This window comes from Thalassotalea litorea, from assembly GCF_005843925.1.
GTDB classification, from domain to species: domain Bacteria; phylum Pseudomonadota; class Gammaproteobacteria; order Enterobacterales; family Alteromonadaceae; genus Thalassotalea_A; species Thalassotalea_A litorea_A.
In genome coordinates, this window is the sequence record NZ_VCBC01000007.1 from 57,672 (window position 1) to 173,014 (window position 115,343).

At 44.4% G+C, this 115,343-nt stretch carries 86 protein-coding genes, 3 tRNA genes, 1 pseudogene and 1 riboswitch (2 of these 91 cut by a window edge); of the genes and pseudogenes, 37 read left to right on the forward strand and 53 right to left on the reverse strand.

Annotated features, from left to right (window positions below; genetic code table 11):
• The 5 genes from bfr (FE810_RS08230) to FE810_RS08250 all read right to left on the reverse strand — a co-directional run.
• On the reverse strand, positions 1-162 hold the start of the coding sequence (gene bfr, locus FE810_RS08230; protein WP_138319575.1) for a bacterioferritin. It extends 312 nt beyond the left edge of the window; the window shows 162 of its 474 coding nt (coding positions 1-162); the start codon lies at positions 160-162; its stop codon lies off the left edge, out of view.
• A 9-nt stretch (positions 163-171) separates the two neighbouring features.
• Positions 172-651, reverse strand: coding sequence for a bacterioferritin (bfr, locus tag FE810_RS08235; RefSeq protein WP_138319576.1), 480 nt, complete (start codon positions 649-651; stop codon positions 172-174).
• 226 nt (positions 652-877) lie between these two features.
• Positions 878-1,360 (reverse strand): hypothetical protein, encoded by a 483-nt coding sequence (locus tag FE810_RS08240; RefSeq protein WP_138319577.1) that lies wholly within the window; start codon positions 1,358-1,360, stop codon positions 878-880.
• A 49-nt stretch (positions 1,361-1,409) separates the two neighbouring features.
• On the reverse strand, positions 1,410-2,003 hold the full coding sequence (locus FE810_RS08245) for a DUF938 domain-containing protein (protein WP_138319578.1): 594 nt from the start codon (positions 2,001-2,003) through the stop codon (positions 1,410-1,412).
• 58 nt (positions 2,004-2,061) lie between these two features.
• Positions 2,062-2,934 (reverse strand): mechanosensitive ion channel family protein, encoded by an 873-nt coding sequence (locus FE810_RS08250; protein WP_138319579.1) that lies wholly within the window; start codon positions 2,932-2,934, stop codon positions 2,062-2,064.
• A 327-nt stretch (positions 2,935-3,261) separates the two neighbouring features.
• On the opposite strand from FE810_RS08250, the gene FE810_RS08255 reads away from it, so the two are divergent.
• Positions 3,262-3,531, forward strand: a complete 270-nt coding sequence (locus FE810_RS08255; protein ID WP_138319580.1) for an autorepressor SdpR family transcription factor — start codon at positions 3,262-3,264, stop codon at positions 3,529-3,531.
• 2 nt (positions 3,532-3,533) lie between these two features.
• Positions 3,534-4,208 carry an SdpI family protein gene (locus FE810_RS08260; RefSeq protein ID WP_138319581.1) on the forward strand — a complete coding sequence of 225 codons (675 nt, stop codon included), beginning with the start codon at positions 3,534-3,536 and terminating at the stop codon, positions 4,206-4,208.
• A gap of 166 nt (positions 4,209-4,374) precedes the next feature.
• Here FE810_RS08260 and FE810_RS08265 read toward each other — a convergent pair whose 3' ends face one another.
• The 5 genes from FE810_RS08265 to FE810_RS08285 all read right to left on the reverse strand — a co-directional run bounded on the left by FE810_RS08265 (position 4,375) and on the right by FE810_RS08285 (position 9,035).
• The gene (locus FE810_RS08265; RefSeq protein WP_138319582.1) at positions 4,375-4,620 is read right to left on the reverse strand and encodes a DUF6482 family protein; all 246 of its coding nucleotides are present in this window, start codon (positions 4,618-4,620) and stop codon (positions 4,375-4,377) included.
• A 182-nt stretch (positions 4,621-4,802) separates the two neighbouring features.
• Positions 4,803-5,864, reverse strand: coding sequence for a phosphotransferase family protein (locus FE810_RS08270; RefSeq protein ID WP_138319583.1), 1,062 nt, complete (start codon positions 5,862-5,864; stop codon positions 4,803-4,805).
• Between the two features lie 92 nt (positions 5,865-5,956).
• Positions 5,957-6,583: a nicotinamide riboside transporter PnuC gene (gene pnuC, locus FE810_RS08275; protein ID WP_138319584.1), complete on the reverse strand. Its 627-nt coding sequence runs from the start codon at positions 6,581-6,583 to the stop codon at positions 5,957-5,959.
• The gene (locus FE810_RS08280; protein ID WP_138319585.1) at positions 6,583-6,849 is read right to left on the reverse strand and encodes a YkoF family thiamine/hydroxymethylpyrimidine-binding protein; all 267 of its coding nucleotides are present in this window, start codon (positions 6,847-6,849) and stop codon (positions 6,583-6,585) included. The genes pnuC and FE810_RS08280 overlap by 1 nt, the downstream gene beginning before the upstream one ends.
• Before the next feature lie 68 nt (positions 6,850-6,917).
• Entirely contained in the window at positions 6,918-9,035 is a 2,118-nt protein-coding gene (locus tag FE810_RS08285) for a TonB-dependent receptor (RefSeq protein WP_138319586.1), read from the reverse strand.
• 94 nt (positions 9,036-9,129) lie between these two features.
• Positions 9,130-9,235: riboswitch (TPP riboswitch) on the reverse strand.
• A gap of 581 nt (positions 9,236-9,816) precedes the next feature.
• On the opposite strand from FE810_RS08285, the gene FE810_RS08290 reads away from it, so the two are divergent.
• Entirely contained in the window at positions 9,817-10,611 is a 795-nt protein-coding gene (locus FE810_RS08290) for an SDR family NAD(P)-dependent oxidoreductase (RefSeq protein WP_138319587.1), read from the forward strand.
• Here FE810_RS08290 and FE810_RS08295 read toward each other — a convergent pair.
• The 3 genes from FE810_RS08295 to FE810_RS08305 all read right to left on the reverse strand — a co-directional run bounded on the left by FE810_RS08295 (position 10,608) and on the right by FE810_RS08305 (position 15,110).
• Positions 10,608-11,432, reverse strand: a complete 825-nt coding sequence (locus FE810_RS08295) for a hypothetical protein (RefSeq protein ID WP_138319588.1) — start codon at positions 11,430-11,432, stop codon at positions 10,608-10,610. The two genes, FE810_RS08290 and FE810_RS08295, sit on opposite strands and share 4 nt — an antisense overlap.
• A 169-nt stretch (positions 11,433-11,601) precedes the next feature.
• A complete protein-coding gene (locus FE810_RS08300) occupies positions 11,602-12,558 on the reverse strand; it encodes a DM13 domain-containing protein (protein ID WP_138319589.1) in 957 nt (318 codons plus the stop codon).
• Between the two features lie 260 nt (positions 12,559-12,818).
• The gene (locus FE810_RS08305) at positions 12,819-15,110 is read right to left on the reverse strand and encodes an extracellular catalytic domain type 1 short-chain-length polyhydroxyalkanoate depolymerase (protein WP_138319590.1); all 2,292 of its coding nucleotides are present in this window, start codon (positions 15,108-15,110) and stop codon (positions 12,819-12,821) included.
• A 548-nt stretch (positions 15,111-15,658) separates the two neighbouring features.
• Here FE810_RS08305 and FE810_RS08310 point away from each other — a divergent pair.
• The 5 genes from FE810_RS08310 to FE810_RS08330 all read left to right on the forward strand — a co-directional run bounded on the left by FE810_RS08310 (position 15,659) and on the right by FE810_RS08330 (position 21,683).
• On the forward strand, positions 15,659-16,750 hold the full coding sequence (locus FE810_RS08310) for an extracellular catalytic domain type 2 short-chain-length polyhydroxyalkanoate depolymerase (RefSeq protein WP_171022310.1): 1,092 nt from the start codon (positions 15,659-15,661) through the stop codon (positions 16,748-16,750).
• Positions 16,751-17,023: 273 nt separating this feature from the next.
• A complete protein-coding gene (locus FE810_RS08315; RefSeq protein ID WP_246036991.1) occupies positions 17,024-18,082 on the forward strand; it encodes a sialic acid TRAP transporter substrate-binding protein SiaP in 1,059 nt (352 codons plus the stop codon).
• Entirely contained in the window at positions 18,057-18,641 is a 585-nt protein-coding gene (locus tag FE810_RS08320) for a TRAP transporter small permease (protein WP_138319592.1), read from the forward strand. The genes FE810_RS08315 and FE810_RS08320 overlap by 26 nt, the downstream gene beginning before the upstream one ends.
• A gap of 41 nt (positions 18,642-18,682) precedes the next feature.
• Positions 18,683-19,963 (forward strand): TRAP transporter large permease, encoded by a 1,281-nt coding sequence (locus FE810_RS08325; RefSeq protein ID WP_138319593.1) that lies wholly within the window; start codon positions 18,683-18,685, stop codon positions 19,961-19,963.
• Positions 19,964-20,153: 190 nt separating this feature from the next.
• Positions 20,154-21,683: a tryptophan halogenase family protein gene (locus tag FE810_RS08330; RefSeq protein ID WP_138319594.1), complete on the forward strand. Its 1,530-nt coding sequence runs from the start codon at positions 20,154-20,156 to the stop codon at positions 21,681-21,683.
• Positions 21,684-21,903: 220 nt separating this feature from the next.
• Here the strand turns inward: FE810_RS08330 and FE810_RS08335 are convergent, their stop codons facing one another.
• Both FE810_RS08335 and FE810_RS08340 read right to left on the reverse strand, forming a co-directional pair.
• Complete coding sequence (locus FE810_RS08335; RefSeq protein ID WP_138319595.1) at positions 21,904-22,611, reverse strand: hypothetical protein; 708 nt, start codon at positions 22,609-22,611, stop codon at positions 21,904-21,906.
• A gap of 200 nt (positions 22,612-22,811) precedes the next feature.
• Positions 22,812-25,355, reverse strand: a complete 2,544-nt coding sequence (locus FE810_RS08340; RefSeq protein ID WP_138319596.1) for a choice-of-anchor D domain-containing protein — start codon at positions 25,353-25,355, stop codon at positions 22,812-22,814.
• Positions 25,356-25,879: 524 nt separating this feature from the next.
• Between FE810_RS08340 and FE810_RS08345 the strand changes: the two genes are divergently transcribed.
• The 3 genes from FE810_RS08345 (at position 25,880) to FE810_RS08355 (ending at position 29,368) form a co-directional block, all read left to right on the forward strand.
• A complete protein-coding gene (locus FE810_RS08345) occupies positions 25,880-26,473 on the forward strand; it encodes a class I SAM-dependent methyltransferase (protein ID WP_138319597.1) in 594 nt (197 codons plus the stop codon).
• A gap of 53 nt (positions 26,474-26,526) precedes the next feature.
• On the forward strand, positions 26,527-27,681 hold the full coding sequence (locus FE810_RS08350) for an HNH endonuclease (RefSeq protein WP_138319598.1): 1,155 nt from the start codon (positions 26,527-26,529) through the stop codon (positions 27,679-27,681).
• A gap of 373 nt (positions 27,682-28,054) precedes the next feature.
• On the forward strand, positions 28,055-29,368 hold the full coding sequence (locus tag FE810_RS08355; RefSeq protein WP_138319599.1) for a DNA cytosine methyltransferase: 1,314 nt from the start codon (positions 28,055-28,057) through the stop codon (positions 29,366-29,368).
• On the opposite strand, the gene FE810_RS08360 is transcribed toward FE810_RS08355, so the two are convergent.
• The 10 genes and pseudogenes from FE810_RS08360 to FE810_RS08405 form a co-directional block, all read right to left on the reverse strand.
• Positions 29,365-30,657 (reverse strand): LlaJI family restriction endonuclease, encoded by a 1,293-nt coding sequence (locus tag FE810_RS08360; protein WP_138319600.1) that lies wholly within the window; start codon positions 30,655-30,657, stop codon positions 29,365-29,367. The two genes, FE810_RS08355 and FE810_RS08360, sit on opposite strands and share 4 nt — an antisense overlap.
• Before the next feature lie 13 nt (positions 30,658-30,670).
• Positions 30,671-32,380: an AAA family ATPase gene (locus tag FE810_RS08365; RefSeq protein ID WP_138319601.1), complete on the reverse strand. Its 1,710-nt coding sequence runs from the start codon at positions 32,378-32,380 to the stop codon at positions 30,671-30,673.
• 109 nt (positions 32,381-32,489) lie between these two features.
• Positions 32,490-32,564 (reverse strand) — tRNA-Gln (locus FE810_RS08370).
• 12 nt (positions 32,565-32,576) lie between these two features.
• Positions 32,577-32,661, reverse strand: a tRNA-Leu gene (locus FE810_RS08375).
• Position 32,662: 1 nt separating this feature from the next.
• Positions 32,663-32,739 (reverse strand) — tRNA-Met (locus FE810_RS08380).
• A gap of 221 nt (positions 32,740-32,960) precedes the next feature.
• The gene (locus FE810_RS08385; protein ID WP_138319602.1) at positions 32,961-33,215 is read right to left on the reverse strand and encodes a hypothetical protein; all 255 of its coding nucleotides are present in this window, start codon (positions 33,213-33,215) and stop codon (positions 32,961-32,963) included.
• A gap of 283 nt (positions 33,216-33,498) precedes the next feature.
• Positions 33,499-33,579, reverse strand: a pseudogene (locus tag FE810_RS17315) (ATP-binding protein); the annotation flags it as partial.
• A gap of 103 nt (positions 33,580-33,682) precedes the next feature.
• A complete protein-coding gene (locus FE810_RS08395; protein ID WP_138319603.1) occupies positions 33,683-34,294 on the reverse strand; it encodes a DUF1294 domain-containing protein in 612 nt (203 codons plus the stop codon).
• A 237-nt stretch (positions 34,295-34,531) separates the two neighbouring features.
• Positions 34,532-35,842 (reverse strand): hypothetical protein, encoded by a 1,311-nt coding sequence (locus FE810_RS08400; RefSeq protein ID WP_138319604.1) that lies wholly within the window; start codon positions 35,840-35,842, stop codon positions 34,532-34,534.
• A 135-nt stretch (positions 35,843-35,977) separates the two neighbouring features.
• Positions 35,978-36,841, reverse strand: coding sequence for a YicC/YloC family endoribonuclease (locus FE810_RS08405; RefSeq protein WP_138319605.1), 864 nt, complete (start codon positions 36,839-36,841; stop codon positions 35,978-35,980).
• Positions 36,842-37,149: 308 nt separating this feature from the next.
• On the opposite strand from FE810_RS08405, the gene FE810_RS08410 reads away from it, so the two are divergent.
• On the forward strand, positions 37,150-37,374 hold the full coding sequence (locus tag FE810_RS08410; protein ID WP_138319606.1) for an amphi-Trp domain-containing protein: 225 nt from the start codon (positions 37,150-37,152) through the stop codon (positions 37,372-37,374).
• Positions 37,375-37,460: 86 nt separating this feature from the next.
• On the opposite strand, the gene FE810_RS08415 is transcribed toward FE810_RS08410, so the two are convergent.
• From FE810_RS08415 to FE810_RS08425, 3 genes are read right to left on the reverse strand one after another with little or no spacing between them, the layout of a single operon-like run.
• Complete coding sequence (locus FE810_RS08415; protein ID WP_138319607.1) at positions 37,461-39,176, reverse strand: GMC family oxidoreductase; 1,716 nt, start codon at positions 39,174-39,176, stop codon at positions 37,461-37,463.
• On the reverse strand, positions 39,176-39,958 hold the full coding sequence (locus tag FE810_RS08420; RefSeq protein WP_138319608.1) for a gluconate 2-dehydrogenase subunit 3 family protein: 783 nt from the start codon (positions 39,956-39,958) through the stop codon (positions 39,176-39,178). Before FE810_RS08420 ends, FE810_RS08415 begins: the two co-directional genes overlap by 1 nt.
• Complete coding sequence (locus FE810_RS08425) at positions 39,958-40,665, reverse strand: thioredoxin family protein (protein WP_246036993.1); 708 nt, start codon at positions 40,663-40,665, stop codon at positions 39,958-39,960. The genes FE810_RS08420 and FE810_RS08425 overlap by 1 nt, the downstream gene beginning before the upstream one ends.
• Before the next feature lie 334 nt (positions 40,666-40,999).
• Here FE810_RS08425 and rph point away from each other — a divergent pair, with 334 nt between their 5' ends.
• On the forward strand, positions 41,000-41,713 hold the full coding sequence (gene rph / locus FE810_RS08430) for a ribonuclease PH (RefSeq protein ID WP_138319609.1): 714 nt from the start codon (positions 41,000-41,002) through the stop codon (positions 41,711-41,713).
• A gap of 108 nt (positions 41,714-41,821) precedes the next feature.
• Complete coding sequence (gene pyrE / locus FE810_RS08435; protein WP_138319610.1) at positions 41,822-42,463, forward strand: orotate phosphoribosyltransferase; 642 nt, start codon at positions 41,822-41,824, stop codon at positions 42,461-42,463.
• 784 nt (positions 42,464-43,247) lie between these two features.
• Here the strand turns inward: pyrE and FE810_RS08440 are convergent.
• The 3 genes from FE810_RS08440 to bioH all read right to left on the reverse strand — a co-directional run bounded on the left by FE810_RS08440 (position 43,248) and on the right by bioH (position 46,705).
• Complete coding sequence (locus FE810_RS08440) at positions 43,248-44,378, reverse strand: mechanosensitive ion channel family protein (RefSeq protein ID WP_138319611.1); 1,131 nt, start codon at positions 44,376-44,378, stop codon at positions 43,248-43,250.
• Between the two features lie 144 nt (positions 44,379-44,522).
• Complete coding sequence (locus FE810_RS08445) at positions 44,523-45,815, reverse strand: NADH:flavin oxidoreductase/NADH oxidase family protein (protein ID WP_138319612.1); 1,293 nt, start codon at positions 45,813-45,815, stop codon at positions 44,523-44,525.
• 53 nt (positions 45,816-45,868) lie between these two features.
• The gene (bioH, locus tag FE810_RS08450; protein WP_138319613.1) at positions 45,869-46,705 is read right to left on the reverse strand and encodes a pimeloyl-ACP methyl ester esterase BioH; all 837 of its coding nucleotides are present in this window, start codon (positions 46,703-46,705) and stop codon (positions 45,869-45,871) included.
• Between the two features lie 89 nt (positions 46,706-46,794).
• Between bioH and FE810_RS08455 the strand changes: the two genes are divergently transcribed.
• Entirely contained in the window at positions 46,795-47,532 is a 738-nt protein-coding gene (locus FE810_RS08455) for a ComF family protein (RefSeq protein WP_138319614.1), read from the forward strand.
• A 21-nt stretch (positions 47,533-47,553) separates the two neighbouring features.
• On the opposite strand, the gene FE810_RS08460 is transcribed toward FE810_RS08455, so the two are convergent.
• Positions 47,554-50,124, reverse strand: a complete 2,571-nt coding sequence (locus tag FE810_RS08460; RefSeq protein WP_246036994.1) for a M14 metallopeptidase family protein — start codon at positions 50,122-50,124, stop codon at positions 47,554-47,556.
• 429 nt (positions 50,125-50,553) lie between these two features.
• Here FE810_RS08460 and nfuA point away from each other — a divergent pair, with 429 nt between their 5' ends.
• Positions 50,554-51,132: a Fe-S biogenesis protein NfuA gene (gene nfuA, locus FE810_RS08465; protein WP_138319615.1), complete on the forward strand. Its 579-nt coding sequence runs from the start codon at positions 50,554-50,556 to the stop codon at positions 51,130-51,132.
• A gap of 178 nt (positions 51,133-51,310) precedes the next feature.
• Here nfuA and FE810_RS08470 read toward each other — a convergent pair whose 3' ends face one another.
• On the reverse strand, positions 51,311-52,942 hold the full coding sequence (locus tag FE810_RS08470) for a serine hydrolase (RefSeq protein WP_138319616.1): 1,632 nt from the start codon (positions 52,940-52,942) through the stop codon (positions 51,311-51,313).
• Positions 52,943-53,460: 518 nt separating this feature from the next.
• On the opposite strand from FE810_RS08470, the gene FE810_RS08475 reads away from it, so the two are divergent.
• The 4 genes from FE810_RS08475 (at position 53,461) to FE810_RS08490 (ending at position 55,047) form a co-directional block, all read left to right on the forward strand.
• Positions 53,461-53,883, forward strand: coding sequence for a PH domain-containing protein (locus FE810_RS08475; RefSeq protein WP_138319617.1), 423 nt, complete (start codon positions 53,461-53,463; stop codon positions 53,881-53,883).
• Between the two features lie 8 nt (positions 53,884-53,891).
• Positions 53,892-54,104, forward strand: coding sequence for a hypothetical protein (locus tag FE810_RS08480; RefSeq protein WP_138319618.1), 213 nt, complete (start codon positions 53,892-53,894; stop codon positions 54,102-54,104).
• Positions 54,105-54,208: 104 nt separating this feature from the next.
• Complete coding sequence (locus FE810_RS08485) at positions 54,209-54,634, forward strand: GFA family protein (protein ID WP_138319619.1); 426 nt, start codon at positions 54,209-54,211, stop codon at positions 54,632-54,634.
• Between the two features lie 47 nt (positions 54,635-54,681).
• Complete coding sequence (locus FE810_RS08490; protein WP_138319620.1) at positions 54,682-55,047, forward strand: SpoIIAA family protein; 366 nt, start codon at positions 54,682-54,684, stop codon at positions 55,045-55,047.
• 222 nt (positions 55,048-55,269) lie between these two features.
• On the opposite strand, the gene FE810_RS08495 is transcribed toward FE810_RS08490, so the two are convergent.
• A complete protein-coding gene (locus tag FE810_RS08495; protein ID WP_138319621.1) occupies positions 55,270-56,847 on the reverse strand; it encodes a di-heme oxidoredictase family protein in 1,578 nt (525 codons plus the stop codon).
• 256 nt (positions 56,848-57,103) lie between these two features.
• Here FE810_RS08495 and ypfJ point away from each other — a divergent pair, with 256 nt between their 5' ends.
• From ypfJ to FE810_RS08525, 6 genes are all read left to right on the forward strand, one after another.
• Complete coding sequence (ypfJ, locus tag FE810_RS08500) at positions 57,104-57,991, forward strand: KPN_02809 family neutral zinc metallopeptidase (protein ID WP_138319622.1); 888 nt, start codon at positions 57,104-57,106, stop codon at positions 57,989-57,991.
• Between the two features lie 256 nt (positions 57,992-58,247).
• A complete protein-coding gene (locus FE810_RS08505; RefSeq protein ID WP_138319623.1) occupies positions 58,248-59,681 on the forward strand; it encodes an MFS transporter in 1,434 nt (477 codons plus the stop codon).
• Positions 59,682-59,838: 157 nt separating this feature from the next.
• Entirely contained in the window at positions 59,839-60,174 is a 336-nt protein-coding gene (locus tag FE810_RS08510) for a hypothetical protein (RefSeq protein WP_246036996.1), read from the forward strand.
• Between the two features lie 141 nt (positions 60,175-60,315).
• A complete protein-coding gene (locus FE810_RS08515) occupies positions 60,316-61,185 on the forward strand; it encodes an alpha/beta fold hydrolase (RefSeq protein ID WP_171022311.1) in 870 nt (289 codons plus the stop codon).
• Positions 61,186-61,434: 249 nt separating this feature from the next.
• A complete protein-coding gene (locus FE810_RS08520) occupies positions 61,435-61,869 on the forward strand; it encodes a cupin domain-containing protein (protein ID WP_138319625.1) in 435 nt (144 codons plus the stop codon).
• Positions 61,870-61,970: 101 nt separating this feature from the next.
• Positions 61,971-62,549 (forward strand): ester cyclase, encoded by a 579-nt coding sequence (locus FE810_RS08525; RefSeq protein ID WP_138319626.1) that lies wholly within the window; start codon positions 61,971-61,973, stop codon positions 62,547-62,549.
• 63 nt (positions 62,550-62,612) lie between these two features.
• On the opposite strand, the gene FE810_RS08530 is transcribed toward FE810_RS08525, so the two are convergent.
• From FE810_RS08530 to FE810_RS08580, 11 genes are all read right to left on the reverse strand, one after another.
• On the reverse strand, positions 62,613-64,445 hold the full coding sequence (locus FE810_RS08530; RefSeq protein ID WP_246036998.1) for an alpha-amylase family glycosyl hydrolase: 1,833 nt from the start codon (positions 64,443-64,445) through the stop codon (positions 62,613-62,615).
• 74 nt (positions 64,446-64,519) lie between these two features.
• A complete protein-coding gene (gene malQ, locus FE810_RS08535) occupies positions 64,520-66,700 on the reverse strand; it encodes a 4-alpha-glucanotransferase (protein ID WP_138319627.1) in 2,181 nt (726 codons plus the stop codon).
• Positions 66,697-68,880: a glycogen debranching protein GlgX gene (gene glgX, locus FE810_RS08540; RefSeq protein ID WP_138319628.1), complete on the reverse strand. Its 2,184-nt coding sequence runs from the start codon at positions 68,878-68,880 to the stop codon at positions 66,697-66,699. Before glgX ends, malQ begins: the two co-directional genes overlap by 4 nt.
• Complete coding sequence (gene glgB, locus FE810_RS08545; RefSeq protein WP_138319629.1) at positions 68,880-71,075, reverse strand: 1,4-alpha-glucan branching protein GlgB; 2,196 nt, start codon at positions 71,073-71,075, stop codon at positions 68,880-68,882. The genes glgX and glgB overlap by 1 nt, the downstream gene beginning before the upstream one ends.
• A gap of 217 nt (positions 71,076-71,292) precedes the next feature.
• On the reverse strand, positions 71,293-73,749 hold the full coding sequence (locus tag FE810_RS08550) for a glycogen/starch/alpha-glucan phosphorylase (protein WP_138319630.1): 2,457 nt from the start codon (positions 73,747-73,749) through the stop codon (positions 71,293-71,295).
• Between the two features lie 809 nt (positions 73,750-74,558).
• Positions 74,559-74,993 carry a hypothetical protein gene (locus tag FE810_RS08555; RefSeq protein ID WP_138319631.1) on the reverse strand — a complete coding sequence of 145 codons (435 nt, stop codon included), beginning with the start codon at positions 74,991-74,993 and terminating at the stop codon, positions 74,559-74,561.
• A 308-nt stretch (positions 74,994-75,301) separates the two neighbouring features.
• Positions 75,302-76,303 (reverse strand): N-acetylmuramoyl-L-alanine amidase, encoded by a 1,002-nt coding sequence (locus tag FE810_RS08560; protein ID WP_138319632.1) that lies wholly within the window; start codon positions 76,301-76,303, stop codon positions 75,302-75,304.
• A gap of 26 nt (positions 76,304-76,329) precedes the next feature.
• Positions 76,330-79,428 (reverse strand): FAD-binding and (Fe-S)-binding domain-containing protein, encoded by a 3,099-nt coding sequence (locus FE810_RS08565; protein ID WP_138319633.1) that lies wholly within the window; start codon positions 79,426-79,428, stop codon positions 76,330-76,332.
• 184 nt (positions 79,429-79,612) lie between these two features.
• On the reverse strand, positions 79,613-82,777 hold the full coding sequence (locus FE810_RS08570; RefSeq protein ID WP_138319634.1) for an efflux RND transporter permease subunit: 3,165 nt from the start codon (positions 82,775-82,777) through the stop codon (positions 79,613-79,615).
• A 10-nt stretch (positions 82,778-82,787) separates the two neighbouring features.
• The gene (locus FE810_RS08575) at positions 82,788-84,206 is read right to left on the reverse strand and encodes an efflux RND transporter periplasmic adaptor subunit (RefSeq protein ID WP_246036999.1); all 1,419 of its coding nucleotides are present in this window, start codon (positions 84,204-84,206) and stop codon (positions 82,788-82,790) included.
• Positions 84,207-84,246: 40 nt separating this feature from the next.
• On the reverse strand, positions 84,247-84,693 hold the full coding sequence (locus FE810_RS08580; protein WP_138319635.1) for a hypothetical protein: 447 nt from the start codon (positions 84,691-84,693) through the stop codon (positions 84,247-84,249).
• A 233-nt stretch (positions 84,694-84,926) separates the two neighbouring features.
• Here FE810_RS08580 and FE810_RS08585 point away from each other — a divergent pair, with 233 nt between their 5' ends.
• The 6 genes from FE810_RS08585 to FE810_RS08610 all read left to right on the forward strand — a co-directional run bounded on the left by FE810_RS08585 (position 84,927) and on the right by FE810_RS08610 (position 91,802).
• The gene (locus FE810_RS08585) at positions 84,927-85,466 is read left to right on the forward strand and encodes a PH domain-containing protein (protein ID WP_246037001.1); all 540 of its coding nucleotides are present in this window, start codon (positions 84,927-84,929) and stop codon (positions 85,464-85,466) included.
• Positions 85,456-87,057 (forward strand): PH domain-containing protein, encoded by a 1,602-nt coding sequence (locus FE810_RS08590; RefSeq protein WP_138319636.1) that lies wholly within the window; start codon positions 85,456-85,458, stop codon positions 87,055-87,057. The genes FE810_RS08585 and FE810_RS08590 overlap by 11 nt, the downstream gene beginning before the upstream one ends.
• Before the next feature lie 112 nt (positions 87,058-87,169).
• Positions 87,170-87,811: an OB-fold-containig protein gene (locus tag FE810_RS08595; RefSeq protein ID WP_171022312.1), complete on the forward strand. Its 642-nt coding sequence runs from the start codon at positions 87,170-87,172 to the stop codon at positions 87,809-87,811.
• Between the two features lie 22 nt (positions 87,812-87,833).
• Positions 87,834-89,621 carry a flotillin family protein gene (locus FE810_RS08600; protein ID WP_138319638.1) on the forward strand — a complete coding sequence of 596 codons (1,788 nt, stop codon included), beginning with the start codon at positions 87,834-87,836 and terminating at the stop codon, positions 89,619-89,621.
• Positions 89,622-89,761: 140 nt separating this feature from the next.
• Positions 89,762-90,058: a DUF4212 domain-containing protein gene (locus FE810_RS08605; RefSeq protein ID WP_138319639.1), complete on the forward strand. Its 297-nt coding sequence runs from the start codon at positions 89,762-89,764 to the stop codon at positions 90,056-90,058.
• 4 nt (positions 90,059-90,062) lie between these two features.
• On the forward strand, positions 90,063-91,802 hold the full coding sequence (locus tag FE810_RS08610; protein ID WP_138319640.1) for a sodium:solute symporter family protein: 1,740 nt from the start codon (positions 90,063-90,065) through the stop codon (positions 91,800-91,802).
• Between the two features lie 22 nt (positions 91,803-91,824).
• Here the strand turns inward: FE810_RS08610 and FE810_RS08615 are convergent, their stop codons facing one another.
• The 5 genes from FE810_RS08615 to FE810_RS08635 all read right to left on the reverse strand — a co-directional run bounded on the left by FE810_RS08615 (position 91,825) and on the right by FE810_RS08635 (position 98,145).
• Complete coding sequence (locus tag FE810_RS08615) at positions 91,825-92,466, reverse strand: hypothetical protein (protein WP_138319641.1); 642 nt, start codon at positions 92,464-92,466, stop codon at positions 91,825-91,827.
• A 240-nt stretch (positions 92,467-92,706) separates the two neighbouring features.
• On the reverse strand, positions 92,707-93,243 hold the full coding sequence (locus tag FE810_RS08620; protein ID WP_138319642.1) for a hypothetical protein: 537 nt from the start codon (positions 93,241-93,243) through the stop codon (positions 92,707-92,709).
• A 571-nt stretch (positions 93,244-93,814) separates the two neighbouring features.
• The gene (locus tag FE810_RS08625) at positions 93,815-95,959 is read right to left on the reverse strand and encodes a prolyl oligopeptidase family serine peptidase (protein WP_138319643.1); all 2,145 of its coding nucleotides are present in this window, start codon (positions 95,957-95,959) and stop codon (positions 93,815-93,817) included.
• Positions 95,960-96,030: 71 nt separating this feature from the next.
• Complete coding sequence (gene chrA / locus FE810_RS08630; protein ID WP_138319644.1) at positions 96,031-97,221, reverse strand: chromate efflux transporter; 1,191 nt, start codon at positions 97,219-97,221, stop codon at positions 96,031-96,033.
• A gap of 111 nt (positions 97,222-97,332) precedes the next feature.
• On the reverse strand, positions 97,333-98,145 hold the full coding sequence (locus FE810_RS08635) for a transporter (protein ID WP_138319645.1): 813 nt from the start codon (positions 98,143-98,145) through the stop codon (positions 97,333-97,335).
• A 487-nt stretch (positions 98,146-98,632) separates the two neighbouring features.
• Here FE810_RS08635 and FE810_RS08640 point away from each other — a divergent pair, with 487 nt between their 5' ends.
• The 3 genes from FE810_RS08640 to FE810_RS08650 all read left to right on the forward strand — a co-directional run bounded on the left by FE810_RS08640 (position 98,633) and on the right by FE810_RS08650 (position 110,301).
• The gene (locus FE810_RS08640) at positions 98,633-101,506 is read left to right on the forward strand and encodes a TonB-dependent receptor (protein WP_138319646.1); all 2,874 of its coding nucleotides are present in this window, start codon (positions 98,633-98,635) and stop codon (positions 101,504-101,506) included.
• A 52-nt stretch (positions 101,507-101,558) separates the two neighbouring features.
• Positions 101,559-105,866: an alpha-1,6-glucosidase domain-containing protein gene (locus FE810_RS08645; RefSeq protein WP_171022315.1), complete on the forward strand. Its 4,308-nt coding sequence runs from the start codon at positions 101,559-101,561 to the stop codon at positions 105,864-105,866.
• 667 nt (positions 105,867-106,533) lie between these two features.
• Positions 106,534-110,301 (forward strand): S8 family serine peptidase, encoded by a 3,768-nt coding sequence (locus FE810_RS08650; protein ID WP_138319648.1) that lies wholly within the window; start codon positions 106,534-106,536, stop codon positions 110,299-110,301.
• Between the two features lie 644 nt (positions 110,302-110,945).
• Here the strand turns inward: FE810_RS08650 and FE810_RS08655 are convergent.
• On the reverse strand, positions 110,946-111,200 hold the full coding sequence (locus FE810_RS08655; protein ID WP_138319649.1) for a hypothetical protein: 255 nt from the start codon (positions 111,198-111,200) through the stop codon (positions 110,946-110,948).
• Positions 111,201-111,225: 25 nt separating this feature from the next.
• Positions 111,226-112,584 carry a bifunctional UDP-N-acetylglucosamine diphosphorylase/glucosamine-1-phosphate N-acetyltransferase GlmU gene (gene glmU, locus FE810_RS08660; protein WP_138319650.1) on the reverse strand — a complete coding sequence of 453 codons (1,359 nt, stop codon included), beginning with the start codon at positions 112,582-112,584 and terminating at the stop codon, positions 111,226-111,228.
• Between the two features lie 152 nt (positions 112,585-112,736).
• Here glmU and FE810_RS08665 point away from each other — a divergent pair, with 152 nt between their 5' ends.
• Together FE810_RS08665 and FE810_RS08670 are read left to right on the forward strand one after the other, a co-directional pair.
• The gene (locus FE810_RS08665) at positions 112,737-113,615 is read left to right on the forward strand and encodes a pepsin/retropepsin-like aspartic protease family protein (RefSeq protein ID WP_138319651.1); all 879 of its coding nucleotides are present in this window, start codon (positions 112,737-112,739) and stop codon (positions 113,613-113,615) included.
• Between the two features lie 304 nt (positions 113,616-113,919).
• Positions 113,920-114,714, forward strand: a complete 795-nt coding sequence (locus FE810_RS08670) for an aspartyl protease family protein (RefSeq protein ID WP_171022313.1) — start codon at positions 113,920-113,922, stop codon at positions 114,712-114,714.
• A 215-nt stretch (positions 114,715-114,929) separates the two neighbouring features.
• On the opposite strand, the gene FE810_RS08675 is transcribed toward FE810_RS08670, so the two are convergent.
• Positions 114,930-115,343 carry the 3' portion of a F0F1 ATP synthase subunit epsilon gene (locus tag FE810_RS08675; RefSeq protein WP_138319653.1) on the reverse strand. The gene runs 12 nt beyond the window's last position, so 414 of the gene's 426 nt are visible here — the last part of the coding sequence; its start codon lies off the right edge, out of view; it ends in the stop codon at positions 114,930-114,932.

Below are 115,343 nucleotides of genomic sequence, written 5' to 3' on the forward strand. Positions count from 1 at the left end.
ATTTTTCATTACTTTAATCGAGCGCTTGTAATCCGCCTTATTTAACCGTTTGAATCCCCAGTTTTTGTGCATACGGGCATGCAGGAAATACTGATTAATGGCAATCAGCTCATTGGCAAGCACATTGTTGAGTTGCTGAATTAACTCTTTCGTTGTTTTCATGGCAGGCTCCTATTCACTGTCACCCATTTGCGACTGAATGTAGTTTTTCATGCCAATTTTATCGATTAGCCCGAGTTGCTTCTCCAACCAATAAACGTGATCTTCCTCGGTATCATATAAGAGCTTTTCGAGTATTTCGCGGGTTTGATAATCCTGCTCCTTTTCACACAATCCAATCACATCCTTTAATGCCTGAACAACTTCTATTTCCAGGACCAGGTCATTTTCCATCATCTCTTTAACATCACTGCCAATCAGCAAATCCCGGCGCTTGACCATATTAGGTTTGCCTTCGAGAAATAACATGCGTTTGATCAGAAAATCCGCATGCTCTGTTTCTTCTTCGCGCTCATGTTCGAGGCGTACAAACAAACGATCTAAACCCCAGTCGTCATACATTCTGGAATGAATAAAATATTGATCGATTGCCGCAAGCTCATTGGCAAGAAGGGCATTCAAGCCGTCCAATACCTTTTTGTTACCTTTCATCACATCCCTCTTTTGGTTTGACATACCTTATCTAAGGATAGATTAATCGCCGCCAAAATCAGGTTTTTTCACAAAAATATCAATTAGATATAAATGATAACAATTAACATTCACGTTACTAATGGAAGGGTGTAGGCGGTAAGCGAGCGCACACCAACTGGCATAATAAAGCCCGGTTCAAAAACCAGGCTTTATTGTTACTCTCTAACCAGCTGATAAGCCGCTATTATTTTTCAATTTGCAGATACTGGAGTGCTTGATTGTTAACACATTGCGTAAAACTTTTTTGTCGCTCTGTCTTATCCAAAGATTCAATGGCCTGAGCGACTTGAGTCATTTTTTGTTGTTGCTCCTGTTTAGCCAAATGCTTGGTTTGATCACTGAAGCAGCCGGTAATACCATAATTAAGCGCTTTATCTGAGCCAATGCTATCTTCACCCAAACAATCTATCAATTGCTGGCCTAACGTGTCTTTGTCGGTTCTTAAAATTAACGTTTCGATACTATCACTTGTTTGCGGTGTGTCTTGGTTGGCCAATTGACAGCCAAAGTACATATCCGCTACCGCAACCTTTGCCATCAGATTTTGATGAATTTCCGCAAAATTATTCACGAGATCTTGCTCGTTGGTAGAAGTGTTTTCTGCGGCAAATGCCGAGAATGTAAAAGCAGAGCTAATAAAAAGACTCGCTAGGCGACGTAAAGTCATAAGGTTAAAACCTCAAAAATATCAGTAATAGGTCAATCATACCTGAAGGTTATTGACGATAAAATATCAGCAATTGATTGTTTGCTGGCATAGCAATGTCTTCATGCAATGAAAAATTAGAGTTTGCCGCCAACGATTCAATCCATTCAATATCACGTATGCCACTTTGCGGATCTCGGTCTAACAACCATTGCTGAAACTCAGCATTGCTCGAACTGGTGTATTGTCCCTGGTATTTAAACGGACCATAAATCATCAGAGTCCCCCCAGATTTCACGATAGACTGAGCAAGGGTAAAGAAGCGCTCAACTAATGCAGGGGCGACAATATGCAAGGTATTCGCCGTATACAAACAATCCATTTGCGTTTGCTGCCAGGTTTTGGCATCGATTAAATCCAAATGCACAGGCGCCAGCAGATTGTCACCGCCAAAGTCACGAATGTTATTCGCCAGAGGTGCCAGGTGCGGTTTGATATCACTGCATTGCCAGCGAATGTCTGGACGGTGCTGGGTAAAGTGCAATGCGTGTTGACCCGACAGGCTGCCAACCTCAAATACTGTCGAGTGTTGTTTCAATCGTGCTGCGATTTGCTCTAAAATAACCTGTTTGTTGCGCTCACAGGAGGGCGAAAAGTTTTCCATATCTAAGCACTAGCTAAGCATTAGTTAAAAATTTCGCCCAGTCTATCCTAAATGAATCCTACTTTGCTACCTGATGAATATGCACATCTTGTTGTGGGTACGGGATTGATAAACCATTGTCATCAAACGCCTGTTTAATGTTTTCCATAAACTCAAAGTAAACATCCCAATAGTCACCACTGTTTACCCAGACTCGCACAAATAGGTCGACACTGCTGGCTCCATGGGCACCAACCACCACCATACGATCAGGCTCAGCCAATAAGCGATCATCTTTATCCAATAAATCATTGATGACTTTTTTCGCCTCACTGATCGAATCGTCGTAACTGATGCTCACTACGAAATCGACCCGGCGGGTATCCTCAGAGGAGTAATTCACTAAACTACCATTAGATAACAAACCGTTGGGTATAAACACCCGCTTATTATCCGGTGTTTTTAATACCGTATTGAAAATCTGAATTTCTTCTACTGTGCCACTTTGTCCCTGAGCATCAATGAAATCACCGGCTCGGAACGGTCGATACATTAAGATTAAAATACCGCCGGCGAAGTTTGCAAGGCTGCCTTGCAACGCCAGACCAACGGCTAAACCAGCCGCACCTAGCAACGCTATTAGCGAGGTAGTTTCAATACCAACCATCGAGGCAAAAATGATGATACATATGACCTTGAGAACCGCTGAGATAATATCTAAGAGGAATTTTTTTAAGGTCACTTCCACTTCGCGCCGTTCCATTGCCCTATCAAGAAAACGGACGATGGCATTGGCAACCCAAAGGGTTATGCGCAAGACAATTAGCGCGATGACAAAACTGATCGCAAAATCGATCAGCATCTCAGAATATTTATCGATATATTGCGCTAAGGTTGAAACATCAATTTTGTCTGCCTTTTCGGCGACGTTTCCTTCTTCCTGTTTTTGCATTACTTGCTCCTGAATTCCACTTACTTAAATAAAGAGTAGCTCAATATGGGTCATGGATTGAGTGTAGCCTGTTGCCCAGCGCAAACTCAAATATTTAGGCTAATAAACGCACAAAAAACTTTGCATTTACTATTTGAATCATCGCCTTAGGGGAAGAGTAGCAACATATTGAAGCGTAATTATTCCGTAGCTAGCGCGAACATAACAACGCATATATTGGTATCAGGTTCGATGATTAACATTGTTTATTAAAGCAGCAAACTTGCTTTTATTTCGTTATTTCGCTAAATTACGAAATAAGCTTTCAAACATGGTTAAGGGGTCAATGTGGCTGACGTGTATCAGGCATTATCCAGTTCTGTCCGACGGGACATCCTGGCGTTATTAAAAAAGCAGGATTTGAGTGCGGGCGATATCGCCGAACAACTCGATGTCGGACGTTCCACCTTATCTGGGCATTTAAACGTACTGAAATCTGCGGATTTGGTTGCAACCCAACGTCAGGGGACAACCATAATGTACAGTTTAAAGACCAGTGTTGTCGAAGATGTCCTTAACCAACTTTACAGTCTTTTTTCTAAAGATAACAAGGAGTAGATATGTCTGCGATGCGTTGTGCCTGGGGAGTGTTTTTACTCACCTTAATCGCCTGCCTTGCCGGGCTTTGGCTATTACCACTAGAGATACAAATTCCTCACCATTGGAATATCCATGGTGAGCCTGACCGCTATGGCTCCCTAATGTCGGCATTAATTTACCCGCCATTGGTGATATTGGGGATCTTGCTGCTGCTTTCTTTATTGAAACATTTCGAACCACGCCGCGAAAACCTGCAGGAATCAGAGAAAGCCAAAGGCTGGATTGGATTGGCTGTGAGTTTAATGTTAGCCCTGATTGCCGGAGCGAATCTGGCCATGGGCATGGGTTATGAAGTGCCTATGTTGCGCCTAATCATGGTGGCTATCTTTGTACTGTTTATCGTTGTAGGTAATTTCTTATCGAAAACGCGCAGTAACTTTTTTATCGGTATTCGCACCCCATGGACATTATCGAGCGATGAAAACTGGCGCAAAACGCACCATTTGGGTGGACGACTCTTTATGCTGGCAGGCGTGCTTGGATTGTTTATTTCCTTCGCGTTACCGCATCAACTATTAACCTGGTTGATGTTGGGTTTAATCTTGCCAGCATCGTTCATTCCCATAATTTATAGTTGGTATTTGTGGCATAAAGATGGCGGTTCAACGACTAATACTAGCTCGAACTCAAAATAGGCGAGCTTACGAACAATCCAAGACCTATGAAGATATTGAAACAAAGACAGGAGATTCAGTAACAAGCCCAGATTTTAAAAATGTCGGTTAGAGCGATATTAATCGTGTCATAAAAAAGCCTGAACAATTCAGGCTTTTTCTAATAAATAGAGATGGATATAGTGAATTACCAATTCAATTTGATGCGTAGTTTATCGTTCGAGGATGGCAGGCCGCACATCTCCTCATAAGGGGTTGCCTGTTCGAGCCAGACTTCGTTTAAGAAGTGCTCATTGAAGTGCTCTTTAACATCGGCCAGACAATTAAATTTTAATGGTTGTTGATTGTCATCGGTCACGACGGTGTGTTCACCACCATCACCAACTTTGACTAAATACGAGTTTCCTTCCAACGATTCAATAAACAAGTCCATAAACTACCTCACTCTGGATCCGTAACACCCACTAAGATGCTGTGTACCTTGTGGGAACCTTTAAAATAAACGGATGGGAAAATGGAAAGGATCAATCAACTTCAGTTGACATCACACAGCCTAAATTTAACTGTAGCGCAATTTTGGCCTGGTTCTAGTGACTTTTCAGGAGAATGGGCAGTTTAATTTGTAAACAAATAAGACAGCGTGGACGATTGGGTCAGTGATTCGAAGGCGTTTATCTGCCAATGGGCAGAGGCAATAAACTTTTCATTTTCCCGGCCTTTCAGGATAAACCACAGGCTATTTAATAATAAACATACGGGAAGATAAGCCCGAAGCAAATCGACATTAACATTTGCTCCTGAAGATGCTTGATAACCTTGTACCGCAAGCCCTGGAAACGGTTGAACATGGCCGTTTTGGTGGTTACTAGATTTGTCGTCAGAGTCTTTGTATTTGTATTTGCGACAATCCTGACTAATAAATTGCTCAAGCGTTAACGGATTAATCGCAATAAACATCGCCAGATCATATTCTCTGGGCGCAAGACACAGATATTCTAAATCAACAAGCCAGGGGCGCTCGTCGGCTTCCACCATGATATTGCCAAAATGTATATCGCCATGAGTCACTACGTTGTTTGCGGCATAAGCAGCAATACCTTGTTCCGTAGGGCATACCGTATTGATTAATGACATTAACCGTTGTTCTGAGTCTTCATTCAATGCAAGCAAGCCAACCTGAGATCGCAGAGCAGAACCCAAATCTAAAGGTGCAAGCGAACCTGCTTCTAATTTTGTCGCGTGCAATGCTGCCATCACATCCATAGCAATGGCGGTTTTCTCATCATGCGATAACGCGCAATCCTGCAGGCTTGTACCATTGATAAAGCGCTGCACTTGCCATTGACTGTCCTGATAGACAATGGCTGGGCTAATGTCTGCCAAAGCGTTATTCATTGCCAAAACATTTGTCTCTGAATGCATCGCTGGCTTTATCGCAGAGTGGTTCACCAAATTGGCATTTGCGTATAATTTGATATCCGCATTTTTATTTGTACTAGGCATTGCCGCATCGATATTTTGCAAGCCTAGATGTTTGACAAAAAAAGCATCGGAATTTTGATGACCGATGACTTTGCAACAAGGATTGTTACCACTGCCCACAAGTGGGATCACCGAGACATCCAGCCCCTTAAAACAAGGCAGACGAGCCAGCTGATTAAATATCTCGGCATTCATTTACTTAATGTTCCACTAAAATTGGTTAATTTCGTTTTTATCGACGCCAAAATACGGGCTAAATAGAGTGTAAACCACAAATTTAACAGCAACTACTCAGTCGTGAGTGAAGCACTTGCGGGCAATTGCGCCTGGAGGTACTTGGCTCGCCAATGAAAATAACCATAAACCGCAATCACCACATAAACGGCGAACAAAAATGCTGTGGGTTGTAGAGATTTTTCGATATAGATGTATATTGATACCAGATCAATCACCACCCAATATAACCAGTTTTCCAGCACTTTTTGGGCAACCAGATAGGTGGCAAATACGGCAAATACCGTTGTCGCAGAATCGATGTAGGGAAAGTCTGTTGGCGTATAGGTATCCATCAACCAGCCAAGGGCCAAAGACAATACCGATAGAGCCGCAATCGCAATCATATGGGTAGATAGGCGCCAGCGAATAATGGTGAGTCCAAGCGCATTTCCAGGCGGATGCTTTTGCCAGATATACCAACCATAGATGGCCATGACAAAATAATACACCTGCAGTAAGCCATCCATCCACAGGTACACGTCATAGAAAATTGCCGTATATATCAGGGTACTGATCATCGCTGCCGGCCAGCACCAGATATTCAACTGCGCCGCCAATATCACATAGAGCAAGGCCGTTAATACTGCCGTTAATTCCCACAAAGGTAACGTGGAGAAATACTCAATAATCCCAGACATTAGACTCTGTCTTCCGCAAACTGGCGATCACCACCGATAAACTTGCAGACAAACACGGCTGCGCCCAAGGTTTCATGAACTTTTTTGATTTCGGCCATCACCGTCGACGTTGCCAAATCATATTCACCGAATACCTGAGTACTCATACCATTGGTGACAACCCGTAAACCTTCTGTCGCATTGAGGTGGTCAATAAAGCCCCAAATCTGGTCTTTGTAGGTTTCTTCCGCCAGCGGATACAGGCTGATTTCGATAGAGACTTGCATGATCACTCCTGAAAAGAATTTTAAAACTCAGAGCCCCGATATCAGGGCTCTAATGTTATCTCAACAACTTAAAAGTTGTAGTCGAAAGTTACACCGACCCGTGCAGGTTCGCCATATTGATAATATGGCTTGGCGGTATAGCCGTCACGAGGGTCATTACCAAAATAAAAACCTCGGGTAGCGTATTGCTCGTCAAAGACATTACGTCCCCATAGCTTAACGCTCCACGCATCCGCCTGATAGCTTAGCGATGCCGCCCATAACGTAACACTGTCGGATTTTTGCTCATGGCTATCGGAGAAGTAAAATTCGTCCTTACCTTCGACATTAACGTTTAATAATAACCGATCAGTGAAATAGTAATTGGCGCCAGCATTAAACTGATAGTTTGGTGCATGCGCCTGATCGCGACCGGTTTCTAGCGTACCATCGCCATAAGTAAAGCCTTCAAACTCGGTATCCAGCAAACCAAGGCTCGTGTAGACGTTTAAGGAATCGTTGATGTCCCACAACAATTCCACTTCAACGCCAGTATTGCTACCCTTGGCGGCGTTATCCCAGTAGCTGATAAATTCACTACTGCCGTCTTCGCGCTCATCTAAATGATAACTGCTGATTTGAATATCATCACGACTCATATAAAACGCTGCAATTCGAAACAACGCGCTGTTGTCCAAAAACGCCGTTTTAAAACCAATTTCATAGTTCCATAGATATTCCGGGTCAAATGCTCGAAGCTCGTCAGGCAAGCTACCATTGCTGTTAACACTACCGGCTTTATAACCGCGATTGATCGAGGCATAGGTCATTGCCGCGTCCGTTAACTGATAAGAAAGCACCAGCTTTCCGCCAATCATTGCATCATCCGGTTGAAAATCCAGACCATCAGAATTCACATAATCGGTATCGCGCTGTTCAAAACGTAACCCCGAAGTCAGCGTTAATTGCTCAGATAAATGGGTTTGTAACTCAGCAAATATTGCCAGGTTTTGCGCATCGAACGAGGAAGAATAGTCACTATCGAGGTAGGTATACTGACGGATTAAATCTTCCGACTCATTTTTCCCGTAAACCCCTACGACCCAATCGCTACTGTCAGCAAAAATACGGTGTTCAGGGTTTGACACCAAACGAAACTCTAACGTGGAGTTTTTGCGATCTCGAAGATAATGATCCGTTGATGAATATTCCCAAGGATGTAAACCAACATGACTCCAATCTTCGTCATAACCATAGGCTAAATCCGAATCGGCGTGGGTCACAATCGAAATCACATCAAATGTTTCCAGACCTGTGTAGGTAAACTTGACGCTGCCAGCCGTGGTATTTTGCTGATCGACACCAGGTTGATCCGATAGCGTCTCGCGCGTGTTATCCAAAGAGAACGCGTCATAGCCATTGTCAAAATCCGCATGAATTAAGGTAATGTCGACATCTAAATCTTCACTGGCTTCAATCGCAAGCTTTCCGCGAAGCGTTAACTCATCACGGTTATTGGTATCTTGGCGATCTAAAAACGTATTATCGATAAAACCATCGCTGACATTTTTTTCCGCGACAAAACGATAATTGATGCCATCTGTTGCCGGGCCCGATAGCACTAGGCCTGAGCTTAAGCTGTCGTAATTGGCCGCTGATAAACGCACTCGACCTTCAAATTCATCGGTTGGCGCATTGGATTGCAACGACACAACACCAGCAAGAGCATTGGCGCCAAATCGTGTCCCTTGCGGGCCTTTAAAAAACTCGACTTGTGCCATATCAAAGGTTGAAGCAATGCCGCCGATCCCCGCTAAATCGATATCATCCATCAACACCCCAACCGAGGGGTTAATTGCTTCTTGAAATTGACTGCGCTCGCCGATACCACGCACCTGGTAATATCGGGCACGTTGGGAGCCACTGGAGAAATTTACATTGGCAACCGCACCAAGAATATCTTCAAGATTTTCGGCATTGCGAGTTTCCATGTCTGCAGAAGACATGATCGTCAATGACGAGGGAATAGCTTGTAATGATTGTTCACGAAAATCCGATTGTACGGTTATCACTTCGATGCTTTGTTCGTCGGCATTCGCAGCATTATCGGATTTATTTTGGGTTTGATTTTGGGTTTGGGCAAAAGCAGAAAATGAGATTGCGCTCGTTAAGATCGCAAGAGTAATAGGTGATTGAGTAAAATTCATGTTTTTCTCTACATCATCACCGGAGTATGAAAGCGGCAGACAAATCACTCCAAACGGTTCGTTCAGGCACCTAAGATGCGAGAATCGACAGGAGAATTTAGTCTTTAACCATCCCTACGCCGGTATTATCCGTTTCAGGTAATAAGGGTTTATATTCTCAGCTCCGCATAAATTTATGCAGTGCACCCCTTGGTTCGGCAAGGATATTAACAACATTGAAATAAAAGTACAGGAAAATATAGGGTTACGGATAAAAAGGTGGGTGGATAAATAAAAAGCACGGTGGATAAATACTACTTTGGGCGTATTTTAGACGACAGACTAACGTCGGTGGATAAATGCTCCCTGCGTCGCATTTTAGACGACAGGCTAACAGCCGGTTAAGAGCAACCTATGCTGCGCTGTTTGCAGCATTGTCAGCAGCGAGAAATCTTAATTTCTTGCTGTCAGTGAGTCGAATTTTGCTGTTAATAAATTCGGCTCTGTCACCCTAGGAGTGCTTTAGCTCAACTTGTCACCCGTTTCGACTCCGGCTTGTCACCTTTTGCTCTAACCTATGCTGTGCTTTGTGCAGCATTGTCACCAGCATGAAATCCTAATTTCATGCTGTCAGTGAGTCGAATTTTGCCTTTTCAAACTCGGCTCTGTCACCCTAGGAGTGCTTTAGCTCGACTTGTCACCCTTCGCGATGTCGACTTGTCACCTTGCAAAATCGACCTCCCTTGATTTTGCTTTCGTCTATACTTTTGACTTCTATAGTCGCGAACCCCAGGCCTTTCTTATGGATCTCCAATTAACCAACAAACTCGTTTTTATTAGTGGCTCAAGTCAGGGCATCGGTCGGGCGATTGCCGAAACCATGCTCAATGAAGGTGCCCGGGTTATTGTCAATGGTCGCAGCGACCTCTCCGCGTTAATCTCTGATCTTTCGAAAAAAGGTGACGTGTATGGCGTAACCGGTGATTTATCAAAAGTCGAAGACAGTGAGCGGATATGTCAGGAAATAGATAACATTGGCGAGTTGGATGTGTTGGTCAATAATATGGGGATTTTCAGTCCTAAACCTTTTGCAGATATTGATGATAACGACTGGCAGCAGTTTTTTGATTGCAACATCATGAGCACAGTGCGCCTGTGTCGGCATTTTTTTCCGAAAATGCAACAACGTAACTTTGGCCGCATTATCAATATTGCCAGTGAAGCCGGAGCAAGGGGATTGGAAAGCATGATCCATTATTCGGTAACCAAGGGGGCGCAGATGGTGATAGGGCGAGGTCTTGCCAATCTGACTAAAGGCAGCGGGAAAAACCTGACCATTAATACGGTATTGCCGGGGCCGACATTAACCGAAGGCGTGCAAGCCTGGTTAAAAGAAAGTGCTGATGTGCAAAACAAAAGTGAAGCGGAGTTTGTGGCTGAATTTTTCAAAGAAACCGAGCCGGATTCCTTACTACAACGCTTTATCAAACCTCAGGAAATTGCCGACGTGGTAACCTTTATCGCCTCGCCGGTAAGCGGTGCCGTTAACGGTTCCAGCATTCGCGCCGAAGGTGGTTTAATTAAAACCATCCTTTAAGGTTGCGATGGGCTATCGGCTTTGCCGCCTTGCCCAAACTGAAACGTATAAGATAAGACAAAGCGCTTGTCCGCTTCATCGAGATAGGTGTTGTTATCCATTAAGAAGGTAAATGCACTGAACGAGTGAGTTTTATTCGGAGCAAAGCTTACTCCCGCGCCACCAAACCAACCTTTATAGTTTTCACCTCCGGCATTTTTAGAACCATAGCTGAAATTAACCACGGTCATTAACGTCCATGTCGGCGTTAAAGGTTTAAGGGCAAATGCGCCTAAATAGCCACTTCCCCCTTCAGATTGCACCATTTTAAAGCCGTTTTCCGGCGTTGCTTCAATCGTTATGTCATCACTATTACATTGGCTTTCTACACAAACTGGTGCCTCACCATCATTGTAGGTGTATCCGGCCATTGGGAATATCTGAAAACCCGCAGGGGCAATATCAAAATGACTCAATGGTACAAAGGTGCCGATGCTGTAATTGGTTTGATTCGCACCATTGGAGTATTCATTTTTGCCAAAGTTAAAATTGATAATGCTAAACGGGAATAACCAGGAGCCGCCGATGCGCCACTCGCTGGCATCACTATTAACCCGGGCATTTATTTTACGCACCGGATCAAAGGCAAACGAACCAGAGAAGGATACATTATTATCGTTAAAGTCGTAATTATCGGCATAGGAAATGCCAAACTTGGTGATAACTTTGGTGGGATCATCGGCTAACTTGTCGTCATTGTCATTTTTTTCGCCTTCCTGAGCAAGTGTAAATGCGGACAAAAACAGGCTCGCTAACATTAGAACAAAGCAGGTTGGTTTCATGTTCGGGCCCTTAACGGCACCTAATTAAAGGCGTTAGTTACTGAGAATAATCAATAAACTATAGCACCTTAATGTATTCCAGCTACTCGCATTGCCTGGAAAGTATTGCCTGAGAGCGCAATGCCTTATAAAGCATCAAACCTGCTTTTAATCTCGCGATGAGGTTGGGTTACTCGGTAAAGACAAGATGGCCAAAATCGGCAGCAAAATCCACACACCAGACACTCAACGTATTGAAGTCATCGAGGGTGCGATTGCGAGGTAATTTCAAGGTTATGCTGGCATTGTTATAAACCTTGCCATTAAGCTGTTCTCCAATGGCAAAAGCGTCTACAGACGTGTAATCATGATCTGTACCGGCATAGAAAAACACATCGGGGCCTTCACCATCATAATTAAAGAACTCTACTTGAATCGTGCAATTATCAACAATAGTTGCCCTTCCGGAAACATCATGGAAGAAGGTTTCAAAGTCGCCGCTGTATCCAACTTTAGGGTGATCATCACCACAATTGCTCATCGCGGTTAAATCCAGTTCATCGAGGGTCGTCTGAAAATGCAACAATGCCTGCTCCGCGGAAATTAAATCCAGATAAACCCCCTGATTAGCCATCAACAGATCCGCCACCTGACTATCAAAATCCGCTTCATCAAAGGTTAAATTCAGGGTGTTCGCATAATTGATCGCACCATCGCCGAACTTAATACCATTTTGCGGGTCACCATCAACATCCAAAGACTGTAATAACCTCAACATATTCACCACTCGAACATCTTCCATGTCGGTTGTGGCAAATAATTCCATCGGGGTAACGATATCCCGGCCGGCGACACTCCCTAATTCAAGACTACCCACGTTAAAAGTCACCGACTCTGAGGCTTGATACATAAATTCGCCGTCCGCATCCGTAACGCCGGTGCTTGAATCGGTACGATAAGTTAAGCCTTCCACTGCCGCATCAATAAATTGCCCGGCATAGACAACCGGATCTGGCGTAGATGTCGTTGGAGGGGTTGGTGTAGCAGGTTCGTTGGTAGCATTATCATTAGAACCACCGGAGCCGCCGCAACCCGTAAGTATGGTTAATGGCAAGGCGAGTACAAAAACAAAAATGGCTTTATTCATGGTTATTATTCCGGGCTTTTGTGCTGGTTTAAGTGCCTGTTTAACTACTTGCTTAACTAGTTGTTAAATAGGTATTTGTTTTCCAATATCTATTAAACCCGAAAACTCTCCATTTTATTTCATCAAATGCAATTTAAATGTCCTAAAAGGCAAATTTAGGTGTGAATAATATAAAAAGCCCAATACCATTTCTGGTACCGGGCTTAGGTCAAACAGATAAAACTTAAAGTACGTAAAAATTAAAACGAATGACTATTGCATTAGTTTGCCGGGCAGCTGCCTAGCTCATAATAGCCATCGCTCGTTTGCGCCAATGTCGTGGTAATAAAGATATTCCACAAACCAAGGTTGTCATTGGAACCCACCGCATACGCGATACCTAAGTTATTGGTGGCTCGACCCGCCGACACATGACTGTAATTGCTCGCCGTATATTCAACACAAGCAAAATCACCATTGGGCGTTGCATCACAAACATCACCGGTGCCATCGGCATCAGCATCTGCCTGATCCGCATTCGCAATTAACGGGCAATTATCCAAAGCATCTTCAATACCATCGGAATCCGCATCTGCAATAGTGCCATCTGGTGTTGCATCGCATACATTGCCAATGCCGTCATTATCGTTATCCGCCTGATCCGCATTGGCGGTGTTCGGACAGTTGTCAATTGAGTCATTGACACCATCGTTATCGGCATCCAGGATATTGCCATCCGGTGTAGAGTCACAGACATTACCGATACCATCATTGTCATTATCCGCTTGATTGGCATTTGCCGCGTTTGGACAATTATCTAAACTGTCAGCGACACCATCGCCATCACTATCTAACGGCGTCGTGGGCACAGAGCAAGCCTGATTCGGGCCTTTACAGCTTGGCTCGCCATCTGCAACCCAGTTACATTGGCTGGTACCTGCCGGATATTCACGCATAGTAAAGTCACTGGTGCCGAACGCTAAATAACATGCTGAATAACCAGAGCCCCAGGTAATATGACCTTCGTTAATGTGATAATTGTAATCACCCGTTTGCCCGGCATCGATGGTAAAACTTGCGCTCTCGGATGATGACATTGCGGTAGTATCGGTTGCCGTCACGGTAACCGAATTATTGCCCCCTGGAAGATTACACTGTTCGACCGTAAAGGCGTTATTGCTCACTGTTGCCGAATTTGAGCCATTAGCAAAAGCCGCAGTTACCGATTGCAGGTTCTGATTGGCATCCACCACGGTACCAGTAACCGTCGCACACTGACCAACAACCGCAACGCTAATACCGCTTATGACCGGTGCTTCTGCCGCAGGCTCTGGCCCGACACGAACCGTAAACGAGGCAATATCACCCATTTTACTTTCGTTATCCGTTGCCTGAGCTTCCACTAAGTACAGGCCATCATTTAACGTCGCTGAGCTCGCCGAATAATAACCATCGGATGGTGCCGCGCTGGTATTGATGGTTTCCATTAACACCGGAGCCCCGGAATCCAGGGCATAAACGCGAATCGCCACATTGCCGACACTTCCCTCGGCATCCACGGCATAACCGGATACCAGCAAGCTGCCCGTATTATCTATCGCGGCGTGATTGGAAATCACTGGGCCGGCGTTACGATCAACCCTGAGGTTGTTATCTGCGAAAAACTGCCCCAGATAGGTGGCAAAGTTAATGCTGTTGCCCGCCACATACTGCCCGGAAGCGCCAGCACCGCCCGACCAGGAGTGATCCAAACCATCAAACCAAATCATCGCCACACGATTATTGCTCCAAAGGGTTTCGGATGCAGTACGCGTTGCATCATCGGCAAGGGTATTGGTGCCCGATAATTGCGTCACTCCATAAACGGCCGCATATCCATTGGCGTTTTGTTGGTTGTAACAGGTATCTACGGTGGTATCTGCGGTACCATGACCAACCACGGCAATTTGATCGTCCAGGTGGTTTGAATAAGAACCCGCGTAAGATTCACAACGAGACTTAAAGGTTGAGCTGGTCACCACTTCACAGGTATTTAATGCACCATTTGAGCTGGTTCCCAACGTAGGTCCAGCACTGGGTGCAACGCCGGCAAAAATATCCGGGGCGACGCAAGCGGCTTGTTGTGCAAAAGCACCGCCTGAAGAAAGACCGGTTAGATAAACCTGATCCGGGTCGATATCGCGAGTAACATCGCCACTCATGGCATTCGCCAGGTTAATCAGATTTTTATAATCACCGGAGGTACGATTAATCGCACCTTGCCAATAAGACCAGCAGCTGTAGCCGGCTTTATTCATTGCATCCGGTACGGCGATAACCATACCATGCTGCTCTGCGGCATCTTCCAGATTTGCCGTCAAATAGTTGCTAATCGGTTGTACACATCCATGTAGAACAATCATTAAGGACTTTCCGTCGCCAATCGCAGATGTCGAATCCGGGGTGTAAATATTGACGCTGCTAAAACCGCCAATATTGACGTTTTGCTGCCAGCTCCCCGCTATCGATTTCGCTGCGAACAACAGGCTGGTGCTTGCCATGAGCAAGGCACCTAACGTTATTGTTTTTTTCATTGTGTTTACCTTGTTGTCGTTCTAAGTGTTTGAATCATTTAGTTTCATGACTTAACAGGGCACAGGGTTTATCGTCATCGGTTGCACCCTTTAAGTGCATTCATTATGAGCACTAAGGTTGACTATTATCCAGCCAGTGATATTTGAGTTTTTATTCTACGAAGGGTAGGGATACAAAAACATAACGCATTGTTTATAAAGGGATGTAATAAAATTTCCCGATAAAAAAGGTTCACTCGTATGAACTCAATACAGTACTAAAGTACTAGGCAAACACCATTTAAATTGCACACATTGCCAGTAAACTCAAAACCATAAACCTGCTTTTTAATGACCCAGATTTAATGATATTGATTTAATGATATTGAATTAATGATATTGATTTGATGAAGCAGGATTTAAAGAAGCCGGTTGGACGGTGCTCATTGGATGTCGATACTTTTTTCAGTAGGTTAGTGTTAGCGTGGTTAAATGCATCACAAAGCACGAAATATTGAAACAATTCAAACAACAACTATAAAACCAGGACGAAAGCTAGGATGAAAGCCATGAACAGAACGATGAAAATTAAATTAATGGCGATTGCCGTTGCCCTGACCACGGCAGCATGCACAGAAAGTGAAAAACCTTTAAAGGACAACCCAACCGAATCATCACCAGCTGCAAACCTGAATGATAATGTGGATGGGAAGAACATGCCGAGCCGGAATTTGAATCTGAATTTGCAGCAAACCACAGTTTCCGGGTTATCTTCCGGCGCCTATATGGCGCATCAATTACACATCGCCTACTCCGATAAAATTAAGGGTGCAGCATTACTTGCCGGTGGCCCATATGGTTGTGCTAAAGGCGACCTCAATACCGCGTTAAGTGCTTGTATGACCGTTAAAAAACCCATGGATGTTGCGCCGTTAATCGAACTTGCGAAACAGGCGGAGGAGCAGGGCAGTATTGCATCGCTTAACAATATCAAAAATCACCCCGTCTGGATTTTCCATGGCAGCGCCGACAACCGTGTTAACGACAACGTGACACAGGCCAGTGTTGATTTCTATACTCAGCTCGGAGCCGCGCCAGCCGCTGAATTTAATATCAAGGTTGGTCATGGCTTCCCAACTGAAAATAGTGGCGTACAATGCGACACCACCGCCGAGCCTTTTATCAATCAATGTGACTACGATGCAGCCGGCAAACTATTAACGCATTTATATGGCAAGCTTAATAACAAAGTTCAGACGATGTCTGAGACCGAATCGAACAGCGGAAAAGTGATTGAAATTCACCAGGCAGATTTCGTCAGTGAAGGTCAGGACAATACGCTTGCCGACACTGGTTATGCTTTCGTTCCTGACAGCTGTGCGAGCGGTAAAGAATGCCGAGTACACATTGCATTACATGGCTGTAAACAAAATGCCGAAGCAATCGATCAGGCCTATATCACCGATAGTGGGCTAAACCCTTGGGCCGCCACCAACAATATCGTCGTTTTGTATCCACAAACTAAATCCAGCTATGCGCCATTAAACCCTAATGCTTGTTGGGATTGGTGGGGTTATACGGGACCGGAATATCAATCCCGTGATGGTGCGCAGATGCAACAAGTGATCAATATGGTTGAAGGGCTTACTGAGGCGCTGTAAACACCTGAGATAAGAGGGGCTGCTCGAATTCATGCAAAGCTACTTGCCTAGTATTTAACACCGCCTCTTGTATAGTATCTAACACAGCCTCTCGCACAGGTACTTACACAGGTACTTGCACAGGTACTTGCACAGGTATCTGCACAGCCGCCTGCACGGCTAGGCCTGCGCTATCGCGTCTGTTTTTTGTTCCTTTTTTCGGCCTTAGCGTTGCTTTTTCAAGCAACTAATGTTTAATTGTTAACATTAAACAACAATAACAACGTTCTATTCATGTCTTTTGTTTCGTACTTTTTTGTTAATAAGTCACGCCCTGTAGTAACAGAAAACAAGGTTAACACGAGCCGAGCGCTGTGGGCATTGTCTGTACTGCTGATTAGCGCCTATGCAATGGTTTCTGGCAATGCCAGTGCCGAACACCCAGAGGTGAAAAGATTAACCTGGGGCCATGTATACGAAACATCCGAACCCCTGCACAAGTGGGCGCTCTGGGCAGCTGACCAAATTCATAAGCAAACAGACGGTCGTTATAACATTGATGTTTTCCCAACCTCAATCATGGGCAAAGAAGCCGAGCTCAACCAAAGTTTAACCTTAGGTACTTTGGATATTATCTATACGGGCACCAGCTTTGCCGGGCAAACGTATCCGCCAATGTCACTCTCAGAACTGCCCTATATATTCCGTGATTATCAGCACTGGCAACGCTTTACCGAAAGCCCGTTGTTTAATGAAATGATTGCAGGCTATAAACAGGCCACCCATGGCAATCAGGTTATTGGTAATAATTATTATGGGCAGCGCCACTTAACCTCCAATAAACCGATAACCACGCCAGCACAAATGCAAAACCTTAAATTGCGTGTGCCTAATGCCAGCATCTACAAAATGTTTCCGTTGGCCGTCGGTGCAAACCCTAGCCCGATCGCCTTTTCCGAAGTTTATTTAGCGTTACAGCAAGGTGTGGTAGATGCGCAGGAAAATCCGCTACCGACCATTAAAGCGAAAAAATTCTATGAGGTTCAAGCATATATTAGTCTTACGGGGCATTTGCAAGGTTCCATCCTCACGGTCTTGAGCCACAGATTGTGGTCATCTCTGAGCGAACAGGACAAGCAGATTTTTGCCTCGGTATTGAAACAGGCTGCACAGGGCGTATCTGCAGACACGCGTCATGCGGAACTGGCGTTAATCGATTGGTTTGAAAAGCAGGGAACCAAGGTGTTAACGGTAGACAGGGCATTGTTTCGCGAGAAAACGCTTCCTCAACATGCAACGATTAAACATCAATTAGGTGCTGAATTTTATGACCGATTACAAAAAATCCAATAATTCAGCCGCAGAAAATGCGGATAGCTCGACCACGTTAAGCTTCCATCAAGACGATGAGCCTGTATTTGACTATGCCAACTATCGCTTTGAAGACTGGATTGCATTTGCCCTGTTTTGGCTATTAGCGATCACCGTATTTTCCCAGTTTATCAGTCGTTTTATTTTTGCCGCGCCTCTGGGTTGGACCGAAGAAGTGGCGCGTTATCAACTCATTTGTCTGGGTTTTATGGGGGCCTGTATCGGCATTCGCAAGAATAGCCATATTTTTGTTGCCCTGTTTCATCGATGGTTACCGACCAAAGTCTCCTTTCGCCTCTATCAGCTTATTGCAACCCTTAACGTTTTATTGATTGCTACGCTCGCCTACTTTGCTGCGCAAATCATACCGCAATTACACATTCACAAAATGGCGTCACTCGATGTACCTATCAGTGTGCTTTATGGGATTGTATTGGCAAGCCTGCTCATTATGTTAGGCAGAAGCATACAGCTTCTCCTGAATCTATTGAAACAGCCAAACCAACTCTTAGAGCAATCACCCTCATGCAACCAGGACTAACGTTCATTACAACCAATATCCGAAAATAGATAGGAAAACCTATGGTTATCGCAACGCTTTTTATCTCTCTTTTTGTCATGATCGTTCTCGGTTTTCCCGTTGCATTTGCATTAGCCGGTTCCGCCTTACTGGCCATCATTGTCTACGGGCAAGTACCAGAGCTAGTGGTACTGCATCGTATGGTTGGCGGCATCGATAGCTTTCCACTGCTTGCCATTCCGTTTTTTGTTCTGGCCGGCGCATTAATGAATTCCGCTGGCATAACCAGCCGCATTTTCGATTTTGCGAATGCCATGGTCGGTTGGTTGCGCGGTGGTTTAGGGCATGTCAACGTAAGTGCTTCGATCATGTTTGCCGGAATGTCCGGCGCTGCCGTTGCTGACGCCGGTGGTTTAGGTGCGATCGAAGTCAAAGCCATGCGCGAAAAAGGCTACGATGCGGGTTTTTCTGTGGGTGTCACTGCCGCATCTTCCACCATAGGGCCGATTATCCCTCCGAGTCTACCGATGATTATTTATGGGGTAATGGCCGGTGCATCCATCGGTCAGCTATTTGCTGCAGGCTTTATCCCGGGTTTATTAATGGCCATCGCACTGATGGCGATGGTGTGGTACTACGCTAAAAAGCGCAACTACCCCAAAGATGCCGGTTTTAGTATGACTCGCTTAACGACCACATTTCAGGCCGCGTTTTTATCACTAATGACACCGGTCATCATCATAATCGGCATCCTGTTCGGCATTTTCACCGCAACCGAGGCGGCTATTGCTGCCACTGCCTATGCGTTATTTTTAGGTACGGTTGTTTATCGTACCCTAACCTGGAAAAAGCTGGTTCAAGTCAGCATGGAAACCATAGAGACCACCAGCATTATTTTGATGATCATTGCCGGTGCCGCAATATTTTCCTGGGTATTGACCAGCCAACACGTAACCGCAGACTTCACCGCCTGGATGCTAACCGTCACTGATAGTAAAGTTGCCATCTTGTTGTTGATGACGCTCATTCTGTTTGTGGTCGGTTGCTTTATGGAAACCATCGCCGCCATCACCATATTAACGCCAGTGTTATTGCCGATCGCCATTAGCTTAGGCATAGATCCCGTGCACTTTGGCGTGATGATGGTATTGAACCTGATGATTGGCCTGTTAACGCCGCCCGTTGGTATGGTGCTCTATGTGCTCTCGCGCGTTTCTAATGTGCCTTTTGAAGACTGCGCCAGAGCCACCATTCCATTTTTAATACCATTAGTTATCGTATTGTTGTTGGTCACCTTTATCCCTGAATTATCCATGTGGCTGCCAACCTTGCTGTATCGCTAATCGCGTGCCAATGTTTAGGGTTCCCCAAAAAACTGCATATTATGAATATGGTGGGTGGGCTTTCTGAAGCGCTTTAATCTGGGTATAGTGTATTTGGGGTCAGATCTTGAATCTTGCCATTCCAATATTGCGATTCACGCTCTAACCCCATGCCATTTTTCATCGCCACAGACTAAAAACAAGAACAACAATGCAGACAAATTCCACAGCACAGAAAGAAAACGAACCATCAGCCTCACCCTTTAATGTCGTTATTTTAGGTGGGGGCTCCGCCGGTTGGATGACCGCAGCCGCACTTGCGAATACCCTGCCGAGCAATCATTTCAACATCTGTTTGGTGGAATCTGAGCAAATCGGTACTGTGTCTGTAGGCGAGGCAACCATACCCGGCATTCACGACTTCAATCGCTTTTTAGAGATTAATGAGCAGGAATTGATTAAGGCCACCAATGCCACATTCAAGTTAGGTATCGAGTTTGAAGGCTGGACTAAAGGTGGCAAGTACCTGCATCCATTTGGCCCATATGGCCTGAATAAAAATGGTGTTCCGTTTCATCAAATGTGGTTAAAAGCCAAACTCGCCGGTGAAGATGTCGCCGAGTTAGTGAAATACAATATGGAAGGGATGGCGGCGCAGCAGAACAAATTTAGCCCTAAGCTCAATATCCCTAACTTTCCCATCGATCACTTAAACTACGCGTTTCATCTCGACGCAGTTGCCTATGCCAAATATCTACGCCAATACGCCGAACAGCGTGGTGTTGAGCGCATTGAAGGAAAATTTGAGCAGGCGCGGTTAAACAGCGATGGCTTTATCCAGTCCTTAGTCCTTGATGATGGCCGGGAAATTTCCGGTGACTTTTTTATCGATTGTTCGGGTTTTAAAGCGCTGCTTATCGAGAAAACCTTACATGCCCGTTATGAAGACTGGCGACACTGGCTGCCTTGCGATAGCGCCGTTGCTATCCAGTCGAAAAGTCAGCGACAAATAAATTCTTATACCAAAGCCATCACCCATGAACATGGCTGGCGCTGGCAAATCCCACTGCAAAATAGAATGGGCAATGGCCTGGTTTATTCCAGCCGCTTTATGTCCAAGGAGCAGGCGGTTGAAAAACTGCAGTCATTGGTCAATGAAGAGCTTATTACCGAGCCAAATCACTTGCACTGGGTAAACGGCTGTCGTCCTGAGCCGTGGAGAAAGAACTGTCTGGCCATTGGCCTTTCGGCGGGCTTTATCGAACCACTGGAATCTACCGGCCTGCAATTGATTCAGTCGGCAATATTCCGTTTACTAAGCTTGTTCCCGGATAAAAACTTTAATCAATCGAACATTGATGCCTACAATCGCTTCGCTAATGACGAAATCAAATCAATCCGCGATTTCGTTATCCTGCATTACAAGCTTACCGATAACGATCAGAGCCCGTTCTGGGACTATTGCAGAAACATGGACGTGCCGGATTCATTGCAAAATAAAATGGCAATGTATCAGCAAAACGGCAACCTGTTCCGGGAGAACAATGAGCTGTTCAGTGAGTTAAACTGGTTATCGGTGTTAAATGGTCAGGGCATGTTGCCAAAAACCACACACCCGCTCACCACGCAATTTTCCACCAGGGAAATCATCTCTGAGTTACAGCAAATCGAAAATGCCTATTCCCGCATTGTCGACAGCTTGCCAAGCCATGATGAGTTTTTGGCGATGCTAGCGCAGTAACAGCAGTGGCCAGAATAACCGGGGTCAGATCTTGAATCGACACTGTCAATTTATCCGATTCATGCGCTGACCCCATCTTCCAAAGCAGCACATTGCATTCCTAGCACGCCTACGCTCCTAGTACTCGCATTCTCCTAAACGCCAGACTCTCAACCGTCATTTCCAGCCACGACTGGAAATCAAAGCCGAGCCCACAGCATGAGGCCTTCAATGTATTCGGTTAACTCTTCGCATCAATCTCATTGCTAATGACAACAAGAGAGTTGTTTATAGTCTCATGCAGCTCTTTCGAATCTTCTAAATCGTATTTTAAATTTGAAAGAATAATACTCATAGCAACATACAACTCTCTGGGATCTTGCTCTACTAACTCTGAATCAAATGTGATTCGGTTGCCTTCAAGGGGTTTAATGTATTTGGCCATCACTGGGAATGCATCACTGCGCAGCAAATTCCGGATGTTGGTAATTTGAGAAATTGAAACTTTCTTTTGCCAGACGTTACCTAAATTCTCCCGCAATTCTCGCGATTCGATCAGACGCATATAACCGGTATCTTTTAATTCTTCAAAGGTACCTAAATAAACCGAAAAGCTGCCTGTAATCGATGAGCTTTGCAGCGCTTCAAAAACCTTGTGATAATCTTCTTCGTTGCGAGTCTCTTTGGTTAAAATGCTTAGCCCGAAGGATATTTTTTCAAGCGACAATTCGATTCGTTGAATGCTTTCTTCCAGTCCCTCGCTACTTTTTCGAAAATCATTCTGCAGGCGATCAAGGTACTGTACTTCTAACGCTCGGTTTGCTCGATTGTTCTGCCATTCGTTAGCCTGCAAACTCAAATACACCCCCAGTATCAAGATACAAAACTCGATTAAAAACGAACCGAAATTTTTATTCAGCAAATAGTTTTTCAACCTGGTTAAAAACATTTCAAACTCTCCATGTAAAAGGTTTGCAGTAAAAATTGTGCAAAAGATAATCTAACCATATAGGTAAAATGACTTGAGAACCACCTTGGTATTCCTGCCCGGCTCCAAGCAAACGTCATTGCGATGGAGCTTAAGATAACAAGCAAAAAAGCCCCGCGGACTGAATGCCAACGGGGCTCTGCATTAGAAAGTTTTAGGTATTAATTACCGCAGATATTGCTAATTTTATGCAGCTCCGCTTCCGCACCACCAAACGCGTAGGCGTCACTATCACTCACATAATAATAAACTGCGCCATTCGGAAACATAACCACACCGATACCGCCGTAACCTGACATGTAGCTCACCCAGGAACCTACCGGACACAGCGGAGAAGAGCGTTGCCCCATATCATATGTCCAAACCCCATTCAGGTAATTAGATTCAGAACCATAGGTTTCTAAACCAAGATCGCCGCCTTTGACAAGCATGTCATCCATAATGCTCGGATCTAACACTTGCTGACCATTAATCACGCCGCGGTCATTAATAAACTGACCAAGCTTAATCATGTCATCCGCGTGCCAGGTTAAACCATGGCTCCAATACGGGTCGGCTACTGAGCCTTCCGTTCGCACTGTGGTGTATGTTACCGGACTAAGGTTTAATGGCTTGTACACTTCATCAACCAGCTTGTCGAACAAATCGCCGCTGCTGTAGTTATCCATGGCCACACCCGCTATGTAAGTGTCTGATGAATGATACGAGAAGTGGGTGTTTGGTAAGGATTTGCGAATATAACGTTCACAGGAATGGGCGATTTTTTCATCATGAGTAAAGGTTAAGAAAAACTCGTTAACCACGGCAGTACTGCCTTCATCTCCTTGATAAGACGCTAAGCGATAGTTACCCGTCGCCATATCCAGAGCATTTTCTACGGAAACATCGCTCCAGATAGAACTGGTACCATTAATGCCATCCTGACACTCGCTTACATTTGGCGAAACCATGATATTGCGGGCAGCGCTATTTTGCTCAACGAGTAACGCGAAAGCAAAGTTAGCGGTCGCCGTTTTCGCAGTAGAATACGAAGGCAAACTCATGACTTCACAGAATGGGTAGTCGCCATGGCGAGTGCTACAGGCGCCGGCATAATGCACACCGTTGTACAACACCCCATGGGTGGTAGGTGCAGACGATTGCTCGGAACCAATATTTGCCACGTTTACGTTACTCGCAGGGTAATCCGTTGCTAATTCCGCAATCGGTTTTACCGGTATACGATTGGCCACTTCCGCCTCATAATCCGTGATGATGGTCGCCGCACCGGAGACAGTTCCTTGTACATAATTGGCAGACACTAAACCGGTTAAGTCATATTGAAAATATAAGCAGGTCTCACCACCAATTTGCACGGCAGCATTGGTAATTGAACCGTCATCTTTAAAGGCGAAGGTGATCACCCCGTTGTGAGTACAGTTGGCCTGATTTTCCTGCAAGGCAAACGGGATAGCTACCCGGCTATAACCGGCGTCATTGGTTTCATTCCATACTCGGCCAGGTTCGAGAATATAGTTCCAGTCCTGAAAATCGGGCGAGCCAATATTACCACTGACAATTAAACCACGAGTTTTCGGAATAATATGCGAGCCAATTTGCACAAACTCAAAATCAAAAGCAGGTAGTGTTCCTGGGCTATTATAATTGCCCGCTTGCCCTCTTCCTGAGGTTTGTTCGTTAAAGTTTAATGCTGTGGCATTGCCACCATTAAGTACCAGACGGCCTTCAAAGGTATTGGTGGGTTCCTGGGCATTAGAATTATCCGCATCAATTTCCGCAACACCATGGCTGTAATGAGAAAAGTCCATCACACTTAAACTAGATCCGTTTAAGTCATTTATCGTCAAGGCAGTACGTGCGACGTTACCGCTGCCGGTGAACACATGCAAATCCCCTGTCGGCTCTGGTGGTTCCGGTGGCGTGCCTGTCCCGGTGCCGCTCAATGCAACCGTTTGGTTGCTGTCGTTATTGGCTATCGTCAACGTTGCAGAAGATGCTGTTTCCGCTGTTGGCGCAAATACCACATCAAATGAACAACTGCTGTCAGGTGCAACAGCACTGTTGCTGCAGTTATCGTTGGCCAGGCTAAATGGTGCGCTTGCACCGCTGATGCCACTAATAGCAGAGACATCTAAATTGGCATTACCGGTATTGCTAACGGTAATGGTATTCGTGGCACTATCGCCAACTAACACATCGCCAAAACTACCGCTTCCAGAAACACCCACACTTGGTGTTGGTACACCGGCGCCAACAATACTAATGCCATCGGCATAGCAATAATCGGCGGCAGAGCCGGTTTGCACGTAACGAATATAGGTGGTGCCACCATTGGTTGTCGTGGTTGCGGTAGTGAACGTACCATTATCCTGAACTTTATTTAAGGTAATTAACGAGCTACCCCAGTTAACCCCGTCTTCTGATACATACACATCACAAAAGTTGTTGGTTTCTAAACTGGTTGCCGCGAGTGCCACGGTAACATCGCCATCGGCGGCAAAACTGCGCTCGGCAGTGGCTCCACCTCTAAGGCGCATTGAGTAATTGCCTATGGTTTTCTGGGTATTAATGGCAACCGTGCCGGAGGTAGTCCACCCGGCAAAATCTCCATCTTCAAAGTCTTCAATAACATCTGCGACTGCACCTATCGAAACTGTTGATAATGCCATCGCCAAGGCGAGTGACCGTATGTTGAAACAATTCATTTTTGATCCTTATTTAGTATTTTAACTATGAAATCAATAACTATATGCATTACAACTTGATAGTTATGCTCGCCAATATGTGTAGAGTTCGTCCAGAAACATACCGCGTTACGGCATGCCCAACTTGTCCTTATTGGGGCAATAAATAAAGGCTTACTCTGATACTAAACTGTTCATTTTTTATACATAGTGCCAGTTTGCAGATCTTGATGGCACCAGTGGCTATGCCAATTATGAACGAGGTAATGATAGTGATGGGATAGAGGCATCGCGGGGGGCAATATTTGCTATCCCATTGAAAGAACAATGAAAAGTGATCGCCAGTGGCTACCTTTCTGGTTATCTTCCTATTTATTTTTCTAATTATTTTTCTATTTATCTTCCTGGTGATTGTCTTAGTTGTGCCCAGGGTGTAATCGATCGCGCCTGGAAACCCCAATGGTATTAACTAAGTTATTTTCTAGTGAAATTCAGATAAGATAGATTCTGGTCAATGGAATTGGACAGAAGGACGTTAAACGTTCATGGAAAAGAACATCTTATATTATTCAAACAATGCCGAAGCGCTCGCTGAGCAATACGATAATGTTCCTTTTGAGTCGGTGCACAAAGACTGGCTCGAAGAAATTCCAGAGCAGGGGATGGTGTTGGATGTCGGTGCTGGTTCAGGCCGTGATGCGCGTTATCTTTCCGAGCAAGGATTGCAAGTATATGCAGTTGAACCTGCTAAAGCTTTAATTGCGCTAGCTAAAGAAAAGTCGTTGAAATGTAACATAACATGGTATCAAGATAGATTACCCGACTTAGAGAAAATCAAAAAGCTAGATATTAAGTTTGATCTGATCTTACTAAGCGCAGTTTGGATGCACTTATCATCAGATGAACGTGCTATATCGCTGCAGAATATGGCATCACTATTAAGCCCTGGAGGTAAACTAGTGATTACCTTACGGCATGGTGAGTTCAGTGATGGGAGAACTGCATTTCAGTTAAGTACTGAAGAGGTGTGCCATTTAGCTGCGGACAATGGTCTATCGGTTTTATTAACAACTGACTTAATAAGAGATCAATTAGGCCGTGGTAATGTGGTTTGGCAGACAGTTGTTTTAGGGAAATAAGCGGATGGTAATATCGACAATATCCCTTGTAACGAACACGAGGTTTTAACTCAATGACATTAGCATTTTATAACGATAAACTTCAAAGCCTAAGACCTAATAAATCCTCAGGAAGAGCTAGCCCACACAAAATTTGTATGATGTTTGCTGTCATGGATTTAATTGAGCAAGGGTATATATGTGATAATCGAATTCACTATGATGAAACATTAAAAAGGCGTTTTAGTTGGCATTTTGTAAGGTTAAAGCAGGGCAATGATACAGACAGTCCATTTTTACCATTTTACCATTTGAAGACGTCAGGATTTTGGCATTTAAATGTTTCACCTGATAATCGAGCTTCTTTTGATGCACTTAAGTCACCGTCTAAATCACCTTCAGATGCTAACATGCGTAAGCTTGTAAACTTTGCGTACCTTGATGACGCTCTATTCGAATATCTTAAAAGTCCCAATACCGCCCCCATTTTGCGAAATGCTTTAACAGCCAACCTTGACACTCTAGAAGTACAATATGGTCGCTGGGCTAAATCTATTGGTAAATCAGAGAAAACGATCAATAACTATGTTGGCGCCCTTAAAAACTCTATTCCTAATTGGTTAAATGAAGCCGGCTTAACAAAACAGAGTTTATTGAGTATTGGTTCATATGTTGAATATGAGAATGTCGTTAGTAAAACATATGAAGTAAGAGAGTTCGTTGAAAAAGACAAGCGTGGCAAAGGAATGTATAGCGCCGCCATCAGAAGCTATAGAGACTTTTTATCCGATATTACACAAGCTGATGTACAACATGATATTGATGAAATTATTCTAGATAAAAACATTCCTGACACTCAAAAAACAGTCATGGTTAATACGCGAATAGGACAAGGCCGTTATAGAGAGGAATTAATTAGTCATTGGCAAGGTTGTGCTGTAACCAAATTTCAAAACTACTCATTTCTAATAGCCTCACACATAAAACCTTGGGCTAACTCAGACAATCAAGAACGTCTAGATCCATTCAATGGGCTGCTGTTACTCGCAAACATCGACAAAGCTTTTGATTTAGGTTACATCAGCTTTAATGAAAGAGGACATATACTGATTTCCGAATACCTCGAGGAATGTCAGACATTAGGAATACATAAAGATATGAATATTTTATTAGTTAAACAGCACCAAGACTATTTAGCTTATCACCGAGAAAATAAGTTTAGGCGTTAGCCTGAATAAGTGTGATGACATGAGGAATCCACCCTTGAACAGATTTTGGGTAACTGTCAGATCTAGTCGAAACTAATTCACCTTAAACGCTCTTCAGATAAAGACACCCTACAATATCCATTATAATCAATGCGTTACAACCTTCACCCTGACCTTAAAATCAAGTTTTGGGCTTTTCATATTGCCTCGGATGACAAGGGTTGAGCTCTCTACGTAGCCATTGAATCGACGATCAACAAAAATTTATATATTCTCACTTTCAGTATCGGTATTCTTGCCCCCTCTGGTTCAAACAGTATCAAAATAACAATTGTATGAATATACAGTACATGATAAAGTTGACCAAAAACGAGCATCAAAAAAGCCACGCAGCATGAAAATTTTTAATATTAAAGAAGCGTCTGATTTCTTGAACATTTCTGAATCAACTCTTTACCGTTCAATCAAACAAAACCAAATTCCCGCTCGAAAAGTTGGTAAACAATGGCGTTTAAGTGAGGAAGCTTTGTCAAAATGGCTAATGGGTGATAATAATATGAAAGATGTAATAGTTCCATTAACAGCAAAGAAAACAGAAAAAAATGAACCTAACTCTCTGAGATTTATAGATCTCTTTTGCGGAATCGGAGGGTTCAGACAAGCCGCTGAAAAACAGGGTTTAAAGTGTGTTTATTCTTCGGACAGTGATAAATTTGTTCAGGAAACATACTCTCATTGGTATGGTGAAAAGCCTTTTGGAGATATTACTGAATTTACAGCCTCTGAAGAAAAATTAAATACAATTCCCGATTTTGATATTTTGTTTGCAGGTTTTCCTTGCCAACCTTTCAGTTATGCCGGAAGAAATGAAGGGTTTGAAGATAAAACCCGTGGCACTTTATTTTTTCATGTCGCCAAAATTCTTTCTCACCACAAGCCTCAAGCTTTAGTTTTAGAAAATGTGAAAGGACTAAAGTCCCACAATAAAGGTGCTACTATTCAAGTTATTCGCGATACTCTTTCCGAATTAGGGTATACACTATTCGATGATATTATAAACAGTTATCATTTTGGTGTTCCCCAATACAGAGAAAGATGGTTTTGCGTTGGAATAAGAAATGATTTAATCAAAACTGATATTTCAGAGTTTTCTCTTAATAAGGGTAATTTAAATTTACAACCAAAACTTCTAGATATTATAGATGACAGTGTTGAAATAAATAAATCAAATAAAATTGCAGACTTTGAGCTTGAACGCATTGATTTTCATTTTAAGAATATGAATTTCTTTGAAGACAAAAGAGTTCAACATGATAATTCAAAATATGCTCCTGACACCAAGAAAGGTAGGTTTGGCGTCTACTCATATTTAAAACCTGATAAAACTTTAAGGTTTCATATAGGTGATCGCGCTAAAACACAGATTCAAGAGGCATATTATGTGCACTCGAATACTTATGCTCCCGCTATAATTGCAAATAGAAGACCGAAATTATGGGATCTAAAAAGATATTTAACAGTAAAAGAATGTTTGAAATTACAAGCTTTCCCGTCCGATTTGGAGTTTCCCGTTTCAGATGCTCAAGCGTTTAAGCAACTAGGAAACTCTGTCTGCGTGAAGGTTGTCGAGTCTGTTGTATCTGATATGTTACAATTTCTAAGGATTGCACAAAGCACAGAGTCTTCTTTATTGAAGAAGACTGGTTAACTCTGTATTGAGGCATTTAAATAATCATCGATTAAATTTTTATCAGATAAGTAAGCCTCTAGGACATCTGAAATTGACGCTACGAATGCAGGGATTTTGGTTAATTCTTTTGAGGCTCCGCTTTCCTTTTCAACTGAATATAAAACCTCAGAGAAAATTCTAAATGAGTTTTCATTTAGCAGCGTGAAATATGGAAATATAAAACCATTTTTGGGTAGCATATCTAGATTATATATAGCCTGGTATGCTTGCCCATAATAAAACTGTTTCCACAAATCTGTAAGCCCTGGTCGTGTACCTGCATTAAATAAATCATAATATTTAGCATCTAAAACATGGAGCTGATCATTATTTTTGAAAATAATATCTACTTCAGGGGCTCCACCTTCGTTTTTAGGTTTTATTTCAAGTTTTTCAGTAATTTTCTTACAATCATTCCAATTAACTTTAGGTATGTCTTCCCTTAAAGTTGAATCATGCCCCAAGGTGAACTGTAGTGCTTTTTCCCAAATTAAGTTAAAGTTTTTTGTATAAATTGCACTAATGCTATATTGCTCTTTTTCGTTAGATAGTTGCGATATTAAATCTAATACATATAACTCTCTATCCTTTGTTGTTTTAGGGTATAGCTTGAAAACTATTTCGTTTACTTCACTTTTTGTTAGGTGAGATTCGAAGTCATCCTTATCATAATTGAACTCATCTGAAATAAACTCAACTAGATTTAAAGATTCATGAATAGCCCAATTATGAATTAAAGTTAATTCATGATTATCATGTTTCATACTAGTTTTTCTATAATAGTCTTTATATATCCAAGAATTTGAAAGTTTATATGGCTGACTTTTCTTGAGTGTATTATTCCAGTTAATTTTACCTTTATCCCTAACAAAGTTTTGCTTGTTATACTTGGTTAAAATGCCATTTAATTCATAATCTTCCAGTATAAGCAACGCTGCAGAAAGCTTACCTGATTGAACAATTTCGTTTTTCCCTAAATAGTGATGAGAGAAGTGTTTAATTGATTTTATTACTTTTACAACCAGTGATTTAAATTGATGTGGATAATTTGTATTCAATTGTTTTGATGTTATGCCATAAGGTAATGATATTAACAAAGTATCGCCTACCTCTATACAGCCTACGAATGTTGTTTTAACCTTATATTTATTATCTGAACAAGCTGATTTCAAGAGGTTATTCGAAGTCAAATTCGCTATTTGCTCTTCAGCAAATAAGTCCTCGCATCGAAACACACAACCATCAACTTGAATATTTACTAAACTCATTTTACCTACCACGCTATTTATTATCTGTATCAGTGGAAGTCTTGGGGGTAATGAGTTTGCTTAAGTTGCTAGCTAATTCTTGATGAAATAAAACTGAAAAGGGTTCATTTGCATTTATTTGTTTATATATATCGCTAAAAGTATGGATGTTTTCTGAAAAAATTAACCCTCTCTTACTTTTTGGAATTTCCTCCCATAAGTAACCAATTACCTTTAAGGTCTCTTCATCAATTTCTTGCTTATTCTTCTCGGAAGAGAGCTTAATAAAAAATTGCCCCAATTGCTTATCTTCTGATAAATGTAATTTCGTCGTAAGATACGAATTTATATAGGAAATAAACCTGAGCCACTGTATATCTTTGTTGCAAATCGAAAGTCGCCAATCATTACAGTATTCTTGAGTATAATTGATATCCCAAAACCTACGTTTCCATCGTCTTTTAAAAGCAGTATCTAGAGGATACACATTTTGATCTGCGGGATTAATCGTCGCATAAATATATAGATTATTTGGGATTACAAGGCCATTAATAAAAACATTATTCTTATCGTGCTCTTTTAGATATTTTAAAAGCTCACTATTTGAGTTTGAATAATTGGTCAAGTCCCTATCAAGCAACTGGAAAATATCTCCCATAATTTCAGGTACATTGCCGCGATTTATTTCATCAATTATCAGGGCGTGCGGTGTTAATGGATCGTCGTTAGCCGCTTTTATACAAGCACTTAGGAATGGGCCGGGTTCATATTTAAACTCAACAACCGGCTCTTTATCTTTATAAATAGGTTTACTATCAGAAAGTGAGCTAAAGTATGAAGAGCCGATATTATTCTTATATAAAGTATTTGGCTTTAAACTTCCTACAAAATCTGAATAGCTATATTCAGGATGAAATGTAATTTGTGTAATATTTCGGCTTACAACCCCTTTATCTTGCGATAATTCTCTTCTTGCCTCTGTTGACTTGCCAGTTCCTGATGGACCAAAAAAAAGAACATTTAATTCATTTGTTCTAATTACTGAAGTGGCCTTTGGCTCTGTGAAACTTAGTGATTCTTGCAACTCTCCTTTGGGCACAAAGATAAAGTCTTTAAGATTACTTGTTGTCGTTAGCTTCTGAGCATAAGCCCCCTGTCCAAAGGAACCTGCAGCTACTTTGAGCCAACCACCTTTCAAGTCTAAAGTAAGTTTATTCTTGGTGTAAGGAATGATTTCCGTGATAAGCTTTCGTCTTGCTTTTAGATCGGTTGGCTTGTCGGTGTAAGCAAGTTGAATTGAGTCATTAGTTGATTCAAAACAAGTTTCAATTAACTCCTTAGGTAAATTAAACTTTTCAATAAAATATGATATTAAATCACTACCAAACAATTCTTGTTCGAATGCTTCTGATTGCAATAAAATAACGGCTAAAGATAATGCATCGATCTTTTCACCTTTTAAGTGCTGTAATATAGAAGAGTCAAAATCTTTAGAAAGGATGAAAAATGACTTTGGATCAAAATCCTCTTCAATAATTTCATAGAATGAAAATATATGATTTAGATCAATTGTCACCCTGTTCGGGTCAAATGGGATTCGCTTTTCTGTAATTTTATCGGAAGGCTGAGAAGAGTGTTTAAAGCAATATAATGTACCAATTATTCCATTATCTATCTTGCTTTTTCTTTCAATTATTACTTTATCAAGTGCTTTTACAACCACCGAATAATCTAGATAGTACATTTAACTTCCTGTTATTTTTTGACTTAATTAAATATCGCATTTAATACTACCATAGTTTTTCAGAAAGAAATGACACGTTTAGGATTTGCAATTTCAAAGATAATGAAATTGGCAGGGGTAAGAGGATTCGAACCTCTGAATGACGGGATCAAAACCCGCTGCCTTACCGCTTGGCTATACCCCTGTATAGTAAAAATGGTGCGGACGGAGAGACTTGAACTCTCACATCGTAAGATACTGGAACCTAAATCCAGCGCGTCTACCAATTCCGCCACGTCCGCATGGTGGCTACACCGGGATTCGAACCTGGGACCCCATCATTATGAGTGATGTGCTCTAACCAACTGAGCTATGTAGCCTGTAAGGAGGACGCATTATGCGTTTTATGATTCTCAACGTCAATTGATTTACTATGAATTGGCTACTTGTAACTAACAATGCAGCTGTAAAAGGTCAGGATAGGCCGTTGTACATAAAGTTACACTACATGTAATGAATTATGTGTACTATTGAAAATCGGGAAAGTCAACAAACGCAACGGTGAGTATGAGTTACGACGTATATACTGAATTTACTCCATTCAATGTATATGAATCCGAGCGAAAGAGTGCTCATTAACAGTGTCCAATATTTCGCTGTTTTGAATTCCTTTACATACTCTTATTATTTCTGCGCATTCTGAGCAAGTAATTGCACCTGTTGCTAGATATACAAACTCATCGTCTAAGTGGATATTTTCAGAACAAATTGCATAACCGTCTTTATCGGCAGCGTGATTTGTTTGGTGTGATTCATCAGCAGTATACAAGAATAATTCTTTCAGTATTCTAGCCATATTCATTCCTTGATTTCAGCTTAAAATTGTTTGTGTACTTAATCAGTTTAGTTAATAAGAAAGCTGATACAGTTGAATTAAACTTAAGCATTGAATAGAGCAGAGTTTAATCGGCTTCAGCTTGCGGTATAAGAACTTTTATTACCGTTGATAACACTCTGTTTTGTTAATTTGCACTTAAAACTGATCCACGATTTGCATTGAAAACTGATCCGCCTAGGTTGGTCTTATTATGACCAATATCTTGAAAATATCTCAAGTTATTTTTTCTTATTTTTGCAGCCGATGATTCTTTGAATCGAGAACTGTCGTTGCCAGTTTCGATGATATGGCAATGATGAGTTAGTAAGAATGCTGGGGTCAAGTCTTGAATGGTGCAACCAATATTGCATCACTGGAAATCAAAGAATGTGCGCGATACTTACAATTTGTCAAAATCTTTACTCTGGGAATTCCCACAATTCGAGTTAAGCAAACATTTTTAAAATTACAATACCATCCGGCCCTAACAACCAGCACACAGCAACGATATTCAAAATCACTGTAACCCAGAAAAATAACCTGAACTCCTTCTTTTTTGATTTGTGCCTGATGAGTTGTTGCGCGATTGTAGCGCCGGGCCACCCGCCAAATAATGCAAATAAGTGCAAGGTGCTCTCTGATGTGCGCCAGCCACCATGTTGAGCTTTGTGCTTATCCCAGCCGTACATTAAATAGGTAAATACGCTTAGCCCAAGGTAGATAAAAACTAGCGTTAGAGATATTCCTGCATAGATGGAATAAAAGGTCAAACTCACTAGGAAAAAGAAGGCTAGGTAGATACTAAATTTGCTCGTTTGTTGTGGCTGTTTTTTGATGAGCTTTTCACCGGAAAACGTAGCATCGATAGCACAGGCTCTGCCTTTGTTATCACTGGAAAGTGTATAGGTGATGACATCGTTAATTTGCGGTGTGCGTTTGCAGTTTGAAAAATCTGATTTGTGGATAAATACATTTTTGCCGCTCACATTAGTCGTAGGCGCAATAAAGCCAAATCCCTTGTTAGCATCCCAGCTAATTAATTTCCCTTTAGATCTCACGTTTACTTCCTTACTGCTTTCGTGGTTATTTAATCCGTTAATCCTTAATGTTAATGAACCCGCCATGGAAAAAGCGGGCATCAATCAAAACTTAATTGTGAGCAGCATCATTCAATATTCTGGATCTGAACACCTACAAAAATAACTCGCAAAAACATAATGCTAGTAGAATATTAATGATTAATTTAATTTCATAGTAACCATTTTTGTTACCACTCGACATATTAAAGCTGTGTATTATGTCATTATAGAAAATTGTCTATCACTATAATCGGTAGGGGTGGCGCTGGCCGATATTTCGTAGTCCGATAAACCATAACAACCGACAATTGCACCACATCTCGCTTCAATTGATAGGTCTACGCTCTGCCCAGGAATGTCAGACTCTTTTCTGTGGCTTCCGCTTGCAGTTCCAGATAATGAAACGACAAACACATGACTCTTCATGTCGTATTCAAAATTATCTTTAACGATTTCATCCACTTCATCAAAAATAGTATCTGTTTCCGCCATTCCACCAATCACACCATCATGGTCTAGCAATTCAAAACGGTTTTCGTCAATTTCGTCTCGTACTCTTTCAGCCAATGTCTCAGGGTAAACTAACGCATAAGGCAAGTGTTCAAAGACCATCTCTAAATGACTAATAAGCCACTCACTGTCAAATTCTTCAATATTTTCATCTTCCAATATCTCGTAGAAATCTGGTGCTAAACGATCAGTATCAAGCAAGATATACTTCATGAGATCCAAGTTTTCATTATTAAATTGCTTATCGTTCAATAAAGCATTGAAATCGTCATAACCAAAAATTGTTGCAACACACCTAGTCAACCCATGAAGTGACATAACAACATCATCATCTTTTAAACTATTGGAAAGTAGATGAATAAACAAATACGCAGAAGGAAATCTATGTGAGGCTAATTGTGCTTTTTGTTTTGCTGTACTAATTGCTAGAGTTCTTGCATCCCTTTCAGCTTTTAATTCGACTTTTTCTAATTCAATCTCAGCCGCTGTTGCTTTAGCCTTCGATTCAATTTGCATATTTTTTGCGGCCTCTGCCTTAGCCCTAGTTAATTCAAGCTCCTCTCTTTCACGCTCTATATCAATTTTTACTTCCTGAGCTAAAAATTCGTTATAAGGGTTGGCCCTTAAGTGCGCTTTGTTCAGTTTTTTTTGTTTGATAGCTTTATCGATATCCAAATCAACTGTATGGTCATGTCTTCTTATTTGCGTAGGTTTGACAACCTTCTCTATCTTATGAGCTAACATTGGCAAAAAGAAAATGTAAACAATGGTCAGTACAGCTGGCAATATTAATAGATCATAATTATTCCAAATAAGTGAAGGTTCATTTATAAAAGCCATTTCCTTTGACATTTTATTTATTCTAGCTTCGAGTTTACCCGCTCCCCAAATTAGCAAAGCCAATCGATCCCAATTACATAAAACCCATGAAACTACAAATGTTCCTATAATAGGGTCGCTAATACGAGATTTCGCATTTCCTTTTATTGAAGCCCAAATATCATCTAGTACTTGCATTTTTTGCTCACTGATTTTTTAATATTCTTTTATATAGGCAAATGCCCGGTCGAACAGCACCTGATCTTTATGCAGTTTATACTTTGATAAAGCCTTGCAAAGTGATTTTTATAATCTTACGACACCTTGAGAAGGCTATTCGATATTCTGAATCTGCTCTCTCATCTGTTCAATTAACACCTTAAGCTCAACCGCAGAAGCGGTGATATCGGTATTGATGGATTTAGAGCCCAGGGTGTTCGCTTCGCGGTTAAATTCCTGCATCATGAAATCCAGGCGTCGGCCTTGTGGGCCACCTTTTTTGAGGATTTTGGTGGTTTCTTTAACGTGAGAGAACAGGCGGTCGATTTCTTCGTCGACATCCATTTTCTGAGCTAGCAATACCAGTTCTTGTTCTACGCGGCCGGAATCGGGTTCGATATTGGCGTCGTTAAACTTTTCAATAATGCGATCGCGCTGCCATTGGATCACGTCTGGCATTTGCTTTTTCACCGCTTCGGCCTGGGCAGTAATGCCTTCTAAGCGTTCGACAATAAGCGCGGCCATGTTCGTACCTTCGCTGGCGCGAGCGGCTTTAAAATCTTCCAGAGCTTTATCAAAACCGGCTAAAAGCTCAGACGAGATGGTATCCATATCGGTTTCTTCGGCTTCCATCACCCCAGGCCATTTCATAATATCGACAGGATTTAACTGTTTTACATCGGCCATATCCATTAGGGCTTTGGCGTGCGCCACGAGCTGCCCGGCCATTTTGGTGTTCAGGGTAAGATTGCTTTTGGCTGCCGGGTTGGCGGTGAATCGCAGGCTACATTCTACTTTGCCGCGGTTTAACTGCTTGCGAAAGCGCTCACGCAAAATAGGCTCTAATGAGCGGAACTGCTCAGGCATGCGGAAAAAGGTTTCGAGAAAACGCTGGTTTACCGAGCGGATTTCCCAAACGGCATTGCCCCAATCGCCCTTAATTTCATTACGGGCAAAGGCGGTCATACTATGGATCATAAGTTGTCCTTAAAAATTTGTGAATTTAATAATAAAAGGACAATCAGCACTGTTATCTATTGTGGTGCCAATTGCTGAGCAAAGTATGCAACAGGAAGTGAAAAGATGAAAGGAGAAAGGAGAAAGGAGAAAGGGGAAGGTTATGGATGACCGGTATGCCGAAAATGCATGGACGCGTATTTTCGGTGGGAGGTGGAAGGTGGAAGGTGGAAGGTGGAAGCAACTTATCTATACTCATTCTTCATTTCAATCGATTTATTTACTAGGTTCTGGCTATACCAACATATAGCAACCGATGAGGAGCAGACATGGAATTATTTGAAATTGAAGAAAAGTATCAATTAACCCGCGAAGAGGCGGCAAAAGTGCTTCACCAAATCGCCGATTCACTGGAGCGGCACAACAGCTTAGATTTCGAACGTAATGGTTTGAAAATTAATGTTGATGTGCCTAAGCAGGTAGAGCTGGAAATTGAAGTGGAGGTAGAGAGTGAGAGTAAAAAATCCAGCTTGGAAATTGAAATTAATTGGTAACTCAGTCAAAACGAATTGACCGAGTTATTCAAACGCCACCTGCTTTTACTTAACTTTTTCAAAAGGAAGAATTAAGTAAAAAAACATTAAGGTGTACTTAACTCTTGCTCAATGTGTTTTGCTACACGGAACGCATTGGCGTAAATTGTGTAGGTATATGGCACAGAGCCGCCACTTGGCATAAAAGAGCCATCGGTCACATAGAGGTTTTTCACTTCGTGGGCGCAACAATTTTTGTCTAAAACCGAGGTGGCGGGATCATTGCCAAAACGGCATCCGCCGGCCTGCAGGTTTGGCGGCGGATAACTGCTCACCGAGGAATAGACGTTAGTGGCGCCCATGGCTTTTAACACGTTTTCTGCTTTTGCGGCCAGGTATTCGCCAACTTTGAGATCGTGTTGATGGGCACCGATGCGAACTTTCGCGACGGGATCTCCCCATTTATCGGTCACCTCATTATCCAGCTCGACAAAACAATCATCGGTTGGTAGCCAGTCATTAAACACTTCAAAGCGTAATGTCTGGCCGTAGTTAAAGGCATTTAATAACCGATCTTTTAAAGCATCGCCCCAAACCAGATTGTCATCTTCGTCCCATTGTTCGCCACTGGCTTTGGCAATGGCATTTTGGTGGAATAGAAAATCTATGGTGCCGCCTTTGGCCCGGTCACCAAAATCCTTATCCTCGATTTCATAAAAATCCTGAACCGCGCGGTTAATAAATGGCCCCCGTACCCGCAATAAATCCTGTTGCTCTTTACTGACTTCATCAAACATAAAATCGCCGCGACCGGTGCCACCGGCAGAGAAGATGATGTTTTTACCCACCTGACCATGGTTATTGGCAAGGCCATTAGGGAAGGCATCGGACTTTGACGCTAATAATAGCCGTGAGGTTTCAATCGCCTGACAGGCGACGATGTATTTGCGAGCGGTGATGGATTTTTTACGACCATTACGATCGTAATAATGCACGCCGGTTACGGATGGTTCTGAGTCAGAACCAGTTCCAAATTTTTGCATTTGGGAATCGAGTTTAAACACTTTGGCATTGGGAATGATTTTGCAATTACCGGTTGCTACCGCATGGTTAAGCAAGGCAGCGCGGCCTGAGCCCTTAGCGCCGGATGAACAACCATAGCTGGAACAAAAACCGGAATATTCGCAGCTTCTGCGGCCCATGGCCGGTTTTGATAATACCGCTCTTGGCACTGGAATGGGATGATAGCCAATGTCGGTAGCCGCTTTATCAATCCAAGAAGAAATCGGGTGCTCCGCTGTTGGTGGAAATGGATAATCGGATTTATGTGGTTCTAAATGCGGGTGTTCTACTACTTTGCCCGATACGCCAACTTCGCGATCCACCTGATCATAAAAGGGTTCCAGTTCTTCATAACTGATTGGCCAGTCTTCTACGTTGGCACCTTTAATGGCACCGAATTCCGATTTGAGACGAAAATCCACCGGCTTTAAGCGATGAAAATAGCCACTCATTAAATTGGATGAGCCGCCAACCATAGAGCCATTCCAAAAATCCCAACCGGATTCGGCCGTCGATTCTCCCTGCCAATAGCTTTCGCCGGCATCGTTCTCGTATTCTTCTTCGATTACATGGGGTTCGTCTTCCAGTTTTGGCGAATAGGTAGTGCGACGACAACAGGCAAGTTCGTCTTTGTAGAAATCTTTTTCATCGAGCCAGGGGCCTTTTTCCAGCACCACTACTTTGTAACCAGCTTTGGCCAATGTATATGCCACAGGTGAAGCGCCCGCTCCGGAGCCAACAATGCATGCATCATATTTCATTATGCCATTCCTTTTTTCTGCACCGGATTTACCGCTCTTGGTTTGTTGTTGGTAAGTGCAGCCGTTTTGTTTTCATTACTGGAATAACGAGAATCACCAGTGGTACTGGTATCCCTGCTATCAGCGCTATCGGAGATTTCGCTAATATCAATTTTTGCGTAAGCCGGGAGCTCATAATATCGCTTGCCTTTATCTGGCATCGGGAACCCTGCCTGATGGCTAAGCCATTTCCAGCCTAAACCTTCGGGGTTGCCACCATAGGCGGCTGGCGCCAGCATACCTTCGATTAAATAGGTTAACAGGGTATTGATCCAATTCTCACCGGCTCGGGATTTGGCAATGGTACGCAGCGATTTTTCTTTATCTTCAAACCCTAAGGTTACAAAATCCTGTTGATAGGTTTGCTGGGTATAACCATTGATCCAGCCAACCCCATTATTGATAAAGGTTTTCTCTTCCTTATCAATGGGTTGATACTCAAGCACGTTAACGAAATAGTTGAGAATGTTTAGTTCTCTCGCGCCAGGGCCTTTGTCGGAATTTGGCAATAAATGTTCAAGCACGCTGTTAAGGGTTCGCCAGGGTTCTTTTGATAGATCGGGAGCCAAATCAGCAGTCAGATCGGCATCCGATTTGCCTTCGGTAGCGATGGCCAATGACGTTGGTGCGGAAGCTACGGCGGATGCCAGCGCCGCCGATTTTAAAAACTGACGGCGGGATAAGCGCGCCTGAATTGCTGCGGGAACCTTGATGTCAGAATTGAGGAAGTGCGGGTTTGCCATTAGTCCATTTCCTGATTTACTGGTTGCGCCGTTTTATTCGTTTCACTGGATTGTTCGGCGTTTTTTTTGGCTTGCAAGCTGATATTGGCGTCATTGTTTTGTGACTGCCAGCGCTGAATAAAGGTCATCCAAGCCTGCTTGGAATAGTTACCATCTTCTAAAAACTCGGCGGTATCTTTCGATAAAATCACTTTACCCTGACCAGTCGACACATACATATGTGGGTACCCAAGTACTGGTGGCAACCCTGCCATAAACTCGGCGTTTTCATTACTGTCACTCACGTTAACTTTAAGCAAGACGAAATTGTCGTGCAACGCCTTGTAGATATCTGGGTTTTGCTCTAAAAACGCGTCCATTTTATGGCACCAGGTACACCAGTTACCGCCGATTTCGATTAATACATTTTTACTGCTGTGCCCCGCCAGCGCGATGGCGGCAATGGCATCGGAAAAGGGATCGCGACTATCATCATAAATTTTTGAATAGACGGGTAAGGCTTCGGCAATCTTTGCGGTTTTCGGATCTCTAGGCTCAACCGTGGTCACGCTACCACCACTCTTTTTTTCCTCAGATAGCGTTTGTTGCATGCTGTCTTTGGCACTCTCTTGGGCGTTTTCCAGGGCATTCGCGCTATTTATAGTACTGCAACTGAGCAATAGAGCGGTGATGAGCAATTGCCATTTCGGCACGGAGTTTAAATTCATAACTTGGCAGACTTATCCTTTCGTGTGAAAAACCCATACCGCTAATTGAAACAGCGCATTCAGCGCGCCAACATCTTTGGCGTATAACTGTTTAGTTTATATGGGGTTATCTACAAGACCATAATAACTGTAACTATATTTCATTATTGCTGCGCATACCAACCGCCAGACAAAACCAATGAAAGCCTCACTAACAACACAGTAACAATAGGCTAACAGAATGAATTTACAGCCAATTGAGCGCCTGCAAACTCTATTATCTTTCGTTGTGAACGACTATAATGCGTATCAAAATTTGCCCTAAACCAAATCTTAACCAGATAAGGAACACCTTATGCGCCCCAGTGGAAGAACTGCCGGACAAATCCGGCCTGTGACCATCACCCGTCAATTTACCTGTCATGCCGAAGGCTCAGTGTTGATTGAATTTGGTAATACTAAAGTAATTTGTACTGCCACTGCAGAAGAAGGTGTGCCTCGTTTTCTAAAAGGTCAGGGTAAAGGCTGGATCACTGCAGAATACGGCATGTTGCCACGTTCAACCCATACCAGAATGCGTCGTGAAGCTGCCAATGGTAAACAAAGCGGCCGTACCTTAGAAATCTCTCGCTTGATTGCTCGCGCATTGCGTGCCGCGGTAGATTTAAATGCTCTGGGCGAGAATACTATCACCGTAGATTGTGATGTGATTCAGGCCGATGGTGGCACCCGCACGGCATCAATCACCGGTGCATGTGTTGCTCTTGTGGATGCATTGAATCATTTGCGCAGCAAAGGTGCGATCAAAACCAATCCGTTAAAACATATGATTGCTGCAGTTTCTGTCGGTATTTATAAAGGCGCTCCGGTATCCGATTTGGATTACCCGGAAGATTCTGAAGCGGAAACCGATATGAACGTGGTCATGACGGATACCGGTAAACTAATTGAAGTACAGGGTACCGCTGAAGAAGAACCATTTAGCTTTGATGAAATGAACGACATGATGCAACTGGCCAAAGCCAGCATTATGGAATTGTTTGAAGCGCAAAAAACCGCGCTTATCTAAACTAAGTAGGTTGACCGAATAAGGTCAGCGTTTATTGAACTAACGTAATACCGAGCAAGCTAAGACTGTTTCAAGCTTGCTCCATTCCCGCACTAACTGGAATAAACAATGAAAGATTATCAACGCGAATTTATCGAATTTGCTCTGGAAAAAAACGTTCTTCGATTTGGTGAGTTTACCTTAAAATCCGGACGTACCAGCCCTTACTTCTTTAATGCCGGATTATTTAATACTGGCCGCGATTTGGCGCGATTAGGTCGTTTTTATGCCGCTGCTCTAGCCGATAGCGACATCGACTACGACTTATTGTTTGGCCCAGCCTATAAAGGCATTCCGATTGCAACCACAACCGCCGTAGCATTAGCCGATCATCACGATTTAGACGTACCTTATTGCTTTAACCGTAAAGAAGCGAAAACTCACGGCGAAGGTGGCAACCTGGTCGGTAGCGAATTAAAAGGCAAGGTTATGCTGGTGGATGATGTGATCACCGCTGGTACGGCAATTCGTGAATCGATGGAAATCATCAAGGCCAATGGCGCCGATTTAAGTGGTGTATTGATTGCTTTGGATCGTCAGGAAAAAGGCAAAGGTGAACTAAGCGCGATTCAGGAAGTGGAACGTGATTTCGGCACTGCTGTAGTTGCTATTGTGAGCTTAACGGATGTGATTAGCTTTTTGGCGGAAAAGCCTGAAATGCAGGAGCACTTAGAGAGTGTGAAGGCTTATCGCGAACAATATGGTATCTAACTGTTCGTGATTTTTGTGGGTGGGACGATAGTCTGACTCGTGTCACTAGTCGAGACTATCGTCGGGTGACAGAACCTTCTCGCTGTCAGGTTCAAGGTGACAGCTGACGCAATGACGACGAAGGGCCTTACTTTCTAAGTTTCTTTTAAAAAAGCTCCTTTACGGAGCTTTTTTTGTACCTGGCTTTAGATTCCCTGTCGTGGCAGGGAATGACGCGGTTGCGGCTCTTAAGTTGAAATCTTCACCTCGTCATACCGGGGTCGCCCGGTATCTGTAATTGAATTTGAGATTCCGGATCGGGGTCCGGAATGACGAAAAGGTTTATTGTCGGTGCTTACGGAATGACGAAAAGGTTAGAGGTGTTGGTAGCACTGACAACCAAAGACAGCGGATCAGCAAGAAAAAGGGATTTCGCCAAAGTCCACATTCGTCATCCTCATGAAAATGGGGATCTCTGGCTTGAGATTCCGGATCGGGGTCCGGAATGACGAAAAGGTTTATTGTCGGTGCTTACGGAATGACGAAAAGGTTTATTGTCGGTGCTTACGGAATGACGAAAAGGTTAGGGGTGTTGGTAACACTGACAACCAAAGACAGCGGATCAGCAAGAAAAAGGGATTTCGCCAAAATCCACATTCGTCATCCTCATGAAAATGGGGATCTCTGGCTTGAGATTCCGGATCGGAGTCCGGAATGACGAAAAGGTTTATTGTCGGTGCTTACGGAATGACGAAAAACTTAGGGTTGTAAACATCCGATAAAATCAAAGTCGAGCCTGGTGCTTCTACTTCTCGATTCCCGCTTCCGGCTCATTGTCGTCTGAACCCTTATGGTTCGAAATATCCTGGGGAAACGACTTAATATAAACATCGTGTTTGGAGTAGGGGATTTCGATACCCAATTCATTAAATTTCTTATAAATGGCGGTATTGATCTGATCGAGAATGCGACCTCGAAATGCCGGCTCTTCAATCCAGCCCATCAATTCAAAATCCAGCCCTGATGGACCAAAAGTTCGAAACCGCACCACAGGTTCAGGAAAAACATTCATTTCTGGTTCCTGCTCTGCGACTTCGGTCAGCACTTCTCGTACCTGATCGACATCGCTGCCATAGGCCACGCTTACTTGCGCGCGGATCCGATAGTTAGTGCTGGGGCCGCCGGATTCATTAATGACTTTGGTGTTTCCCATTACCGAGTTAGGGATCGTCACTTCAATATTATCGCGGGTTAATAGCCGGGTACTGCGCAAGCCGATATTGGTGACTTCGCCCCGCTCTCCGGTTTCAAGTACCACATAGTCGCGAATTTTGTAGGGCGCGTCCGCCATAATAAACACCCCGGAAAACAGATTTGCCAGGGTGTCTTTGGCGGCAAAACCCACCGCAATACCAATAATACCGGCACTGGCCAACCAGGCGGTCATATCAATATTCCAGGAGGATAAAATATAGTAAATAGAGACGCCGAGAATAATTAACAGCGCCAGATTTTCAAACAGAGGTAAGGTTTGCGGATGCAAGACACCAAAATAACGGTCATTGTCGGCGATTTGTCGCAAGCCGATTCGGGTAAATCGAATAAGAAACACTGTCCACAGCATGAATAAGATGGTGTAGTAAATTGGGAACAGGGTTTTACTAATTGGCCCGGGAAGGTCAAGAATTCCTGTAGCGATAATCAGACCAACGATTAAGATGCTGTAAAAAACTGGCGTATGCAGCAACTCGACTAAACGGTCATCAAATTTGGCTTTGGTATTATCGGTAAACCGTTTTACCCAGGCTAAAATGATTTTATCGATAATCCAGGCGGCCAGCCAAAACAGAACAACCATTACGATCGCGTGTAATATCGGATTTTCACCGATGATACTCAGATAGTTGTCCAGTTTTTCGATCCATTGATGCTGCATTATCGTCTCCTTCAGCTTTAGGAAACCTTCCACAAGCTGTGTTACACGTTCAGATAGATACAACAATAACTCTTATCTGTAGCCGTTACCGGGGTCATTGCCCCGTATTGTGTCTGGCGATTGCCAAAATTTCTAAAAAAGTGCTTAGTTACTACTAAACAATTTCTTGCCCTGAGCCTTGTTGCGCGCCAGATTATTTTGGATGTCCGTATACAAATGACGGAAAAAACCTTTGCATACATTAAAGTCTTTGTCCGGCTTTAATCCTTTGGATAACCGTATGATTTGTTTGTAATAATAGCTTACCTGACCGACAGTATTCATGGTTTTTATTAAAGGGATCGGGCTGTTATTGCCCCAAAAGCCAGTGCCGATTTTTAACTGATGTTCAAAATCATCGATACTATCGACCTTTTGTTCAATCAACTTCTGACTCACGCCTGGCTCTGAACATAATGGCCTTGCCAGACCAACCACGTCTACCTCACCACTTTCCACCGCGCGTTCCATCACCTCGCGGGAACGAAACCCACCGGTGATCATCAATGGCACTTTGGCATTTTCCTTAATCGATTCCGCATATTCAATAAAATACGCTTCTCTGCGGCGGGTACTTTCCCGGACTTCTGTCGCTTCAACCCCCATTAATGACAACTGTTCATAGGTGCCACCGGAAATTTCCAGTAAATCAATACCGTCTTCGGCCAGCCATCCCGCAACCTGAACACAGTCTTCCTGAGTAAAGCCACCTTTTTGAAAGTCTGCGGAATTGAGCTTTACCGCTACCGGAAAACTATCACCAACGGTTTTGCGAACCGCCTGAACAACGCGACGAGCGAAACGGGCGCGATTTTCGAGGCTACCACCCCATTGGTCTTGTCTGAGATTGGTTTTTGGCGACAAGAACTGACTGATTAAATAGCCATGGGCACAATGAATTTGCACACCGGTAAATCCGGCTTGTTTGGCGAGGCGAGCGGTATTGGCGTAACGGTAAATCGCATCTTCAATTTCAATTTGCGTCATCGCCCGTGGTGTCGAGAAAAAAGAGAGAATTTTTAATTGTACTTCCGAAGGGGCAATCGGTTGGGTATTGACAAAATTTTGGCACTGACGACCTGGATGGGAGATTTGCATCCAAAAATGATTGCCACCTTTAGTACCTGCCGCAGCCCAGGCTTTAAACTTTGGCAGATCGCGGCTGTCTTCAAGAACCACGTTACCGGCGCGCTCAAGATAGCGACGATCGATCATCACATTACCGGAAATATGCAACCCTGTGCCACCTTCGGACCAGGTTTCGTATAAGGTATTTAATGCCGATGTGGGCCGATCCCAGGGATCTGCCAGGCCCTCAGTCATGGCACTTTTACCTAGACGATTAGGTAATGTTGCACCACAGGGCAGAGAAAGAGAATTTGCTAAAGGAGAACTCATAAACGCCTATCTACACCAAATCTAATCAATACCAGCGTTTTCAATTGCATCTGTTAATTAACAGTACTGGTATTTTTATTGTTATCTGCACTTATCTTACCAGTTATCCAGTCCATTAACACAGTGTAAAATTCATCACTATGGGAAATAAACGGCGCATGGGAAGCACGCTCGAACGTATAGGTATCGGTGTCAGGCCATAATTTATCCACCTGAGGGATCACTAACTTCGGCACTAACGCATCCAATCGACCATACATTCGCAAAACCGGAACTGAAATATTGACTAGCTTAGCTCGTAAATCGACCTGTTCTAGTAAGTTCAATGAATGATCGAGTGTTTCAATACTCGCCGAAGGATACTCATGGATTAATGCGCGTATGGTTTTAATGTCCTGGCGCACGTGTTCTGAGCCCATTGCTTGCAGTTTTAAGAAATTATTGATGGTTTTGCCGGCATCATCAGCAAGCGCAGCATGGAACGACGTTAACAATCGCGACTCGATACCGGGCCAACTATCCCCGGCGCGAAATTTTGGCGTTGAACACAAGCTGACCAGCCCTGCCACTAAGTGCGGGTAGCGCAAGGTCAATTGTGTTGCCACCAGACCGCCTAATGACCAGCCAACAAGCACCGCTTTACCGGACAGCTCCGCCTGCAAGGTTTTTGCAACGCGATCGGTAATGGTATCCAGAGCATAGTCGTGACAAGTATTTTGATGATTTAAACCAAAACCAGGCAGGTCGACACCAATCACCTGAAAATGTTGTGCCAGCCGCTTGCTTACGGGATCAAAAATTGCACTGTTCAGGCCCCAGCCATGAATAAATACAATGGTTGTTTGCGCAGATGCATTGGAATGCCGATGAACCTTTAATAACTCTGCCATGCTTAGTAATACTTCTTAATGATTAAACGCGAACCGCGAATACGATAAAACAATGAAAGATAGTGTCATTTTACGCAAGGAAGGGAAAAGTGGAAACCATACCAGCAACAATGTTTCGATCTGCCTTTGCGCGCATGCAAATGCTCTACCAACACTGGCTCACCATGGGGCCGTGCTTGTGGTGCCAACAACGGAAACAGTCTCCCCAGCTTTTGTGTTCGGATTGCCAAAAAGCCGTGCCGGTGTTCAATCAACAAGCTGACGGTGCAAACTTGCTGGAGTATCCCGCCATCGCCAATCATATCGCCTGTAAATATCTGGACACGTTATTGGTGCTGTCCCCCTATCAACATCCATTGGATCAATGGATAAGCGCCCTTAAATTTCAGCGCAGACCCGATTATGGGCGCCTGCTGAGTTATCTTTTGGCGGCGCATTTGCAGCGATTGTTTCAACAAGGGGTAAACTCGGCGGAGTTGTTAGTGCCGGTACCATTACACTGGCGACGACTAAAATCCCGGCAATATAATCAAGCCACATTAATTGCTCGGCAGGTGAGTAAAATCTGCAATATTCCTTTGTCGAACGACTTGCTAAGGCGAAAAACATCAACCGCCACACAAGTTGGTCTGGGTGGGAAAAAGCGGCGAGGTAACTTACGGGATGCCTTTGATATAAAAGACAAACATTGGCTGCCACAACACGTTGCCATTGTTGACGATGTATTAACCACAGGTTCAACGGTCAATGAAATTGCCCGGGTGCTGAAGCGCCAGGGCGTATCTAGGGTGAGTGTATATTGTGTCGCCATCAGCCTGAATGACTGATGGCATGTCCACGGTAACGGTTTATGGTTTTACCGGAACGCTAAATGCTTTCGGGAAAAACACCGCATTGGCAACGATTTTCGCGGTACCGTGCCAGTAACCACGAAACACCAGATTTTCGGTACTGGCAATCACCCGGCCTTTGCCGACATTATGGGCAGTGATCGCGGTATTTTCTGCGACCTTACCGACCATGGCATCATCACTGTAACCGCTCAACAATGGCTTTTCAGTAAACTGGGCCAAGGTGACGAATGGGCGAGAGGCCTTTTCCATGATTACCGTTGAGTTTTTAAATATCGGTAAACGTGGGTTTTGATAACCGTAAGCCAAAGGGTGAGTCACATCGATATCGGTGGCAAATATGGTACCGGCAATACGTTTTTTCGCCGCTAATTGTTGCTTATCGGCGTAAGTCAGATCGTCAGTGTTAAACAGGCGTTGCAGTTCATTGTCGCTGACAAAACTGCTTTGTAAGATATTCTTACTGGCAAGCCATTTGCTGGCGCGTTTTTGCGCATAGATCACGCCACCATTTTTGACCCAGGTTTCGATTTTTTCCAGGGTCGTTTCGCCAATGTTTTTGTAAGTACCATCCACCATAATGATATGGGTGTAGGCGTTAAAGTCGATTTTGCTTAACCGATAATCATCAATCACAGAAACCGGTACGCCTAACGTATCATCGAGATAATACAGCATATGACCGGCTTCATACTGAGACACAGAATGGCCGCCAATCATCATCACTTTTACCGGCGCTAATGGCACCATAGATGAACTGCCCAAATCAATGCCTTTAAGGCTTAACCCTGTGGTTAACGACACCATATCAATATGATACTGCTGATAGGTATCCATTAATTTGTCGAACCAGTCGGTACGATTTTGCAAGCCGGAGAGAATCACAATACTGCCTGCAGAAAAGTTCAGCTCTTCGTTTTTCGCTTCACCGGCCAGGGTAAAATCTTTGGTCGCCACTTTCGCTTTTATCCCTTGATTTAACAGGGCATTTAAAAGCTTCGGCGCCAGATAATCGTCCCAGGAAAACACGTAGGCGTATGCACCTTCTTTAAGGGGCATATTCTGCTCTGGTAAGGTTAATAGATCTGCGGTGAAAGGCTCTGAATCAATGTCCAGATCCCGAGCGCGATTGATTTTCTTCACATCCAGATTGTAAGCCAAAGATAGCGTCCAGCCAGATACATCATAAAAGCTGTTATCTTTAAATTCTGTAACCTGTTCAAAGATGGTTTTAATTAAGCGATATTGTGGTTGCTCTAACGGGACATAATAACTGCTACCCGGGCGATACTTAGTATTTCCGGATTGATAGGTGTCCGTTAACGCATAACTTTGAATCTGGTGCTGCTCTAACAAACGTAAAAAATCTTTTAAACGTTGACGGTCGGCAGGCTCATGTAGCAAATAACCGGAAAAATCCGCATCTGACGCCATTTCCACACTTTCGGCATAAAAATCCGTACGAAATTGATGTAATTTTTTCTTATTTTGCTGCGCGGCTTTCAATGTTGAGAATGATGTTAATACGTGGTTTTTAATGCCAAAACCAAAGGTCAACACGCCGTTATCAGACGTGGTTGCAGCGCCCCGAGAGCTGGCCTGTTCAAATAAGATACCGACAGCACCATTGATATCGGGATAGGTTGAGCCTTTACCGTAATAATAGTCATCAAAACTTTCACGGCTAAAATACAAACGATGATCCGCATCCAAGGCTTCACCGTGATAACGGGCGAAGTCCTGAGTTAATTCGATATTCGTTTTTGGCGTTAATGGGTTGGTTCGGCTCGGGATCCCCGGCTGGAAGAAATAGCTGCTGTCTTTACCCATTTCATGGAAATCGCCAAGCACGTTCGGTTTAAACTGATGGAAATATTTCACTCGATTGCGGCTTTCTACCTGGGTAAGCGGTAACCAGTCGCGGTTTAAATCAAACATAAAGTGATTGGTTCGACCGGAAGGCCATTGCAACTGATGCTCACGATGCTCAGGGTCGGTATTTAAACTGGTGCCGCGATTGGTATTCACCCAGGTGACAAAACGGTCCATGCCATCGGGATTCATGCTCGGTTCAATAAGAATAATCACGTCATCCAATAGCTGTTTGATTTCTTCGGTCTGTGCCGCAGCCAGATAATAGGCGGTAAGCATGGATGCATGGGAGCCGGAAATTTCATTACCATGAATGGAATACCCTAACCAGACAACGACAGGATCATTGGCGTTCTGGTTTTTACCGGCACGTCGGTTTGCCAAAATCTGTTCAAGGTTATTTAAATTTTTGGTACTGGAAATTGTCGCCAATACCTGCTGACGACTTTCCGTGGTGTACCCCATAGACAGCAAGCGAACCTGGTTACTGGCATCTGCCAGTTCTTTAAAATAATGAACCAACTGATCATGACGTACATGGCGATCACCGACATCAAATCCCAATACCGCTTTCGGCGTCGGTATCTTGCTGTGGTACGAGGTAGGTTGCTCAAAGTAATAGGACAATGGCTCAGCAAAAACTGGTGCTAATGCAAACAAACCAGTTAATGCTACCGCTCTAAAAAAATGAACCAAGTGGCGTCTCCTTGGGCTCTGTAGCCGTTATTATTATTGACTTAAGCTGATACAAAAATAATCAGATTAAGTATTTACGGGGGACTGCATCGTTATCGCAAATTGCTTGGCAACAACGCAATATTTCTTTAATTGAAAAGATTACCACAAAATCTCAACTAATTCGTATAAGTCGTTGAACATTGAGTGACAATTTCCACTTCCTCCTACCGACCATGCTAGCGTCGAAACATCACAAAATTGTATCAAAATTGCCATCGATTACGCTTAAAACTCCGTCAACTCTAGCTCTTGGCCCTTGAGAATAGTATTATAGTCCCCATACTTGAGTTAATTAGTCAGGTATAGGGTGCTTAACCTGCGCAGATGTCCCTTTGCGAGCTTGAATCAAGCCCCCCTATACCAAATCAGGCGCGAGAGAAGCTAACTATGATCCAAATTTCCGATACGGCACAAGAGCATTTTGTAAAACTATTATCACAACAGGCCGAAGGCACCTGTATTCGCGTATTTGTGGTAAATCCAGGTACGGCGCAGGCCGAATGTGGGGTTTCCTACTGCCCGGTTGAGGCTATTGAAGCCGATGACATTCGCATCGAATATAACGGTTTTGCCGCATTGGTTGATAAAGACAGTGAAAAATTCCTTGTGGATGCTGAAGTTGATTTTGTTTCGGATCAAATGGGCTCACAACTCACCTTGAAAGCACCAAACGCCAAGTTGCGTAAAGTGGACGACGATGCGCCGTTATTTGACCGCGTTAGTTACTTCTTGCAAACAGAAGTTAACCCACAGCTTGCTGGCCATGGTGGTGAGTGCTCGTTAATGGAAATTACCGAAGATGGCTACGCGATTTTACAATTCGGTGGTGGCTGTAATGGTTGTAGCCAGATTGATTTTACCTTGAAAGAAGGGATTGAGAAGCAGTTACTGGAAGTGATGGGTAGTGAGCTTAAAGGTGTCAAGGATATGACCGAGCACGAACGTGGCGAGCATAGTTACTACTAATAAATTCCTGGTCAGATGAAAGTGGTGAGTTGCAGTAGAAGGTTACAACTAAACGCTGCGTTTGCCACATCGAACCGATTCTAAAGGCGACATATGTCGCCTTTTTTGTGCCTGATGATTGGTGGTATAAACGTTGTGCCTTTGGTTATTCCTGACCTTGCAGGAATCCGACAACCATTTAGTCATTGCTTTCCCGTTGGCGAATGAAGTGCATATCCCGATATGGGTGATTATCGCGAAGTTTGTTGCTAAAAGGCCTTAACGTAAAACCGGTGACCTGTTCTTGCAAATCAACTGAAAATTCAATCAAAGCCGGTGAAGCCGCATTCCGGTCATCAAAATTAATCACAAAGGCATGCTGGTCAAAGGGGGTTAATGTCCCGGCAAGATTGACCATTTTAGCAAACTGAATTGTTAAATCGCTTTCTTGGTCGTTTAAGTCTGTAGAGCTGATTTTCACATCACCATACCAGGCATCCTGAAAGTCTCCGGTATATGCAGTTGGTGCAAGCAGCACAGAACCTGAACCTTGCGGCACGGAAACATTTGCCAGATATTTTTGCTCAGCTATTTGTTGTTCTCGGTAATAGTCTGCAATCCAGTCGGTAGTATCTTGCGGATTTAAATACGCGCTTAATATTTCCTGCATCATAGCGCCACGAAGCGAGCCGTTAGAACCATTATTGAGGATAATAACCCCAAGTTCATGTTCAGGAACCAATGCCAGGTAAGCCTGCATCCCCGATAACGTTCCGGTGTGGGAGATCACTTCTTCGCCATACATATCGTTTTTTCGCCAACCCAATGCATAGGTTTTAAAGTTCCCCTGATTGCGGCGCTTTTCCAGGCCGGACAATGGCAGAATGGTTTGCGAACGCCACATCATTTGTAATTGGCGTGGTGAAAAAATTTGCTCTCCCTGCTCGGTTTTACCGTTATTGAGTAGCATTTTAATCCACTGACTCATGCCGGAAACGTTGCACACTAAACCGCCAGCCGCCGCAGAGACAGTTGCGGAGCCTTTGATGCCGTTACGATCAATGGCATAGACATCGCCGTCGATATCGCCATGGGGGCGGGCAATGTTTTTCATGGCACTGGATGGTATATCCCCGGCAAAGCAGTTCATAGCAAGAGGGGCGAAAATGCGCTGTTCAACAAAGTCTTCATAGGTTTGTCCTGAAATGCGCTCAACAATCTCTCCGGCGGTAATATAAAACACATTACTGTAGGCATATTGACTGCGAAAACTGCTTTTTGGGGTTAAAAACTTCAGGTTATTGATGATTTCTTCACGGCTAAAGCCGCTGGGTTCAGGCCATAACATACTATCGCCGGCACCACTTACCAAGCCACTGCGATGAGTAAGCAAATCCTTAATGGTAAATTCCCCACTGACCCAATGATCCTGCATCTGAAATTCCGGAATATGGTCAATCACTTTGTCGTCCCAGCGAATCTTCCCTTCGTCAACGAGAATCGCCAGCGCCGCAGATGTAAAGGCTTTCGACGTAGATGCGAGACGAAACAAGGTGTTTTCATCAACATTATCTGGTGCCTGATAATCACGAAGACCGTACCCTTTAAGATGCACCACATCACCACGATGGACCACGGCGATAGCCATACCCGGCGCATAGAACCGCTCGAGTGCTTGCTCGGCAATTTGATTTAGCGCAGATGCCGGCATCGGTAAATAAGGCTGAGTTGTTGCAGTGTCAGGTCCGTTTGCGCAGGCACTGATGCTTAGTATTGGAATGACAAAAATCGCGATTTTTTGTCGTAAGGTGCGAGGTAATAGTGTCAGCATCGAACTCGTTATCTAAACCGGAATATAAATTGGACTCCTATAGTGCCATGGTTAATTACCAATATTCCACAAAAAACCAAAGGCTAAAAATAAAAATTCTTTGGTGTTCAACGGTACAATTTGCAACCTCATAATTCACAGTAAATAAAGAGATAACAAGCAGTTATCAGACATTGCTGTTTCCATTCGATGATTTGCCATAGGGTCAATAATATATCTCTTTGAGCATTTAAATTCCAAGCATCCAATTTGCGGATTTGATTTTCTGTATTCTCGCATATTTCATTTTGATAGCCTTGCGCCTAGGCGAATTGGCAACAATACTAATTAGTTATGACAATTCTGTAGCAGATTCCGCTGTCCAGAAAAAGTCGTCGCCAGCATGGTTGCCGTCATTATCCAAGACGTTTTTGACACCCGGTCAGGAGACCTGAACCAATCGTTTATTGGTCTTTGTTTTCGAAGCTGAGCGCCCACCTCAGGTTTTCGAATAAGTCTTGGTGGGTTGGAGAGAGATAATGGCTGAAGAGCAAGAAGTCTGGCGAGGCACCCCCTCGCAGGTGATCAATTTGGGGTCGTATATCCTATTAGGACTATTTTTCTGGTTGGTAATTCCTTTGTTTATTATGCTCTGGAAGTGGCTTCAGGTGAAAAACATGAAGTATGAGCTCACCACACAGCGTCTGCGCACTCATCATGGGGTTTTCAATAAAGAGGTGGACGAATTAGAACTTTATCGAATTCGTGATTATCGCCTGGATCAACCGTTTTTTCTGCGCATGTTTTCAAAAAGTAATATTGAAATGGCCACCTCGGATCGCACCCATCCTAAGGTCACGATTCGCGCCATTGATAATGCTGAAGAAATCCGCGAGCAACTGCGTACTTATGTTGAAGAATGCCGCACCCGTAAGGGTGTTCGTGAATTTGATGTGGATTAAGGTGAGTCATGACTAGTTTTCAAATAATTGTTCTTGTTGTCGGTGTCTGTTTACTATTGCTCGGCGGTTTTTCTGGTATTGCCATCTTTATCCGAGCATTAAAAATCTCCGATAAGTTTGGTGATGAGACTAATGTTGGCTCCCTGTGGGGTCTATTTATGCTTGGCATTGCCGCAGGCTTGTTGCTTACCTGGTGGGCATTGCGAACTACTGGTGGATAAGGTGATAATCCCTAATAGAATTTACCCAAGCCATTGACATAAATGCATTAGTTAATTTAAATCAACGAGATATCGTCAAAAAGTCAATTGGCTAGGGTGGATTAATGTTACTTCAAGGGAGTTGCTTGTGTCAGGCGATAGTCTTTCAAATTCGCGACGTGGGCGATCAAATCGGCCATTGTCACTGCAGCATGTGTCAAAAATTTCATGGCGCTGCCTTTAGTACATTCGTTCCGGTAAAACTTGAACATCTAACCTGGTTGCAGGGTAAAGAACTGCTATCCGCCTATACCGCAGACAATGGCACAGTACGACAATTTTGCCGGCAATGCGGCTCCAGCCTCACTTTTCAATCCGCCACACAAGGCAACGAGCAATCTCTGGAAATTGCCTTGCCTGCATTAGACCTCACCAACGTCGCGACGCAGCACATACCTCAACCCAATGCCCATGTTTATACCAAGTCAAAAGTACCCTGGTACCGGATTCTCGATTCCTTACCTCAATATACCCAAGGCCGTGACACCTAGATAGGGGATCCTATACTTGAATCACAATATCCGATTCGAGATAAATCATGGTTGAAGAATTAGCGCAAAGTGAAGGTAAGTATTTTGGCGTAAAGCTTTCCGGTACCGTAGGAATAGGCGAAGAGCAAAAGTGGCTAAAAGAGCTGGATAAAAGAGTAATGCAATATGACAATGTAAGCCTATTGCTGCAACTTGATGATGGTGCTGGCTGGGGTTTAAAAGCCGGTTGGCAGGATATCAAATGGGTGTTTCACAATATGAAGCATATAGACAAGGTTGCTGTTGTATCCGACTCTAAGGTTTGGGAGTGGTTGGTGAAAGTCGATGCCTTATTTGCTAAGGTCGTCAATATCGATGAAAGTCATTTTACCCATGAAGAGCTTGAGCAGGCGTGGACCTGGTTAAAGTCCTAAAGTGAAAGCGATAACGCTTGAATGATAAAATCACCGGATCAGAAATATACAGAAATAATGTTATCGAGTGCAGATCAGAGCGCGGGTAGCATGGAAAAGGTGAAGGTGTGCGATACATAACCTCGTACAACAACTGCTGATTACTTCTCATATGTACCACACTAAACCGAATGCGGCTAATTCATACTAAAAGTGGCGCCAGAAAAACCAGCGCCGGCTAAGCTATTCATCTTCCGCTGGTAAATACAATACCAAATTATCTAAAAACGAGAGGATGGCTTTGCGATTTGCATCATTCAACCGAGTATAGTTGAGTTTTGAAGACTCTGCTTCGCCTCCGTGCGCCAGAATCGCTTCTTCTAATGTCGTCGCTCGACCGTCATGAAGATACGGCGCCGTACTGCCAACACCCCATAATTCTTTCGTCATCCAAACCGATGCCCCGGTACCCGTTTCATCGATGTTTTCGGCAAGCTCAGGTCCCATATCATGAAGCTTTAAGTCGCCATAAAGGCGCACTATGACCTTGCCCGACTCATCACTTTCAAAAGCACCTAAGTGTTTCACTAATGAGTCATTGAGAATAATACGATTATCCGGCTGATCGCGACGGATATCAAAACGTACCGCATCATGGGGCTCTAACCCTTGCTGACCCGCTGGGAAGGTAGCATCGCGATAAAGCGGGTTGTTGCTCGGCTCACTAAATACAAAGTTCTTTTCAATGGTCATCGATGGTTTGTGACAAGCGCTACATTCCATTGAATTGAATAAGCGTTCACCGCGTTTGATCTCTCGTCGTTGCGGTCCTGTTAAATGCGGCAGCATCAATTCTTCCGCCAGTTGTGCCCCCCCGGCACCACGATAGCGACGCCCTTGCAGGGTTTGGCGCAATTCATCAAGCTCGATCAAGCTCGTGGGGCGAGGCTGGGCGGCGAGATAAATCACCATGGCAGTAACATCATCAATGGAAATCTCATTAATCACACCATCAAAATCACCGTCAATATCATCTCCGGTAAGTTCAACAGGATCCATTCCAAGTTCATTGTGAAAAGCATCCCGGGAAAAATTACGTACATTGAGTTCACTACCTTTCCATTGAAAAGGACGAACAATCAGGTCGTCTTTGACCCCTTGGCTTTGTACATCGATCACTGGCGTGTCGCAGGGTGGTGAAACAAGGACAGTACCAAAGTCCATCCCTTTGGCGCTCAGTTCAGATTGAGCCTGCGCACCCGATTCACAAACCATGGCTACGGTTTGAGCAACTTGCTGCTGCAGCTCATTGGTCATTTCTTCCGCCAGCAGTTGTAAACCCGCCATCCCAAATAGGTGGGTAGTGTTGCGCTGGATAAAAAGTCCTGGTTGATTGGTGTGGAAGGGATCGCGAATGGCATTGAATACATCTGCACCTCCGCCATTACCGCCTCCCCCAATAATATTGGTACCTGCATGGCAATCGCTACAGGCAGAAGCATTGGGGCCAGTTTTACGCCGGGGAAGCGTATTAGACCAATTGAATAAATCCGCTCTTGGGACGCGAGTGTATCGCCCGCCATCACCAACATTCATACCGCCTCCGTCAAGGGCATTGAAACTAAACCCGAATAACTCATCGCCGCAGATAAAGATATCGATGAAATCTCCATAATCCAGACTGTCATCACAATGCTCGATAACCCCTTTATTTAGACTGGAAAGATACTCAAGAGAATCATCTTGAGCTTGAGTAAATGTTGAAAGAAAAGTTATTCCTGGAAGAGCTAAAACATATAAAATTGCGCGAGAAATTGCCATAAATTACCCCATAGCTGAATCACCAATGCTTGATCGCCAATAACAGCTGAGGACGAAAAACGACGTGCACCAAATTAATATCGAAACATTTCTAACTATAAGAGACACAATTTGAATTGCTAAATGCAAATGATAATAATTTTCATTAAAAACAACCTTGCCGCGACTTTACTTTTCCCTGCGTCACTATTTAATGCATTTACTTGCCCCCTCGTTCACAACTGCTAAATTTTTAGGACAGCTGTGGAGGTAAAGTATGCGCTGGGAAGATAAACGTAAAAGCAGTAATGTCGAAGACAGACGAGGTCAGCAGGTGGCTGCTGGCGCAGGGATTGGTGCCTTATTATTCCGTTTCCTGCCTTTTTTGATCCGCAGTAAATTAGGGCGCACTTTATTAATTGTTGGTGCTGTAGTGTTCTTTGGTAGTCGTTTTCTTGGGGTCGATGTGGCCCCGGGGCTTTCCTCCGGTGGTGGTTCGCAAGAACCGGCACAACTCACCCCTGAGCAAGAACGTATGGGAGATTTCGTTTCAGTGATACTCGCCGATACCGAACAAACCTGGCACAGTATCCTAGAACCTCGTGGTATCACCTATCGTGAACCAAAACTCATCCTGTTCACCAGTCAGGTGAATTCTGCTTGCGGCATGGCCAGCGCCGCCGTTGGACCGTTTTACTGCCCTGGCGATGAGCAGGTATATATTGATTTATCGTTTTATGAAGATTTGAAAAATCGCCATGGCGCCCCGGGAGATTTTGCTCAGGCCTACGTCATTGCTCACGAAATTGGTCATCATGTGCAAAATATTCTCGGTACCTCGGATAAAGTGCATCGCGTTCAACAAACAGGCTCAAAGGTTGAAGGCAATAAAATGTCAGTGAAACTGGAACTGCAGGCAGACTGCTATGCGGGCGTTTGGGGTTACCATGCCAACACCGAACGGCACATGCTGGATTCCGGTGATTTGAATGAAGCTCTGGTTGCAGCGTCGGCCATCGGTGATGACCGATTGCAAAAACAAGCCACCGGGCGCGTGACTCCAGATAGTTTTACCCACGGTACTTCAGCGCAGCGCGTTGCCTGGTTTAAACGCGGTTTTGAAAGTGGCGATATCAGCCAGTGTGATACATTTGCAGGGCGATAAGCGATTAAAATCATCGCGATTCAGCGGTATCGTGATGAATACGTATGCAATAATTTGTCAGCGCTCACTTGACCACGTAGTTTGCTCACTTATACATTAACAATATTCATTCATAGTGCGGTCGATTTGCGCAAAGAATGGTTATGACATTCATCTGAGCAGTATCGACAAGACAAGCGGCGCCGAATCGCAATTACGCCAAAATAATAAACATAAATTTCGATACGCACAGGAAAGAACAACAAGTGAGCCTTCCATGTTAACCATGCAAAAAAACCTAAGCCGGTCGTTTTATGTCCTGCTCAGCCTGCCATCAACGGCGATGGGATTTGCCCTTTCTATTCAGATAGCCGCATTAAGCTGGCTGCTTAATACTCAATACGGGTTGGATATTCATGAAGTTGGCCTAGTCTGGGCCGCTGGTCCAATTGCGGGTATTTTAGGGCAGGTGATCATTGGCATCATCAGCGATAAGGTGTGGTTTTGGGGCGGTCGTCGCCGACCATTTATCATTGTTGGTGGTGTACTTGCCGGGATGATGTTACTCGCCTTGCCCAATATCGAGATTGTCTCCACAGCCTTAGACATGGATGGCCTTTTAGGGATCGCCATTGTTATCGCCCTGACCTTGGATTTATCGATTAACGTCAGTATGAATCCAACCCGTTCGATCATTGCCGACGTCACCCCACAGGGCGAACAACGCACTCAGGGTTACACCTGGATGCAATTAATTTCCGGCACGTTTGGGATGATGGCCTATGCCATCGGCGCTACTTTAGGTAACTATGTGCTTATCTATCTCGGCGCGGCGCTCGTATTTTTACTGGCGGTGGTTCCACCCTTTTTCATTACTGAGCCAAAAGAGCTGACGGAAAGTGCAGACGGTAGCGAAAAAGCGGCCATTGGCTTTAAAGAAATCCTGATTAACATCAAACCGCTTTGGGGCTTTTTAATTTACGATGTTTATGCGCTATTTATAAAGCTTGCAGGCATCCAAACCGACCACTACTGGGTAGAAATCGCCTGTCTTATTTTGACCGCGTATTTTGTATTCATCACCTTAATCCCATCAGAACAGGGCAAAAGTGAACAAGAGGCCAATCGTATTGGTTTTCGCAAAGTATTGGCCGCGCATTCATTCAGCTGGATTGGTATTCAATCCATGTTCGTATTTTTGTTTGCCTTTTTGCAGGACAAGATGCCAGGCATCGGCGATGATGAATTGGGTAAAATCATCAATTTAAGCTTTTTGGTACTCAATGGTGTCGCTGCTATTCTGCCAGCTTTGGTGCTGTTGCCACTTACCCGTTCATATGGTCTGGTGCGTGTGCATACCGTATGTATCGCAACCATGGCGGTAGGCTATTTCGGCGTCGTTCTGTTTGGCGACAATGAATATATGCTGTATGGCTTAATGGCGTTTTTGGGCATAGGTTGGTCGGCGGTGATCTCATTAGCATTTGCCATTATGTCAGAGAAAATCGATCAATCTCGAATGGGAAGTTACATGGGGCTATTTAATTTGTCGGTTGTGATCCCACAATTAGTGGTGAGCCTTGGTGTTGGCCTGGCAGTTTCGCAAGCAGACGATAAAGGCCTGATTTTTATCATCAGTGCGGTGAGTTTATTGATTTCTGCCATCGCCTGGATGCGAGTGGGTGAGATCAAGCCCAAAGCGCTGAGTTAATACCAATCAAGGTCGGCGATGTAGTTACTGAACCGGCCTTGAAATTTCAGAGCACCTCCTCCAACATCAATCCATTGAACTATAATTATGCCACCGAATAGTTACCTCATCTGGAACTCGCTGGCATTGACTCTGGTTGCGAGTGATTGGTCTGAACATGAAGCGATTGGTTATTATGCAACTGGTTTTTGCGGTTTTCCTATACGGGTGCTCGACTGCAAATCCAGGAATTTTTGTTAGCTCTAGCTATATCGCCAATCCAGATAAAGCGGCTCACTTTCTCGGTGAGGTACAAGGCGAGTCAAGGCAGAGATGGATTTTATATTTGATTCCCATGGGCGATGCCCCTTCTACCCAGCAGGCAATTATAAACGCTAAACAGCAAATATCCGGGACACGTTTCCTTGCCGATGTTTCGATAGATGATCGCACCGAGTGGGGCTTTGGATATAGCGAACAAATAATCATTGTTAATGCTCAGGCATATCGATAACTCACTGATAAAAATGCGCTTATCGCCATCTCCCAGTTTAAATTATCGGTTTAATCAAAAAACTGGTCAGATGAGCATTTGCTTTATCGGCCAGTTTGCCGTTACCATGATTCCTCGTTTAGCCGGACGAGATATCGCACAGTGACTTTTTCTGATCCAAAATCCTTTCCCGCATTACCTGAAAACGCCAGTTACCAGTTTTACGGTGGCAATGGCCCGGATCTGCATTTTTATCACGCCAATGGATTTTCCAGTATCACCTATCAGCCATTTATTGAGGCTTTAACCCAGTCATTTAGTGTATCTGCGCTCGATTCCCGCGCGGTCTGGCCGAATATTGGTACCCCACCAAAAACACGGGAATGGCATGTCTACGCAAGAGATTTGATCGCATTTATTGAGCAACATTACCAACAACCCATCATCGCGGTGGGGCACTCACTTGGTGCCAGTTCTACTATTTATGCTGCCAACATGCGACCAGACTTATTTAAAGCATTGGTATTGATTGAGCCGGCGATGTTAAAGCGCAGTATGGCAACCGCCGTTCGATGGATGCCCGATTCGATGTTAAAACACATCGACCCAGTGAAAACCACACTGAACAAGCAGGACCGGTGGCCTTGTCGAAACAGTTATCGAGAATATTGCCAGCAGCGACGCAGTTTTAAACGTTTTCACCCAAAAAGCTTTGAAGCCTTTGTTGAACATTCGGTGATAGATGATGGTGACGAGGTCACATTGAGATTTCCTAAAGCCTGGGAGGCTCATAACTTTTCGCAGCCACCTTATATGCTAAAAGAAATATCTAAATTATCGGTGCCAACTGTGGCGGTAAGAGGCAAGCCTAACGTATTTTTTTCTCAGCAAATCTGGCAACAATGGCAGCAATGCCAACCAAACGCGGTGTTTATGGAAGATTTACAACATGGTCATTTACTGCCTTTGGAAAATCCAGATAGTTGCGCTCAGTTAATTATCCAGGGATTAACACAGCTCGACTGCCGCTAACCTAAGCAATTTACGGCAACTTGCATGCAAACACAGGGCGCTCCCATAGTTCTCGATTAGATTACGACATTCGTTCAATACAGGCTTGGTCGGTCTGCACTTAATCCCACTCTGATGTATCGCGCATGATTTGAAGATACTGGTTTTATCGAAAGCCGCTTGAGATGCAAAATATAAAATTGCACTGCCTCAAATTCTGGTTATTTGTGCAATAGTTAAACGATTGCCAAACAGCCAAACGAGAAGTCGATGACACCTTCAAGCTTATTATTCGCATTTACAATTTCTTGGCTTGTCTGTGGCCAGGCGTTTGCTCAGCAATTGTTGCGGACCAGCACATCCTGGGATGGTAAAGGCTTCTCGTACCCTCAAGGGAAAGCAGAATTAACCTCTGTAAAACTTCGACTCGAGTCTGGGCAACAAACACCATTTCACTGTCACCCAGTGCCAACCTTTGGCTATGTATTATCAGGACAAATTCTGGTCGAAACGGCTGATGGTAACAGCACAATGATGAAAGCAGGGGAGTCGGCCGTGGAAGTGATGCGCACATTACATCGAGGTACAGCCATCGATGGCCCAGCCGAAATCGTAGTATTTTATGCCGGAGCCCAAGGCATCCCTACGACGTTAACAGCGGGTAAAGACGAACACCAAGATTGCAAAAAATACATTGGTCGTTGAGTCTATCGCTATTTGAGCAAACTTGACACTTTGAGGTGCCATGCTAAGTTAAAAAGTAACAATTTATCAGGAAGTTAAATACTAGAAATAAGGACGGCTATATGAAAAAGCTAACCATCATGACACTTTTATGGTGCTCTTTGCTATTGACCGCCAATGCCAGTGAAGCTACCGACCTCCAGGAACGAAACAAGAAAATTGCCCGGGATTTTTATCAGGATTTGTGGTTTTCCAATAACACAGACAATTATCAGAAATACGTCGCTGAACAATACGAGGTTTGGGACATTGGCGAGCGTAAAGGCGTAACGGAGCCAGCAATCACCCAAAAACATATTGCTGATATGTTTTGGCAAAATGGCAAACTAAGTGGGAAAATTGATTATCAAATCGCCGAAGGTGACTGGGTAGCGACAAGATGGGTGAGTCATTATGAGCCCAGTACTTTAAAAGGCAAACTGTTCAAGACTGACAGTAGTGGCCTGCCAATAATCAATGTGCTCAAATTTAATGAAGACGGTAAAATCATTGAGTTTTGGAATCATCGTCATGATATCGACACTCGCCAAACCCTCAGATTTACCATCACGGGACTACTCATCGGCTTGTTCATTGCCTTGATCCCAACCATTATCGCGATTCGACAGCGAAAAAAGATTCGAAAATTAGCCTCTCAATAGCTAATTTGGAGCAAAGACAGAGCACTTGCCAAAGCAAGTGCTCGTCGATTTCAAGATAACTCGCTACTCTTCTTGAGCTTGGGCTTGAGCTTGAGCTTGGGCTTTATATATCGCAAAGCTTAATGGTGCCAGATTAATCTTTACTTCGCGGTCCTGCTCAGTTTTATCCTTAGCAATCACCACAGGTTCATAGCCGGCGAATGGCATTTTGAACGTCTGCTTCTGCTCTTCTAACGCGGTATTAAACACCACCAAATACTGTTCCGTTTCGGTGGTACGGGTAAACGCCAAAATACCCGGAGTATCCTGCGAATACAGCGTTTCCTGTTCGCTTATGCGCAATCCTGGGTGATATTGATAGATACTTGCCAGGTACGCCAGATCTTTGTACAGAATATGCTCCTGATCAAAGTTTGCATCCGCGGTAGTGGCGGTGGTGCCGAGCAGGTCATCGTCGTTATAAGATGGCACTTTTGACGGCATCATGTCCTGACGAGAATCGCGATCATGACCATCGCCCACAAACCCTTGTTCATCTCCGTAATAAACCACCGGAACTCCACGCGAAAAGTACATCATCGCATTGGACAACTTAATGCGAGCCAAGGCTTCTGATTCACTCATTTGTGGGTGCTTGCTCTTCAATAAGTATGCAAAGCGACCCATATCATGGTTACCGGTAAAATTGACCAGCATGCTGGCGTCAGAGTCGGCATCTTTATAGAACGTATCGGCGGCAAACAGCTTAGCCATCACATCAGTGCCTTGCTGATCCACTAATGTCGCCTGCACCGCACTTTGGAAACCAAAATCAAGAATCGATTGTAAGTTTCCTTTGGTGGTAAACTGACTCAGATATTCCGGGTCTGCAGAATACACTTCACCAAACATAAAGAATTTTGGAATTCCCTGTGCTTTGGCATGCTCAAGCAATGCTGGTGAAAATTCCTGCCAAAACTCGATATTGACGTGTTTGACCGTATCAATTCGAAAGCCGTCCGGTTTAAATTCAGTAATCACATCTTTAAAGATATCGATCATTCCCTGAACCACATAAGGGTTATCGGTATCGATATCATCGAGGCCGGCAAAATCGCCATAAACGGCACTTTCCCCTTCCCAGGTACTGTCGCCCTGATTGTGATAATACTTACTATCATTTAACCAAGCTGGCACCTTAATATCGTCACTCCCCGACACAACGAATGGTGTGTAGGTATCACCAGCAGCAACCTGAGCCAGAGTTTTGTAATCACATAGCCCCGCAGTTTCACCTAACCATTGCTTACCATCTTCGCCATGACATTCTTTGTATTTGATCACGTCTGCCGTATGGTTGGCGATAATGTCGAAGAATACTTTGATATTTAGCTTATGGGCTTCTTCAATCAAGGTTTTTAATTCTTCATTGGTTCCTAAATGCGGATCGATTTCGGTAAAATCGACGACCCAGTAACCGTGATAACCACTACCATCATGCTGAACCGCCTGGTTGCGCATAATGGGTGTTAACCAGATCGCGGTAATTCCCATATCGTGCAAATAAGGCAGTTTATTTTGCAACCCTTGCAAATCACCGCCATGGTAATAACCGGTATCGGTTTGATCAAACCCGCCACGGGATTCCAGTTTCGTTGCCGAGCCATTGTCATTGTTAACATCGCCATTCTCAAAACGATCCGGCATCACAAAGTAAAACACTTCATCACGCACATCGCGTTGCTGGTAGGGTGCAAGATTTTGTGCGGAAACCTTATGCCACTCAACCGCAGCAGAAGATTCGATAATTTCGACGGTATCACTCTTTTCTGACGAACAGCCAGCCAGCGAAACAGACATAACAGCGGCAATTGCCAGCGCCAGTGAATTTTTCATTACCTTGTTGTTACCTAACATTTTTCTCTCCCCTCAGGTTCAATGTAACTGAACTCTGAGCCCTACAAAATTAGGGCTCAGAGATAATTGCCCAACTAACCTTTGGGACGTTCTTGATTCATTACATCGACCAGATTATGCATATCAATGTGTTGCCAGAAATCTTCAATCGTGATCGGCATGCGACGACGCCAGTTTGGATGTTCATCAATGGTACCCGGAATATTGACCTGCTCTTTGAGACCCAGGGCATCTTCCAATGGGACTAACAATATCCGACTTGGTGCTTTTGCCAAAAAGGCCTGAACCGCACGAGACAACGCATTGTTCATTGTTGCTGGAGTCAGGCTCGGGAACTCATCGGCGTGCAATACACCTTCATGTTCCAATGCCGCTAATAACTGCTCGCGATCGGTAACCCGGCCATTGCGTTCGTCCTGTCCCATCTGTTCATTAGGGTACAAGTTTAGCTCCTGACGCCATTTCAGGTCATTACCTGTCCACCAACCGGACATGGTCGATAAATCATGGGTGGAAACTGTCACCATTGATTGCTCTGGATAAATCTGTGGGCGGAAGAACAAACCTGAATCCCAACGTTCGAAAAACAACACTTTATAGGATAGCAAGCCAGATTCGGCCATGATTTCCCCGAATCCATCAGGCACATTTCCTAAATCTTCACCGATCACAACACACTGGTTGCGACGTGATTCAAGAGCAATAATGCGGAAGATTTCATCAAGAGGAAAAGTGATATAGATACCTTCGTGTGCGCCCATACCTGGTGCAACCCAGTACTGACGCATCAAACCCAACACGTGGTCAATACGCAGGGCTCCGGCGTGGCGCATATTGCTGCGCAGGGCTTTGACCAAGGGCATATAACCCTGTTCTTGCAAGGCAACCGGGTTGATTGGCGTTAACCCCCAATCCTGACCCAATGTATTCATCGCATCCGGTGGCGCGCCAACCGCTGCGCCGGATACATAGCTATGTTTATCGGCCCACACTTCTGCGCCGCTGCCATCACAGCCAACCGCCAGGTCCATATATAAACCCACAGGCATATCATTGGCTTTCGCCGTACTTGCGGCCATACCGATTTGAGTATCCGCTTGCCATTGTAAAAACTGGAAATAACCAATACGTTCAGCATGCTCAAGTTTAAACTGCTCGACTTCCGGGCTATGTGGGTCCTGAAATTCGATTGGCCACTTTTTCCAGCCATACGCATTAGAGTCAATTTTGCGGAAATGCTCATACAAGGCATCAAAAGTGGCAAGTTCAAATAGATCATCGCCCATTTCGTCACAAAATGCCTGATACTCGGCGCCGGTGTCAGAAGACTTGGCAATATGCTCGGCGATGAAATCCTGATAAAGAAGTTCAAGCACCTGATACTTAAGGTGCGCAGCATGCGGGTAATCAATGAATTCCTGACTATTGGCTTGTACGACCTGCTGTTGAAAATCGTCGCTGTTAACTATGTCCTGTGCTGACTGACAGCTGGTAAAATTAGGCACTGAAGTGACATCAATATACAGGGTATTTAAGAAGCAACGACTGGTTGGAGAATAAGGGCTGATATGACCCGGATTATTTGGATAAAGCGGGTGCAAAGGATTTAGACCGATCGCGGTCACTCCACGCTTAGCCGATTGCTCGACCAAAGTTTTCAGATCGCCAAAATCGCCAATGCCCCAGCTGTTGGCGGATTTTAACGAGTAAAGCTGCGCCGCCAGACCCCACATGCGATAGTCAGCCGCTTCATTCGGGCTGTAACAGGTTTTTGGTGCGACGATTAGATGGCCAGCACAATTTAGGCCATCAAGTTCGATCGACAGTTGATGATAACCTTCTTCAACGTGCGGTAGAACTAAGGTCAGCTTTTGATAAAGAACACCGTCAATATCCTGCTCATCGACTTTGACTAATTCCTGCAGAGACTGCTCAGCGGTCAACACTTCACCGCTTTCCAGGGTAATTTGCCATTGAATCGATTGTTCAAGGTCTTGTGCGGCAACACTCAAAGTTACCGTATGTTGTGCGGCTTCGGATTTCACCATCGACATCGCCGGTAACAACGTTAACCAGGCTTTGTTTTTCAATTCCTGAGCGCTTGCCAAAATGGCATCGTCCGAGTGTAAGTCATAGCCCATCGCCTGCAGCAGTGACTGTAATGCCTGCTGATTAGCGTGAACCATATTGCCATAACAATCCTTATAACTAGGGTGAAAACCGACAACATCGGCTAACTGTTGTAAAGGCGTCATAAATTTAATTCCTGAGTATCATATTGGCTGTAAGTTAGCACCGAGCAACTGAAAGCCGCGACATCGATTAAAGCCGTTTCTATCGGCTGTTGACTATCGACATTTAGCTTGCAGGCGAGACTGTGCTCTGGCTCGGCGGTATTAATAATGCGGGTCCAACGACCGGGTAATTTCGGAAGCTGGAATCGACTAATGTGTTTATGGGCGTTAAAGATGATCAATAACGCATCGTCCTGAACTCGATCCTGAGTGGCACTGGCGTCAAACACCTGGGTTTCGGCCAACAACATGGCAAAACACTTAAGAGCGCTGTTGTGCCAATTGTCCTCAGCCATGGGTACACCATGGCAGTTAAACCAGCTCAGATCCTGCAATCCGGTTTTCGCGGAAACTTTTAGTCCATGCTGGTAATTTAATCGGTTTAATAGAGGGTGTTGCTTACGTAATTGGATCAGCTTTTGTACAAACAATAGCTGCTCATGATCGACAACACCTTGTTCTGACTCCGGATCAGATAAAAACTGCCAATTTAGCCAGGTTATATCGTTATCCTGGCAGTAGGCATTGTTGTTGCCTTGCTGGCTGTGATTCACTTCATCACCACCGAGTAACATAGGTGTGCCCTGACTCAAAAACAGCGTCGCTAGAATATTGCGTTTTTGCTGTTGTCTAAGTTGATTAATTTCCGCGTCTGACGTTTCCCCTTCGACGCCATAATTGCGTCCAAAGTTATGACTGTGACCATCGCGGTTATCTTCACCATTGGCGTGATTATGGCGATCTTCAAATGTGACCAGATCATGGAGAGTGTTGCCATCATGGCTGGTCACCATATTGACGCTGGCATACGGTCGGCGACCATGGTGTTCAAAGATATCCGCACTGCCATGTAGACGTCGGGCAAGTTCTGGGATCATGCCTTCATCACCACGCCAGAAACGACGCACGGAGTCTCGAAAGCGATCATTCCATTCCAGCCAACTGCTGGGGAATTGACCTAACTGATAGCCACCATGACCTATATCCCAGGGCTCTGCGATCAGTTTAACCTTGGCCAGCATCGGATCCTGGCGCAATGCGGCGAAAAAGCTGGCATGCTGATAAAAGCTGTCATTGCCTTGATAATCTTTGCGACCAAGAATCGGTGCCAAATCAAAACGAAAGCCATCAACCCCCATCACGTCAACCCAATAACGCAGGCTGTCCATAACCAATTGCAAGACTCTTGGATGGGTAAGGTTTAAGGTATTCCCGCAACCTGAATGGTTGATATAAAAGCGTTTATCTTCCTCTTCCAGGCGGTAGTAACTAAGGTTATCGATACCTTTGAAACAATAGGTTGGACCAAGGTGATTACCCTCTGCTGTGTGGTTGTACACCACATCCAGAATGACCTGTAAGCCTGCCTGATGAAAATTCTCCACCATCTGCTGGAATTCCTGCAGCTGATGTTGATGACAATATCTCGGTTCCGGGGCAAAAAAAGCGATGGAGTTATATCCCCAGTAATTCTTCAGGCCTTTTTCCCGTAAAAACGCTTCATCATAAAAGCCCTGTACCGGCAACAATTCGACACTGGTGACACCCAGCTCTTTAAAATACTGAATGGACTCAGGTTGCCCAAGCGCTTTAAAGGTGCCACGCATTTCGGCATCTATCTGTGGGTGATTTTTGGTAAAGCCTTTGACATGGGCTTCATAAACGATGGTGTCGTTATCGGCAACGTAAACATGGCTGTTCAATCCTTGTAGTGATTCACTAACCACGCATTTGGGCATCACATCACTATTGTCACGATGATCGATAATCAAATCTTGCTGGCGACTATCGAGATCATATCCATGATGTTTCTGCGACCAGGTAAAGCTTCGGTTTAATTGCTTGGTATAAGGGTCAATTAATAGCTTTGCCGGATTAAATCGATGACCGGCATTCGGCTCATACGGACCGTGAACCCGATAACCATACAAACAACCCGGTTTAATATCGGTTAAATAGATGTGCCAGACTTCATCGGTATATTCGCTTAGCTCAATTCGCTCCAGTTCCTGCTCGGTTTTAATATCAAACAGGCACAACTCAACCTTAGTGGCATGGGCGCTAAACAGGGCAAAATTGGTGCCCTGGCCATCGAAAGTGGCACCTAAGGGATAAGGTCTTCCAGAGCGATACTTACGCATTAGCCGATGATCTCAAAAACCAGAGTCGCCAAAGGCGGCACCGTAATGGTGATCGATTGCGCCTGATCTTGCCATGGCGTGTCGATTGAATGCACCGAGCCCAGATTGCCGACATTACTCCCGCCATAAATGCCCGCATCAGAATTGAATATCTCTTTGTGTTCGCCGGCTATTGGCGTGCCTACGCGAAAGTCACGCTGCACAGTCGGAGTAAAATTGACGACAACAAGCACAGGATTGGTGCCATGCTCTCCGTACCGTACGTAACTAAAAACAGACTGCTCACTATTTTGATAATCGACCCAGTCAAATCCCTCTTTTTGGCAATCTTGTTGGTGCAGGGCAGGCGTGTTTTTATACAAGCCATTAAGATCTCGGATCAGTCGTTGCACGCCCTGGTGGGGTTCGTGCTCAAGTAAATGCCAATCTAAAGATTGCTGATAATTCCACTCACTTTGCTGAGCGAATTCACACCCCATAAACATCAGCTTCTTGCCTGGGTGGGTCCACATAAAGCCATAATAGGCGCGTAAATTGGCAAAACGCTGCCAATCATCGCCGGGCATACGAGCAAGAATCGACCCTTTACCATGCACAACTTCATCATGACTTAAAGGTAAAACGAAGTTTTCATCAAAGGCATACACCAGACCGAAACTGATCTCATTATGGTGGAATTTACGGTGGATTGGTTCACGCCCCATGTATTGCAAGGTGTCATTCATCCAACCCATATTCCATTTAAAGCCAAAGCCCAGACCGCCCATATCGGTTGGTTTGGAAACCCCTGGCCAGGATGTGGATTCTTCTGCTACTGAGAATGCCCCGGGGAAATCGGCATACAATTCTTCATTAAATCCTTTTAGAAAGTCCACCGCTTCAAGGTTTTCATTGCCGCCAAACTCATTGGCAACCCATTCGCCTTCATCGCGTGAGTAATCGAGATAAAGCATGGATGCTACAGCGTCGACCCGAACACCATCAACATGATAATTTTCCAACCAATGCATCGCACTGGCACGTAAAAAGTTGGCAACCTCTGTGCGTCCATAATTATAAATCAGGGTATTCCAGTCTGGATGAAAACCCTTGCGCGGGTCTTCATGCTCATACAAACAGGTACCATCAAAACGAGTCAGGCCATGGTCATCGACAGGAAAATGACCGGGCACCCAGTCAATCAACACCCCAAGACCCGCCTGATGACATAAATCGATAAATACTTTGAAGTCTTGTGGACTACCAAATCGTGCCGTTGGCGCGAACAGGCCCACCGGTTGATAACCCCAGGAGCCATCGAATGGGTATTCACTGATCGGCATTAGCTGAATATGAGTAAAGCCCAGGTCCTGAACATATGGGATCAGACGCTTGGCAATCTCACCATAATTTAGAAATTCATTATGCTCATCCCGTTGCCAGGAACCCAAGTGCACTTCATAAATGCTGATCGGGGCATGGCGGTTGTTCATCGCCTCACGGGTAGTCATCCATTTCTCATCGGCCCAGTCAAATGCTTGTTCGGCATTAATGATTGACGACGTATCGGGACGATATTGCGCCTGAACCCCCATAGGGTCGGCCTTTAAAGGTAGCAAATTGGAATCGCTGTCTTTGACTTCGAACTTGTAATGACAACCAGCCTTTACCGGATGGCGAGCACTGTGATGCGGAATAAATATTTCCCAAATTCCACAATTTAATAATTTTCGCATCGGGTGGCAGCGGCCATCCCAGTCATTAAAATCACCGACAACGGCAACATGACTGGCATTCGGTGCCCAAACTGAAAAGCTGACACCTGATACGCCTTGATGCTCAATACAATGAGCACCAAGTTTCTGATACAAATGCTTATGACGTCCTTCGACAAAAAGATAGGTATCCATGTCTCCAAGCACACAACCGAAGGAGAATGGATCGTCAATCAGGCGCTGACTGTCACCGACGGTGACTTGAAGCTGATATGCGAATGCTTTTTTACGACGAGTCGTTTTATGGAACAACCCCTGTTCACTGGCTCGTTCCAGAGCACAGATCACTTTGCCAGACGCTTTGTCCAAAACCGCAACGGTTTCGGCCCAGGGAATAAATACATTGAACTGCAAATAACCTTTTTCATTGGTATGCATACCAAGAAACGCAAAGGGATTTGGATGCTGTGCGTTGCTCAGCGCTTGATTATGTTCATGCATTATTCACTGTTCCTTCAATTTATCTATGACAAATAATGTTCGGTTACCTCAATGGCGACCGCTGACTTTGTTTAACCAACCTAATATGTCACATTTTACTGCTTGGCTGATACAACAAAGCCCCAGTATAAAAATACCACGGCTTTTGACAAAATATCTTTTAATTCAACCAGTAAAGCAACAATAGCCGACAACAAAGTGCCGGCCATTGCGATAATTACTTAATCGGCGTCAATTTCCAAATATTGTTTACATAATCCTGGATTGAGCGATCCGAGGTAAACTTACCCATTTTAGCGGTATTTAAAATTGCCATACGAGCCCAGCGTTTGCTGTCTTTATACGCCTCGTCCAACGCTTGTTGAGCTTTGGCATAATCGGCGTAATCGGCAAGAACCCGATAAGGGTCACCACCTTCAAGTAAGCTGTGGGCAATCGCCGATAGCTCACCCGGTTTCCCAGGAGTAAAGAAGTCGCCTCGTAACCAGTCGATGACTGCTTTTAACTCTTGGTCAGCATGATAGAAGTCCCACGGATTATATCCTTCGACCTGCATCACTTTGATCTGATCAACCGTGTTTCCGAAAATAAAGATATTATCATCACCCACTTCTTCAGCGATCTCGACATTGGCACCATCGAGTGTGCCAATCGTTACGGCACCATTTAGCGCAAGTTTCATATTACCCGTACCAGAAGCCTCTTTACCTGCAGTAGAAATTTGCTCAGAAACGTCTGCCGCTGGGATGATTTTTTCCGCTAAAGTTACACGGTAGTTTGGCATAAATACGATTTTTAGCTTGCCCTGAATGCGATCATCATTGTTGATGCGTTCAGCGACTTTATTAATGGCATAAATAATTTCTTTGGCCAGGTAGTAACCAGGCGCGGCTTTTGCACCAAAAATAAAGACGCGAGGTTGCATATCATAGTCCGGATTCTCCAGAAGACGATGGTACAAACCAAGAATGTGTAAGAAGTTCAGGTGCTGACGTTTATATTCGTGTAGGCGCTTGATCTGCACGTCGAAAATGGCATCTGCACTCACGTCCACACCTGTCAGGCTTTTAATTTCACCGGCAAGTTTGACCTTGTTTTCATGCTTAATATCCATGAATTTCTTCTGGAACTTGGCATCGTCCGCATATTCAGACACTGCATCAAGGCTGGAAAGATCTTTGGCCCAGTCGGTTTTCACAACCGTATCAAGCAATTTGGAAAGCTTAGGGTTACAGGCTTTTAACCAGCGACGTGGCGTGACGCCATTGGTTACATTGGTTAGTTTACCTGGATACAGGGCATTAAATTCTGGGAATAGGTCAGATTGCACTAGGTCTGAGTGAATTTGAGCAACACCATTCACTTTAAAGGAAGTAACAACACAAAGGTGTGCCATGCGCACCATTTTTTGCTGACCTTCTTCAATGATCGACAATTGAGCACGCATCTGCACATCGCCAGGCCACATGCGGGCAACGTCATTGTTCAGGAATTGCTCATTGATGGTATAAAGAATTTCAAGGTGACGTGGTAGTACACGTTCGAACATCGAAACAGCCCACTTCTCTAGCGCTTCAGGTAACAGAGTGTGGTTCGTGTAAGCAAAGACCTTACGACACATCGCCCAGGCGTTATCCCAGCTAAAGTCATAATCGTCCATCAAGGTGCGCATTAATTCTAAAATCGCGATGGTCGGATGGGTATCATTTAACTGAATCACAACTTGATTGGCAAATTCAGACCAATCATCTGCGTACTGCTTCTGATAACGTTTGATAATGTCTTTAATAGAACATGCACAGAAGAAGTATTGCTGAATAAAACGCAGCTCTTTACCCGCTTCGGTTTCATCATTTGGGTACAAGACTTTGGAAATAGTCTCAGCCTGATTTTGGGCACTATGGGCATCCTGATACGATCCTGCGTTAAACTGATCCCAATCGAAATGACTACAGGCACGAGATTCCCACAAACGCAGCACGTTTACGGTTTTAGAGTTATAACCGACAATCGGCACATCCCATGGAACCCCTTTGATGATCTGACCAGGGTGCCAGATTTTCTTAACACTGCCATCAACCTGAGCTTGCGTTTCTACGGAACCAAATAAAGGGATTTCCTGAACCGCTTCCGGACGACAGACTTCCCATGGGTTGCCATATTCACGCCATTCATCCGGCGTTTCAATTTGACGACCTTGGTGGAATTGTTGCTCAAACAAACCGTGTTCATAGTGAATACCATAACCCACTGCGTTGTAATCCAGGGTGGCTAGTGAATCTAAGAAACACGCAGCAAGACGGCCCAGACCTCCATTACCTAAGGCTAAATCATGGCCTTCTTCGAAAATATCTTCCAGCTCAAACCCTAAATCGGCAACAGCTTTATTTGCCACTTCAAATAGGTTGAGGTTGTGAAGGTTATTGGAAAGCATGCGCCCCATTAGATATTCAAGGGACAAATAGTTTACAGAACGGCTTTTCTGATCAGTATGCGCGGCATTCGTTTCTTTAAGCTTTTCATAAACCACTTCATTTACTGCCAGACACACTGCACGCAATACGGCTGTTGGATTGTCCTGGAAATCCACTTCACTAGAAGTGAAATTCAGATGATGAAGAACCTTGGTTTTGAATTGCGCCGCGGTTAACGGTTTTTTCGTTGCTGTCGCCATAATAAAACGTTTCTCTTTAGGTAATCGAATCTGTCCAGCGTTAGGACGATAATTCAGTCATAACAAATTCAATTGCAACAACTGCTTAATTTTCAGGCAAAATTATAATTCTGGCTGTAAGTGTCGTTAATTTAAGCTTTCGGAGCAAACATCTGCATACGTATGTATTGCATTTAAGTGTTGCATACGTATGCAGAATCACAACAAATTATCACCCTCTATTTGCAGGAAATATAAGGTATAGCGGGCAATTTTCATCATGTTGACTATCCACATAGGTAAAATACGATTGCCGCGTCTGACTCACTGTAGAGGAAATTATTTACCCTCCACCTTGATAAGGTAGGTGTTTGAAAAAAAACAACAAATGAATAATTTTCAGCTAAATACTATCGCTGTAATTAAATTTGAAACATTGGTGGGTATCACGGGTTCAGATAGAAGAAGCAGAGCGATGCATTTTAATTTAAATTGGCGCCGGTAGTTAATACATTGCATCGATGCCCGACAAAACATTGTCGCTCCCTGACACGACAGGGAATCTAAATTGCAGGGGCAAGCCTTAAAGTGCAGATCCCCACTTTCGTGAGGATGACGGTATTTATTCTACGGCTATTTAGCTCACGGTAGGGATGGCGGTGTTTATACTTCGACTGGCTGGCTTTTTCAGGAGAGGACGATTTTATCTAACGCGATTTTTTACGATGACGAGACTAACTCAACAGCGGTTAGCCTCAGAGTGACAAAGTCGATTCTGAGACTACCGAGATGATTGTCAGAGCATTAAGCTTGCCGAAAGCTGGTAGCAACTATTTCGCCTGGAATGCTCTTTCTTTGGCTAGCTGCTCTATTTTATCAAATACCTCAGCATCAAATGAAAAAGAGAATATGCGCCAGCCTTCTTTCAGTTTAAAAAACTGAAATTCAAACCGAATCGGTTGACGTTCATAGATACCCATATAGGTGACATGAACAAGGTTTTCACCAACTTCATAGGCATCAATCAATTCAATGGCATGCATTGCACCAACTAATCCCTCGACCGCGCCAAGCTGAGTTTTTACGTTTTTAACTTGATCCGGGATTGAGGTGATATAAGGGTTGGTTTTATAGATTGAATCAACCGCTTGGTTAATCTGCCCTTGCTTGTACAGACTGAAAAATTCATCTATTTCGGATTGGTAACCGCTAGCATTAACCGTGAATGATAAAAGTGTTGCGATTGCAAAAATGGCGTATTTCATGCGTTTCCTTTTAAGTTATTGACCATAGGCAGAAGTGCGCGACAACGACTTACTTAGATAGTCCAATGTCCTTTAGCCAAAATACGCGATTTGGCAAAAACAAACAATCGCTGCAACGATGAAGCTGAAATAGGGCAGTGATCGCCAATATAAGGAGAGAGATTCCAAAGCTCCAATAATATCGGCTCAGCAAAAGCACAGTTTAATGAACCATATATTCTGTGCAACGCTCCGACAGTTCCAAAGAAATCGTATCTGTCTAACCGATATTAGCCAACAGGGCTAACCCCTAGGACTGACCACCCGGCCTACCCACCGGGGTTCGTGATAAAAACGCCTGAGTGCTTGCCTTGGTCGGGATTGATTTTAAATTCATCCTGAAAATGACAGAAAAACTCACCTTTATCATTAATGGCGTGGGGAAAATATTTTTCCAGCAAGGCCCATAATGTCGCTACCGTACGATAATCGGCAATACCATCCGTCTGCCAGGCACGAAAATGCAATTGAAATGAACGAATTACGTCATGGGTTTTTTCGTCGTAAACACCACTTAACTCCACACCATAGCCATATTGCTTTAACGCACATTGAATTTGCGAAATATCCGGCAGTTCTTTACTGGTTAACTGTTGCCAGTGGCGAAACAAAGCCTCTTGCTCATACCAGGCGCCGATGCCATTTAAATACAGGGTGTACCAGGGAAAGCGAGGGCCAGGATCCGACTTCCATTTCGGTTGAATATCAGAATGGCCGATCACTCGGGTCGGGGTAATTTCCGGATGACGTTTTAAAATATCTTTACTGAGTTTAATCAGAAGCTGAATTTGCGCTTCGGAAAATTCTTTATAGTCACATAGATAATCATTGCTAAAATCCAACCGAGGATTGTCTGACTGATATTTACAATCGGCGCGGTTCACCAACTCAATTCCTATTGATTGATCGTTAACCGCATAGCGGTCTTCCCACTGACTATCACCCGCATGCCAGGCCCGTTGGGTTTCATCCACCAATTGGTACACTTCAAGTTTGCCTTCGTCATAGGAGGTATCATTCGGCTCTGGTATTAAATAATGGGAACTCACCCCGCCAGGAGGCTTAGTGAGTGTTGTGAGCGAGCTTTGCCAATCACTCACGGTGTAATGCATTACCAGAAAACGTACTCGAGACGAGTAGTTTTCCGATTGAAAATCAGAGTTGACGTCGCGGTTAGTGCTGACACAGGCGGACAGTGACAGTGCAAGCAGTAATTGTGAAGCGAGTTTAATACCGCGAGAAACATTAACTGGAGAAGAATTATTTTTCATTATTATTCAAACTTTTAGTTATTACGTTAAGTATCAGTGAGTTTGGGTAAGTTGCCAGCGAAAATCTGCGAATCCTTTTGCTCGTCCCCTGTATCAGCCACCCTTGATGCACTGACTTTATCTAATAAATAGACAATGGATTGGTAGGGGATGTGGCTATGTTGCGTGAGTCCTATTTCACAGGTTCTGGCGTTCGACACGCCAATTTCGCACCCTCGTGGTGTATCACCCGCAAGTGACTTTAAGGCATTGGCATTTAATTCCGGAGTAAAGAAGCCTTTATCGCCGGCAAAACCACAGCAATGAATATCCGCGGGAACAATGACGTTGTCACTACAGCGTCTGGCCAACTCAAGCAAGTGCTGTTCTTGTCCAAGCCGTTTGCTACTGCAGGTGATATGCAGCATCACCGGTTCTGTTATCGCCGCAATATCGAGCTTTTCAACAACAAACTGATTGATAAATTCGGCGGCTTCAAACACTTTCAGCGGTGCATCTGAATCCTGCTGTTGTTCAAATAAATGCAAGGCGCAAGCACTGGCATCGGTTATCACAAAATAGTCCTCACCGCTTGCTAAGGTCGCGAGTTGCTCAATAACCTGAGTAGCATTTTGTTTGCCAAGTTGGTGGTCACCTTTACTGGAAAATGGCATACCGCAGCAAAGCTGATCCATATTGTCGGGGATAATCACCTCAAAGCCCGCTTTGTGTAGCAACGCCGTCATAACCTGAGGCAAAGGTCGTTGATCCGTTGCGGTTTGCTCTGCGGCAAATATCCGGCCACTGCAAGCAGGAAAATAAATCACCTTAGTTGGCGTATGCAAAGCATCCATTTGCGGTTTCTTGTTCGCTGAAGGTTGTTTCTTGTTAGCTAAAGGCTGATTCTTGATAGCTGATGGCTGATTCTTGTTAGCTAAAGGCTCTTGCTTCTGCATCTGAACCGAAGATGAAGACATTAACGTTGCTGCATCCAGAGCTGTTTCGGCTTTTGGCAGATTACCAGGATATTCGGGAATTACCCCAAACGATAAGGTATTGGACAACTTAGCAGCTGCGGTTAATGTTTTTTCGCCCAGCAGCGCGCGGGTTTTATCCAGTGTCGCTAATGACCACCTTGCCAAAACTTGCGTTTGTCCAAATCGATTTGCCAGATGCCTGCTCAGTTTTTGTTTTACCGGTGACATGGACAATTGTTGCTGGCGATATGCTTTGACAAAATTACCGGTATTTATATCGACCGGGCAGCGCACGCCGCACAATCCAGTGGCCGCACAGGTGTCGATGGCCATATACGGGTAATCTTTTTGCAATTGCTGTAATTGCAGTTGCCATTGCTGGCGCTGATGCTCCTGAACATTCGAGTCGTTAAGCAGCGTTTTTAATTCGGCGATACGGCGCCACAGGGTAATGCGCTGGCGCGGCGTTAATGTCAGGCCATTCGACGGGCAAACCGGTTCACAAAAGCCACATTCGATACATGGATCTAAAATTTCATCGGCTGCTGGCATGGCTTTAAGGTTTTCAATATGGGCGCTGGGGTTGTCGTTAATAATGACCCCAGGATTTAAGATATTGTTGGGATCAAACAGTGCTTTAATGTTCAGCATTAATTGATAGGCTTTGTCACCCCACTCCTGACGTACAAAAGGGGCCATATTGCGGCCAGTACCATGCTCCGCTTTTAAAGACCCATTAAATTGGTCCACAACCAGTTTAGCGATGGCATCCATAAATGCCTGATATCGAGCAACCTGTTCCTTGGTATTAAACGCCTGAGTGAAAACAAAATGTAAATTGCCATCTAATGCATGACCGAAAATAATCGCTTCATTATATTCAAACTGAGCGAACAGGTTTTGCAGCGCTAGCACCGCCGTTGCTAAATCCTCTACCGCAAAAGCCACATCTTCAATAATAACGGTTGTGCCTGTCTCTCGATGCGCACCGACCGCAGGAAAGGTTCCTTTGCGAATATTCCAAAGCTGCTGATTACGGCTTGCATCCAGACTAAAGTCGAGGGAGAAAAATAAGCACGAATTAGTCTTACGGATTAACTTGGAGATATCATCAACTTTTCGGTTCAGGCTGTCTTGTTCATTCGCCTGAACTTCAATTAAAAGTGCCGCACCAGCATCGGGAAAATCATCGATTTGTCCCGCCAATAACGGGTGGCTGGCAACTGCTCGCAACGATTTACTATCTAAAAGCTCAACCGCATCAACCGGATAAGGCGCAAGCGCTGAAACCAGTTCACATGCTTGATGAATGTCATTAAACAGGAATAGCGCGGCACTTTTTAATTGCTGATCAACAACCGTATGGTAAGTGATGTCGGCGATAAACCCTAAAGTACCTTCTGAACCTATCAACAAATGTTTAATGATGTCGATACCATCCTGGTAATCAAGCAGAGCATTAATGCCATACCCTGTGGTATTTTTAAGGCGATATTTGTGGCGAATTAGCGCCTGCAATTCGCTGTCATGTTCGACCTGTTCGGCAAGCTGGAGCAGCCCCTGATACAAAGCAGGGCGCTTATTAATAAAGTTATGGCAACTTTGCTCGTCACTGGTATCCAACACCGTGCCGTCGGCAAACACCACTGTAATATCCGCGAGGGTGTGATAAGAGTTTTGCTTAACGCCACAACACATGCCGGAAGAATTATTGGCGGCAATCCCACCAATTTTACAGCTATCAATGGATGCGGGATCCGGGCCAATTTTTCGACCGTACGGTTTCAAAATCTGGTTCACGCGACTGCCAATCAAACCAGGTTGTAGCTTAATTTTGTCACCGTCTTGCTGAATCTGATAATCGCGCCAATTATCACTTAACAGGATCAATACGGAATCGGTAATGGCCTGACCACAAAGACTGGTACCGGCGGCGCGAAAAGTCACAGGGATTGTAAATTTATCTGCGAGCGCCAAAACCTGCTGCACCTCATCGAGACAATCGAGTTGTAGAATATATTCCGGGACCAGGCGATAAAACGACGCATCCGTGCCATAAGCATAGCGGCGCGTGTAATCGTCAATGACCTGTTCAGACACAAGAAAATCGGCGACTTTACCAATAAAAGTCGCCAGGTTCGGATTTTTTTGCGGCGCGGTCTGATCCATTCGCTCAACAGTATGATAAAAGAAAAAACAATGGCTTAGGTTATACCAACGACTGACGACAAAAACAAGGAACAATTATTCCATACAAAGCCAAGTATTGGGAATAAATGATTCTCAACACTTATTCCCTGTCGTGACTCCCTTTGCGAAACAGTCTGTTCAGTGAATACGGCGCCAATATCACTTAGCCTGGACTCACCCGTTCACGCTCTTCGTCCAATGCCAATGATTTTTGCCCGGCAAACCGATGTCGATACAGCAATAAGTAGCAACAGGGGATCACAAACATCGACACCAGCGGGCTTAATAGCATGCCGCCAATCATAGGTGCCGCAATGCGTTGCATCACTTCATTACCGCTGCCGCCACCCAACATTATCGGCAACAACCCGGCAATAATGGTCAATACCGTCATCGCTTTGGGCCGGACTCGCAGTAACGCACCGGCACGGATCGCAGCTTTTGCACTTGTATGGGTTTGTGCAGGCACCCGGTTAAATTGCTGATTCAGGTAAATTAACATAATTACCCCAAACTCAGCCGCAACTCCAGCAAGGGCAATCATCCCCACAGCTAAGGCGATGGAAAAAGCATAATCGAGCAGGTACACCAGCCAAATCGAACCGGAAAGTGCGATCGGCAACGTCAACAAAACCAGCAATGATTGTCTTAATGAAGAAAAGATCAAATACAGCAGAATAAAAATCAATAACAATGTTAATGGGATCAACCACTTTAAATCGTTATTTACGCGCTGCATATATTCGTACTCGCCGGCAAAACTCCAACTGTAGGTTGCAGGTAGCTTCAGCTTATTCAACTCAGGAACCACGATATCGATATACTCACTGATGGAAGTATCCGCATCAATATCGATAAACACCCAGGCAATTGGCCGACCATTTTCACTTTTCACTAACGCGGGTCCCTGGGATATATTAACGCTGGCCACTTGCCCAAGAGTAAGTCTGGCGCCACTAGGACTAACAAACGGAATGCTGTTTAAGTCTTCGACACTTTGTCGGTAGCGCGCCGGATAACGAAGATTTATCGGATAACGCTCGCGCCCCAGTATCATTTCGCTGATGTTCGCACCGCCAATGGCGTAGGTTATCACTTGCTGAATGTCTTCGATGGTTAATCCATAGTTAGCCGCTGCGAGTCGATCCGGTTTAATGTCAATATACCGACCCGATTCTGCGCGCTCCGCATAGACAGATAAGGTTTGCGGGAAGGTAGCCAGCACCCCCTCAATGTCTTGCCCAAGTTTCTCAAGCTGTTCTATCTCCGGGCCTGATATTTTAATACCCAAGGGGGTTTTTACCCCAGTGGTCAGCATATCTATCCGCGTTTTTATCGGCTGCACCCAGGCATTACTGACGCCGGGAAACTGCACCTTAGTTTCCAGTTCCGCGATAATATCCTCAAGCTCAAACCCTGCTCGCCATTGCGACTTAGGCTTTAACGCGATTGTGGTTTCCAGCATGGTTAACGGCGCAGGATCGGTTGCGGTTTCAGCTCGGCCGACTTTGCCAAATACCGACGCAACTTCTGGTACGGTGCGAATTAAGCGATCCGTTTGCTGCAGAATTTCGCCGGCTTTACTGATCGATACCGCGGGCAAAGTCGTGGGCATATATAATAAATCCCCCTCCTCGAGTTGCGGCATAAATTCGCTTTGCATGTTGGCGACGGGGTAAGCGCTGGACAGCGCCAGCACAACCGCCACAACGACGGTGATTTTTGGGAAACTTAATGACAGATTTAATAAAGGTCGATACAGGGCGGTAAGGCCTCGGTTTAACCAGTTTTTGTGTTCATCGGGTACTTTACCGCGAATAAAGTAGCCCATCAGCACCGGCACTAAAGTGACACTCAACAATGCCGCGGCTGCCATCACTAACGTTTTGGTCATCGCTAGCGGCGTAAACAACCGGCCTTCCTGTGCCTGCAAAGCAAATACCGGCAAAAAGCTGATGGTAATTAACAGCAAGGTCAAACCCAGTGCCGGGCCAACCTCTTTTGCCGCTGCCATGGTTAATCGCCAGTGCGCTTTCCCCTGTGGATAGCGTTGATGAATATCATGGTACGTCTGCAGATGTTTGTGCTGGTTTTCCACCATCACAATGGCTGCATCGACTAATGCACCAATTGCAATGGCAATCCCGCCAAGGCTCATAATATTGGCATTAACCTGCAGGGCATTCATAACGATAAAGCCGATCAGTACAGACAGTGGCAGGCAGATCACCGCAACCAATGTCGAGCGGGCATGAAGCAAAAAGGCAAAACACACCAACACCACAATCAGAATTTCTTCCAAGAGCTTTACTTGCAAATTTGTTACCGAACGCTCGATTAATGCCGAGCGATCATACGTGGTAACCAGTTCAACACCATCCGGAAGGCCGGCTTTCAGCTCTTGCAGGCGCTGTTCAACCTTAGTAATTGTTGCAAGTGCATTCTCGCCCTGGCGCATTACCACGATGCCACCAACGACTTCGCCTTCGCCGTTTAACTCAGCGATACCGCGGCGCATTTGCGGCCCTTCACGCACCGTGGCGATATGCTTGATTCGCAACGAGGAAAACTGCTCCGATTGGATTGGTAATGCGGTTTCTTCAATATCCGCAATGGATTGCAAATATCCTTTTGAGCGGATCATGTATTCGGCTTCTGCCAACTCAAGTACCGAGCCACCGGTATCGAGATTGGCCGATTGCAGCGCTAGTTTCACTTGCTCTATGGTTAGGCCGTAATAGAGCAAACGTGCCGGCTCAACAATAATTTGGTAGGTGCGCTCCATCCCGCCGACGGTGGCAATTTCGCTGACCCCGGGTACTGATTGCAAGCCAAGTTTCAAATACCAATCCTGCAATGATTTGAGATCGGCCAAATTGTAGTTGCTACCATTGGCTGTCAGCGCATATTGGTAAATCCAGCCAACACCAGATGCATCGGGTCCAAGAGTAGGCGTTACACCATCAGGCAGAATATTATTCGCCTGCTGCAAATACTCCAGCACTCGGCTTCGCGCCCAGTAAGGGTCGGTGCCTTCATCAAAAATAATGTAAATATAGGAGTCGCCAAAAAACGAAAATCCGCGTACGACATTTGCCCCGGGCACAGATAACATTACCGAAGACAGTGGATAGGTCACCTGCTGTTCGACCAGTTCCGGTGCCTGCCCAGGATATGGTGTTTTAACAATCACCTGAACATCGCTCAAATCCGGCAGAGCATCGAGCGGCAGTGTATGCATGGCACGAAAGCCCCAAACCGCGGCAATCAGCGCGATAATTATCACCAGCACGCGAAAACGTAGCGAGAGTTCGATTAATTTACTCATTTACGCCTCCTTAATGATGCTGATGTGAATCGCCAGAGGCGTTGACTGAGGGTGCACTGTCATCATGGTGATCATTGAGACGCAACATGCTGCTTTGAATATTCGCTTCCGAGTCGATTAAAAACTGTCCGGACGTAACAACCTTGTCACCTTCCTCCAAACCGGCAATGATTTCAGCGCGCCCTTGCGTAATCATACCCACAGTAACACTGGCAATTGCGAAGGTAGAATCATCTTTTTGCACCACAACCCGGTTTTGTTTTTCGGTTTGAATAAGCGCCTGCTGGGGAATATTTAATACAGGCTCTGTCGCACCACCATAAATGCGAACGTTAGCAATCATATTGGGTTTAAACACCCCATCTGGATTTTTTAATGACAAACGGACCTTTAAAGTACGGGTATTGGCGTCCAGTTCTGGGTAGATATATTCAATCTCGCCTTCTGCGGCGAAAATACCCAGGGCAGGAAGATCAAACTCGACCCACTTACCGGTTTTCACCCAGTCTATCTGGTGCTCGAACACATCAGCAATGACCCAAAGTGCCGTCGGATCCGCCAGCATCATAATTTCATTTTCGGGGTTTACATACATACCCTGACGAATATCAAGATTGGCGACGATACCATTGGTTGGAGCGTAATATGGCACTCGGTACAGTGGTTGATTGCCCCGTTCAATTCTATCGATTAGGTCATCATCCATCCCCAATAGAGTTAACCGAGTACGACCACGCTGCTTAAGCGCATCGGAAATGTTTTTATCGCGATACAGGCTTAGATATTCGTCTTGGGCCAGCAACAAATCCGGAGAATATATTTCATAAAGCAATTGCCCCTTTTTCACCGGCTGCGCCAGGGTATTTACCGCCAAATTTTCAATCCAGCCACTGGCTCTCGGGTGCAAATGCCGCTGACCTTGCTCGTCATAAACGATAGAACCAAAGGTTTCGATATAGCGCCAAAGCACGCTGCGATTCACTTGTGCTGTCGTCAATGCCAGATTCTGCTGGATAGCGCCAGAAATCTCTATTTGCGGTGATGGTAAAAGGTCTCGACTTCCCTGAACGGTTTTCGCCACCAGATCCATGCCGCAAATCGGACATTTCCCGGGGTGATCCTTAACGATATGGGAGTGCATAGGGCAAATATATTGCACTTTTTCGGATCCCAGATTTTGGCTCAGTTGTTGAGCGTTCTGTTGCGGCAGTTGTTGATTCTGCTCTTGGTTTTGGTGTTGCTGTTGCTGTTGGTTGTGCGGTTCAGACGGATGAGAAGATTGTGCAGCAAGCCCAAAAGGCGCGGGAATTAACAACATCAGGCACAACAGCATCGTTTTGCTATTGCCCACTAAATTAAAGTTGGATTTCGACCACCAACCAGGGGACGAACCGGAAAAACCGACGTATAACGACTTAAATGGAGACATAAATAACCTCTGAAAAATAAAAATTGATTCGCTTCAGGGTTTATTTGATGGGGGGAATTAGCCACTCTTTAATTGGCGCCGGAGGACGATGGATAAACTGACTAACCACCCGACTTTCCGTCGTTTGCGATAGACTCAGTAACGTCAGAGGCATTACTGCAGACGATGAGCTGCAGGGCTGCATATCACAATCCCCACATGGATTATGATTTTGTAATACTGACGATGCGATGGTTGCAGGATCACAACAGGGCATATTATGGTCGCTCATCGCTTCGCTATCAGAAATCGGCGTATGAGAAGAATCGGCGCTATGCTGGCTGTGCGGATTTTCATTTGAATGTGAGCCATTTGAATGTGAGCCATTTGAGTGTGTCGCATGGCTATCTTCTAACGAATGGCTGTTATGACTGGCGTGATTATCCTGGATCATTGGAGTTGGCGCACATACATGAACCTGAGCCTTGGAAACACTAGCAAGTGTCATACTCAAGGTCACCAGAATCAATATCATTAATGCTGTATGTGTGTGGATATTTTTGCCCATAAGGCTGAGTATAAAGGAAACATAAAATCGTATCCACAGTGCCAGCGTTTTTAAGCGATTGATTTTTCAGCTTTGCCATGAGTTAATTGAACGAGTTCAATTGGTTACCCAGCAAATTTTGATGTTCGGTTATCACTTAGCAAACATAGTTACTCAACTTCAGGAGCCCGAGTTTGACGACTGACTACAGCAATACGCAATTGCATGATGCGCAACTACCCACAATTGATGCTATCGATTTTGAATACATTTCCCCGACTCACATAAAGTGCACCCGTATTCTGGGCGCAATGTGGTCACTTTTTTTCCCTTTGCTATTGGTTATCTTAGTCAGCCTCCCGAAAGGTTTGTTGCCGGAAGCTCTAAGTCCGGTTCTGACTGTCATATTTAGCATACTTTCGGGTGTGTTTTTCCTGTACTTTATCTATCTGTGGTTCGCTGAGCCCATCAAAGCTTATGCACTCAGAGAACAGGATTTGTCCTATCGAAGTGGGTTACTGTTTCGCAAAGTGATCACCCAGCCAATCGCTCGAATTCAACATGTAGAATTAAAGCGTGGACCATTAGATCGGCGCTTTGAGCTGGCAAAATTACAGGTGTTCAGTGCAGGTGGCGCCATGCATACCTTTGAAATCCCCGGATTAGAGCTGAAAAAAGCTCAAGCCATCCGTCAATTTATTCTGTCCCATAAGGGTGGCAGCAATGACGGATAATACGCCGCATTCCGAGCGTCCTGCCGCAAATGAATCTACCAAAGAATGGCATCGTATCTCGCCAATCGCGGTAATGTTTTACGCACTGCGTTTTATTCGTGGTTTTGTAGGCAATCTTGCCTATTTATTGCCTGCACTTTTGGTCGGTTATAACCAGATCCAAAAAAATCCACAGGCGGCCATTCCTTTATCCATCGGCTTGGCTGTATTGATCCTGGTTAATGCCATCTTAAGCTACTGGTTCTTCCAGTACCGACTAACGGCAAACCATATCGAAATTCGCTCTGGAATCTTTTCCAAGAAATACGTCAATCTGCCGTTTAATCGAATTCAAAATGTCGAAGTCAGCCATCCTTGGTATTACCGACCATTCGGGTTCGCTACTCTGAAACTCGACAGTGCCGGATCCGTGCAGCAAGAAGCGAACATTGCCGCCTTGCAAAGCCAGTTTGCCGAGCAATTGCGCCGGGAAATCCTCAACCAAAAAGCTACGGGTGCCAGCGCAGCTGCGATTGTTGAAGTAGATGCGGACGATATTGACATTGCAGGCCAGCCACAACAAGGTGTGCCCCAGGAAACCCTACTTAATTCGCGCGCATTAAAGGATTTGGTTTTACATGGTATCGCCAACAATCGGGTATGGATTGTTCTAGGTGCCCTGGCACCCTTTATCGACAATATCACCGAAGGGCTTCCCGAGCAGCTGCAAGCTCAGGGCATCGACTCGATCCAAATATTTTATGCCGATTCAACGCCGGTATGGCAATTGGGTTTAGGTGTTATTGTCATATTTCTGGTGGTGATGGCCTTGATGTCGCTGCTTTCCGTGGTCGGTGCCATTATCACGTTCTTTGGTTACACGCTAAGCAAAGTCGATGGTAAATATATACGTCGCAGTGGCTTGTTTACCCGTCACGAAATCACTATGCCACGCTCACGACTACAAATGATCACCTGTCAGCAAGACTGGCTGGACCGAATATTTAACCGTATTAATATTAAATTTGAACAAATTAATTCTGGCGGCTCTAACAATGGGCAACAGGGACAACCGTCAATAACCGAAGGTACCAATAAAATAATCGTGCCGTCGGTTACGCCAAGTGAACGACAAGATTTACTCAATGATGCCTATCCTGACAATCAATTGAGTCGCATTCATTTTCATCGGATCAGCAAACGCTATTTAATTCGCTTTTATGGCCTGTTATTTTTGCTTGCAACACCGCTGTCCGCATTGTTTGTGAGCAATGGCAACTACGGTTTACTGACTTTAGTACTTGGGTTCAGTGGCTTTGCAAGCCTGCTCATTTATATGCGGTATCTGCGCTGGGGGGTTAATTTCGACGGTCACTTCACTTACATTCGCAAAGGGTGTTTTGGCGTCGATTATCATGTTTTTGAAGCCTATAAACTGCAACAAATTCGAATCAAACAGAGTATCTGGCAAAAAAAACATGGCTTGGCATCGGTGCAATTTATTTTGGCGAGCGGTGCATTTACCGTGCCATATATCGCCGAAGGCTTCGCAAAAAAACTCGCCGACTCGGTACTTTATCAGGTTGAGCACAAGCCACGTTCATGGATGTAAAATACTGTCACCCAAGCGCATGTTAATAAACGGTTAAATACACCAAAACTGCTTGGCATGGATACTAACAATGCAGTAAATTAAATCATTAAAAATAAGAAAGGATTCTCTTTTGTTCGATTTTTTACTTAACGACGTAAACTTTGCGTTTACAGTCGCCTTAACCATAGTCTTCGGTTTAGCACTGTTAGAAGGGGTTGCACTGGTCATTGGCTCCAGTGTCATGACCTTGCTTGACGATCTGACCGGATTCGATGTCGATGCCGATATGGATGCGGATGTCAGCTCCGGTGGGCTGAGCTCATTACTGGGCTGGCTGTGCTTGGATCGTCTTCCCCTGTTGGTATGGCTAATTCTAATACTGACCAGTTTCGGGTTAAGTGGACTTATCTACAACTACGTTGTGTTGAGTTCGTTTAATGTTGAAATCCTGTATTGGCTGGCCAAACCTACCGCCTTATTTTGTGCCTTGATAATCACTCACACCTGCGGCGATATTATTGCGAAAATCGTCCCGAAAAACGAATCCTCTGCCGTTTCAGTCAGTGGCTTTTCCGGTAAGGTTGCTACCATTACCGTGGGTAAAGCCCGCAAAGGGAGTGCCGCTCAAGCCTCGTTAGTCGATGAGTTTAATCAAAAGCATTATGTCATGGTGGAGCCAGGTGACGAGCAGCAGGAATTTTTGCAGGGAACCAAAGTGGTATTGTTAGAAAAAGTCGAAAGTGGCTGGATAGCCGCGCCTTTTAATCCATAAAATCAAAAAAAAAGGAAACTTAATGGAACAGTTTACAGCGGGTGATAATTTGACCCTTATTTTAATTGTAGCCGGCGTGGTATTAATTTCGCTGATGACGATCGGCTTGATTATCGCCAAACTCTATATCCGCGCCACCAAGGAAATCGCCTTTGTTCGCACCGGTATGGGCGGCGAGCGCGTCGTTAAAGACGGTGGCGCAATCGTTTTACCTGTGGTCCACGAAACGATCCCGGTCAATATGAACACCTTGCGCATCGAGGTCGAAAAAACCCAAAAAGATGCATTAATCACCAAAGATCGCATGCGAGTTGATGTCAAAGCGGACTTTTACCTGCGCGTTGCACCTAACTCCGAAGGCATCTCCATGGCAGCACAGACACTTGGTACTCGTACCATGCGTGTTGAAGAGCTGAAAAAGCTAATGGAATCAAAATTCGTTGACGTATTGCGTGCCGTCGCCGCGGAAATGACGATGACGGAAATGCACGAGCAGCGCAGTGAATTTGTACAAAAAGTACAGCAAAATGTGATGACGGATCTAGAGAAGAATGGTCTGGAGCTGGAATCGGTATCGTTAACAGGGTTTGACCAGACCGATCTTCAGTTTTTCAATGAAAACAATGCCTTTGATGCTGAAGGTCGCGCCAGACTTGCTAAAATCATTGAAGAAAAACGCAAAGAAACCAATGACATTGAACAGGAAAACCGCATTCTGATTGAACAGCGTAACCTTGAAGCTGAAAAGCAGTCATTGGAAATACAAAAAGATCAGCAAGAAGCGCAATTGGTTCAGCAACAGGCCATTGAATTTAAGCGTGTCGAGCAACAAGCAGAAATTGTTAAGCAACGTGAAGTGAAAGAGCGCGAAGAGCGTGAAGCAGAAATTGCCAAACAAAGGGCGGTTGAAGCGGCAGAGATTGAAAAAGCGAAGAATATCGAAGCTCAGGAAATCGAAAAGCGCAAAACTCTGGAACAAGCGCGCATTCAGCAAGAACGCGACATCGAAGTCTCGATGCAAGAGAAACAAATCGCGGTTGCACAAAAATCGGAAGAAGAATCCGCAGCCCGCGCTCGCGCCGCTGAAGCGGAAAAAGCGAAAGTTGAAAAAGAAGAAGCGGTAGTGACCGCCAAACAGATTGCGGTGGCTAATCGTCACAAAGAAATTGAAGTTATCGACGCAAAGAAAGAAGCGGAACGTGAAGCGGTTGGTATTACCGTACAAGCAGAAGCGGATAAACGAGCGGCAGAAGATAAAGCCGAGGCCATCTTAACCGAAGCCCGTGCCGATGCCGATGCGAAGAAACTAAAAGCTGCAGCGGACGAGAAAGTTTATGCGGTCGAGGCGGAAGGTAAAAAAGCCTTGTATGAAGCGGAAAACACCCTTCGTGATGAGCAAGTCGAGTTGCAAAAATCATTAGCTATCTTGCAAGCATTACCATCCATTGTGGCCAGTGCGGTTAAACCACTGGAAAACATTGAAGGTATCAAAATATTGCAGGGTTATGGTCAGGGATCAGCAATGAGCTCCGGCTCAGCAGGCGCTGAAGGTTCTGGTGCAGGTCTTTCCGAACAAATTACCAATGCGGCGTTAAACTATCGAGCCAATGCGCCTTTAGTTGACAGCATGATGCGCGAGCTGGGAATTGTTGATAAAGAAAATGGGTCACTGAACGACCTGTTGACCGGTCAACACCCACTGGTCAAAGATGCCATCACTGTCACTCGACAAGAGCAGGCACCTGTGGTTAATAAAAATGGCAGAGTTGCTCACAATGGCGACCAGAACATCAATGGTGCAAATGAATAACCGGTTCTAAACCGTCACGTAAAAACGGGCTCCGGCCCGTTTTTTTATGTCTGCCATTTACCGAACAAACGTAATTTAAAGGTGATTTTTTAAGCAAAACATGCCATAAAAGAATTATCGAATAGCAAAAATAACATACCATGAATCAGTCGGTTAACGAGCAAAAAACAACAGAACCCAAGTCAACAAGACTAAGCGGTGCGCAATATTGGCGAGAAAATCTAAAACTTATCGCCATATGCCTGACGGTTTGGTTTGCCGTGTCTTTTGGGTGCGGCATTGTGTTGGTAGAACCCTTAAACGAAATTCGTCTTGGCGGATATAAACTCGGATTCTGGTTCGCCCAACAAGGTTCAATCTACACCTTTGTGGCACTGGTGTTTTACTACACCCGACAAATGAACAAGCTGGATAAAAAGTTCGGTATCAAGGATTAGTCCCATGGATGAATTAAAGCTATATACCTACATCGCCGTCTTTGGTTCGTTTGCGTTGTATTTTGCCATCGCCTGGTGGGCGAGAGCCGCATCCACCAGCGATTTTTATGTGGCCAGTGGTCATGTAGGTCCGGTGCAAAACGGCATGGCGATTGCCGCCGACTGGATGAGCGCCGCCTCATTTATTTCCATGGCCGGACTCATCGCGTTTTTAGGGTATGGTGGCTCGGTATTTTTGATGGGTTGGACCGGTGGGTATGTGTTGCTTGCAACCTTACTTGCTCCTTATATGCGTAAGCATGGTAAGTTTACCGTGCCAGAATTTATCGCCGACCGATTTATGTCTCGAACGGCACGTATCGTCGCGGTAATCTGCCTGATTATTGCGTCTTTGACCTATATTATCGGCCAGATGAAAGGCGTCGGTGTGGCATTTTCCCGCTTTTTAGAGGTGGATTATGGTGTCGGCTTGGGCATTGGCATGATCGTCGTTTGGTTTTATGCGGTGATAGGTGGCATGAAAGGGATCACCTACACCCAAATCGCCCAATACTGCGTATTGATTTTTGCCTATACGGTGCCGGCCATTTTTATTTCATTGCAACTCACCGGAAATCCAATTCCGCAACTCGGTTTAGGCTCGACCCTTGCTGATGGCAGCGGCACCTATTTACTGGATAAATTGGATCAGGTAGTCACTGATCTTGGCTTTGATCAATACACCACCGCCAATATGGACTCGCGCTTAGATATGTTCGCCTATACCTTATCCTTGATGATAGGCACTGCGGGCCTGCCCCATGTCATTATGCGCTTTTTCACCGTACCAAGTGTCAAAGCCGCCCGCTCAAGCGCCGGTTATGCTCTGGTCTTTATCGCCTTGCTATATACCGTTGCGCCAGCCGTTGGCGCAATGGCACGACTAAACCTGTCATTTACGATTGAACCACAAGCCGGACAACATATTGAATATGAGCAAAGACCACAATGGTTTAAAGATTGGGAAACGACCGGATTATTGCAATTTGAAGATAAAAACGGCGATGGCAAAATTCAATATCATGCAGATCAACAAACCAATGAATTGGTAAAAGTAGATCGAGATATTATGGTATTGGCAAACCCTGCTATCGCCAATCTACCGAACTGGGTCATCGCTCTGGTTGCCGCCGGCGGTTTAGCGGCAGCGCTTTCTACCGCCGCAGGTTTATTATTGGCAATTTCATCGTCGGTATCTCATGATCTGATGAAAGGCCTGTTTTTTACCAGTTTGTCAGAAAAACGGGAATTGTTAGCGGGACGGATCACCATGACGTTTTCGATTTTACTCGCAGGCTATTTGGGCCTCAATCCGCCGGGATTTGCTGCCGGTACCGTCGCCTTAGCATTTGGTTTAGCCGCATCCTCAATTTTTCCAGCGCTAATGATGGGGATTTTTTCAAAAACCATTTCCGGCAAAGCCGCAGTTGCTGGCATGTGCGCAGGTATCGGTGTCACCTTATTGTATGTTTTCCAACACAAAGGAATTATGTTTGTGGCAAGCACAAGCTTTTTAGGGGATATGCCAGAGAATTGGTTTTTCGGCATTTCACCAAACGCGTTTGGCGCGGTCGGTGCGTTAGTAAATTTTGCCGTGGCAATATTGATCACCTTTTTTGGCGATAAAGCCCCTGAACAAGCGCAAATCATGGTGGATAATATGCGCAAGCCAGGCAGTGATTCACAACAGGTTTTCGAGCATTAACGAGGGCGTCTGCCCCTCGGGATTACTGCTCGAGTTTTCGGCGGTACCTTCTTAGGGCAACGATAGCGATAAGCGCCACCGCAAAAATGGCGACAGATTTAGGCTCAGGAATCGCTTGCGATGGGTCGTCACTTTCTATCGCATAGACGCCATCAAGAAAGTTTCCGGAATAGCCAGTCTCAGGGTTCACTGATGTAAACCGAACACTGGTATCGGCAGCAAGCGCCTCAATGACCACAGAAAACTCGCTCCAGGTACCAAAAGTATGGTCATCAAAGGACTGGGAAAAGACAATATCATCTCCGGCAAGCACCTCAAAGAGAAACACTTCATCGTCAAATCGAGCACTGTAAGCAAAACCAACTTCGTAAAACGAGCCAATATCCGATGCAAACGTTTGTGACATCATCCATGCTCCATCCGTCGGGCCTGCGGCGTTTAACTCTGCATGTTGTAAGCCACTAAATGCAATTGTGCCGTTGGCCATATGCCATATTTCGATGCTGGCACCATCCCAGCCATCAACATCTTCGCCAGCAAACCATTGCCATTTTCCTTCATCAACGACGGGATCTTCAAAATCGCCATTCACCAATAAATTTGCATGGGCAAGAGGAGTACAGAGTAATAAAAGGGCAGGTAATAGCCATTGTTTAACTTTCATACAACAAACCTTAATAAATCGCTTTAACAACGTAGCCAAAATATTAACCACAGGACAATCGACAGGCCTTTAATCACCCGATGTCGACAAAGTGTCACAGCTATTTGTAACTAAGAGAGGGTATATGCAAGCGTTATTCCACTTGTCGTAACCAGTTGATTTCGATTCACTTGTGAAATAAACGTGTAAGCGGTAATCCGGTATTTGTAAAAAAGTCTGACATTATTTTCATTTCATTACTTAAAACCGATAACCCACTCTGACAAAGGCAGTTATGGAGAACCCAGTATTGGTATCATGGGGAAGAATCGTTGCATCGAGGTGGAAATCTTTTTTGTAAAAGCTCAGGTAAGGCATGAAATGGACAAAATCTTTGCGGATAAATTCGGCACTGGTGTCGGAATAAAGAATATCGGAGCGATCAACATAAGTAATTGGCATCGATAAAGAAATCATATCTAAAAATGAATCTTCCAGTGGAAAATCCCGAGTAAAACCAATGCCAATGGAATTGTAGTCCATATCATGGGAATCTTTCATCCGCCAAAGCTCGACATTAATTTGCCACTTAGGTGATAGCTCGTAAAAGTACCATTTAATGCCATAACCCTTATGGCTCTCATTGTACTCAAAGTCTGGGTCAATAAAGTCCTGAATAATCGCTTCCGTATCATTCTTTTTTAAATGATCAGACCATCCTCCCAATTTTACTTCAAAGTCCATGGCTGCTGCTGTCGACGAAAGCATTAGCAATAACAATGCCGCAAACCTACTCATAACTTCTATCCTTGCTGCAGGCGAAAAAATCGCGCAAAAATCCTCTGCACTTGACCACAGTGCATTATTTAATTCATTGAATTAGTTGTTAATTCGCGTTTCTGTCAGGCAATAAAATTAACGAGAAAACGCTCCCTCGAAGGAATGGGGTGGACTGGAAGATATGTAAGAAAATGGTGTAAAAATCATGGTTGTTATCCTGTTTTATCGTTGCTCACTTGAGCCATATACCAACCCGAGTGTATTTCTGGGGTGGTAATCATTTCCCAACAGACAAACAGCAACAACTCAAACAATCTGCGGGATCTGGCCGAGAATTTTTTCCTTGGCCACCGATTTATAAATCTAAGTATAGATAAAGAATGGAAAACGACAGAAAAATGTTCGATTTTTTTACACTTTTGTTAAACGCCCGGATTGAATTAATAAGCTAATGATTTTCAAAGCCTTATGGAATAAGGCGTAGAGCAGACAATGCTACTGTTTGTTGATATTAGATAGATTGATAACTGCATCAGGAAGGAGGAGGAAGTTCCCCCGCGCCCTGGAAAGAGCGCGAAGGAGGGATAACTTAAAGCTTTTTCACACCCATATTGTACAGCGTGAAACCAAAGATATCGGCATACTGCTCAATGGACTTTGAAACCGGAGTACCTGCACCATGACCCGCATTGGTTTCAATACGAATCAATACTGGGTTTTCACCCGCTTGTTTGGCTTGCAACTCAGCGGCAAACTTAAAGGAATGCGCAGGAACAACACGATCATCATGATCACCTGTGGTGATTAATGTTGCCGGATACTGGCCGCCGTCTTTTACATTGTGCAACGGTGAATAACCATAGAGGTATTCAAACATTTCTTTACTCTGATCCGATGTACCGTAATCATAGGCCCAGCCAGCGCCAGATGTAAATTTATGATAACGCAACATATCCAGTACGCCGACCGCCGGTAGCGCAACTTTGAACAGCTCAGGACGTTGCAACATCACCGCACCAACAAGCAAACCACCATTGGAACCACCACGAATGGCTAAATAGTCACTGGAGGTGTAGTTGGCATCAATGAGATGCTCAGCTGCCGCAATAAAATCGTCAAATACATTTTGCTTTTGCGTTTGTGTGCCAGCCTTATGCCAGTCTTTACCATACTCTCCGCCGCCACGCATATTGGCAACGGCATAAACACCACCTTGCTCCAACCAAACACCGTTGGCAACACTAAAAGAAGGCGTCAGGCTAATATTAAAACCACCATAACCATATAAAATAGTTGGGTTTTTACCATTCAGCTCAACGCCTTTTTTGTGGGTGATGATCATCGGTACCTTAGTGCCATCTTTCGATGTATAAAATACTTGCTTAGAGACATAATCGTCACTATTGAATTGAGCGCCGGAGGCCTGATGAACAGCGGAACCGCCATTATCGACATCAAATGAATAGATGGTACTCGGGGTTTTGTAGTTGGTGAAGCTGTAATACAGCACTTTATCGTCTGGTTTACCGTTAAGACCCGAAGCGGTTCCCACATCAGGCAACTGAATATCGCGAAGCTTGTTTCCTTGACGGTCAAATTGAACCAGCTTGGTTGTTGCATCAACCATATAGTGCGCATAAATAAAGCCACCGCCTGCAGAAGCTTTTAAAACGTTTTCAGACTCAGGGATCACAGTTTTCCACTGTGCCGGTGCCGGATCGGTCACATCCATGGCCATCACTTTCTGGTTAGGCGCATCCATGTTGGTAACCAAATACAAGGTGTCGCCATCACTGTCCAGCATGTTTGTATCTGCCGTATTATCGCTAACAATGGTCTTCAAATATGCGTCAGGCTGGGTTAAATCCAGTAAATGCAGATCATTGCCCGAGGTTGATTGCGCACCAGAAATTAACAAAAAGCGACCATCTTCTGAAACCTGGCCACCGACATAACGGCGTTTTTGTTCTGTGCTTTCACCAAAGATCACTTTATCTTCAGATTGTGCCGTGCCAAGCTTATGGTAATACAATTTATGTTGATCGGTTTTCGCACTCAGCTCACTGCCTTCAGGCTTGTCATAGCTTGAGTAAAAGAAACCTTCATTACCTTTCCAGGAAATGCCCGAAAATTTGATATTTTCCAGAGCCGGCTCTAGGCGCTCCTTGGTTTTGGCATCAATGATGATAACTTTACGCCAGTCACTGCCACCTTCAGAAATCGCATAAGCAGCAATACTGCCGTCTTTAGAAAAACTCAATTGCGCCAATGATGTTGTGCCATCGTCGCTGAATTTATTTGGGTCAAGAAAAACTTCCGCTTCGCCATCACCTTGCTGACGATAAACCACATATTGGTTTTGTAACCCGTCATTTTTATAAAAATAGGTATATTCGCCTTCGGTAAATGGTGCGGAATATTTTTCATAATTCCACAATTCAGTAAGACGTTTCTTCAGGCTTTCCCGGTAAGGTATTTGATCCAGATAACCGAAAGTCACTTTATTTTGGGCTTCTACCCAGGCCGCAGTTTCGTCACTGCGATCATCTTCTAACCAGCGATAAGGGTCTGCGACTTTTTGTCCAAAATACTCATCAACGACATCGTCTTTGCGTGTTTCAGGGTAAGATATTGCCGTTGCCGATATTGCGGTTTCCTTCGGCTCCGTGTTTTCTGGCTCGCTTCCACAAGCAACCAGAAGAAGAGTACTTGCTATAAGACTAAAGTTTTTCATGTTCCACTTCTTAGTTATGGTTAATCGTTAAAAATACAACGAATTTACGTACAAAAATACAAAAGATTAGATCAAATTTGGATGCTACTTAATGCAGCACCAATCGCGATAAACAAAGCAACCAGATAAACCACGGGCCACTTCAGCTTTTTTAAAATAAACAAGCCAACGATCACTAAAGCCATGTCGATACCGTTGAGTACGGCACTGACAAACACTGGCTGATACAAGGCGGCGATCAATAGACCGACAACCGCCGCATTTATGGCATCAACGGATTCACTTACCACCGGTTTGTTGGCGAGATCAAGCCACGCATCTTTTAATGCGATGACCAACAGAAAGCCCGGTAAGAATATGCCTAGCGTGGCAAGCAATGCAAACATTAAACCTTGTTCTGGATTGATTTGCACGCCGAGGTAAGCCGCCACGGAAAACATCGGCCCAGGAACGCCTTGAGCCGCCGCGTATCCGGTAAGAAACTGATCGTTACTGATTAACCCTTCCAGAGTTTGTTGTAATAAGGGGAGAACCACGTGTCCCCCGCCAAAAACAAGCGCACCAGACTGATAAAACGCTGAAAATGTTTGCCAGACTGGCGATGCCGATAGCAATGCCAACAGAGGTAAACCGAGAAACAATATGACAAAACCGATTAGCGGCCATTTTCGAATAGAATTGTTGATATTTTTTATTGCCTTATGGGGTTTATCAACAATGTTTTTTGGCGCGTTTCTTCCGCGATATAACCATCCGAGTAAAGCCGCCGTGAGCAAGACCAATAGTTGAATACTTAATCCGGGTATCGCAAGTAATACAGCAGCGCAGGCGACAGCAATCGCGATATGAAAACGTTGTTTACAAAAGCTATTGTACATCCCCATAACGGCGTCACTCACCACAACCACTGCAAATAATTTCAATCCATGGGTGATCCCTTGAAACAGGGCATTTTGTTCAAGCTGAGTCGCCATTGAAGATAACACGACAAGCAGAATAAAAGAGGGAAGGGTAAAACCAAGGAACGCGGCGATACCGCCCGCCAAACCCGCTCTTTCAAGACCGATAGCAAAGCCGATTTGACTAGAACCAGGACCGGGTAGAAATTGCGTTAAAGAAATCAATTGCCCGTAATGTTTATCGTCAAGCCATTGTAATTTTTCGACAAACGTATGACGAAAATAACCGATATGCGCGACCGGACCACCAAAGGCATAACAACCAAGAATTAAAAATCGAGCAAATATTTCAATAACTTGCATAGCGAACAAAAGATATAAAACAGAGACTCAGAGTAAACCACTGCGAGAAAAATATATAGAGTCTCATCGTTAAACCGCGGCAAATAAACGTCAGAAATCTAAGCTCGAGTGTTATTTGGGAAACAGTAGGGTAAACATAAGTCTCACTCCCCATCCTTCCGGGCCACCGTTGGAACTAGCGACATGATAACGTAGCCCGCCACCAACACTGACGGTTTGATCGCCAATTTTAGCAACCTGAGTAACCATAAAATTTACCGGTACAGCCCAGTCCTCGGTTTCCCAGTTATAGGTGGTTTCAGAATTGATGGTATAAGACATCGCAGTTTTGGTCGTATAGGATAAGAATGGCTGCATAAACGTTGTGTTCACATCAGGTCTGTTATCTTCTCCCGCAAAGCTCCAGATATGATTGAACAAACCACCATACGTCCATTGTCCATCCTGACGCAGGGCGACAGCGGTTGGCCCCGCCCCCCATTTGTCAGCAGTGAGCAACTCATCAGAGCCTGTCGGTAATAGTAATACCGGACCTGCCCCCAATATCCAGCCACTTTTGGTTGGTTGAACCGGTGAGAAGAAAAAGCTTTGTACTACATCACCTATGCCAAACTGATTCCCGGCGCCGGGGAATATATCATCCTGGGAAATGACCGGTAAAATGGTACGGGAGATGAGGTTCCAGTCCTGATTGATGCTAATGGGCACCACAGGTTGAATATTGGTGAGATATCGATGTCCATCGTCACGATTACCGATATTGTGATCATAATTGAATTGAAAGGGCACACTTATCAAAGAAGCCACAGGATTCGATAATTTCTTAGCAAGCTCTTCATTTTCTGGGCTCGCTTGTGTGATTGCAGAGAAAGCCAAAGTTAATGAACCGACTCCTAATGCTAATGATGTAACGTTGTTAGTCATGATAACCGTTCCCCGGATGATAGCATTACGTGATTAAACAAGGTGTTGCCGAATAAATGCTCTTTCAATAATAGTTCAGGCCAATGGGATAACAAGGTTGTTTAGCGCGCTAAGCTGCTGTGATTAAGAGTTCCGTCTGGATTTATGCATACGTATTCACAACCCGGTGATTACTGCCGAACAATGTCCTTTTCCTGTTAGTTGACTGAGCAATTATAAATGCCCGCCCATTGAATTCATTGACTTGCCGAATCATCCCATATTAAAACCGAAAAGAAATCATAGAATTACGAAAGATTTACGAGTTGGAATTCCCTATAAGCCCCGCAATGAATACGTATGCACTGCGTAGTTCTTTCGACTGGCAGTTTTTATGATAAACGTGTCCCACTCTCTAACCCGGGATATATAGATAATAAAAAATGTTGGCACGGAAGCTAATTAATAAAATTGATGGTTCAGGGATTGAACGTCTGGGGAAAACACTATGTTTAATTTAAGCAAAGTCACGCTTGCATTGATGGCAAGTGGTGCTTTAGCTTTTTCTGCGCAAACCTATGCACAAGAAGCTGAGACCACGGGTTCAGATACAAGCGAAGATGACATTGAAGTAATTGAGGTTACCGGCTTTAAGAGCTCGTTAATCAAATCTATTAATCAAAAGCGCTGGGCCGATACGGTTTCCGAGCAAATTTCAGCCGATGATCTCGGCGGTCTTCCTGATGTTTCCATGGCCGATGCCTTAACCCGTTTACCGGGTATTGCGGCGGTTCGTACCGGCGGTCAGGCTGCAGAAATCAATATTCGAGGCCTGGGTGGTGGTTTTGTTTCTTCCACATTAAATGGCCGGGAACAGGTTTCTACTTCTGGCAATCGCTCGATTGAGTACGATCAGTACCCATCAGAGTTAATCTCTTCAGCCGCAGTATACAAATCATCAAAAGCCTCACTGATAGAAGGCGGCGTTGCCGGTACGGTTGAACTAAAAACAGCAAGCCCACTGGCCAATGATGAACAACACAAGTTCAATGTTAATCTTCGCGGTATGTACAATGACCGAGCCAAAGAAGTCGCCGATGCGGAAGAATATGGCCATCGATTCAGCTTCTCTTACCAAGGTCAGTTTTTAGAAGAAACTCTAGGTGTTTCTTTAGGTTATGCCCGGTTATACCAACCAGGCGTTGCGACTCAGTTTATCGGCTTTGCATATAATTCAGATCAGGATGTGGATTTCCTGCCTAATGATATGGACGGTCCCCTTGACGCTCCGGAAAATGAATACTTAAGTGAAGGTTTTGAACTACAACACTTAGGCGGTGAAGAAACCCGGAACGGCTATGTGGGAGCAATCGAGTGGGCGCCAAATGATACCTTTATCGTTCGTGCCGATGCGTTTGTTTCCAAATTTGACAGCGAATCCTTTGCTCGTGGATTTCGAGTAAAATTTGACGGTGAAACTGCGGCAATATCAAACCCGGCGATTGTCGATAACTCAATGATTGGCGGCACCATTAATCGCAAGAGTAAAGGCAACAACACTCGGGTTGAATTGGTCAATGATGACAATCAGGATTTTGATCAGGTTCAAAGTTATGGCTTAAATCTCGATTGGCAAATCACTGAACAGTTAAGTGCCAATATGGATATCAGTTACTCCAATGCCGAGAGTGAATTCAGAAATGGTTTGTTATGGTCACTGGTGGCTGAAGATGCCACTATCGAAAAGCCAGTTTTTGACCAAAACGTCTCAATTTCCTACATGCTTAATGGTCTCGACTTGCCAAACGTCGGGTTTAATCAGGCCGATGCATTCACCGATATTGATCGGGTGATGGTCAGTAAATACGGTATTTACCCCTATGAAAATACCGATGAATTAAAAGCCTACCGTTTGGATTTTAACTATGAACTAGATAACGATTATATTGCGTCGGTTGAATTTGGTATGCGTTATTCTGATCGCGATTACAGTAGCGATCGCTCGGTTTTTGAATACGGTGCCGATAATAATTTTTCAAGCAGTGAACCACCACTACGCCTAACCGACGACATGGTTAACGTTGTCGATTGGGAAGGTGAATTTGGTTATTTCCCAAGTTATCTGGCGATTGATTTAGATAAAGCATTGGGTGCATGGTTCGGTAATGATATACCACAGCCGGTGCAATCCTGGGGCGCCGATGAAGATGGCATCATCAATAACTCTACCTCCTGGTCAGTACTGCAAAGCGGTGAAGTTTACGAACAAATATTCTCTGCTTATGTGATGGCAAATCTGGATTTCGAATTATTTGACACTCCAATTAGCGGTAATGTCGGTATTCGTATGGTGGATACCGATCAAAGTGCGACAGCACTGGATAACGTTGGCGGTGTATTAGCCGCTGGCGCACAAAATGTGATGGATGAAACAGGCCTGGTTAATTCTAACTACGCACCAAAAGTCATCGGCCTGGAATATACCGACTACCTACCATCCATTAATGTAAATGCGCGCCTGACCGATGATTCACAATTACGCTTTGCCGCTGCAAAAGTGATGTCTCGCCCGCCTATCAATCGCCTTGCCGCTGATCGCAGCGCGACTGTCGCTGATGATGGAAAAGTATCGGGCTCCAGTAATAACAGCCCATTCTTAAAGCCGTTTTATGCGACTCAATATGATCTTTCATACGAGTACTATTTTAGCGAAACCGATGGTGCCGTTGCGGTTGCTTTGTTCTACAAGGATATTGAATCTTTCATTCAAAACCTGACCGTCAGCAATTTCGATTTTAAAGAGGCTGGTTTTTATGTGCCAGACACGATCGAAAACGAAACGACAGGCGTTATCAGTGAAGTTGACCCGGTGGGTATCTACAGTACCGCCATCAATAACCAAGAAGGCGGTAACATCAAGGGTATTGAAGTTTCGTATACCCAAGTATTTTCATTCCTGCCGCAAATGTGGTCTGGGTTAGGACTTAGCTTGAGTTATTCGCATACCAAGAGTGATGTTGAATTAGTAACGGATCTTGCCGGCGGTTCGGTAGAACAATCATTACCAGGCTTATCCGAGAACTTATTAACGTCGACTTTATTTTGGGAATACCAGGATTTCGAAACGCGCTTAAGTGTTCGTTATCGTGACAAGTTTGTCTCTGAACAGTGGGGTGTGAACCAGCAAATCGCCAACTTCGATGAAGAAGTCGTTGTTGATTATCAGGCTTCATACAACATAACCGAAAAATTTGGAGCGTTATTCCAGGTGAATAACTTAACCGATGAGCCAACCCAAAGTTACTTTGGTAGTAAGCAATTTTCCGGTACGACCCAATATTTTGGTCGCCAGTTTTACTTAGGTGTTACTTACTCGTTCTAGCCTCAGGCGAAATCGACTGACCTAAGTAACGATTGAATAAGGAATAAAAATGATGAAAACGACAAAAAACTTAGCAAATTTGCTGATTGTCGCCTTAGTATCGCTTTTTCTTACCGCCTGTGGCGGTGAAAGCGATGTAAAATCCGGGGAATCTCTGCTGACCTGTGATGTCCCTATGGTGCCCGACGCCAGTGGCACATCTTGTGTGGCCCCAGAGCCAATCCAATGTCCGGTACCAACGGTTCCGGATGCTTTGAATGAAACCTGTATTGTTGGCGTTGATCCAAATGCGCCAACACCGGTCTATTTCCCGGCAGAAAACGAAGCGGTGCTGTATTTTAATCTGGGCACCGATAATGAAGACGACTATATCGGTTATCGCCTGCACACCTGGAATACCGATCAATGTGATGCTTACGCACCGCCGCATGATGAATCCGATTGGGCCAATGGCCATGAATACGCCGGCATTGACCCGACATATGGTGCTTATTACATCCTTAACCTGAAGGAAGGTTACAGCGAATGTGGTAACTTCATCATTCATATCGGTACCGATGATGCTGGTAAAGCAATGGGAAGTGGCGACTTCCAAATGCCATTGCAACAGGATGATCCAACCTATGCCCGCATGAACTTTACCTTCAATGGTGAACCTTCCGTATTTGAGTATCCGGTAGAGTCTTTAGGTAAACAGCCGATTAAAGCCGCTGATTTTTCAGCCCACTGGATTGATGTCGATACCTTCGTCTGGAGCGCAGACGCCGATATCGCCAGTGTAAAGCTTCACCACTCGGCAACTGCGGGTATCGAAGCGGATGACAACGATACCTTTAATGGCACGACCTTAGAGCTAATGGCGGTTGATTTAACCGATGAGCAAAAAGCATTTGCGCCGAAAGTAGCAGACTGGCCAGCCTATCAGGGTAACTGGACTGCGGAAGATGCAAAGTCGGTATTAAAGGGGCAGCTAGTACTTGTTGGTTATAACAGCGATGGTGAAACGGTTGCTGCCAGCAACGTTCAGGCGGATAAAGTACTCGATTATCTATACACCATGGGTGATATGGATGCCGATGAAGCAAATCTTGGTGTTCGTTACAATAACGGCATGATTGATGTCGCGCTTTGGGCGCCAACTGCGCAAAACGTGGTATTAAAAGCTTATAACGCTGACAAGGTTGAAACCGGCAGCTACCCAATGAGTGAAGATACCATGACAGGTATCTGGAGCCATAGCTCTGATCTTGCGATGGACAGAGCTTTCTATCAATTTGAAATCACGGTATACCATCCACAGAATCAAATGATAGAAACGCTAGTGGTCACCGACCCATATTCGGTGAGCTTATCCACCAATGGTAACTATTCACAGTTTGTAAACCTTGAAGATTCTGACCTGTTTCCTGATGGTTGGATGGAACAAACCATCCCGACCGTTATGGACACTGAAGATGCGGTAATTTACGAAGCCCATATTCGTGATTTTAGTATTTTTGATGAAACCGTGTCTGCTGAAAACCGCGGTAAATACCTGGCATTTTCAGAAACAGAAAGCGCCGGCATGATGCACCTGAAAAGCCTGGCTGATTCAGGTCTAACGCATTTCCATATCCTTCCTGCGAATGATATTGCATCTATCAATGAAGATAACAATGAGGTTGTTAATTTAACTAACACCGTTGCCGAACTTTGTGCAATTCGTGCTGACGCACCGGTTTGTGGAGTTGAAAATGACAATGCTACCTTATTAGAAGTGTTGGAAAGCTATGACGTTTATGAAACCGATTCACAGGAATTAATGAACGTGCTGCGTGGCATCGACAGTTTCAACTGGGGTTATGATCCAAAACATTTTAACGCGCCAGATGGCAGTTATGCCTCGGACAGCGACGGCGTGGCTCGCATTAAAGAAATGCGCACTATGATCCAGTCTTTGCACGAAACAGGTCTTCGAGTTGTACTTGATGTCGTGTACAACCACACTAATTCCGCTGGGCTTTGGGATAATTCAGTATTAGATAAAATCGTACCGGGTTATTATCACAGTCGAGATTTATGGACAGGTTCTGTCATACAGGATACTTGCTGCAATGATACAGCTCTTGAACATCAGATGATGGATAAACTTATGGTTGATTCGTTATTGATGTGGAGCGAGCAATACAAATACGATGGTTTCCGCTTTGATATTATGGGCCATGGTTCGAAACAACAAATGCTAGCGGCGCGTGAAGCAGTGCGTGCTATCGATGCAGATACGTATTTCTACGGTGAAGGCTGGGACAGAAACGATCGTGGCTTTGAACAAGCGAACCAATTCAATATGGCGGGTACGGAAATATCGACATTTAACGACCGGATCCGTGATGGTGTGCGTAAGCCATATATCTTTAGTGAAGAATATAATGATGATTCATTTTTTCGATTAGATTCGGTGAAATATGGCCTGGCGGGTTCCTTGCAAGATTATGTATTAGAAACCGCCAACGGCACTGCGACAAAAGGCATAAGTTTTGGTTACAGCATGTATGCCAAAGACCCGGCGGATGTCGTCAACTATGTTTCCAAGCATGACAATGAAACATTGTGGGATAACCTGCAGATTGTATTGCCAGAAACGATGGGGTTATTGGATCGCGTTCGAGTGCAGAACCTTTCACAATCGGTAATGTTAATGGCTCAGGGTGTGCCGTTTCTACAATTAGGTGGTGACTTCCTGCGTTCAAAATCATTGGATCGCAATACCTATGATGCCGGCGACTGGTACAACAAAGTTGATTACAGTTTTGACAGTAATAACTACCGAGTTGGCCGTCCACTGGAATACAGCGAAGGTGATGGCGATGATCAAATCGACAACATCGATGAGTTGGTTCACCTTCTGTCTGAAGATAATGCCAAGCCATACTTTAACGAAATATTGTTCGCAAGTGATGTGTTCAAGGAATTCTTATCGATTCGTAAATCAAGCAAGTTGTTCCGTTTAACCACGGCACAAGACGTTATCGATCGAGTTGGCTTCCATAATATTGGTAAATCGCAAACGCCTGGGCTTATCGTAATGAGTATTGATGATGGTACGAGCTTAGCCGATATCGACCCTATGGTGGATGCACTAGTGGTGGTGATCAATACCACAGCAATGGAGCAATCTCATACTGTCGCGACAGCAACCGGTTTTGCATTGCACGATATCCAATTAAACTCGGTAGACAGTCTTGCTGCCAGTGCTTTCTTTAGCGAAGGTGAAGGCGAGGGCACGTTCACCGTTCCGGCATTTACCACCTCAGTTTTTGTCAAAGCTCAGGGAGAAATGCAAGGTCAAGGTTTATCCGCATATGCGACATCCGGTGCACCAGACGTCGTGCCTTACGGTGATACCACCATTTTTGTTAAAGGCGATATGAATGGCTGGCAGAATGATGACGCCATGACTTATGTTGGCGATGGCGTTTACGAGTTGGACATTTCACTTACTGCTGGCGATTACTATTTTAAAGTCGCAGATGCAGATTGGGCGGCGGTGAACTTAGGTGCGCCAAGTACCGATCCTGTGGTTATTGGTGACGATAAAGTGTTGCTACCCTATAGCAATGATAACCTGTTGATTAGCTTAACGGATGATACGACATACACCTTCCGTTTAGATGCCAGCAACCCAGACGCTCCGGTACTCACTGTCGAGTTCGAAGAGCCTTACTATGGTACCGCGGTGTTCCTTCGCGGTGACATGAATGGATGGAGTGAAGACAACCAATTCACATATATCGGTAATGATATGTACTCATTGACCACGACCATCGAAGCTGGCGACAAATACTTCAAAGTTGCATCTGCTGACTGGTCTAGTGTCAATATGGGCGCACCAGCGGATGATACCGAAGTATTTGAAGGCGAATCACAGCAGTTAGTGTCTGGCTCAAATGACAATATGCATATGGTATTTGCAGACGGTGAATATACCTTTATCTTTGATGTATCCAATCAACAAGAACCAAAATTACGGGTATACAGCGCCAAAATGTTTGGTGATACAACCGTATATGTAAAAGGTGGTATGAATGGTTGGTCTGAAGATGATGCTATGACCTATGTCGGGAACAGCACGTATACGCTTACCTTGTCTTTAGACGCACAGAGCTATGAGTTCAAGGTTGCATCGCAGGATTGGGCGACGGTTAACTTAGGCGCCACCTCTGGTGATGATGCTGATGTCTTCTTAGATAGCGCAGAAGCCTTGGTTCAGGATTCACAGGATAATTTTAAAATTGATATTACTGAAGCGGGTGAGTATCTGTTTACGGTAACCGGTCCGGATCCGTTAAATTCAACGCTAACGGTTAGCAAAGTCATGTAATCAAACTCAGAGTTTGAATTCAGATTAAAGAATGAAAAAACGCCCGAAAGGGCGTTTTTTTTTATGGGAATTGGGAATTCCCGCAAGTGAACAGGTGGCAGGTTTCAGGATTCAGAAAAACACCTCCGCCTCGCGTCACTCCCTGCTACGACAGGGAATCTATACCACGAGACTGAATGTCTCTAACGTGCCAATCGCCGGAATTAAAATTCCCTCAGGGTGGAGATTACGATTTATCGTAATGGAGGGATAATGCGAAAAACGCATTGGGTGGATAACGTTTCATTGGATGAAACCTTGGTAACAGCAAATCAAAAGCGCCATGCGGTGATACTACACGGCATCTTAGACAAAAGACGCGCGAACGGTAGCCGGCTACCAATATTTAAAATCCTTATCAGGCGACCTGGCAAACTCACAATTACCTAACGTTATTGAATAAATGCATAAGTGAAGTGTACAAAATGCTACACAAATTTTGCCCACATTTGCATTCCTAAACAGGGATTTTTCGATATATTAAATTCCCCCACACGCCATAAATTTGGCGCAATAATAATCATGAGGTGGTCTTTCCAGTACAATTTTTGGTTGTTCTGCATATGTTGCGCAGTTAGCTGTAAAGCGCATTTGCAAGAGATTCTACCCCAAATAATAAGGAACATTTATGAAGCAATTCTTTCGACCGACTCGGTTAACGACCGCATGTCTGTTTGCACTTTGCTCAACCAGTTTATCAGCATTTGCTGATCCTGCGCTGACTGAGCCACAGGGTAAAGCCCTTGAATTTACGCTTATCACTGGTGATAAGGTATCCGCAGTTGTTAAAAATGACGGTTCATTGGCCGGCATCCGTTTACTGTCTGGAGATGATCAAGAGGTCATCACCAGCATTTTTAAACGAGGCAACGACATTTATTTGGTGCCGGAAAAGGCCAAAGCCCTGGTGGATAGCCAAGCCATTGATCTGGAACTGTTTAATATCAGCAAATTGCATCAGTCTGGCTATGATGATGCTACCACACCTAATTTACCCGTGATTATTGAGTATACCGATGGCAGCCTTGCCGGCAGTGCCACACCACAGGTTTTAGCCGGTACAGAGTTCATTGGTGAAATAGAAATTATTGATGTTGCAGCTTTTGGCATTCAAAAAGATAAGGCTGCAGATGTATTCGCAAAACTTACCGCTGACAGTAATGTTGAAGGGGTATGGTTAGACGCAATGGTTCACGCTGACAAAGCCTCTTCGAAAGGGGCCCTAACGACCACGGTTCCCCTGACGGGAGCTTATGGTAATTATGCTTCAGCCTTTAATGGTGAAGGCGTTACTGTGGCGGTGCTTGATACGGGTTACGATATCGAACATAGTGATCTAAACGGGCGAGTAATCGCTTCGAAAGACTTCACCTGGTCTCGTAATGGTGTTGATGACTTAAACGGCCACGGTACCCATGTGGCGACCACAGTGGCTGGAACCGGTAATGAATCTGACGGCAAGTGGGTTGGTATGGCTCCCGGTGCAAACCTGTTAGTGGGCAAAGTCCTCGGCAATACGGGCGGTGGTTACACCTATGGGATTCTAAGCGGCATGCAATGGGCCGTCAATAATGGCGCAGACATCATTAATATGTCATTAGGCGGCACCGCAACCTATTGTGGTGGCCCTATGGTTGATTTGGTTGAAGCGTATCGCGACCAGGCATTATTTGTTATCTCTGCGGGTAATAATTTCACTCGTCAAACTATTGGCTCTCCAGGTTGTGCACCGAGCGCACTAACCGTTGGAGCCATTGACCGTGACAATAACACGGCATCATTTTCGTCTCGTGGTCCGTCGCCTGACGGTCACTCCGCCAAGCCAGATATCGCCTCCCAGGGAGTCAATGTGGTTGCAGGCGCATCAGGTGGTTATGCCGATACGGCATATCGTAGCCTGTCTGGTACTTCGATGGCATCACCTCATGTTGCCGGCGGTGCTGCACTATTGATGCAGGCACGTCCGAACCTTAGTCCACAACAAGTAAAAAGTGTGCTGACTTCATCGGCAGTGAATAATAACTCCCATGTTCTGGAGCAAGGCGCCGGGCCAATGGACGTGAATCAGGCGATGATCCAGGCAGTGGTTGGCCAGGCAAATCAGGAATTAGGTCTATTCCCATATGGCCTGGACAAGCAACGAATCTATCGCGACGTTTCATTGCAAAACCTTAGTGATGAAGACATTAGCCTGAAATTGAAAGTCGATTTTATCGGTGAGGACGGTAATACGCAATTACCAGCAACCATCGCAGGATTAGATACTCATAGTGTCGTGATCCCCGCCAATGGTAGTGCAGAACTGCCGGTATGGATTGATCCAGGTGTAGCCTTGAGAAACTCAGCATACGGCACCATCACTGGCCGTATCATTGGTACCAGCACCGCTAACGGCGAACAACGTTTAAGTGTGCCAGTATCGTTCTGGATCCAGGCTCCCCAGGTGGAACTGACCATTAACGCGATTGACATGCACGGTAAGCCGGCAATATCACCATCGCGAGCATTCATTGTTAATGAAGAGGATGACTGGGGACAATCGGTTAGATTGACGAACGGTCAGGCGCAGGTGTCACTACCAAAAGGTGATTACACGGTTGTCGGCAATATTATGACCTATGATAACGATTCAGATTTTGGTGGTCTGGTTGAATCTGCCGCGCAAATGGCATACCTGAACAAAAAGATTGAATCTGATACCTATCTTGAATTTGATGCCAGAACCGCACAAAAAGTTGAGTTTAAAACGGACCAGCCTATTTCAACTCAGGGCTATGCCTTTGGTTTTACCTACGCCTTGGATGACAACAAAGTTGCAAAACTGGCGGCAATTGACCTTGCACCGGATTATGTAAAAGACATGTATCTCTGGTCACAAGGCCACGATGACAGATTCCGTTCATTCGTAACGACCCGAGCCTATGCGCCGCAAACTCGCATATTCATGGCCAATGGTCAGGAGCTCGATCCAGTGCGTCAAAGCCTGGCATTGACTTTCCATGGTGAGGGCAGTGCGCAAGTGGTAAACGTTGGTGATGCTGGTTATGCGACTGATTGGAGTCAATTTGATTTAGAAGGCAAGATCGCCCTGATTGCTCATCCATATTATGTGACTTCTTACATGATAAAAAATGTGATGGATCGGGGAGCAATTGGTGTTCTGTTTTATCGCCCGGGGACCTCTGGTCGTTATAAATCCACCATTCACGGCACACCAAAAATACCGGTTGTCGGTTTAAGTGCTAAAGAAGGTGAATTACTGGCTTCTGAAGTTATCGCTGGCAATGATATCGTCCATTGGAGTGGCACCGCATTAGAGCGCTCTCCGTATGCCTATTCTTTACATCATATTACCGATGGCCGCAGTGACGGTGGTTTAATTCGTGTTCACGATAAAGATTTACACACGATTGATGCCAAATATCATGCACAGAATGACGAGCGTCCGGCCTGGACCGATGTAATGGCAATGACCAATAGCAGTGGTGAGTTTTACTCTACCGGTAGCTCACAACTGATGATGTTGCCGATCCAGCGAAAAGAGTACTTCACGGCAACGCCAAAAAATGCCTGGACTAATGTCGTTATGCCAAACTACCGCATACAAACGGATGGGGCTTATTTTGATGGTCCGCGTTTGATGAGAGCAGGAGCGAATGAAAAAACCAACTGGTTTAAAGGCCCGCGCGGTGCATCCTTGTTATCCAATGGTACGCCAATCGCAAACCGTGATACCAATGTGCTGACCTTTAAGTTTCCAGCGTATGGTGATTCTTCCGGTCATGATGGTATCGGTGGCTATAATGGTTCAACCGCCTATGGCATTCAGCTAAATGGTGAAAACCAATATCTTGATCAAGGTATGTTAAGCGTCCCAGATAACGTTTCTGACGTGCGTTTGGAAGTGCGATACACGCCGCGAGGTGTTGGTGAGCGATCGCCAGTGAATGATCATTTAGGTTCGTTTTATCAGGGAATTTTCTATTTTAACACCGATGCCAGTATCCAGGGAGCGCAACGCCTGTTAGTGCCGGTAGTTGATGTGCCCGTTGGTATCGACAATGCGATGAGTGCAGGTCAGGCAGCACGCGTTAAAATCACCGGTATGGTTGATACGTTGGGCGCTGTACCGCTAAGCAGCGTTCGCCTGCAATATGGTTATGGTCAGGAGTGTTTGTTGGATGGTGTTTATGGGTTTTCTTATTGCCCAGTGTACCAAAAATTCAGCCCTGATAACTGGCAGGATGCGCAGATTGAGCAAGTCGGTGACGACTGGTTCGCAATTATCCCAAATGATGCTGCCGCTGGTGAGTTTGTTCACCTGAGGGTTGAGGTTGCTGATATGCAGTCAAGTGCCAGCGAACAGACAACGTTACGCGCTTATATGTTGAAATAGTTTGTTAGATTAATTAACAAAAAAATCTTTCAAAATTAATCAGGCCACATGTGATACAAGTCGCATGTGGCCTTTTTTGATTGCGGTTTTTGGCAGAACTTTATCGTGATCAAGTAGCCATTGGTGCAATACCAATCACATTAAGTTTGTGCACAACTCAGAGTTAGGGCAGAGGTTCAGTTACAACATAGGTTTCATCGATATAGTCATTCTATATTAATGAAATATAGGGTCGTAAATGGGCCTCTGGTAAACTCCCTACGGGTGAGTTTTAAAGGCACTTATCCTGCGTTACTGATTTTGGCTGTTTTTGAGAGCGGAATAACCATTCTCTGCAATCAAAGCCTTGTCTAAAAGCCTTTAAATTCTCACTGAGTGAGCAATAATTTAATGTGATTGGTATAACTGCTGAATAATAGGTTTGACCAGCGGTTGTCTGCCCTGAATTTCTCACCACCTGCTTTGCCACTTAAGCTTCGCTCTATGCCATAGAGTTTACCGTAAACGCAGAATCGACTTTATTGAACGTAGTAAAATCCATTTAAATGGTCATTCCTCAGGCTATTTTTTAATGACCGTAAGTCGACATTACAACCATCAAGTATGATGTCAAAATACACTGGCGAGGTTAGGGGGCAAATTATTCACTGACGATCAGAATCTTGCTTATCCTTATCCTTTTCCTGCTCGCGCATAACAAGAAGAAACGTAAGATACATTTTGGTAGGCAGAGAGAATATTAAGCCAAAGGCGATACATGAGGCGCCGATTATCATACCCGAGACACCCATTTTTTCAGGTAGATAAAATACGTGAAGCAGACAATAACCTAAGACCAATAAAAAAAGCCCAATACCTATCGCGATTTTAAGTAATTTAATTAATTTCGCTTCAGTCATTGGGCTTTCCTTGAAATGAATTTATCTATTTTTTGGTTGGGCGTTTCCAACCACTGATATTACGTTGCTTACCGCGAGCAACCGCGAGTGCATCATCTTCAACATCTTTAACAATGACAGAACCGGCAGCCGTTGTTGCCATATTACCGATACTAACCGGTGCCACCAAGGACGCATTAGAGCCGATAAACGCATGATCACCAATAATCGTTTGTGATTTATTAACGCCATCGTAGTTGCAAGTAATAGTACCGGCGCCAATATTCGCTTTTGATCCAACAATGGTATCGCCTAAATAGGTCAAGTGTCCGGCTTTAGAGCCTGGGCCCAGCGTCGATTTTTTCATTTCCACGAAGTTACCCACATGAGCATCCTCTTTTAATACCGAACCCGGGCGAATGCGCGCAAATGGGCCAACACTGGATTTATTCTCAAGCACTGCATCTTCAATTATGGTATTCGGTTTTACCACGACATTATCGCCAATCTGACAGTTCGTCAAAATGCAATTTGCACCGATTTTAACATGATTACCAAGCTCTACTTTACCTTCGAAAATACAGTTAATATCGATTTGCACTTCTTCACCAATGCTAAGATCGCCGCGAATATCAATTCGAGCAGGATCTCGCAAACTTGCTCCGGCAATCATTAATTGTTCAGCTTGACGCGCCTGATAGGCACGCTCTAATGTTGCCAGCTGCACACGATTATTCGCACCTTCCACCTCAATCGCCGTATCCGGTTGAGCCGTGTGAATCACTTTGCCTTCACTGTGCGCCATGGCAATAATATCCGTCAGGTAATATTCACCCTGGGCATTATCATTGGATAAATTGCCAAGCCAGCGTTTTAAATCGCCGCCATTTGCTAACAAAATACCGGTATTAACTTCAGTGATTTTTAGTTGTTCTGGATTGGCATCTTTTTGCTCAACAATGCCAACAACCATGCCGTTATCTCGAACAATACGCCCATAACCCGTCGGGTTTTCCAGCTCTACCGTTAACAACGCCATGGAATTATCTTGCTTGGCCGCTAGTAACCGCTCCAATGTAGAAACCTGCGTTAAAGGCACATCGCCATATAGCACCAAAACATCTTCATCATCGTTGATATGATCACGAGCCTGATCCACCGCATGGCCAGTGCCTAATTGTTGTGTCTGTTCGACAAAGGTTAAATCATCGCCTTGAATAACGTTTTTAAGTACGTCGCCACCAAAACCATAAACCAGATTGATTTGCTGAGCATCTAAAGCGCGAGCGGAATCAATAACGTGCTCAACCATGGATTTATGGGCAACAGGATGAAGAACTTTAGGAAGTTTAGAGCGCATACGAGTACCTTTACCCGCTGCTAAAATCACGACTGAAAGAGACATATAGATTCCATTATTTTTACTATTCGTTTTATTTTACGTTTATTTATCGCTAATTACATTTAACAAGTTAATTTTTATTTAATGTTCAAGAAGGTTAAGGGTATATTAAATAAAAAAATAAAAAAGAGACGCCGATGCAACCGTTTTACAAATTGTTTCTTACCTTACTCATCGTTTTTACAACCGTTGATAAAGCTCAAGCTCAATGGCAACCCTTTGAATTGGTAAATGGTAAAGTAGTCATTGATATTCATCTCAACGGCATACCAGCGAAAGCCATCATAGATAGCGGTCAAAACTTCCATGCTATATCAACAGATTTTAGTGAAAGGTACCCGGAAAACCTCAAAGTAGAGCGAAACAAAGGCTACTTTGTTGATATATCGGGTCCTGTAAAAACCCCCGTATTCACCAGCGTAAAAGCGAAACTGTTCGGCGCCGATCTAGAATTACAGTATATCCCAAAAGTAAATATTAACGATGCAGACTTTATTCTTGGGTTAAGTTTCTTCAAAGGTTTAATCTTGCAGATAGATTACCCAAATAAACGACTGCAGATGGTTCCAAGATCTGCCATTGATCTAAAATCTGTCGCCAATATTGAAATGAGGCCTGAACAAAATTCAACGTTGCCCGCAATTAAAGTGCAGGTAAACGGTGAGTCTACATGGGTTGTATTAGACACTGGCTATGAAAAAGGGTTATTCCTAAAGCGGAACTTCGTCATCGATAATAATTTGGTTGAAAGTGACGTTGAAAAGGTAGAAATCAACTCTTTAACCGATTCATTTTATGTTGAGCAATTTAGTATAAACACACTGAATATTGCCAATTACGAGTTAGAAAATATATTGTCTCAAATTCCCCTTGAAAACCAAGCGGCGCATATTTACCAAAAGCGCTCTCGATTCAATCCGGATAAATTAAAAAGAGGTGTCAAAACTAGCGGGAAGTTAGGCTACGATGTGTTAAAACACTTTATATTAACTATCGACTTTAAGCATTATAATGCCCATTTATGGGCTGGCTGATATCTATGCCAGGGCTGGCAATTGAACTTTTGATAAAAATCGCAGCGCACGCCGATAAATCAATAGTCATACGCCTAAGCATTAGAACATTTTAATAGCGCCTACACATTGCATTGGCCCTTTAAAAATATAAGAATATAAACTGTAATATACGCCAACTACATTGACGATTTAAACTAACTTAGAAGACTTAAATTTTATGCTTCGTAATTTAATAATAATAACCGCCATAATTTCAGGGCTTACCTTCAGTACCCCATCCCTTGCGAAATGGGTTCCATTTGAACTAAGTAACGGTCACATTATGATTGACGTTACCATTGAAGGCGTTCCAGCTAAAGCCATGCTTGATAGCGGAGCTAACCTAAACGCAATTTCTCAGGATTTTATTGATGCCCACGCTAGCCACCTGAAAAAAAGTCGTACCAAGGTAACGGTAAAAGGGGTGAGTGGCCGCGAAGAATTCCCAATCTACAAGGACGTCAATGTCACTATGTTTGGCCAAGATTTGGAATTACCTGAAGTGGCCGCACTTGGTTTAGGTATTGATCTAATTATCGGTTCCGGTTTTTTTCAGGGGATCATTGTTCAAATTGACTATCCGAACAATAAAATTCAACTTGCGCCTAAATCGTCAATTGATTTGAAAAAACATGCCAATGTAAAAATGCGTCAGGAGCGCGGTTCAGAAATGCCGGCTGTCGAAGTCGAGTTAAATGGTAAGAAGACCTGGTTGATGTTGGATACAGGTAACGCCGGCAATTTATTTCTAAAGCGCAATTTCGTCATAGAAAATGATTTACTTAAATCCGATACCATTGAAACAAGAGTCTCGGGATCTGTAGAAGTCATTAATACCGAGTCCTTTATAATCGAAACATTAAAAATAGGCCCATATGAATTGGAAGGCGTGCCTGCAACAATACCAGAAGATGGCGTAGCTACTAATCTGGCAGATAGCAGAGGTGAAACCAAAGATTTTTCAAGATTAAGAGCCAAAGGCGTCGCGACTAAAGGTATTCTCGGTTATGACGTATTAAAGCACTTTATTGTGACAATCGATTACGAAGATTTCAGAGCTCACCTTTGGGCCCAGTAGCAATCTAGTCTATTAAATCTAAAAACGCAGAATCAAAGCGGTTCTGCGTTTTTTTATGTTTAAAAGTTATCATCGTTAGGGCAAAGCTAAATCATTACTTTCGTTGCAAAAGCATTTACCCAATCCAAGAGTATCCTGCACATTGGGCTACTCACATCCATATACAGAAAAGGCGCCGAATGGCGCCTTTTCTCAATTTAAGTAAGTAATCGGAATTACTTCTTGTATTTGTTTGCTTCCTGGATAACACGTAATTGCGCTACCGCTCTGGCTAGCTCAGCAGCAACTTCAGCATAATCGACATCGGCCGATGCATTACTGATGTGCTCTTCAGCACGTTGCTTCGCTTCTAAAGCAGCTTGCTCATCCAGGTCACCACCACGTACAGCCACATCGGCAAGCACAGTAACGGAACCTGGTTGAACTTCCAACATACCGCCGGAAAGGTAAATCACCTCTTCGTCGCCATGTTGCTTAACAATACGCGCCATTCCTGGTTTCAACGTAGTTAATAAAGGTGCATGACCAGGCATAATACCCAACTCACCTTCACTACCTGATATTTGCAATGATTCTACGCGACCAGAAAATAAATTTTCTTCAGCGCTTACTACATCCAAATGAACCGT

What these genes read in the sequence shown, in the direction of transcription:
- bfr (WP_138319576.1), bottom strand. Translation starts at nt 651, where the DNA reads ATGAAAGGTAACAAAAAGGTATTGGACGGCTTGAATGCCCTTCTTGCC.
- FE810_RS08240 (WP_138319577.1), bottom strand. Translation starts at nt 1,360, where the DNA reads ATGACTTTACGTCGCCTAGCGAGTCTTTTTATTAGCTCTGCTTTTACA.
- FE810_RS08245 (WP_138319578.1), bottom strand. Translation starts at nt 2,003, where the DNA reads ATGGAAAACTTTTCGCCCTCCTGTGAGCGCAACAAACAGGTTATTTTA.
- FE810_RS08250 (WP_138319579.1), bottom strand. Translation starts at nt 2,934, where the DNA reads ATGCAAAAACAGGAAGAAGGAAACGTCGCCGAAAAGGCAGACAAAATT.
- FE810_RS08260 (WP_138319581.1), top strand. Translation starts at nt 3,534, where the DNA reads ATGTCTGCGATGCGTTGTGCCTGGGGAGTGTTTTTACTCACCTTAATC.
- FE810_RS08265 (WP_138319582.1), bottom strand. Translation starts at nt 4,620, where the DNA reads ATGGACTTGTTTATTGAATCGTTGGAAGGAAACTCGTATTTAGTCAAA.
- FE810_RS08270 (WP_138319583.1), bottom strand. Translation starts at nt 5,864, where the DNA reads ATGAATGCCGAGATATTTAATCAGCTGGCTCGTCTGCCTTGTTTTAAG.
- pnuC (WP_138319584.1), bottom strand. Translation starts at nt 6,583, where the DNA reads ATGTCTGGGATTATTGAGTATTTCTCCACGTTACCTTTGTGGGAATTA.
- FE810_RS08280 (WP_138319585.1), bottom strand. Translation starts at nt 6,849, where the DNA reads ATGCAAGTCTCTATCGAAATCAGCCTGTATCCGCTGGCGGAAGAAACC.
- FE810_RS08285 (WP_138319586.1), bottom strand. Translation starts at nt 9,035, where the DNA reads ATGAATTTTACTCAATCACCTATTACTCTTGCGATCTTAACGAGCGCA.
- FE810_RS08290 (WP_138319587.1), top strand. Translation starts at nt 9,817, where the DNA reads ATGGATCTCCAATTAACCAACAAACTCGTTTTTATTAGTGGCTCAAGT.
- FE810_RS08295 (WP_138319588.1), bottom strand. Translation starts at nt 11,432, where the DNA reads ATGAAACCAACCTGCTTTGTTCTAATGTTAGCGAGCCTGTTTTTGTCC.
- FE810_RS08300 (WP_138319589.1), bottom strand. Translation starts at nt 12,558, where the DNA reads ATGAATAAAGCCATTTTTGTTTTTGTACTCGCCTTGCCATTAACCATA.
- FE810_RS08305 (WP_138319590.1), bottom strand. Translation starts at nt 15,110, where the DNA reads ATGAAAAAAACAATAACGTTAGGTGCCTTGCTCATGGCAAGCACCAGC.
- FE810_RS08310 (WP_171022310.1), top strand. Translation starts at nt 15,659, where the DNA reads ATGAACAGAACGATGAAAATTAAATTAATGGCGATTGCCGTTGCCCTG.
- FE810_RS08315 (WP_246036991.1), top strand. Translation starts at nt 17,024, where the DNA reads ATGTCTTTTGTTTCGTACTTTTTTGTTAATAAGTCACGCCCTGTAGTA.
- FE810_RS08320 (WP_138319592.1), top strand. Translation starts at nt 18,057, where the DNA reads ATGACCGATTACAAAAAATCCAATAATTCAGCCGCAGAAAATGCGGAT.
- FE810_RS08325 (WP_138319593.1), top strand. Translation starts at nt 18,683, where the DNA reads ATGGTTATCGCAACGCTTTTTATCTCTCTTTTTGTCATGATCGTTCTC.
- FE810_RS08330 (WP_138319594.1), top strand. Translation starts at nt 20,154, where the DNA reads ATGCAGACAAATTCCACAGCACAGAAAGAAAACGAACCATCAGCCTCA.
- FE810_RS08335 (WP_138319595.1), bottom strand. Translation starts at nt 22,611, where the DNA reads ATGTTTTTAACCAGGTTGAAAAACTATTTGCTGAATAAAAATTTCGGT.
- FE810_RS08340 (WP_138319596.1), bottom strand. Translation starts at nt 25,355, where the DNA reads ATGAATTGTTTCAACATACGGTCACTCGCCTTGGCGATGGCATTATCA.
- FE810_RS08345 (WP_138319597.1), top strand. Translation starts at nt 25,880, where the DNA reads ATGGAAAAGAACATCTTATATTATTCAAACAATGCCGAAGCGCTCGCT.
- FE810_RS08350 (WP_138319598.1), top strand. Translation starts at nt 26,527, where the DNA reads ATGACATTAGCATTTTATAACGATAAACTTCAAAGCCTAAGACCTAAT.
- FE810_RS08355 (WP_138319599.1), top strand. Translation starts at nt 28,055, where the DNA reads ATGAAAATTTTTAATATTAAAGAAGCGTCTGATTTCTTGAACATTTCT.
- FE810_RS08360 (WP_138319600.1), bottom strand. Translation starts at nt 30,657, where the DNA reads ATGAGTTTAGTAAATATTCAAGTTGATGGTTGTGTGTTTCGATGCGAG.
- FE810_RS08365 (WP_138319601.1), bottom strand. Translation starts at nt 32,380, where the DNA reads ATGTACTATCTAGATTATTCGGTGGTTGTAAAAGCACTTGATAAAGTA.
- FE810_RS08385 (WP_138319602.1), bottom strand. Translation starts at nt 33,215, where the DNA reads ATGGCTAGAATACTGAAAGAATTATTCTTGTATACTGCTGATGAATCA.
- FE810_RS08400 (WP_138319604.1), bottom strand. Translation starts at nt 35,842, where the DNA reads ATGCAAGTACTAGATGATATTTGGGCTTCAATAAAAGGAAATGCGAAA.
- FE810_RS08405 (WP_138319605.1), bottom strand. Translation starts at nt 36,841, where the DNA reads ATGATCCATAGTATGACCGCCTTTGCCCGTAATGAAATTAAGGGCGAT.
- FE810_RS08410 (WP_138319606.1), top strand. Translation starts at nt 37,150, where the DNA reads ATGGAATTATTTGAAATTGAAGAAAAGTATCAATTAACCCGCGAAGAG.
- FE810_RS08415 (WP_138319607.1), bottom strand. Translation starts at nt 39,176, where the DNA reads ATGAAATATGATGCATGCATTGTTGGCTCCGGAGCGGGCGCTTCACCT.
- FE810_RS08420 (WP_138319608.1), bottom strand. Translation starts at nt 39,958, where the DNA reads ATGGCAAACCCGCACTTCCTCAATTCTGACATCAAGGTTCCCGCAGCA.
- FE810_RS08425 (WP_246036993.1), bottom strand. Translation starts at nt 40,665, where the DNA reads ATGAATTTAAACTCCGTGCCGAAATGGCAATTGCTCATCACCGCTCTA.
- rph (WP_138319609.1), top strand. Translation starts at nt 41,000, where the DNA reads ATGCGCCCCAGTGGAAGAACTGCCGGACAAATCCGGCCTGTGACCATC.
- pyrE (WP_138319610.1), top strand. Translation starts at nt 41,822, where the DNA reads ATGAAAGATTATCAACGCGAATTTATCGAATTTGCTCTGGAAAAAAAC.
- FE810_RS08440 (WP_138319611.1), bottom strand. Translation starts at nt 44,378, where the DNA reads ATGCAGCATCAATGGATCGAAAAACTGGACAACTATCTGAGTATCATC.
- FE810_RS08445 (WP_138319612.1), bottom strand. Translation starts at nt 45,815, where the DNA reads ATGAGTTCTCCTTTAGCAAATTCTCTTTCTCTGCCCTGTGGTGCAACA.
- bioH (WP_138319613.1), bottom strand. Translation starts at nt 46,705, where the DNA reads ATGGCAGAGTTATTAAAGGTTCATCGGCATTCCAATGCATCTGCGCAA.
- nfuA (WP_138319615.1), top strand. Translation starts at nt 50,554, where the DNA reads ATGATCCAAATTTCCGATACGGCACAAGAGCATTTTGTAAAACTATTA.
- FE810_RS08470 (WP_138319616.1), bottom strand. Translation starts at nt 52,942, where the DNA reads ATGCTGACACTATTACCTCGCACCTTACGACAAAAAATCGCGATTTTT.
- FE810_RS08475 (WP_138319617.1), top strand. Translation starts at nt 53,461, where the DNA reads ATGGCTGAAGAGCAAGAAGTCTGGCGAGGCACCCCCTCGCAGGTGATC.
- FE810_RS08480 (WP_138319618.1), top strand. Translation starts at nt 53,892, where the DNA reads ATGACTAGTTTTCAAATAATTGTTCTTGTTGTCGGTGTCTGTTTACTA.
- FE810_RS08485 (WP_138319619.1), top strand. Translation starts at nt 54,209, where the DNA reads ATGTTACTTCAAGGGAGTTGCTTGTGTCAGGCGATAGTCTTTCAAATT.
- FE810_RS08490 (WP_138319620.1), top strand. Translation starts at nt 54,682, where the DNA reads ATGGTTGAAGAATTAGCGCAAAGTGAAGGTAAGTATTTTGGCGTAAAG.
- FE810_RS08495 (WP_138319621.1), bottom strand. Translation starts at nt 56,847, where the DNA reads ATGGCAATTTCTCGCGCAATTTTATATGTTTTAGCTCTTCCAGGAATA.
- ypfJ (WP_138319622.1), top strand. Translation starts at nt 57,104, where the DNA reads ATGCGCTGGGAAGATAAACGTAAAAGCAGTAATGTCGAAGACAGACGA.
- FE810_RS08505 (WP_138319623.1), top strand. Translation starts at nt 58,248, where the DNA reads ATGTTAACCATGCAAAAAAACCTAAGCCGGTCGTTTTATGTCCTGCTC.
- FE810_RS08510 (WP_246036996.1), top strand. Translation starts at nt 59,839, where the DNA reads ATGAAGCGATTGGTTATTATGCAACTGGTTTTTGCGGTTTTCCTATAC.
- FE810_RS08520 (WP_138319625.1), top strand. Translation starts at nt 61,435, where the DNA reads ATGACACCTTCAAGCTTATTATTCGCATTTACAATTTCTTGGCTTGTC.
- FE810_RS08525 (WP_138319626.1), top strand. Translation starts at nt 61,971, where the DNA reads ATGAAAAAGCTAACCATCATGACACTTTTATGGTGCTCTTTGCTATTG.
- FE810_RS08530 (WP_246036998.1), bottom strand. Translation starts at nt 64,445, where the DNA reads ATGTTAGGTAACAACAAGGTAATGAAAAATTCACTGGCGCTGGCAATT.
- malQ (WP_138319627.1), bottom strand. Translation starts at nt 66,700, where the DNA reads ATGACGCCTTTACAACAGTTAGCCGATGTTGTCGGTTTTCACCCTAGT.
- glgX (WP_138319628.1), bottom strand. Translation starts at nt 68,880, where the DNA reads ATGCGTAAGTATCGCTCTGGAAGACCTTATCCCTTAGGTGCCACTTTC.
- glgB (WP_138319629.1), bottom strand. Translation starts at nt 71,075, where the DNA reads ATGCATGAACATAATCAAGCGCTGAGCAACGCACAGCATCCAAATCCC.
- FE810_RS08550 (WP_138319630.1), bottom strand. Translation starts at nt 73,749, where the DNA reads ATGGCGACAGCAACGAAAAAACCGTTAACCGCGGCGCAATTCAAAACC.
- FE810_RS08555 (WP_138319631.1), bottom strand. Translation starts at nt 74,993, where the DNA reads ATGAAATACGCCATTTTTGCAATCGCAACACTTTTATCATTCACGGTT.
- FE810_RS08560 (WP_138319632.1), bottom strand. Translation starts at nt 76,303, where the DNA reads ATGAAAAATAATTCTTCTCCAGTTAATGTTTCTCGCGGTATTAAACTC.
- FE810_RS08565 (WP_138319633.1), bottom strand. Translation starts at nt 79,428, where the DNA reads ATGGATCAGACCGCGCCGCAAAAAAATCCGAACCTGGCGACTTTTATT.
- FE810_RS08570 (WP_138319634.1), bottom strand. Translation starts at nt 82,777, where the DNA reads ATGAGTAAATTAATCGAACTCTCGCTACGTTTTCGCGTGCTGGTGATA.
- FE810_RS08575 (WP_246036999.1), bottom strand. Translation starts at nt 84,206, where the DNA reads ATGTCTCCATTTAAGTCGTTATACGTCGGTTTTTCCGGTTCGTCCCCT.
- FE810_RS08580 (WP_138319635.1), bottom strand. Translation starts at nt 84,693, where the DNA reads ATGACACTTGCTAGTGTTTCCAAGGCTCAGGTTCATGTATGTGCGCCA.
- FE810_RS08590 (WP_138319636.1), top strand. Translation starts at nt 85,456, where the DNA reads ATGACGGATAATACGCCGCATTCCGAGCGTCCTGCCGCAAATGAATCT.
- FE810_RS08600 (WP_138319638.1), top strand. Translation starts at nt 87,834, where the DNA reads ATGGAACAGTTTACAGCGGGTGATAATTTGACCCTTATTTTAATTGTA.
- FE810_RS08605 (WP_138319639.1), top strand. Translation starts at nt 89,762, where the DNA reads ATGAATCAGTCGGTTAACGAGCAAAAAACAACAGAACCCAAGTCAACA.
- FE810_RS08610 (WP_138319640.1), top strand. Translation starts at nt 90,063, where the DNA reads ATGGATGAATTAAAGCTATATACCTACATCGCCGTCTTTGGTTCGTTT.
- FE810_RS08615 (WP_138319641.1), bottom strand. Translation starts at nt 92,466, where the DNA reads ATGAAAGTTAAACAATGGCTATTACCTGCCCTTTTATTACTCTGTACT.
- FE810_RS08620 (WP_138319642.1), bottom strand. Translation starts at nt 93,243, where the DNA reads ATGAGTAGGTTTGCGGCATTGTTATTGCTAATGCTTTCGTCGACAGCA.
- FE810_RS08625 (WP_138319643.1), bottom strand. Translation starts at nt 95,959, where the DNA reads ATGAAAAACTTTAGTCTTATAGCAAGTACTCTTCTTCTGGTTGCTTGT.
- chrA (WP_138319644.1), bottom strand. Translation starts at nt 97,221, where the DNA reads ATGCAAGTTATTGAAATATTTGCTCGATTTTTAATTCTTGGTTGTTAT.
- FE810_RS08635 (WP_138319645.1), bottom strand. Translation starts at nt 98,145, where the DNA reads ATGACTAACAACGTTACATCATTAGCATTAGGAGTCGGTTCATTAACT.
- FE810_RS08640 (WP_138319646.1), top strand. Translation starts at nt 98,633, where the DNA reads ATGTTTAATTTAAGCAAAGTCACGCTTGCATTGATGGCAAGTGGTGCT.
- FE810_RS08645 (WP_171022315.1), top strand. Translation starts at nt 101,559, where the DNA reads ATGAAAACGACAAAAAACTTAGCAAATTTGCTGATTGTCGCCTTAGTA.
- FE810_RS08650 (WP_138319648.1), top strand. Translation starts at nt 106,534, where the DNA reads ATGAAGCAATTCTTTCGACCGACTCGGTTAACGACCGCATGTCTGTTT.
- FE810_RS08655 (WP_138319649.1), bottom strand. Translation starts at nt 111,200, where the DNA reads ATGACTGAAGCGAAATTAATTAAATTACTTAAAATCGCGATAGGTATT.
- glmU (WP_138319650.1), bottom strand. Translation starts at nt 112,584, where the DNA reads ATGTCTCTTTCAGTCGTGATTTTAGCAGCGGGTAAAGGTACTCGTATG.
- FE810_RS08670 (WP_171022313.1), top strand. Translation starts at nt 113,920, where the DNA reads ATGATTGACGTTACCATTGAAGGCGTTCCAGCTAAAGCCATGCTTGAT.